Genomic DNA, 111,695 nt, shown 5'->3' on the forward strand with positions numbered 1-111,695 from the left:
GATGGACGATGGCGCTCACCTGCGCGTCGGTCAGCGTGCGGCCCGACGCGAGGCGCAGCATCACCGAAGCGGAGGGCCTGGCGCGTTCGCGCAGGAAGACGCTGGGCGGTTCGACGGCAAGGTGGACCTTGGCGCTCTCGACGCTGTCGATCGCCTCGATCGTGCGGGCCAGGTCCATTTCGCGGGCGGAGCGGAGCTTTTCGCCTTCCACCGCGCGGCTTGCGCCCATGGGCAGGCTGTCGATCATGCTGTTGCCGTCCGGCGCGCTCTTGGGCAGGCCCTGGGCGGCGAGCATCATCTTCGCCTTGAAATAATCGTCTTCGGCAACGGTCATCGCGCCCGAACTGTCGAAATCGTAGGTGACGCCATTCTGGTCGAGCACCTGCGCGACGGCGGACTTGTCGGCATCGGGCAGGCCGCGGAACAGGTCGCGCTGCGGCGGCTCGCGCAGGGCCAGCCAGGCTGCGCCAGCGGTGGCGACCACGCCCAGCAGGCCCAGCAGCGGCAGGCTTTTCGCCACCGCAGGCTGCTTGATGAAGCCAGTGAAGCGCGCTTTCAGCGCATCAGCGCCCTTCGCGCCGCCAAAGGCGGGCGCGCTGCTGGCGGGGAGAGCGGCCGCGCCGCCGTCGATGGTGAGTGCGTTCTCGCTCATGGATTATACCGGCATGCTCATAATGTCCTTGTAAGCGGACAGGAGTTTGTTGCGGACCTGGAGGGTCGCTTCGAAGCTGACCGACGCCTGCTGCTTGGCCAGCATGACGGCGGCGATGTCGGTCGTTTCGCCCCGTTCGAAGGCGGAAGCCGCCTCGCCTGCCTGAGCCTGAAGCCCGTTGACCTGCTGAAGGGCGGAGTTGAGCGCTTCGGTGAAGCCGCCAGGCTTTGTGCCCTCGGCCCCGCCCACGCCCGCGCTGCCAGCGGGCGCACCGGTCTGGGCGACGTCGCGCAGGGCGGCGTTCTTCTGGAGGATGGCGTTGCGGATGGCCATCACGCTGTCAGTCGGGGAAATGCCGGTCATGCCTTACCTCCCTCAAGCCGCTGCGAGTTCGCGCATCTCGGCAAGCCGGTAGCGCAATGTGCGTTCGGAAATGCCCAGCTTGGCGGCGGCGGCGGCGCGGTGGCCGTCCGTCTCGCGCAGGGCGGCGCGGATCGCATCCAGCTTCGACTGGCGGGCGACGTCACGCAGGCGGACAGGCTCCGCCGGTGCGGGCGCGGCGCCGACGACGCGTAGCTGGGGCGCGCCAGCGATGTGCAGGTCCTCGGCCTCGATCCGGTCGCCTTCGCGCAGAACGATGGCGCGCTGGAGGACGTTGCCAAGTTCGCGGGCATTGCCGGGCCAGGCATGGGCGGCCAGCTTGTCCAGAGCGGCGGCGGTCGGCCAGACGAAATCCTGATGGCGCAGCAGCATGGCCGCCGTGATCGCGGTGATGTCGCCAGCGCGCTCGCTGAGCGGGCGCAGTTCCAGCGGCATGACGTTGAGACGCCAGTAAAGGTCTTCGCGGAAGCGCCCGGCGGCGACTTCGGCGGCAAGGTCGCGGTTGCAGGCGGCGATGATGCGGACGTTGACCGGCACCGGATGGGTCGCGCCCACCGGCAGGACTTCGCCTTCCTGCAACGCGCGGAGCAGCTTCGCCTGCAACGTCAGCGGCAGTTCGGCGATTTCGTCCAGGAACAGGGTGCCGCCATCGGCCGCCAGGAACAGGCCGTCCGAAGCGGCGGCCGCGCCGGTGAAGCTGCCCTTCTTATGCCCGAACAGCATCGCTTCCATCATCGTTTCGGGAAGCGCGGCGCAGTTGACGGCGATGAAATCATGGCTGATGCGGCCCGACTGGGCATGGAGGAAGCGGGCCATGCCTTCCTTGCCCGTGCCGGTATCGCCCTGGATCAGCACGGTGGCGTCGCTGCGGGCGACCCGGCCCGCCAGCGTCATCAGGCGGGTGCTGGCGGAGTCGCCCACGGCGGGAATGCTCGCCGGGCGGGCCAGTTCAGCGATGAGGGCGAAAGCGAAGGCCATATCCTCAAGGGCGAAAGCGACGCGGGCGGGCAGGCCGTTGGCGGCCGGGACCAGCGAAGGCTTGCCCTCGATCAGGTTGATCAGGATGTCTCGATGGGTCGCATGGCCGATCTCGGTCGCCAGCAGGATGCGGCGGTCGTCGCGCTCACGCGGGCTCTGCGCATCGACGATGCGCACCATGTAGAAGGCGTTTTCCAGCCAGTGCTGCAAACCCGGAACGAGCGCGCAGACAGCTCGGCTCACGTCAAGCGATGACATGACAGTCCCCAATCATTTCGGCCGGATTGTGCCCCCGCACGTTCCAACCCCCTTCGATGGTTCTGAAAATGCCTTCGCATGGTTATCATCCGGTTAATGCGGCAATAACCTTGCCGGTGGGCGGCAATTTTCTTCCGCTTTGCCGGTGGCGTGGAAGGGCTCAATAAGACGCGCGCGCGTGAAAGCGGCTGATTTGAGCGGCTTTTGGGACTTTCCTCAAAAAAATCGCGGGCGGGGCTAAAAGCTTTTTTCGCGCCGCCGTTATCCCCTTTCGAGGCCGCAAGCAGCCTGATGGCAGCGACCTGATAGGACATAGAAAGGGAATATCATGACTGTTATCGGAACCAACTCTTCTGCTCTGCGGGCCATGAACGCTTCGGCTTCGGCCAGCAAGTCGCTGAGCACCGCGATGGAGCGCCTGTCGACCGGCAAGCGCATCAACAGCGCCAAGGACGACGCGGCGGGCCTCGCCATCAGCTCGAAGATGACGGCCCAGATCCGCGGCATGACCCAGGCGATCCGCAACGCCAATGACGGCATCTCGATGGCTCAGACGGCGGAAGGCGCGCTCGGCGAAGTCGCCAACATGATCCAGCGCATGCGTGAGCTGACGGTCCAGGCGGTGAACGGCACCAACGACACCGATGCCAAGACCAACATCAACTCGGAACTCACCGAACTGGCGAAGCAGGTGAACAACATCATGACGACCACCGAATTCAACGGTGTCGCCCTGTTCCCGACCACCGCCGCCACCGTCAACATCCAGTCCGGCGCCAACAACGGCGACACAACGACCCTGTCGCTGGGTGGCATTGCCCTGACCGGCGTCGTGACCACCGGTGGCGCCCCGGCGATCACGGCGGCCGCCGCCACCACGGCTTCGCTCGATGCTTATGACACTGCGCTGACCAACATCTCCACCGCCCGCGCTTCGCTGGGTGCTGCGCAGAGCGGTCTGGAAGCGACGATCAACAATCTGACCGCGAACGTCACCAACCTTTCCGACGCCCGCAGCCGCATCGAGGACGCCGACTTCTCGGCTGAAACGACCGCGCTCGCCAAGTCGCAGATCCTGAGCCAGGCTTCGACGGCGATGCTCGCCCAGGCGAACCAGAGCCAGCAGAACGTCCTCAAGCTGATCCAGTAATCCGGACCGGCTGACCTGAATTGACTGGCTGAGGTATTGGTCACCGCCAGCCAGCCAAGCGAACCCGGCGCATCAACAGTCCCCACCGCGCCGGGCAAGCACCTTCGATCGAACGGCCAAAAATAGAAGCCTCCGTCCCCCCGGGCGGAGGCTTCATCGCATTTCCGGGCTGCCGGACTTGCATTATGTCGTTTCGATCCCATCATGAGCGCATGACGAAGATCGACCGCCGCGCCATGATCGCCGCTTCCGGCGCGGCGCTGCTCCTCCCCCGCCCCCTCCTCGCCCAGGCGCAGGCCGAACGCTTTTCCTGGGAAGGGCTGGTGACAAGAGCCCAGCGCCTGGCGCGCGCGCCCTACCGGGAAACGCCGCATCATCCGGGCGCGAAGAAGGTCGATTATGAGGCGCTCTACCGCGCCCGCTTCCGCGAGGATCGCACCATCTGGGGCGACCTGCCGGGCGCTACGGGCGTGCAGCTTTTCCCCTTGAGCGCATCGGCGGAACAGCCGGTGGAGATCGCGCTGGTGGAGCGCGGACGCGCCACGCCATTGCGCTACGATCCCGCCATGTTCGACGCGCCTGCGGACAATGCCGTGCGCCAGCTGGGCCCGGATGCGGGCTATGCGGGGTTTCGGGTCATGAACGCCGCCCGCGACGGCGACTGGCTGTCTTTCCTGGGCGCGAGCTATTTCCGGTCGCCGGGCGCGACCAAGCAGTTCGGGCTGTCGGCACGGGCCATCGCGATCAACACCAGCATGCAGGGGAAGGAGGAATTCCCCCGCTTCACCCATTTCTGGCTGGAACGCACAGGCCCCGGCGGCCTTATCATCTACGCCCTGCTGGACGGCGCATCGATCACCGGCGCCTACCGCTTCGCCAGCGAACTGACGCCGCAGGGCGTGCGGCAGGATGTCGATGCAGCGCTTTTCCCGCGCCGGGCGATCGCCGAACTGGGGCTGATGCCGATGACCAGCATGTTCTGGTATGATCAGGCGAGCCGCGCCACCCGCACCGACTGGCGGCCCGAAATCCACGATTCCGATCTGCTGGCCTTCGCCAGCGCCGACGGGACAAGCCATGCGCGGCCCCTGATCAATCCCTCCGTCCCACGCGTGGACGCCTTTGCCGAGCGCAACCCGCGCGGCTTCGGCCTGATGCAGCGGGACCGGAATTTCGACCATTATCAGGATGACGGGGTTTTCTACGAGCGCCGCCCGTCACTATGGGCCAGCCCGCGCAAGCCTTGGGGCGCGGGGCAGGTGCGCCTGTATGAATTCCCGACAACATCCGAATATGTCGATAATGTCTGCGCTTACTGGACCCCCTCCGCCCCCGTCCGCGCGGGCGGCAGGATCGATGCCAGCTACCGGCTCGACTGGTCGCCCTCCGGCGGCCCGGCAAAAGGGCTGGCGGTGCTGGAGAATGTCTGGACAGGCAAGGCGGACGGCCCCGGCACAGACCGGCTGATCCTGGATTTTTCCGGCGTTCCGCAGGGCATGCGCCCGGAAATCTGGACGGATGTGGCCGGTGGCACGATGGTCAAGAAGGGCGGATATCCCGTGCTGCACCAGAAGGGACTGTTCCGCGTCGCGCTCGATATCCGGCGGGACAGCGGCAGGGCGACGGATATTCGCGTTCAACTTCGCGACGGCAATCGCCCGTTCAGCGAGTATGTGCATTATCCGCTCGGCGCTTGATGGGTCCGCCGCTATGGGAGCGGCGCGCGGCTTTTCACGGCAGGTTGGGAATGAGATGAAAGCAAGCGGCGGCATGCAGGCAGGCGGGAAGGCAGGCGAAACAGCGCCGGTGCGCGGGTTCGAGATGGTGCCCGCGGAAATGCCGCTTGCCATGCCGGAGCAGGATTTCAGCGCCACGCCGCGCGATTTCCCGCCCCGTCCGCTGAATATCGATCAATGGGCGCGGCGCATTCTGGTCGTGCTGCTGGCCTTGCTGCCCGCCTCCATGGCCGCGCATGAGATGCGGCGGTCGATCGGACTGGACGGCATTTCGGCGTGGGAGGGCGTCTACCTCGCCCTGTTCATCCCGCTGTTCGCCTGGATCGCCTTCGGCTTTGCGACCAGCCTGATCGGCTTCCTGATCCTGACCATGGGCAAGGGCGCGGGCGTGCGCCGCCATCGGGTGCAGTTCGCGACGCCGCTCAAGGGGCGGACGGCAGTGCTGCTGCCGGTCTGCAACGAGGATTTTCAGGAGGTTCTGGGCCGCCTGTCGGTCATGGAGCGCTCCCTGACCAGGGTCATGGGCGGCGAGCGGTTCGAATTCTTCATCCTGAGCGATTCCAACCCGGCCAATGGCGAGATCGAGCGGCAAGCCTATCTCGACATCCGCAAGAGTTTCTCCCGCCCCGTCCATTACCGCCGCCGCGCGCTGAACACCGGGCGCAAACCGGGCAACATCGCCGAATGGGTGCAGCGCTTCGGCGGCGGCTATGATTATATGATCGTGCTGGACGCGGACAGCGTGATGAGCGGGCAGACCATGGCCCGTCTGGCCGCCGACATGGAAAGGCATCCGCATGTCGGGTTGATCCAGACCGTCCCCACGGTGGTCGGCGCATCGACATTCTTCGCCCGCTGGCAGCAATTCGCCAGCCGCCTGTTCGGCCCGATTTCCGCCGCCGGCATGATCTGGTGGGCGGGTTCGGAAGGCATGTTCTGGGGCCATAATGCGATCCTGCGGACGAAGGCCTTCGCCCAGAGCTGCGGCCTGCCCGAACTGCCCGGCCGCGCGCCCTTCGGCGGGCACATCATGAGCCATGACATGATCGAGGCGGCGCTGCTGCGCCGTCGCGGATGGGACGTGCACATGGTCATGGCGGACGACAGTTTCGAGGAATTTCCCCCTTCCCTGCCCGACCTTGCCACCCGCGACCGGCGCTGGTGCCAGGGCAATATCCAGCATGTGCCGCTGATATCGCGGATCAAGGGCATGCATCCGGTCAGCCGTTTCCAGCTTCTGGTGGGCGCGTCGGCCTATTGCACGTCACCGCTCTGGCTGGCGCTGATGCTGGTGGTGCTGGGCGGCGCGCTGGCAGGCGCATGGCCGCCGAGCGCCATCCTGCCGTCAGGCGGGCTGCTGGCGCTGACGGCGGTGCTGCTGTTCGGGCCGAAGCTGCTGGCGATGCTGTGGGCGATGGCCGATCCCGCCCGCCGCATCGGCTTTGGCGGCGCGGCGCGGATGAGCCGGGGGCTGGCCGCCGACATCCTGCTGTCCATCCTGATGGCGCCGGTCAGCATGTTGACGCAGACCATCAACCTGTTCGGCATATTGATGGGCCGCAAGAGCGCGTGGAACGGGCAGACGCGCGACCGCGACGGCATGGCGATGGCGAGCGCCGTCTGGCTGTTCAAATATCATATCATGCTGGGCGGCGCGCTGACCGCCCTTGCGCTGAAGGCGGGCACGTCGATCGGGTGGATGATCCCGGTCGTGGCGGGACTGCTGCTGGCCCCCTTCCTCGCGGCGCTGACGGCGCGCAAGGATCTGGGGCAGAAAGCCGCGCAGAGCGGGCTGTTCCAGGTCGCCGAGCCATGGTGGCGCACGCAAAGCTACAGGGCGAGCCGCTATCGCCAGCTATCGCTGGACAATGCGCCGATCCGGCCTTCTTCCAATATTGCGAACGATCGATAGTTGCACGCCGGGGAAAAGCTCAATCCCATTCCCGCAGCTTTTCACGAAGCTTGTCGAGCGCAGCCTTCTTGATCTGGCACACCCGTGCCGCGCCAATATCCAGCGCCTGGCCGATTTCCTCCAGGTTCAGTTCCTCGACAAAATAGAGTTGCAGCACCAACGCCTCGCGCTGCGGCAGTTCGCCGATGCATTTGGCGAGCGCGGCCTTGAGCGATTCGCGCTCCATCACGTCGTCCGCGCGGTCTTCGACATCGGCGAACCACATGGACTGGTCGGAATAGACCTCATCCATGCTACTATGCTGGACCATTTCGCAGCCATCCGCCAATTCGCGATAGCTGGCCGCGTCCAACCCCATTTCGGCCGCCATCTCCGCTTCCAGCGGCGCGCGGCGGAGTTGCTGTTCGAGCCTGCCGCGGATCGCCGCAAGCTGCTTGCGGTTGGCCATGGCGGAGCGGGCGAGCGTCGCGCCCCGGCGCAGATGGTCAATCATCGCCCCGCGCACGCGCAACTGCGCGTAGGAGGCAAAGCCCAGGCCCCGGTCCTCAAACCCATTGGCGGCCTCGACCAGCGCCACCATGCCGATCTGTAGCAGGTCCTCGATCTCGACCGCGCTCGACACGCGGCCATGCACATGCCAGGCGATCTTGCGCACCAGCGGCATGTAGCGCCGTGCAAGCTGTTCGGGGCTGTTGTTCGACCGGCCGTAAGTGTTGGCATCGGAACCGGCGGCGACCTTTTTCATGAACATGGGTCAGTTGTCCTCAAGCGACGCGTTCGCGAGTGGGAAGCGGATCGTGGCGCGGCGCGGGCCGCTGCTCGCCGCCGACCACCGCGACGACTTCCACGCCCTTGCCATCGGGAATTTCCAGGAAGGACAGCACCGGCGTTTCGGGCAGGTGCGGCTTGAACAGGCGGGCGAGCGCGCGGCGGGCGACCGGCGACGTCACGATGGCGAAGTTGCGCGCCTGCCCCATGATCGGGCGGGCCGCCTGCACCACCGCTTCGATGATGCGGTTGGCGAGCGCCGGTTCGATCGGATGCTTGGCATCGCCAGCAACGCGCATCGCCTGAGCCAGCAGCGCTTCGAGGTCGCCGTCCAGCGTGATGACCGGCAGCGGCATCTTCACCGGGACGAGGCCCTGGATGATGAGCGCGCCGATGCGCTGGCGGACGGCTTCGACAAGCTGCTCATGGCTCATGTCGGGCCGCGCGGCATCGACCATCGCCTCGCAGATGCGGCGGAAGTCCTTGAGCGCGATGCCTTCGGCCAGCAGCGCGCGGCAGAGCGCGGAGATCTGCGTGAGGCTGAGCGTTCCGGGCGTGAGGCCATCGACCAGTTGCGGCGCGGCTTCTTTGAGATTGTCGAGCAGCTTGCGAGCCTCGTCGAGGCCGAACATCTCGCTGGCGTTCATGGCGATTAGCTGGTTGAGATGGGTGGCGACCACCGTAGGCGGATCGACCACGGTATAGCCCGCAACTACCGCTTCGCTGCGCTTGGCAGGCGAAATCCATACGGCGTCCAGGCCGAAGGTCGGGTCCTTTGCCTCACGGCCGGACACCACGCCTTCCAGCGCGCCGCTGTCGAGCGCCAGCAGATCGTCGGGGAAAATCTCATCCTCGCCGACGACCACGCCTGCGATGGTGATGCGGTACTGGTTGGGTTCCAGCGCCAGATTGTCCTTCACGCGGACCATCGGCACGACGAAGCCAAGTTCCTTGGAAAGCTGGCGGCGGATGCCGGTGATCCGCGCCATCAGCGGCGCGCCCTTGCGCTCATCCACCAGCGAAATCAGGCCATAGCCGATCTCCAGCCCCAGAATCGCGCCGTCCGACACGTCATTCCATTCGATGAGAGCGGGATTGGCGGGCTCCGGCGCCGGGGCGGGCGCGGCGGCCTTCGCCTTGGCGGTCTTGCGCAGGTGCCAGGCGATATAGCCCGCCACGCCAGCGGCGGGCAGGATGATCATGTGCGGCATGCCGGGCAGGATGCCGAGGAAGGTCAGGATGGCGGCGACCGGGGTCCATGCCTTGCCCGAACCGAACTGGCTGGTGATCTGGTTGGACAGATCGTCCTCGCTGCCGACGCGCGTCACGATGGCGGCGGCGGCGATCGACAGCAGCAGCGCGGGAACCTGCGCCACCAGCGCGTCGCCGATGGCGAGGATGATATAGGTCTGCGCGGCCTCGCCCATGGACAGGCCATGGCTGACCACGCCCAGGATGATGCCGCCGACGATGTTGATGGCGAGGATCAGGATGCCCGCGACCGCGTCACCCTTAACGAACTTGGACGCACCGTCCATCGAACCATAGAAGTCCGCCTCGGTCGCGACTTCGCGGCGGCGGATCTTGGCTTCTTCCGGCGTCAGCAGGCCAGCATTGAGGTCGGCGTCGATCGCCATCTGCTTGCCGGGCAAGGCGTCCAGGGTGAAGCGGGCGGACACTTCCGAAACGCGGCCTGCGCCCTTGGTGATCACGACCAGATTGATGATCATCAGGATCGCGAAGACGAAGATGCCGACGACATAATCGCCGCCGATCAGGAAGTGGCCAAAGGCTTCGATGACATGGCCTGCCGCGTCGGAGCCTTCGTGCCCGCTGACCAGCACGACACGGGTCGATGCGACGTTCAGCGCCAGCCGGAGCAGGGTGGCGAACAGCAGCACGGTTGGGAAGCTGGAAAAGTCGAGCGGCTTGGCGGCATTGAGCGCCACCATCAGCACCGCCAGCGAAATCATGATGTTGGTGATGAAACCAACGTCCAGCATGAACGCGGGCACCGGCACCATCATGAACAGCACGACCATCAGCGTCGCGATGGGCAGCACGGCCCCCTTGGCGGCGCTCATCCAGATCTTCGCTTTGACTTGGGCGGGAGTCATAGGTGGCCGTTACCTTCCGAGGGTGGCGAGCATGAGATAGGCGAGGCGCGCGGTCTGCGGGTCTGGCCGGACGGAGACGTCCGCCGCATTCGCGAGGCGCTGGGTTTCGATCCGCACATAGTCGGCGGGCTGCACCGTCTTCGCGCCTTCGGGCAGCGAAGCGGCGGCATATTGAATGGGGCCGGTGTCGATCGAATCGACGCCCTTTTGCAACTTGGCGGCGAAGCGGTCGCGGATTTCGGCGAAGCTGCGCGGATTGCCGGAGCGGTCGTAGAAGATGGAGCGGTTCGCCCGCGCCGCCGCCGGGAACATCGACGCGGCGGCCGCGCCCGGCGCGCGATCATGCACGGACAGGAACTTGCTCGCCCCGCCGACGCCGAGGAAATGGGCGAGGTAAAGGTCAACCGGCTCAGCCTCCCGGCCGAGGCGCTGTTCCAGATAGGCCTTGTTGTCCGCGGCATGCTGCGCGGCCATGACCGATGCGGTTTCGGGATGATTGCGCAGGTCGAGGATCTGCTGACGCATTTCGGGGTCAGCGACATAATAGCGGCCGTTCTGGCCCCGGCTGATCATGTCGGCGGCCCAGCCCAGCCCATATTCGCTGCCATGCTTGTCGATGACGGCGAGCCAGCTCTGATCCACGAATTGATAAAGGCCCCGCGCCGACGAAGTGGTCGCGCGCGCCGTGGGATTGAGGCTGCTTTCGATCTTCGCCTGGCCGAGCAGATAGGCGAAGTCCACGCCTGTCCTGCGGCTCGCCATGGCGATCGCGTTGGTGACGCGGTTGCCGGTCGATGCGCCTGTCGCCGATATGTCTGCAAAAGCCGACAATGAAAAAATCCCCGTTGGTACCGGGGAGCATTAGAGCAAGGCTTATGCCAAGATTTGGTTAACGCGCGCTCCATAAATGTTGATGGCGCGTTCAGCATGCAAAGAAAAAGGCGCCTCGCGGGCGCCCTGTTTCCCTGACAAATCTGTTGATCCGTTCGGCTTTGCTCAGGCGAAGCTGCGGCGCTTCGCTTTGCTCAGCGGAGGGCTTCGACAGGCTCAGCCTGAACGGAGGAGAGGGATTGCCGGCCGTAGACCAGCGGGGCCTGGGTCGATCCGTGCGCGGCGAGGAGCGCGAGGCGCTGTCCGGCATGGTCGGACAATATGTTGATCCGCACGCGCGCCGCTTCGATCAGGGGAAGCAGAGCCGTCACGCGCTCGCGAATCGCATCGTCGGCGCGCCAGACGCCGATAGAGCGCACGGCGGAGGCGCAGTGGCTGACCTGACTGGCGGCGGCATCGATCGTCGCGACGTCCGTGCCGTCAAGCGCGACTCGCAACTCCTCGAAGGCGGAGAAGAGGTCATCCAGCGCTGCAAGGCCGAGCGGCATGGGGAAGGGTTATCCGTTCACCGGCAGGTCGAGCGCGAGCATCTTGTCGGCGATCGCGGCCGGATCGACCGGATAGTTGCCCGACGCAATGGCGGCCTTGATGGCGGCGACGCGGTCCATATCCACCGGCGCGCCTTCCGCAGCCATGCGGGCGGCGGGGCTGGCCGACGCGGCAAATGACGACACGCCCGCCGGACCCTTGTCGGAAAAAGTCCGCGCCTTGCCGCTTTCGCGCAGACGGGAAGCCTCTATGGCGGCGCTCACATTCTGGCCGACAGATTTGATCATGGCTCGTTATCCTTCACTCGTCCCGCCTGTGTATAACGGCCGGGTTCAAAAATCATTAAATCCCGGAATGCGCACAGTGCCCATTTCTACCACCTGCGCCAGAATGGGCGCTGATTTCTTGTCCTCACGCACGCGGATGGTGTCGCCAACCGCGCCGTCTTCGTCCGCGATCATCACGCGCGAGACGCTGAAGCTCGCATTGCCAGCGATCAGTTGCACCGGGTCGCCGCGCTTCACCACCATGTCGCGCTGGGCCGGACGGACAGTCGCCGCGCCATAGCGCGCCACAGGAGCAGCCGCGCCAGCCCCGCCGCCGGTCAGCGGCACGCGGATGCGCCAGCCAAGCGCGTCGCACTTCACGATCGCCGCGCCGAACACGGGCCCCTCTACGCTGGGCGTGGACGGGCAAGCCGCCAGCCGCAGCCGCCGGTCGACAGGCGCGGCCGGACCGCCGGGCTCGCCGATATTGGCGCCCACGGTCATCGCGACCAAGCCATCGAGCCGATCCAGATTTTCGAACTTCTGCTGTGCCGTTGCAGGCTGAACACCGGCTGTTGCCAGCGCAAGAACGGCGATCAGGGGCAGCTTCTTCACAGGACGTCTCCGAATGCGGACAGATTCATGCCACGCATTAAGCGCCGAAGATGGCTAACAAGCCGTTAACGCTGCGCAGGGCCCTGCCCGATGCGGATGATCTGGCCCTTGCCCGTGCCGCCGTCCATCTGATCAAGGCCCCGGATGCGCAGCCGGCCGCCGGGCAATCCCTGCGCCTTCAACTCACGCGCGACCGCGCCCAGCCGGGCCGCCGCGAGATCCCATGGATCGAAGCGGCGCCGCGCCGGATCGGTGCCCAGGCTGCTGATGTCGATCCTGCCGGAGCCGGAGCGCAGGCCTGCCGCCGCTTGCGCGATCATTGCCCTGCCCTGATCCGACAGCAGCGCCTCGTCAGGCAGGAAAAGCTCCGTCGCGCGCAGCTCCAGTTCCTTGGCGATGGCGCGGCCGCCAAATTGCTGACGCACCTGCGCCAGCATGGCGTCGCGCTTCTGCCCGCTCGCCTGCAAGAGGATGAAAAAGCCGAGCAGCAGCAGCAGCAGGTCGGCGAAACTCACCGCCCAGCGATTGCGCCGGGCCTGCGAGGCGGCAGCGGTCATCACGCGACCTCGCGGATCGACGCGCGCCGTGCGGGCACATTTTCCCGCCGGGCGATCGCGAGCATGCGGCCTGCCGCTTCCTTCTGCCAGGCGAGTTCGCGTTCGGAAAGGTCGCCAAGGCGGCTGGCGATGGGGGCAGCAATCAGATTGGCGATCACCACGCCATAAAGGGTGGTCAGCAGCGCCAGCGCCATAGACGGGCCGAGGGCGGCGGGATCGTCCATCGCGGCGAACATGCCGATCAGGCCCAATATCGTGCCCGCCATGCCCAGCGCGGGCGCGGCGTCGGCGATCGACAGCCAGACGTTGCGCGCGCTGGCATGACGGCGCGCGCGGTCGGCGAGCGCCTGCGCCACCCAGATTTCGAACTGCTCGACCTTGTCGCTGTTGGCCAGGCGGCGGGCCGCTTCGGCAAGGAAGGGGTTGGCCGTCCTGACCCGGTCGGTGCAGGCAAGGCCGCGCAGCTGCGCGACCTGATCAATCTTGAGCAATGCCGCGCGCGCCGCCGCCTGATCCTTGTCTGGGTCGGCCCGGAACAGCGGCAGCAGCGCCGACAGCGCCCGGCCGATCGCCGGGCCGCCATTCTGGAACAGCGCGACCGCCCCCACGCCCGCGATCATGGCCGCTAGCGTCAGGGGATCAAAGAGTTGCGTCACTATCCCGATCATCAACACGTCCCCCAACTCACCCGCGGCGGCAGCGGCAAAATCCTGCCAGAGGGCGGCAAAAACTTGCCGCTCCTGCCGCGTCCTTCACCCGCACCCGCGGATTTCCGCCATTTCCATGCCCATTGATGCGTCACCCACGCAAATTGGCACGGCTCTTGCGAATACCCGTTCGGATCACCCGCGGTTCACGCCATCAGGCCTTAGAACGGCGGAGTGGCCGCAACTTTTAGTCCCCTAGGGAAGAAAAGACGGAAGAGAGACAATGTCGCTGGAAGACGGACTGTTCGGGATACATGGAAAGGCGCTGGCGCTTCGCTCGCAACGCCTGTCCCTGCTCGCGTCCAACATCGCGAACGCCTCAACCCCCGGCTACAAGGCGCGCGACATCGATTTCGAGTCAGCGCTCAAGGAAGCGACGACGCGCCAGAGGGGCAGCTCGATCGCGGACGTGTCCAAGGCCGTGGACGACAGCATGGGCTATCGCGTGCCGCTTCAACCAAGCCTTGACGGCAACACGGTCGAACTCAGCACCGAACAGACGCTGTTCGCTGAAAATGCCGTCAAATACCGCACGACCCTGTCCTTCCTGGAAGGGCGCATCAACACCATCACGCGCGCATTGAAGGGAGAATGAGCATGAGCGGCTCGAGTCCCATGAACGTCTTCGACATCGCCGGGCGCGCCATGAGCGCGCAGCTGGTGCGATTGAACGCCACCGCATCCAACATGGCCAATGCGGGCAATGTCACCGGCAGCGAAGCGGAAGCCTATCGCGCGATCAAACCCGTCTTCCAGTCGGTCACCGACAAGCCCGGCGTTTCCACGGTGAAGGTCGCCAATGTCCTCACCACCGACGCCAAGCCGACCAAGCGCCACGACCCCAACCATCCGCTGGCCGACGCCAATGGCGATGTGTGGGAGGCGGCCGTGGATAGCAGCGCGGAGCTGGTCGACATGATCGAAACCGCCCGCATGTACCAGAACAACGTGCAGGTGCTGAACACCGCCAAGTCGCTGATGCTCGAAACCATAAGGATCGGCAAATGAGCACGACCTCCACCGTCACCGACAGCGCAGGGCTTTCGGTCTATAATCCCTACAAGAATGTCGGCACCGGAAAGTCGGAAATGGGCCAGGCGGACTTCCTGCGCCTGCTCACCGCGCAGATGCAGACGCAGGACCCCTTCGAGCCGATGGACAATTCGCAGATGGTCGCCCAGATGGCGACCATCACCAACTCCAGCGGCATCGCGGAAATGAACGCCACGCTCAAGGGCATGGCGTCGCAGCTCAGCGGAACCCGCCTGGGCGATGCGGCGAGCTGGATCGGCAAGTCGATGCTGGTGCAGAGCAACATCGTCGCGCCGGACGCCTATGGCCAATATACCGGCCAGGTGACGTTCGCGGACGCGACCAGCGGGGCCACCATCGACCTGATGGACGGCAACGGCAATGTGCTGAAAACCATCGAACTGGGCGACCGGCCCGCCGGTGACGTCAATTTCTACTGGGATGGAAAGGACGAGGCAGGGAACACCGTCGCTACCGACGCCCTCAAGATCCGCGTCAACGGCGCTTCCCCCTCGCGCGTCGCCAGCTGGGCGGCGATCGCCGCCGTCCAGTCACCCGCAGACGGCAGCGCATCCAAACTCATCACGCCGCTGGGCACCTTCAGCCCTTCGGACGCCCTTTCACTCGCCTGACCACCCATTCACCAGATCCTTTTCACCCAAGGAGCAACGCCATGTCCTTCTACATCTCGCTTTCCGGTCTGAAGGCCGCCCAGACCGATCTGGCGACCATCGCCAACAATGTGTCGAACGTGAATTCCACCGCCTTCAAGAAGAGCAAGGCCGTGTTCGGCGACATCTTCGCCGCCGCGCCGATGCAAACGACCACCCAGGTGGCAGGCCAGGGCGCGCGCGTGCAGGGCATCACCCAGCAGTTCACGCAAGGGACGATCGAAGGCACCGACAAGACGCTGGACCTTGCCATTACCGGCGAAGGCTTCTTCACGGTCAAGCGCACTGGCGATAGCCAGGTCAGCTTCACGCGGAATGGCGCGCTTTCGCTGACCGAGGACCGTTTCGTCGTCGACACGACCGGCGCGCGCGTTCAGGTCATTCCCGTTGACCCCGCGACCGGCCAGCCAAGCGCCGCGATCGCTGCCGGTCTGGCCGCCGGTACACTGACCTCCGCTGACCTTACCGATCTACAGGTTCCGACCAACTGGCCTGCGGGCGGCACCGGCAATCAGCTGAACAGCGTCGGCGTCGGCAAGGACGGACAGATCACAGGCGTCTATGCGGACGGCTCGACCGTTTATCTCGGCACCACCGCCATGGCCGCCTTCAACAGCCAGGATGGCCTGCGCCAGATGGGCGACGCGCACTGGACATCAACCTCGGCGAGCGGCGAGCCGCGCTTCGGCACCGGCAACAGCGGCCTCTATGGCTCGGTGCGCTCCGGCGCGCTGGAACGTGCGAATGTCGACATCACCGAGGAACTGGTCGCACTGATCTCGGCCCAGCGCAACTTCCAGGCGAACTCGAAGGCTATCGAAGCGGCCAACACGCTGTCGACCACCATCGTGAATATGCGGACCTGATCTTAAGACACTGATCAACACAACCGTTCGTGCTGAGTAGGGGCTGAGCGAAGTCGAAGACCCGTATCGAAGCATAAATCCTTCGATACGCCACTTCGACAAGCTCAGTGGCTACTCAGGACGAACGGAGGTTGAAACGAAGGAACAGCCATGGACCGGCTCGTCAACACGGCACTCACCGCGATGCGCGGCGCGATGGCGCGGCAGGCGGCGATTTCCAACAATCTTGCGAACGTCAACACCGTCGGCTTCCGGGCGGAGATCGCCAATGCCGAAACGCGCTGGATCAAGGGCGACGGGTTCGACACGCGGGCGCAGCAGTCCGAACAGGTGATTGCCGCCGACATGGCGCAAGGCGCGGTCGTCGAAACCGGCAATCCGCTGGACGTCGCCATGAACGGCGATGCGCTGCTCGCCGTTCAGGCCGCTGATGGCAGCGAAGCCTATACACGGCGCGGCGACCTCAAGCTGTCGGATAGCGGTCTCCTCACTACCGGCGACGGGCTTCCCGTGCTGGGCGAAGGCGGTCCCATCACCCTGCCACAGATGGACAGCGTTTCCATCTCGCAGGACGGCAGCATCTGGGGCGTGCCGCAGGGCGGCGACCCGGCGAACCCGCAGCGCATCGACGGGCTGAAACTCGTCCGCGCGGTCGGCTCCAGCATCGCCAAGGGCACGGATGGCCTGTTCCGCGAAACCAATGGCGGGGCGCTGCCGCAGGACCCGCTGGCGACCGTCACCGGCGGTTCGGTCGAAGGGTCCAACGTCAACGCGACATCCGCGCTGGTCGACATGATCGAGGCAAGCCGGGCGTGGGAGACGCAGGTGAAGCTGATCGACACGGCCAAGCAGCTGGACGATGGCGGCGCATCGCTCATGCGGCTTGATGGTTAATTTGGCACGAACCTTGCTTTTCCCAGAGCATAGCCATTGGGCAAGCCTGACGGCATCACGGAGTTAGACCATGAGCAACGCAGCCCTTCACGTCGCCCGCACCGGCCTCGACGCGCAGAACACGAAGATGCGCGTGATCGCCAACAACCTGGCGAACGTCAACACGACCGCCTTCAAGCGCGACCGCGCCGATTTCGAAACGCTCGCCTATCAGCAGATGATCGCGGCGGGCGCCAATTCGGATGCGGAAAACAAGTTCGCGACCGGCCTCAACCTGGGTTCGGGCGTGGCGATGCAGGGCACCAGCAAGATCAACACGCAGGGCACGTTGCAGCAGACCGGCAATGCGCTCGACATGGCGATCGAGGGATCGGGCTTTTTCCAGGTGCAGCGGACGGACGGCACCATCGCCTATACCCGCGCGGGCAATTTCAGCACCACGGCCGAAGGCGTGATCGTGACCAGCGACGGGCTGCCGCTGATCCCCCAGATCACCGTCCCCGAAGGCGCGACGGGCGTCACCATCGGCAATGACGGCACGGTGACCGCGACCTTGCAGGGGCAGAGCGAACCCACACAGCTGGGCCAGGTCGAACTGGCAAGCTTCATGAACCCGGCCGGGCTCCAGCCGATCGGCGGCAACCTGCTCGTCGAAAGCGCCGCCAGCGGCACGCCGCAGGTGGGCGTCGCCGGGCTGGACGGGCGCGGCGTGATCCGATCGGGCAATCTCGAAACCTCCAACGTCAATGTCGTCGAGGAACTGGTCGACATGATCGAAACGCAGCGCGCCTATGAGGTGAACAGCAAGATGATCAAGGCGACGGACGAAATGCTCCAGTACGTCAACCAGCAGCTGTGAGCGGATTGATGGGACACTCCACGAAACCGTTCACGCTGAGCTTGTCGAAGCGCCCGGCAGAGCGGAGCGAAGCGGCTTCGCTGCCGCTCAGCTATGTCCTTCGACTTCGCTCAGGGCGAAGGGTGGTCCTTGGCCTGGCGATGGCAGCCCTCGCCGCCACACCGGCAATGGCCGGCAAGAAGCGCGATGCCGAGCGGCAATTTTTTGCCCCCACCGTCGTTGCCGCTCCTGCCGTGCCGGTGGCGAACGGATCGATCTTTCAGGCGTCGATGGGCTACACTCCGCTCACCAGCGGCGCGCGGGCGCAGAGCGTCGGAGACATCATCACCATCGTGCTGGTCGAACGCACCCAGGCGACCAAGAGCAACAGCGCCGATACCAGCCGCAGCGGCAGCATCGGCCTGACGCCGCCCAGCACCGGCCCGCTGTCCAAGCTGTTCTCCGCCAGCGATATCGGCGCGAGCGGCGATCAGGGCTTCACCGGCAAGGGCAATGCGACCCAGTCGAACGCGCTGAATGGCGAGATCACGGTGACCGTCGCGGCGGTCTACCCCAACGGCACGATGCTGGTGAAGGGCGAGAAAGCGCTGACGCTCAACCGGGGTGACGAGTTCATCCAGATCAGCGGCCTCGTCCGCCAGGCCGACATCAGCCCGGACAACCGCATCGCCTCCACCCGGGTGGCCGACGCCAAGATCATCTACACCGGCAAGGGCGAAATCGCCCGCGCGAGCCGCCAGGGCTGGTTGCAGCGCTTCTTCTCGATGATCAGCCCCTTCTGATGGAACGGACCCAGCACATGGCCGCCTTCATTCGCTTCCTTTCATCCGTCGTCCTCGCGAAAGCGGGGAGCCATCTCGCCGCAACGCGCTCCGTTGAAAGAGGCGCGATGGACTTCCGCCTTCGCGGGAATGACGAAGGTGGTTTGGACAAGCGCCGCTTCCATCACGCGATCCTCGCCCTGGCCGCGATCCTTTCCTTCGCCGCTCCCGCGCATGCCGAACGGATCAAGGACCTGGGAACGTTCCAGGGCGTGCGCCCCAACCAGCTGACCGGCTACGGCATCGTCGTCGGCCTCGCTGGCACTGGCGACGACAGCCTCGATTATGCGACGCAGGGCGTCAAAGGCATGGTTTCGCGCTTTGGCCTTACGCTGCCGCAGGGCATCAATCCCTCGCTCAAGAACGCAGCGGCGGTGCTGGTCACCGCCGACCTGCCCGCTTTCTCCAAGCCCGGCCAGCGGCTAGACGTCACCGTCTCCGCGCTGGGCAAGGCGAAGTCGCTGCGCGGCGGCACGCTGATCATGACGCCCCTGCGCGGCGCGGATAACGAGATTTACGCCATGGCGCAGGGCAACCTTGCTGTCGGCGGCCTGGGCGTATCCGGCGCGGACGGCAGCCAGGTTTCGGTCAACATCCCCTCGGCAGGCCGCATTCCCGGGGGCGCGACGGTCGAGCGCGCGGTCGCGACCGGCTTCGACACGGCGCCCACCCTCACCTTCAACCTTGCCGAAGCTGACCTGACCACCGCGCTGCGCGTGGCGGACGGCATCAATCGTACGTTCGGCGACAATCGCGCGCGCGCGACGGACGCCGTATCGGTGAACATCACCGCAGCGCCCGGCGCTGAAAGCCGCATCATGATGATGGGCATGATCGAGAATATAGAGATCAAGCCGGCCGACGCGCCCGCCAAGGTGATCGTCAACGCCCGCACCGGCACCGTCGTCATCAACGGCGCGGTGAAGATCCATCCGGCGGCCGTGGCCCATGGCAAGCTGACCGTCAGCGTCAACGAAAGCCCCCGCATCGTCCAGCCCGCCCCCTTCTCCCAAGGGCGCACCGCCATGGAGCCTTCCAGTTCGATTTCGATCGATCAGGAAAAGAAACCAATGGTTAATTTTAAAGGTGGAGCATCGCTGGCCGATATAGTGAAGGCGGTGAATGCCATCGGGGCATCCCCCGCCGACATGGTCGCGATCCTGGAAGCGTTGAAGCAGGCAGGCGCGATGAAGGCTGAACTGGTGGTGTTGTGATGCAGATTTCAGGGGTTACAGCAGGGTCGCAGCCCGCCGGAGCGGCGCAGAAGGCGCAGCTTGAAAAGGCCGCGAAGCAGTTCGAGGCGATTTTCCTGCGCCAGATGATCGGCACCATGCGCCAGTCGGGCATGGGCGAAGGCCTGCTGGATTCGAGCGCCAGCGACCAGTTCCGCGACATGGCCGATGCGCGCACCGCCGACAACATGGCGGAAAAAGGCACGTTGGGCATCGCGGAAATGCTGCTGCGCCAATATGAAAGCCGCGTTCCGGCTGCTTCGGCCACGCCCGCGCAGGACAAGAGCGCGTGAGCGACCTTTTCATCATCGGCGCTTCGGGAACCCGCGCCTACCGGCAGGCGATGGCGGCGATTTCGGAGAATATCGCCAACGCCAGCACCGAAGGCTATTCGCGCCGATCGCTGACGACGATCGAGTCGGGCTCCTCCACCGCGACGATGTCCACTTACATCCCGCGCGCCAATTTCGGCGGGACCGAGGTGAAGGGCGTCAATCGCGCCGCCGACCCCTATCTGGACGCGGCGGTGCGCTACACCGGCACGGCGCTCAGCAATTCGACCGCACGGCTGCGGTGGATGACCGACCTGGAAGGCGCGCTCAACGATACCGACACTGGCGTCGGCAAGCTGATGACGGCGATGTTCCAGAATTTCGAGAAGCTGGCCGCCAGCCCCAGCGACACGTCGCTGCGCGTGACGGCGCTGGACAGCGTCAGCCGCGTCGCCGAAGCGTTTCAGCGCACGTCCGCCGACCTCGCGCAGGTATCGAGCGGCATCGCCACCGAAGCGTCGGCGTCGGTCGAAACCATCAACCGTTCGCTGTCCCAGCTTGCGGACATCAACAACAGCCTGCTGCGGGCGCAGCCGGGAACATCGGCCTATGCGCAACTGCTGGACAGCCGCGACGCGGCGCTGAACACCCTGTCGGCCAATCTGAACGTCGATATCAGCTTCGGCGCGCATGACGTGGCGACGATCAGCTATAACGGCACCACCATCGTGCAGGGCCAAAATGTGACATCGCTGGCGCTGACCGTCAATGACAACGGAACGATGGCGCTGGCCACCAGCGGCGGGGCGGCGCTTGCGGCCCCCTCCAACGGCACGCTGGGCGGCCTCTTCTCCGCCGCCAACACGACCGCGCAGCGCCGCACCAGCCTGGACACGCTGGCCCAGCAATTCGTGGCGAACATGAACGCCTGGCATGCGCAGGGCCTGACGAACGCCAATGCGGCGGGCGCGCCCCTGCTGTCCTATGGCGGAGGCGCGGCAAGCGTGACCGCGCTCATCACCGATCCCGCCGCTCTGGCCGCCAAGTCGGCCGACGGCACGCTGAACGGCAATCTGCTGACCGTTTCCACGGTGCTGCGGGGCAATGGCAGCGCCGAACAGGGCTGGACATCGATCATCGCGACGCAGGCCAATCTGCTTGCCTCCATCAAGGCGGAATATACGACCGCCCAGGGCCGCAGCGACCAGGCGATCGCCGCCCGCGAGGCGGTGAGCGGCGTCGACCTCGACATGGAGGCGGCGGAACTGCTGCGGCTGCAACAGGCCTATTCGGGTTCCGCGAAAATCCTTCAGGTGGCGAAGGAGACCGTCGACGCCATCCTGCAAATCATCTGAAAGGGCTGACCCATGGTAGGCATCACCAACAAGACGCTGATCGCCGAAATCCGCCGGCAGCAGCAACTTTCCCAGGCCATTGTCGAAGGGCAGACCGCTATTTCGACCGGCGTCACCCTGACGAAACCATCGGACAATGCGCTCGCCTGGGTGCAGGTGTCGGAAATCGGCAAGGCGCAGGCGCAGCAGTCCGCCTGGCAGGCCAATGTCAGCTATGGCACGAGCCGCGCCGCCAATGCGGAAGCCAATCTGGAAGAGATCAACAATCTGCTCGTCAGGGCGCAGGAACTGGTGACAAAGGCCCGCAACGGATCGCTCAACGATACGAACCGCGCCGCGATCGTCGAGGAAATAAAGACGATCCGCACGAGCGTCGCTTCCATGCTGAACCAGACGGACTATCAGGGCGTGCCCATATTCGACGATACGCAGAGCGTGCTCGTCCCCGTCAGCCGTGGCCTCAACCTTGCCGTGACCGGCACCCGGCAGGAAGTGTCCGAGGGGATCGATGTCGGCGGGACACCGATGTCGCTGGACGATATTCTGGGCCAGAGCGTGGCCGCGCTGCAAAGCGGGACCGATGCGGACCTTGCATCCGCGCTCGAAAGCATCAAGGCGGGGCAGGGCCACATCACCATCGAGCAGGCCAAGCAGGGCGTGCGGGGCGACCGGCTTGACGTGGTGGGCGAGCGCCTGACCAGCGTCGACCTGGACCTGACGGAACGGCGGCAGGGTCTGGAATCAACGGACCTCGCCGAAGTCATCTCTTCGGTGAAAAGCAAGCTGCTCCAGCTCGAAGCCGCGCAGTCGGCCTTCGCCCGCATCAACCAGCAGACGCTGTTCGACCTGATCCGCTAAACTTCGTAAAGCATGAACCGGGCCGCGCTCCTGCGAAGGCAGGAGCCTGGCCCGATACGGAGAACTGGGCTGCGCGCGTCATCCTTACAGCGCAAGCGGACCGGAACAAAATTCCGCCGTCCTAAACCTCCCGATAACCAATCCGTATTAACCATCTGACGAAAGCGCTGCGGCGCTGCCGGATGCAAGCCCACGGGCGAAATTTTTTCAGGGGTACTCATGTTCGCAATCATCGGCCTGGTCGTGCTGCTCGCCATGGTGTTCGGCGGCTTCATCTTCACCGGCGGCGACATCGGCCCTGTCCTTCACGCCCTGCCGCACGAAATGATCATCATCGGCGGCGCGGCCGTCGGCGCGCTCATCATCGGCAATTCGGGCGCGGACCTGAAGGCGCTGGGTGGCGGGCTGGCCAAGGTGTTCAAGGGGCCGAAATACAAGAAGCAGGATTTTCTCGACTGCATCTTCCTCGTCTCGCGCCTGATGAAGACGCTGCGGGTGGAAGGTCCGGTGGCGCTGGAACCGCATATCGAGGACCCCGCCAGTTCCACCATCTTTTCCGAATATCCGCGCCTGATGGCTGACAAGACGCTGATCCACCTGATCAGCGATACGCTGCGTCTGGTGGTCGTCTCCTCCGGCACGCTCGATCCCCATGCGGTTGAGGAAGTCATGGATAATGCGCTCAAGACGCACCATCATGAAGCGCTGAAGCCCGCCGACAATCTGCAAGGGCTGGCGGATGCGCTTCCCGCGCTCGGCATCGTCGCGGCGGTTCTGGGCGTGGTGAAGACCATGGGCTCGATCGACCAGCCGCCCGCGGTGCTGGGCGGCATGATCGGTTCGGCGCTGGTCGGCACCTTCCTGGGCGTGCTGCTCGCCTATGGCATGGTCAATCCCTTCGCCAACCGCTGCCGCGCGGTGATCGAGGCGGACGGGTCCATGTATCATGTCGTGAAGCAGATCATCATCGCCTCGCTGCACGGCCATCCGCAGCCGCTGGTGATCGAAGCGGCGCGCTCCAGCCTCACCCACGCGAATCAGCCGGCCTTTGCCGAAGTGTTCGACGGCATGCGGGGCAAATAAGCCATGGCGGAAAAGAAACGCGGCGGGAACGAGCCTGAACCACGGCCTATCATCGTCAAGAAGATCATCGTCGATGGCCATGGCGGCCATCATGGCGGCGCGTGGAAGGTCGCCTATGCCGACTTCGTGACGGCGATGATGGCCTTCTTCCTGCTGATGTGGCTGCTGGGCGCGACCACGGAAAAGCAGCGAAAGGGCCTGGCCGACTATTTCACGCCGACGCTGGTGGAATTGAAGATGGCTTCGGCCGGTTCAAGCGGCCTGTTCGGCGGCGACTCCATGGTCAGCAAGGAAAATTATCCGACCACCGGCGGCCAGGGCAATCTCGCCATCACCATCCCGCGTGACGCGACCGGGACCAAGGATCAGGGCGGCAAGGCCACGCGCGCCGCAGACCGCGCCAAGTTCGAAGCGGTGAAGAAGGAACTGGAGGCGCGCATGGCCCGCAAGAAGGGCCTCGACAAGCTGCGCCGCAACGTCCGCTTCACCGAAACGCGCGAGGGGCTGCGCATCGACCTGATCGACGAAGCCAATTTCGCCATGTTCGCCATGGGGACCGATCGCCTGCTGCCCCAAGCCCGCGACCTCGTGAGCGAAGTGGCCGGTGTCGTGCGCGGCATGCCCAATCCGCTGATCGTGCGCGGCCATACCGATGGCCTGCCCTATAGCGCGGGTCAGAGCATGAACAACTGGATGCTTTCCTCCGCCCGCGCCGAGGCCACGCGCAAGACGCTGGCGGCGAGCGGCATCGGCAACGACCGCTTCGCCCGCATAGAAGGCGTCGCCGACCGCGAACCCTTCGCCAAGGGCAATGTCTACGATCCGCGCAACCGGCGCATGTCGATCATCCTGGGCTGGACCCATGGCGGCGGTTCCGGCGCGGACGATGAGGCGCTGGACGAGGAGACCAAGGCGGCGATCCGCGAACGCGACGATCCGAAGACGGTGGCGCGGACCGAAGCCACCAAGATCGACATGGGCGGCACGGGCCTTCCCTCCGGCGTGGAACTGATCAACCCGGCAGCGGCGGGAACGTCGAGCAAGCCGGGCAAGCATTGATGATTTTTCGGAGGTCGCAGGGCAAGCGCTGACGGGAGGGGGAGAGGCAGAGGCTTCGCCCTTTTCCCCTCCGCCAGCCTGCGGCTGGTCCCCCTCCCCATCGTTGATGGGGAGGATTTTTTATGATGCGGGCAGCACCAGGCTTGCTTCCAGTCCGCCGCCGGGCCGGTTCGCGAGTTTCAGCGCGCCGCCATGCTCCGCCATGATCGCGCGCACCAGCGCGAGGCCAAGGCCCGCGCCGCCGGTCTCACGGTTGCGCGAGCCTTCCATGCGGGTGAAGGGCTCCATCATCTCCTCCATCCGGTCTTCCGCGATCCCCGGCCCATCGTCGGCAACGGCCAGCCGGATCGCGCCATCTTCCCGCACCACCGACACATGCGCGCGGTCGCCATAGACGATCGCATTTTCGATGAGGTTGCGCAGCGCCCGGCGAATCTGCTGGGGTCGCACCGACGCCACGGCGCGATCGCTGTCGGCCATGGTGGCGGGCGATCCAAGTTCGACAAAATCCTCAACCACCGCATCGGCCAGCGCGGCAAGATCGACCTTCTGCGCCGCCTCGGTGCTCCGCCCGGCGCGCGCCAGCGAGAGGATATCCTCCAGCATCCGGTTCATCTCGTCGATGGTTTGCGACATGCGGGCCCGTTCGCCTTCATCCTCCACCGATTCGGCGCGCACCCGCAGCGACGCGAGCGGCGTGCGCAGGTCATGGCCGATCGCGCCGAGCATCCGGTCCTTCTCGTCCAGCATGGCGAAGATGCGGCTGCGCATCGCGTTGAAAGCGGTGGTCAGTTGCCGCACGTCGCCGGGCCCGCGCTCCTCCACCGGGTCAGCCGATCCGGTACGCGCGAACTGTTGCGCCGACCGCGTCAACTGGCCCAGCGGTCTCGCGAGCCGCCGCCCGACCCACAACAGCGGCAGCAACACGATGGCATAGAGGATCAGCGTCTGCCATATCAGCCATCCGCCAAAGCGCGGCGGCCGGTCGCCCATGCGCGACTGAGTGACCACCCATTTGCCGGGCGCATATTCCGCCGCCATGGTCAGCCGCGCGACTCGCGGGCCGTCACGCAGATCGCCCATCGCGCGCATCCGCACCCGTTCCCAGCGGCGCAGCGGCATCGCGTGGTCCTGCTCGACCACCTGTACCGATCGCACAGGCAACCCGACATCGGCAAACATCACCATGGCGCGCCTCTCCACATCCGGCCGATGCTCGCCCGTCAGGACCGGCGCCCTGTCAAGGAAGCGCGCCCGCGGCGGGCGGTCGCGCTCAGGCGGCTCGCCCCGGCTGTCCAGCGCATCGACGATGCGATAGACGCCCGGCGCGGTCTGCGCCGTCAGCGTCAACCGGTTACGCTCCCGCAGCAGCAGGCCGAAGTTGATCGCCTGCGCCACGAACAGCGCGATCGCGACCAGAATGATGATCTGGCCGACAAGGCTTTGCGGCCAGAGGCGGAGGCGCTTCACAGCTTCCTCACGTCAGCGGACAGCGTATAGCCCCCGCCCCATACGGTCTTGATCAGCGTCGGATTCTTGGGATCGGGCTCGATCTTCTTGCGCAGGCGGCTGATCTGATTGTCGATCGCCCGGTCGAAGGCATTGGCCTCACGCCCCTGGGTGATGTCGAGCAACTGGTCCCGGCTCAGCACCTGATTGGGCCGCGTGGCAAAGGCGAGCATGAGATTATATTCCGCCGTGGACAGCGGCAGCGCCACGCCTTCCTGATCCACCAGCACCCGCTCCTGCGTCTTCAAAAGCCAGCCCGCAAAGGCGTAGGTCGATCCGTCCGGGGCCGTCACCCGCTGGCCGCCGGTCGCCACGCGGCGGAAGATGACCTTTATGCGCGCCACCAGTTCGCGCGGCGAAAAGGGTTTCAGCACATAATCGTCCGCCCCCATCTCCAGCCCGACGATGCGGTCGGTCTCCTCCGACTTGGCGGTCAGCAGGATGACGGGAATCTCGCTCGTCTCACGGATATGGCGGCAGAGCGACAGCCCGTCCTCCCCTGGCATCATGATGTCGAGGATCACGAGGTCGATCGCATTGGCGTTGAGCCGCACCCGCGCCTCCGCGGCGCTTTCGACGGCGGTCACGCGAAAGCCGTTGCGCGAGAGATATTGCGCCAGCGGTTCGCGGATCGAGCGCTCATCATCGACGAGCAGCAGGTGGGGTTTTTCACTCATGGGGGATATCTGTCACGACTATCTGCGGGTTGGAAGGGTGAAGGACGCCGCCTCCACCCTTCCCCGGCCGTCAGTTCTTCGGCGCGGCGTCCGCACCGCGGCGGGCCTGCCATTCACTGCGCATCGCGGCGCGGGCGGCCTTCATCTCGTCAGCGGCGACGAAGCCGTCCTTGTTGCTGTCGGCCTTGTCGAACATGGCGAGCGGCCCGGCCAGGAATTCAGCCCGCGTCAGCGCGCTGTCCTTCATCGCCTCGCCGCGGCCGGGGCCGCCGAACATCATGCCGCCGCCACGGCCATGATGGCCGCCGCGCCCGAAGCGCTTGCCCTCGCCGTTCCGGCTATCACCATCGCGCCGGTCGAACCGCGCCTGATGCCCGGCGGTGAACTCGGCCTTGCTGATCTGGCCATTGCGGTCGGTGTCCAGCGCCGCAAAGCGCTGGTCAAGCCGCGCCTGACGGCCGATTTCCCGGTCTTCCTTCGTCAGCTTGCCGTCGCGATTGGCGTCCATCTTCACGAAGCGCGCGTCGAGAGCGGCGGTCAGTTCAGCCTTGCTGATCTTGCCGTCCTTGTTCGTGTCGGCCATTGCCATCATGCCGCCATGGCGGCCCGCAGAGCCACCGGGGTCCGGCTGCGCCAGGGCCATGTGCGAAGCCGCAAGACCGCCGACGAACAGCGATCCAACCGCGACCGTGCCAAGAAATTTGCGGATCATTTTCTTCTCTTCCTCATAAAGGGTGTGACGAACGGCCATCGCCGTTGCTGAAACCCCTTATGAGCAAGACTTGTCCCGCAAACTTGTCATGTCACGGCGGAAATTGTCGTAATTTGTAACGCGCATGATGATGGAATGAAGGGGGGCGCGCATCACCCCTCCCCTGCCATTCTCCCGTCAGCCGTCCCGCCGTCCCAGCAGCCGCAGGCGCAGCGCGTTGAGCTTGATGAAGCCTGCCGCGTCGCGCTGATCATAGGCGCCCGCGTCATCCTCGAACGTCACCACCTTTTCGCTGTAGAGCGAATAAGGCGATTTGCGCCCGACGACCTGCACGCCGCCCTTGTAGAGTTTCAGCCGGACGGTGCCGGTCACTTTTTCCTGGCTGTGGTCGATCGCCGCCTGGAGCATCTCGCGTTCGGGCGAGAACCAGAAGCCGTTATAGATGAGTTCGGCGTAGCGGGGCGCGAGTTCGTCCTTCAGATGCGCCGCGCCACGGTCCAGCGTCAACTGCTCGATGCCACGGTGGGCCAGATGATAGATGGTGCCGCCCGGCGTTTCATACATGCCGCGCGACTTCATGCCGACGAAGCGGTTCTCGACCAGATCGAGACGGCCGATGCCATGCTTGCGGCCATATTCGTTCAGCGTTTCGAGCAGCGTCGCCGGGCTCATGCCCTCGCCATTGATCGCCACGCCGTCGCCGCGCTCGAAATCGATGGTGATATATTCCGGCGCATCGGGCGCATCCTCCGGGTTGACGGTGCGCGAATAGACATAGTCGGGCACTTCTTCCCACGGATCTTCCAGCACCTTGCCCTCGGACGAGGTGTGCAGCATGTTCGCGTCGGTCGAAAACGGGCTTTCGCCGCGCTTGTCCCGCGGGATCGGGATCTGGTGCTGCTCGGCGAATTCGATCAGCCTGGTGCGGCTGGTAAGGTCCCATTCCCGCCACGGCGCGATCACCTTGATATCGGGCTGGAGCGCGTAATAGCCCAGTTCAAAGCGGACCTGGTCATTGCCCTTGCCCGTCGCGCCATGGCTGACGGCGTCAGCGCCGACCTGCCGCGCAATCTCGATCTGCCGCTTGGCGATCAGCGGGCGCGCGATCGAGGTGCCCAGCAGATACAGACCCTCATAAAGGGCATTGCCGCGCATCATCGGGAAAACATAGTCCCTGACGAACTCTTCGCGCAGATCGTCGATGAAGATATGTTCGTCGCGCACGCCCATCAGCTTGGCCTTTTGCCGCGCGGGCTCCAGTTCCTCGCCCTGTCCCAGGTCGGCGGTGAAGGTCACCACTTCGCAACCATAGGTCTGCTGCAACCATTTCAGGATCACGCTGGTGTCGAGCCCTCCCGAGAAGGCCAGGACAATGCGGTTGATCTTATCGGACATGGTGGAGCGGCCTTCCTTCAAACTGGCGCGAAATTACCGGCGCGCCGGTATCAGGGGTCGGCCCTGAGTGCAACCGAATCGAAGGCGAATGCGCATGCGGAGGGGCGACGGCAATCGCCATCGCCCCTTTCCTGGGTGATCGAACAGCTTAGCGCGTCTGCGGCCTGAAGCTCATCCGGCGGCTGCGATCGCCACCCATGCGATAGACGGTCTGCATCTGCGGTTCGGTATGGATGGTCTGCGGCGGGACCGGAGCGATTTGCGCTGGCCTGTGCATATTTGCCCTGTTTTCCTGCTGGGCAAGAAGGAACCGCGCCCGGCGCATGCGATTGTGACGGGTGCGGAAGGGATTTTCCGCGCTTGGCGGAGCGGCCACCATGGCGGCGAGATCGCCATGAGCGGTGGCCGATGGCATCGGCTGGGCGAGCGGAGACCGGACGGCGGGTGCCGCGGGTGCCACGACAGGCTCCGGCGCATGGAGCGGCAGGTCCGCTTCGGGCTCGCTCACTGCTGCACGGCGGCGGCGCATGAAGGCGGCCGCGCCCAAACCCAGCAACAAGAGCGCGCCCGCGCCAAGCGCGGCGGGAAGCGTCCAATCGGTCGTGACGGCGCTTTCTTCCGCCACGCGATCGGTGGCAGCGGGGGGCACTACAGCAGGAGCCGGTTCGGCTGCGCTTACGCTGCGGACAGGTACAGTGGTGGCGGGCGCAGGCGCAGGCGGTGTCGCGCGCTGCTCGGCCACGGGAGCAGCGGCGGGCGTTTGAACCGGCGTGGCGCGGCTGACCCGGCTTTCACGCGTAGCGGCTGGGGCTGGAGCGCTCTCGGCCGCTTCCTGTTCGGCAGCGGCGCGGGCCGCGGCGATTCGCTCCTCGACCGGAGCGGTCGGCTGCACCATCGGCTGGGCCTCCGCCGGGGCGGGCACGGGCGCGACCGGGGGCGGCACGATCACCGCCGCTGGCGGAGGCGCAACTGGAGCAGGCGCTTCCTGCGCAAAGGCATAAGTGGAACCAAGGGCCAGAACAGCGGCAATCGCGGAGCCAGCGGGGCGAATTTTCTGAATATATCCTCTCATAGTGCAAGAAGAACTCTCATCCCGATCAATTTAGCACATGAGAACCTTCAGATTTTGGACCAGATGATCCTTTAGGCCGGTGAACCGTTCTTCATTAAGTCGATGTGAACAGATATTCATCGTGAACCCATAGAAAAGGCGCGATCTATTCCTTGCCATCATCGCCAGAGTCCTGGGGATCACGCTTGCTCTGTTCAAGCTGATTGGATTGGCGCTTTGCCTCGCGCTGCTCAAGCTCGCGCTCGCTTTTGGTGCGGCCGAACTTGGCGCGGTTCGCCTGCGCCGTGCGTTCCTTTTCGGCGCGGGCTTTTGCCTTGCGAGCCTGCCGCAGATTGATGACCTCGCCCATCCTGCCTCCTTAAAGCCGATGCGCCGCCTTCCATGGAAACAAGCGAATCAGATAATTGGACCGAGGTAACCGGAGCCTGACCCTTCCGCCAGATGGTGATCCGCAAGCGCCTCGCCGCTATCGCTGGCCGCGCGGCACAAAGCGGTCTAAGAGCGCCCTCGCCCATGTCCTCGCCCCCATCCCGTTCTGCGCCCTCCTCCGAACCGATGGCGCTTTATGTGCATTGGCCATTTTGCGTTTCGAAATGTCCCTATTGCGACTTTAACAGCCATGTCCGGGCGGAGATCGATAACGCTGCCTGGCGCGATGCGCTGCTGGGCGACCTCGCCCATGAGGCAGCGCTGAACGAAGGGCGGGCTCTGGGGTCCATCTTCTTTGGCGGAGGGACGCCTTCGCTAATGCCGCCCGCGATCGTGAGCGCGCTGATCGATGCGGCGGCGCGCCGCTGGACGCTGGCGCCCGGAATAGAGATCACGCTGGAGGCGAACCCCAGTTCGGTGGAGGCGGCGCGTTTCGCAGACCTTGCCGCCGCAGGCGTGAACCGCGTGTCGCTGGGGCTGCAATCGCTGGAGGACGAGGCGCTGCATTTCCTGGGCCGCGCGCATGACGTGAGGGAGGGGTTGGCGGCGCTGGACGTAGCGCAATCCGTGTTCGATCGCGTCAATTTCGACCTCATCTATGCGCGGCCGGGACAGAGCGAGACGGATTGGGAAGCGGAACTGGCGCGCGGCCTGTCTCTGGGCACCGGGCACCTGTCGCTCTACCAGCTCACGATTGAGCCGGGGACGCGATTTGCAACGCTGGCGGCGCAGGGCAAGCTGACGCCCGCCGATCCCGACCATGGTGCGACGCTCTATGAGATGACGCAGGCGATGACGCAGGCTGCGGGCCTTCCCGCCTATGAGATCAGCAATCATGCGCGGCCGGGCGAGGAGAGCCGCCATAACCTCACTTATTGGCGCTATGGCGATTATGCGGGCATCGGCCCCGGTGCGCATGGCAGGCGGGCGGGCATGGCGACGCTGCGGCACAGGAAACCGGAAAACTGGATCAGCGCGGTGAGCCGCAACGGCCATGGGTTGCAGAGCGAAGAGGTGCTGGACGCCACCAGCAAGGGGCGCGAGGCGCTGCTGATGGGCCTGCGCCTCGCCGAAGGGGTCGATCTCGACCGGATCGCGCGGCTGGCGGAACGGCAGGTCGAACAGTTGGTGGATGAAGGCGCGATCGCCCGGCTGGCGGCGCTGGGCCTGCTCCGCCGGGAAGGCCCCCGGCTGCGCGTGACGCCTGCCGGGATGCTGTTGCTGGATGCGATCCTGCCCGAAATCGTCACAGTCTGACGATCGCGGGCGAGAGAATCAGTTGGCGGAGGCGACGCCGCCTTCGGACAGAAGCTGCTGAAGCTCGCCAGCCTCATACATTTCCATCATGATGTCGCTGCCGCCGACAAATTCACCCTTCACATAAAGCTGGGGGATGGTCGGCCAGTCGGAAAAGCTCTTGATCCCCTGACGGATCAGTTGGTCCTGGAGAACGTCGACGGTTTCATAGGCGACGCCCAGATGATCGAGGATGGCGATGGCGCGGCTGGAAAAGCCGCATTGCGGGAACAGGGGCGTTCCCTTCATGAACAGCACCACATCATTGCTGTTCACGATGTCGGCGATCCGCTGGTGGACGGCGTCGGTCATGGGTCGATCCATTCTTGTCACGCGCCGGTCCAGCCGGACGCTCATGAAAATATAGGGCGTTAGTTGGGAACGGCCGTAGTCAGTTGCAAGGCGTGGAGCACGCCCCCCATCCGCCCGCCCAGCGCCGCATAGACGGCGCGCTGCTGGGCAACGCGGCTCATGCCCCGGAAGCTTTCCGCCACGACGCGCGCCGCATAATGATCGCCGTCACCGGCAAGGTCGGTGATTTCGACCTCCGCATCCGGGATGGCGGCCCGGATCATGTCGGCGATTTCGTCAGCGGCCATCGGCATGGCGGAAGGCTCCTGCTGCTTTACTGCGCTTCGATGAACTGGCGGCGGGCGGCGACCTGCTTTTCCTCAAGCGCGGCGCGCACGTCCGCTTCGACGATGTCGAGCCCGGCCTGGGTCATGTCGCCCAGCAGCTTGCGGATCACGTCCTCGTCGCCCGCTTCCTCGAAATCGGCCTGCACCACCGCCTTGGCATAGGCGTCGGTTTCTTCCGGCGTCAGCCCCATTTTGGCGGCGGCCCATTCGCCCAGCAGCCGGTTGCGCCGCGCCTGGATGCGGAACTGCATCTCCTGATCATGGGCGAACATGTTTTCAAAGGCTTTTTCACGGTCATCGAAAGTCGTCATGCTGTGCCCTGCAAGAATGAGGATAAACTAAAGAGCGAAATAGGAAGCTCGCGACGCTTAGGCAACGGCGGGAACGAGCCAGGGCCGTTCCCCGGCCGCCCTGGCTTCATAGGCGCCGATCGTGTCCGCCTGACCCAAGGTGAGGCCGATTTCGTCCAGCCCGCCCAGCAGGCAATGCTTGCGGAAGGGATCGATTTCGAACTGAAAACGATCCTGAAACTGCGTCGTCACCGTCTGCTGCTCCAGATCGACATGGATGGGGTCGGTCTGCGCCACCTCCATCAGCCGGTCGATCGCTTCCTGCGGCAGGACCACGGTCAGGATGCCGTTCTTGAAGGCGTTGCCGGAGAAAATGTCCGAAAAGCTGGGCGCGATCACGACCTTGATGCCCATGTCAGCCAGCGCCCAGGCGGCATGTTCGCGGCTGGACCCGCAACCGAAATTATCGCCCGCGATCAGGATCGGGCTGCCTGCATATTCCGGGTCGTCGAACACATTGCCCGGTTCCTTGCGCAGCACCTCGAACGCGCCCTTGCCAAGGCCGGAGCGCGAGATGGTCTTGAGCCAATGCGCGGGGATGACGATGTCGGTGTCGACATTCTTCATCCCGAACGGATAGGCGCGGCCTTCAACGACAGTCAGCTTGTCCATCAGTGCGCCTGCCCCGCCTGCTGGTCCGCCCGGTCTTCCGCCCGTCCCAGGCTTGCGGCCATGGCGGCGCTGGCCAGCGCGCCCAGCGCCAGCAGCCAGAATACCTTCTTCATGCGACCACCTCTCCCCTCTTTTCTTCCAGCAGTTCCCGCACGTCGGTCAGATGGCCGGTGATGGCGGCGGCGGCGGCCATCGCGGGCGAGACGAGATGCGTCCGCGATCCGGGCCCCTGCCGCCCCATGAAGTTGCGATTGCTGGTCGAGGCGCAGCGTTCGCCCGCGGGCACCTTGTCCGGGTTCATGCCAAGGCATGCGGAGCAGCCCGGCTCGCGCCATTCGAACCCGGCCTCGGTAAAGACGCGGTCCAGCCCTTCGGCCTCCGCCTGCTGCTTGACCAGTCCCGATCCGGGAACGACCAGCGCCTGCTTGATGCCGCTGGCGATATGCTTGCCCTTGAGCAGGGCGGCGGCGGCGCGCAGATCCTCGATCCGGCTGTTGGTGCAACTGCCGATGAAGATATGCTCGACCGTCACATCCTCCATCCGCTGCCCGGCGGTGAGGCCCATATAGTCGAGCGACTTCTGCGCGGCGGCCCGCTTGGACGCGTCGGCGAAGCTTTCCGGGTCAGGCACGACGCCGGTGACCGGCACCACATCTTCGGGGCTGGTGCCCCAGGTGACGTTGGGCACGATATCGGCCGCGTCGATGACGATGCTCTTGTCGAAGACGGCGCCCTCATCGGTGTGCAGCGTCTTCCAATAGGCGACGGCAGCATCCCATGCAGCGCCCTTGGGAGCGAGCGGACGGCCCTTGAGATAGGAGAAGGTCTTTTCATCCGGCGCGAACAGGCCAGAGCGCGCGCCCGCCTCGATCGACATATTCGCGACGGTCAGCCGCCCCTCGATCGACATATCGCGGAAAACGGAGCCGCGATATTCCATGACATAGCCGGTGCCCCCCGCCGTGCCGATGCGGCCGCAGATGGCGAGCGCCACATCCTTGGGCGTGACGCCGAAGCCCAGTTCGCCTTCGACCACGACTTCCATCGTCTTCGACTGTTTCAGCAGCAGCGTCTGGGTGGCGAGCACATGCTCCACCTCCGACGTGCCGATGCCGAAGGCCAGCGCGCCCAGCGCGCCATGCGAACTGGTGTGGCTGTCGCCGCAGACCAGCGTGGTGCCGGGCAGGGTAAAGCCCTGTTCGGGACCGACGACATGGACGATGCCCTGTTCCAGGTCCGCGTCGCCGATGAGGCGCACGCCGAATTCAGGCGCGTTCCTTTCCAGCGCCGCAAGCTGCTGCGCGCTTTCGGGATCGGCGATCGGGATACGATTGCCCTGCGCATCGCGGCGCGGCGTCGTGGGCAAATTATGATCCGGCACCGCCAGCGTCAGGTCGGGGCGGCGCACCTTGCGCCCGGCAAGGCGAAGGCCTTCGAACGCCTGGGGACTCGTCACCTCGTGAACGAGGTGGCGATCGATATAGATGAGGCAGGTTCCATCCGGGCGGCGTTCAACGACATGCGCGTCCCAGATCTTTTCATACAGCGTGCGGGGCTTGACCATAACAACATCCCCCTAGACCCAGAGCGGGCCGGGCGGAAGAGGCAATATTGCTGTGACGGCTGCCCCTGCGCGTCATAGCAGCCAGAAGCCCGCCGCCCCGAATAGCGGCAGCGGGCTTCTGTCACCGGCAAGGGGGCAATCAGCGCAGGCGGCCGAGCCGATGATAGAGATTGGCGAACTTCACCGATTCCGGCGTATCCTTCACCTTCTGCATATAATCGGCCACCGCCGCCTTGAGCAGCGAGAAATCCTCGGTCGAGAAGACCGCGCGCGTCCGTGCAGGTTCAGTCATTTCGTCCTCCTTCTTTCGTGCTTCATGCCGCGAACTGGTTCATGGTGTTGTGCGCGCCGCCGGCCTTGAGCGCCGCTTCGCCAGCGAAATATTCCTTATGGTCATCGCCAAGGTCGCTGCCCGCCATATTCTGATGCTTCACGCAGGCGACGCCCTGGCGGATTTCCTTGCGCTGGACGCCTTCGACATAGCCCAGCATCCCCGCCTCGCCGAAATATTCGCGGGCGAGATTGTCCGTGCTGAGCGCCGCCGTGTGGTAGGTCGGCAGGGTGATGAGGTGATGGAAGATGCCAGCGCGCGCTGACGCGTCCCGTTGGAAGGTACGGATCTTCTCATCGGCTTCCCGCCCCAGGTCGGTCGCGTCATAATCCGCGCTCATCAGCTTCGCGCGATCATAGGCGCTGACGTCCCGGCCCTCCGCCTGCCAGCGGTCGAAAACCTGCTGACGGAAATTCAGCGTCCAGTTGAAGCTGGGCGAATTATTATAGACCAGCTTGGCGTCGGGGATGACCGCGCGGATGCGGTCCACCATGCCGGCGATCTGGTCGATATGCGGTTTTTCCGTTTCGATCCACAGCAGGTCGGCCCCATTTTGCAGCGAGGCGATGCAGTCCAGGACAACCCGGTCCTCGCCAGTGCCGCTGCGGAACTGGTAGAGGTTGGACGGCAGGCGTTTGGGGCGGAACAGCTTGCCGCCGCGCGCCAGCACGACATCGCCGCGCAGGCTGGAAAGGTCGGTCACCTCCTCGACATCGAGGAAGCTGTTATACTGGTCGCCCAGATCACCTTCCTCGCGGCTGTAGGCGATCTGCTTGGTGAGCCCAGCGCCCAGCGAATCGGTGCGCGCGACGATGATGCCGTCATCGACCCCAAGCTCAAGGAAGGCGTAGCGGACCGCGCGGATCTTCGCCAGGAAATCCTCGTGCGGGACGGTGACCTTGCCGTCCTGATGGCCGCACTGCTTTTCGTCCGAGACCTGATTTTCGATCTGGATGCAGCAGGCGCCCGCCTCGATGAACTTCTTCGCGAGCAGATAGGTCGCCTCCGCATTGCCGAAGCCTGCGTCTATGTCAGCGATGATGGGCACGATGTGCGTTTCATACTGGTCGATCGCATTGGCAAGGCGCTGGACCTCGACGTCGTTGCCGTCCTCCCGCGCCTTGTCGAGATCGCGGAACATCATGCCCAGTTCGCGGGCGTCGGCCTGACGCAGGAAGGTGTAAAGCTCCTCGATCAGCGCGGGCACGCTGGTCTTTTCATGCATCGACTGGTCGGGCAGCGGCCCAAATTCGCTGCGCAGCGCCGCGACCATCCAGCCCGACAAATAGAGATATCTGCCCTTCGTCGTGCCGAAATGCTTCTTGATGCTGATCATCTTCTGCTGGCCGATGAAGCCGTGCCAGCAGCCCAGCGACTGGGTGTAGTTGGCGGGATCGGCATCATAGGCCGCCATGTCGCGGCGCATGATAGCGGCGGTATAGCGCGCGATGTCGAGCCCGGTGCGGAAGCGGTTTTGCAGGCGCATGCGCGCGACCGGCTCGGCGGCGACGCCCTGCCAATGCGCCTGTCCGCCGATGATGCCGTCCGCCTTCGCGATTTCCTGTATGTAGGTCATGGTCCCTCATTCCCTGATTGGATGGAATGGGCGTAACGCCTCCTTTCCCGCGCCGTCAGGGTGCGCGAGGTTCAGTTGTGGAACTTTACAAACATCTTGTGTAAAGTTGTACAGCTTTGCACAGGAACGGTGGGACATGGCCAAGGACAGACCCGTTTACATGGGACCGCGCCTGCGGAGGCTGCGGCGCGAACTGGGGCTGACCCAGGCGGACATGGCGGCCGACCTGGAAATATCCGCTTCCTATGTCGCGTTGCTGGAGCGAAACCAGCGGCCTCTGACCGCCGACATGCTGCTGCGGCTGGCGCGCACCTATCGCATGGACATGAGCGAACTGGCAGGGGATGGTGGTGCCGAGCAGACGGCGCGGCTGCAAGCGGCGCTGAAGGAGCCGATGTTCGCCGATATCGACCTGCCCGCGCTGGCGATGCAGGATGTAGCGGTCAACTATCCCGGCTTTGCCGAAGCGCTGCTGCGGCTGCACACCGCCTATCGCGAGGAGCAGCTGACGCTGGCGGATCGCGGCGGCGTGGCGAGCGGCGATGCGGCCGCGCCCGATCCGGTGGCCGAAGCGCGGCGCTTCATCGCGGCGCGGCGAAACAGCTTCCCGCTGCTGGACGATGCGGGCGAGAGGCTGGCGGCGGAGATCGCCCAGGCCGGGGGCACGGCCCAATGGCTCAAGACAAGGCATGGGCTGCGGGTCAGGCGGCTGCCTTCGGACGTGATGGCGGGATCGATGCGCCGCCTGGACCGGCATCGCGACGCGGTGCTGATCGACGACACGCTGGACGAGGCAAGCAGCAACTTTCAACTGGCGCAGCAGGTCGCCTATCTGGAGATGCGGGGCGAGATCGATGCACTGTTGAAAGAGGGGCAGTTCGTCAGCGATGGCGGGCGGCGGCTCACGCGGCGCGCGCTGGCGAGCTATGGCGCGGCGGCCATCCTTATGCCCTATGCCGCCTTCGCCAAGGCGGTGGAGGCGCGGCGCTATGATGTGGAAGCGCTGGCGCGGCAGTTCGGCGCGAGTTTCGAGCAGGTGGCGCACCGCCTGACCAGCCTGCAAAAACCGGGGCAGGAGCGCGTGCCCTTCTTCTTCCTGAGGGTCGATCCGGCGGGCAATATCAGCAAGCTGCTGGACGGCGCGGGTTTTCCCTTCGCGCGGCATGGCGGTTCATGCCCCCTCTGGTCGGTGCACCAACTGTTCGGCCGCCCGCGCGAGGTGGTGACGCAATGGCTGGAACTGCCCGACGGCCAGCGCTTCTTTTCGATCGCGCGCACGGTGAGCGCAGGCGGCGGCGGATGGGGCATGCCGCGCGTCGAACGGGCGGTGGCGCTGCTGTGCGCTGCCGAACATGCGCACCGCCTGATCTATGCGCAGGGCCTGCCGCCGTCCGAGCCCACGCCGGTGGGCGTGACATGCCGCCTGTGCCACCGCAGCCGGTGCCTTGCCCGATCCGCGCCGCCCATCGGGCGCGACCTGCTGCCGGAAGATTTCCGCCGCGGCCATGCGCCCTTCGGTTTTTCGGACGGATAAGATCGATGCATTTTTTGCGCCGTGAGCCCCTTCCAAAGGCAGGGGAACATCGCTGATTCCGGCGGGAAAAGGGTAGCCTTGGAACGTGACACCCACATTTCAAGACTGGTGCAAGATTATCACAGCCTTTTGTGCAAATGCGGCAAGACATTGTTTCTTCGTCTTTACTGGATGCGGGGAACGTCTCTAAACCGCGCCCGTTCGTGGGAAAACGAACTCAGGAGGAGAACCCACCATGAAAAAGCTCATCGCTTCCGCGCTGCTGCTCGCCAGCGTCACCGCCCCTGCCATGGCGCAGGACGCCGTCCCCTTTTCGGGCCCCTATATCGGTGGCGTCGTTGGTCTCGACCATTTCGACTTCAACGCCGACAACCATGACAGCGGCCTGCTCTATGGCGGCGTGATCGGTTATGACATCAACGTCAACGGCGCCGTGTTCGGCCTCGAAGGCGAATATTCCGACTCCGACGTGAAGGAAGGCCTCGCCCGCACGGACCGCGACCTGTACGCAGGCGTGCGCGTCGGCGGCGAAGTCGTCCCCAACGTGCTGCTGTACGCCAAGGGCGGCTACACCAACGCGCGTCTGGAAAGCCGCGTGGATGACGACAGCGTCAAGCTGGACGGCTACCGTCTGGGCGCAGGCGTGGAAACCACCATCCAGGGCTTCATCGCCCGCGCCGAATATCGCTATTCGAGCTATGAGCGCGTGGCCGGCACCAAGCCGGAGCGCCACCAGGCTGCCCTGATCCTGGGCTACCGCTTCTGATCGGAAGCCTGGCGCTTTGAAAAAGGAAGGGGCGTCCTCACCGGCGCCCCTTTTTTTTGTGCGTGGATCAGTCGCCGATCAGGTCGAGATAGGCGATCACGTCATTGTCGGTGGCGAGGAACAGGCCGTCCTGCACATCCTCCGGCTGTTGAGCGGCGATGCGCATCGCCTCGTCGAGAGAGCCGTAGAATAATGTGGTGGCAGCGCCGCCTTCCTGAGCGTCGCTGAGATGATAGAGGCGGACGGTCGCTGATCCGTAAGTGGTGCGCATAAGCAGGGTTATAGCATGGCGCTTTGCATTGGCACTGCCTTGGATTGCCCAGATTGTACATTCACAGCCAGGCATTGCGCCGGATGCTCTATTTCAGAGGGGGGCCTTCGACTGCCTGCTTTCAGCAGGCGCTGAGGGCGGGCTTCAGCAGGCTCAGCCCGAACGGGGAGATGCGGCGCCGGTTTACGGCGTGATCTGAAAAAGACGGATCAACATTTAAGCAGGGCAGGTAATCCGTCCGAACAGGCCGGTCCGGCTGGGCGGCCGGACGTCCTTTTAGCGCCGATCCGAAACCTTGATGCCGCTGGCCAGCTTATTGGGGCCGATCCGCACCGCATCATCGGTGAAGTTCGCGACGAAGCTGCTGTTGCGTTCCAGCCCCGGCACGAAGGAGGCGCTGTTGTTCAGGATCGACAGGCCTGTGCTGTCATTCTCCCGCCCTTCCGGCGCGACGGTGATGAAGGCGCTGTGATTATCCTTGTCCTTACCCTGCACCATTTCATTGCGGCTGATCTCTCCGCTCGCGCCGTTGGACAGGTCGATCATATAGTTGGTGAGGTGGCCGCCGCTGTCGTCGAAGCTGTTGTCGGTGATGGTGACGCGGGGCGTGCGGGTTTTCAGATAATGGCCGCCATCGCCCTGGTCGAAGCGCGATCGCGTCACCTTCAGGCTGCCATAGCGGCCGATATAGACGCCGTGGGCGCAGTCCAGGTCGCGGTCGCACCGGCCAAGATGGCGGAAGGTCGAACGGTCGATGGTGACGCTGGCCTGCGGGCCGTCGCCGCTCAATATGCCTTGCTCACTGTTGCGGAACAGGCTGTTGGTGACGGTGAGATTGCCGTTTTCCAGCCGGATGCCAGCGCCATTGCCATCGGGCACGCGCAGATTCTGGAAGACGATGCCGTCGACGACGCTGGCCCGGCCGCGCAGGACGAGCGCCGCCTTGCCCTCGCATGGTACGCCGTCGAGGATCACGGTCCCGGGCGTCCGCGCGCGGAAGGTGACTTCGCCCGCTTCCTGCACGGCGCACTGGGCGTAGGTGCCGGGCGCGATCAGCACGGTTCCCCTGCCCCCGCCGATCGCCGCGACCGCTTCCCCAAGCGAGGCATAGCCCCTGCCGCTTTCCTCGATAGTGAAGGGCGTAGGCCTGCCTTGCGCAAGAGCGGTGGCGCCAGCGGCGGCGAAGACGAGCAGGGTCGTGGAGAGGATACGCATGAGGGACGGCATAGGCCCCTGAACTGGCCTGGCCAATGCAGACTTATGGTTAACAAAATCCTGTTCCGCGATGGGACAGCTTTGGGCGTGATGATGAAAATGGCGGCGGGCGGCTTTACCGCGCCGCACCGGGTTGGCGGCGGCGCGCGGGCGGGTTACTCCTACGGCGCGTCATGACCCTGCCTGCATCCCTGCCCCGTCCGATCCTGACCTGCCTGGCCGCTGGCGCCGCGGCGGCCGGAGCGGCGATGCTGGGTTCCTGTTCGGAAAAGGCGAGCGGGCCGGTGGCCGTCAGCGTAATCGGCACGCCAGCGGAACTGGCCAAGCCGCTGAACCATTTGCCCGCGCCCGCGGCGAAGCTGATGCTGGAGGCCACGGCGCAAGGACTGGTGGCGTTCGACGCCAGCGGTGACATCTTGCCCGCGCTGGCGCAGCGCTGGATCGTGGAGGATGACGGCCGCAGCTACATCTTCCGCCTGCGCCGCGCGCTATGGGCCAATGGCGACAAGGTGACCGCCAGCGACGTCGCACGGCTGTTGACGGCGCGGATCGATGCGCTGCGGCGGCTGGACCCCGAAGGGCCGCTGGACGTGGTGGAAGCGGTAGTGCCGATGACCGGCGAGGTGATCGAGATCAGGCTGGGAGCACCCCGCCCCTTCCTGCTGCAAATGCTGGCGCAGCCGCAAATGGCGATACTGTCGCGCGACGGGGGCACCGGCCCCTATCGTTCAAAACGCTGGGGCAAGGCGCTGCTGCTGACCCCGATCGAGCCCGAATCCGGCGACGAGGATGAAGAAGGCGCGCCTGCGCCGTGGCGCACGCGCATCCTGCGGGCGGAGCGGGCGGCGATGGCCGTCATCCGCTTTCGCCAGGGCGCGGCGGACATGGTGCTGGGCGGCCGCTTCACCGACCTGCCGCTGCTGGTGCCAGCGGGCATCGACCGCGACGCCGTGCGGGTAGATCCGGTGCAGGGGCTGATGGGGCTGGCCGTGACGGGCAAGGGCAAGCTGTTGGACGATGACGATGTGCGGCTGGCGATCAACATGGCGATCGACCGCAGCCAGTTGCCCAAGCTGTTCCCGCTGGGCGGATGGGCGGTGACGGAGCAGATCGTGCCAGCCCAGATCGACCTGCCCGCTCCACCTGCGCGGCCTGCCTGGGCGGGGCTGCCGCTGGAGGAGCGGCGGGCACGGGCGGGGGCTGCCGTCGCCCGCTGGCGCGGCGAAAATGGCGATCCGCCCGTGCTGAAAATAGCCCTGCCCAAGGGACCGGGCGCGACCACCCTGTTCGCGCTGCTGCGCCATGATCTGGGGCTGATCGGGCTGGCGGCGGAGCGGGTGGAGTTGAAGGACGAGGCCGACCTGCGGCTGGTGGACGAAGTCGCCGCTTATGACAGCGCGCTCTGGTATCTTGGCCGCATTGGCTGCGCGCGCAAGGTGCATTGCTCCGCGCAGGCCGACGCGCAGTTGCAAGCGGCCAGCCTGGCGACGAGCGCGGCGGAGCGGATGGCGCGGGTGGCGCAGGCCGAAGCGCTGATGCAGGCGCATAACGGCTATATCGCGCTCGGCGCGCCAGTACGCTGGTCGCTGGTGGCGCGCCGCCTGACGGGCTTCACCCCTTCCCCCCGCGCGCGGCACCCATTGAACCACCTGTTCCCCAGCCCCAATTAGGGTTCAGGAGGAACGGGCATGGCTTTGTCGCAAGATCAGTTCGACCGGATGGTGCGCGACCTTCCCGGCTTTGGCCGCGACGCCGCATCCGTGCGGCGGCGGATCGAGGCTATGGAAGCGATGCTGGAGGGCCTGTTCGTCATCCCCGGCACCAACCGGCGCGTGGGGCTGGACAGTCTGGTGGGCCTGATCCCCGTTGTGGGCGATGTGGCGACCGCCGCGATGGGCGCATGGATCGTGTGGGAAGCGCGCAATCTGGGCATGCCCAAATGGCAATTGGCGCGCATGGCGGCTAATGTCGGCTTCGACACTGTGGTGGGCGCCATTCCCTTCGCTGGCGATGTGTTCGACTTTCTGTTCAAGTCCAACACGAAGAATTTGCGGATCATCCGCAGGCATCTGGACAAGCATCATCCCTCCACCGTGACGATCGAGGGTTGAGGTCCGTTGTCAGTCCGCCGGAACCCTGGCGTTCGGATCAAGGTCCAGCTTCAGGGACGGGCGCGGCGCGGGCGCGGCGCGGCTTCTGACTGGCAGGATGTTGGGGCCGGGCTGAATGCGCAGCCTTGCGCCTGCGGGCGCGCCGCGCTGATGGACGGGGCAGCGGGCATATTCCATCGCCCGGTCCATGCAGAGCCACACTTCGCTGAGCCAATCGCCGCGCGTGGTCCTGACGCGGATCATGTCAGCTTTCAACCCCTTGTTCGCGCGGGCGAATTCAGCGGCGAACTGGCCCACGGTCAAACTCTTGCGCCGGGCGAGCAGCGTCATGTTCGGATAGCGTATCGCGTCGTGGAAGGCGCGGGCGAGGTTGAAATATAGTTCTGGCCGCGTCGTCATGCAGGTGCCGTGCTTGGCCCATTCATGCTGGAGCAGCTGGGCGGAAGGCGTGGTGCACAGATTCTGGCGGATGATCTGGCGGGGCAGGAGATCGGCAGGTCGGCAATATTGCGGCCACTCCCTCCCCTTACCCTCCGGCCAGAGACCATGCAGGACGAAGCCGAACCTGCCGTTACGGCCGCTGCATTGGAAGGCGCTGTCAGCCCCGCGCGCCGTGGCGCAATATTGCGGCGACCAGCTGAGCGCGAGGGTATAGCCCGCGGCCGGGATCAGGCGGCGCGGCTCGCCCGCTGGCGGTGGTTCGGGCCGGGGGCGCGGCACCTGCTGCGGGATGGAGCAATAGGCCGCCTGCGCCAGCGCGGGGACCGGCATTGCGAGCAGCAGCAGGGCCAGCAGGCTCTTAGGCAAAGTCCAGGCCGATGTCGGCGGCAGGGGCCGACTGGGTGAGGCGGCCGACGCTGATATAGGTGACGCCGGTTTCCGCCTTGGCACGGATGGTCTGGAGCGTGACGCCGCCTGACGCTTCGGTCGGCACGCGTCCGCCGACCAGCGTGACCGCGCCGCGCAGGGTGGGCGCGTCCATATTGTCGAGCAGCAGGTGCGTGGCCCCGGCCGCCAGCGCCGGTTCGATCTGGTCGACCCGATCGACCTCCACGATGATGCGTTCGATCCCGGCGGCGGCGGCGCGGCGAACGGCTTCCCCGACGGAGCCCGCGACCGCGACATGATTGTCCTTGATCATCGCCGCATCCCACAAGCCCATGCGGTGATTGGTCGCGCCGCCCTGACGCGTGGCATATTTTTCCAGCACGCGAAGGCCGGGGATCGTCTTGCGCGTGTCGAGCAAGGTCGCGCCCGTGCCCAGGATTGCGTCGGCATAGGCGCGGGTCATGGTGGCGATGCCGGTCAGGTGCTGGACGGTGTTGAGGGCCGAACGCTCCGCAGTCAGCATGGCGCGGGCCTTGCCACGGATGCGCATGATGTCGGTGCCAGCGGGCACGCGGTCGCCATCCTGACGCAGCAGCTCGATCTCCACCTGCGGGTCGAGCGCGCGGAAGAAGGCGGCGGCAATCGGCAGGCCCGCCAGAGTCACCGCGTCGCGGCTGTCCATCACGCCGTCGAAGACCGCGTCGGCGGGGATCACCGCCTCGCTGGTGACGTCGCGGCCATCAGGCCCCAGATCCTCGGCAAGGGTAGAGGCGACGAAGGCGTCGAGGTCGAAGCCGGGGAGGGAGAAGGTCATGGCGCTTCCTGAAACTTGCCGTTCCCGCAAGGCGGGAGCCCGGCTGGAATGGCTGAACTGGGCTCCTGCCTTCGCAGGAGCATGCGGCTCAACGGTTGCCCACGTCGCCCTTGCCGACGGTGCCGCTGGCGAGTTCCAGCATGCGGTCGAGGCTTTTCCTGGCGGCGAGGCGCAGATCCTCGTCCATCTCGATCCGGGGCTGGAGGTCGCGGAGCGCCAGATAGAGCTTCTCCATCGTGTTGAGCGCCATATAGGGGCAGACATTGCAGTTGCAGTTGCCATCCGCGCCCGGCGCGCCGATGAAATTCTTTTCCGGCACCGCCTTGCGCATCTGGTGGATGATGTGCGGTTCGGTCGCGACGATCAGCGTGTCGCCGGGCATCGTCTTGGCATATTGCAGGATGCCGCTGGTCGATCCCACATAGTCCGCATGGTCGACGATATAGGGCGGGCATTCGGGATGCGCGGCGATCGGCGCATCGGGATGCTGCGCCTTGAGCTTGAGCAATTCGGTCTCGCTGAACGCTTCATGCACGATGCAGACGCCCGGCCACAGCAGCATGTCGCGGTTGAACTTGCGCTTGAGATAGCCGCCCAGATGCTTGTCGGGGCCGAAGATGATCTTCTGTTCGCGCGGGATCTGGCTCAGAATCGTTTCGGCGGACGAGCTGGTGACGATGATGTCGCTGAGCGCCTTCACCTCGGCCGAACAGTTGATGTAGCTGAGCGCGATATGGTCGGGATGGGCTTCGCGGAACGCCTTGAACTGGGCGGGCGGGCAACTGTCCTCCAGGCTGCATCCGGCGTCCATGTCAGGCAGCACCACGATCTTTTCGGGGCTGAGGATTTTCGCCGTTTCCGCCATGAAGCGGACGCCGCAGAAGGCGATGACATCCGCATCCGTTTCCGCCGCCTTGCGCGAGAGTTCCAGGCTGTCGCCCACGAAATCGGACAGGTCCTGGATTTCGGGCTTCTGATAATAATGGCCAAGAATGACGGCGTTGCGTTCCTTGCGCAGCCGGTCGATCTCTGCGCGCAGATCAGTCCCCTGCGGGATTCCGGTGATGGCGTTCATGTCCCTAACTCCTCGGTCCCATTCAGGGCTTGCGGCGCGCCCTAACGCTCCTGCCGCTTATTGGCCAGTACCTCGTTGATCGGCGTGGTGACGTCCCACTGCTCGCGATTGCCGTTCTTGCGTTCGGGCGGGAAGGTGACGAGCACGCGCGCCCCATCATAACCCATGGCGCTAAGCGGCGCATCCATCAGCCTGGCTATCGCCGCGCGGCCATATTCGCGCGCTTGCGCCATGCGCTCAGGCGACCGCGCCGAAGCCTGGGCGCGCACCTCTGCATGAGCCGACGCCTGACGGCTCAGCGCCTCGCCCGCCTCCCGCGTCACAAACAGGCCGCTGGTGCGCACCAGCGTGCGGCGCGCTTCATCCAGATTGGGTTTGCCCGGCTTCACATCAGGCGCGTTGACGATCAGCGTGCGGTTGCCTTCGTCCCATTCCAGATCGCTTGCGGACAGCCCCGACAGGTCGACAAAATAATCGACCGAATAGGGCATCTTCACCACCTGGTCGGATTTCAGCCAGCCAAAACCGCGCACGTCGCGCGCTGTGCTCTGGATCGTGCCGTTCAGTTGCGACACGCGCAGGCTCGCTGCGCCGGAAATCTTTTCCGCAATGATCCTTGTCACCGCTGATCCATCATCCTCGACGCTGACCACATAGTCGCGATTATAACGCTGCCACCCCACCAGCATCGCCCCGCCCAGCAGCAGGATCAGCAGCGCGGCAGCGGCCGGACCGGCATAGCGTTTCAGGCTGTCCGCCACAGCCCATCCCCAGCGGACGCGGCAAGCCCGCGCCCGTCCAGATCGATCAAATGCGCCAGCACGGATCGCCCGGCGGCGGAATGAAGCCGCGGGTCGATGCCCTTGTACATCTCCGCCACCATGTCCGGGATCGTGCTGGCCCCGTTGCGCTCCAGAAAGCGCATTATCTGCCCTTCGCGCTGCTTGCGATGGCCCATCATGCCGCGCACCAGACGGCGCGGATTTTCGACCGGATCGCCATGGGCGGGATAGTAGATCGCGTCGTCGCGGTCGAGCAGGCGCTGCATCGAGCGCATATAGTCAGCCATGTCACCATCGGGCGGCGAGATGACGCTGGTGGACCAGCCCATCACATGGTCGCCGGTGAACAGGGCATTCTCCTCCGCCAGAGCGAAACAGAGATGATTGGACGTATGGCCGGGCGTCGCCAGCGCTTCCAGCGTCCAGCCTTCGCCCCTCACCTGCTCGCCATCGGCGAGGACACGGTCGGGACGGTAGGTAGGGTCGAAGGCGGCGTCGGCGCGCGGGCCGTCATCGTCCAGAACCAGGGGCGCGCAGCCAGTGACACGCGCGCCGGTCTGCGCCGAAAGCGGCCGGGCCGCCGGGCTGTGATCACGATGGGTATGGGTGCACAGGATCGCGCGGACAGGGCGGCCCCCGATTGCGGCGAGCAGCGCGTCGAGATGGTCCGCATCGTCCGGGCCGGGATCGATGACGGCGAGATCGCTGGTGCCCACCAGATAGGTCTGCGTTCCCGTATAGGTGAAGGGCGACGGATTGGGCGCGAGGACGCGGCCGATGCGCGGAGACATCTGGAGTAGCGTGCCGGTGGGCATTCCGGCAGGATCGGGAGCAGTTGCCATGCGCTCCATGTGCCCATCTGACCGGGATTTTCAAGGCCCGGAAGCATCGGGGATTCCGTTTGGGGCGGCGCTGGCTTACTGTCTTTGCCTCCGCTCGACACGAACGGACGTGGAGAATGGACGTTGCGCAATCTTGTGGAAGCATGGCGAAGTCATCTGGCGCTGGACCGGCGGCGGTCCACGCACACGGTGCGCGCCTATGTGGCGACGGCGGAGCGGCTGATCGCTTTCCTGGAGGAACATCGCGGGGAAACGGTAACGGCGGCGAGCATCGCGGGCATCGGTCAGGCGGACCTGCGCGCCTTCCTGGCGGCGCGGCGCATGGACGGGATCGGCAATGTGTCGGCGGCGCGGGAATTGTCGGCGGTGCGCGGTTTCCTGAAGTTCATCGGCGGCGCGGATGCGCAGGTGCCGCTGCTGAAGGGGCCGAAGGTCAAGCGCGGGCTGCCCCGGCCGGTGTCGCCCGAGGAAGCGGTGGCGCTGGCGAGCGATATCGCCGAAACGGCGCGGGAGGGATGGATCGGCGCGCGCGATTGGGCGGTGCTGCTGCTGCTCTACGGCGCGGGGCTGCGGATCGGCGAGGCGATGGGGCTGATGGGCGATGTCCTGCCCCTGGCCGACACGCTGCGGGTGACGGGCAAGCGCGGCAAGACGCGGATGGTGCCGCTGCTGCCGCAGGTGCGCGCGGCGATCGAGGCCTATGTCGCGGCCTGCCCCTATCCGGTGGCGCGGCAGGAGCCGCTGTTCCGGGGCGCGCGGGGCGGCCCGCTATCGGCTGCGATCATCCGGCGGGCGGTGCAGGGCGCGCGGGGACGGCTGGGGCTGGCCGACCGCACGACGCCGCATGCGCTGCGCCACAGCTTCGCGACGCACCTGCTGGGGCGCGGAGCGGACCTGCGATCGTTGCAGGAACTGTTGGGGCATGCCAGCCTGTCGTCGACGCAAATCTATACGCAGGTGGATGCGGCGCATCTGCTGGATGTGTACCGGCATGCGCATCCCCGGGCGTGATCGGATGATGCCATAGATAACAAAGGCGGGAGAGCGTTTGGCTCACCCCCTCGGTTTCCATGTCGCAAGGCGCCACAGATATAGCGCGATAGCCCCCACCACGCAGGCGGTGGCGACGGGACCGACATATTTGTCGATATCGCGGAAATTCTGGCCCAGCACATAGCCCGCATAGGCAAGGATGATGTTCCAGATCAGCGCGCCGCCCGCCGTCCAGGCGAGGAAGCGAGTGTGGCCCATGCGGAACAGCCCGGCCGGGAGCGAGATCATGGTGCGGAAGGCGGGCAGGAAGCGGAAGACGAAGACGACGATCTGGCCATATTTGCCGAAAATATGGTCCAGCCGTTCGACGTCCCTCCATTCCAGCGTGGCCCAGCGGCCATAGCGGTCTACCAGGGGCTTGAGCCGGTGAAAGCCCAATATGTGGCCGACCAGATACCAGAAATAATTGCCCACGGTGGTTCCGGCGGTCCCGGCGACCAGCAGCCATTCCATCGCCATGCGGCCCTGGCCAACCCGGATGCCGCCTATCCCCATGATCAGTTCGGACGGGATCGGAGGAAAGACATTTTCCAGGATCATCAGGACGAAGATGCCCCAATAACCACCCGCGTCGATGAGGTGCAGGACCCATTGGGTCATCCTTCACGCCGCCCGGCGCTGCCCTGCGCTCCTGCCTTCGCCGGAGCATGCTGCGCCGTTCCAGTCAGGCGGCCACCCGTGCGGCCAGGCGGGCGTCTATGGCGTCCCAGATCATGCCGCCGGTATCGGTGCCGTTGAACGCGTCGATCGATACGATGCCAGTGGGCGAGGTCACGTTGATTTCGGTCAGCCATTCGCCGCCGATCACGTCGATGCCGACGAACAGCAGGCCGCGCCGCTTGAGTTCCGGGCCCATGGCGGCACAGATTTCCAGTTCGCGGTCGGTGAGTTCCGTCCGCGCGGCCGATCCGCCGACTGCGAGGTTGGAGCGGATTTCGCCAGCGCCGGGAATGCGGTTGATCGCGCCCGCAACCTCCCCATCCACCAGCACGATGCGCTTGTCGCCCTGCGCGACACCGGGGATGAAGGCCTGAACCATGAAGGGTTCGACCCATGAGGCGTTGAACAGTTCCACCAGCGCCGACAGGTTCGCGCCGGATTGCCCGACATGAAAGACGGCGTTGCCCGCATTGCCGTAGAGCGGCTTGACGACGATCTCGCCATGTTCGGCAAGGAAGCTCCTGACCTCCGCCAGATCGCGGGTGATCATGGTCGGCGGCATGAAACGGGCATAGTCGAGCACGAACAGCTTTTCGGGCGCGTTGCGGACGGAGGCGGGGTCGTTCACCACCAGCGTTTCGGGCTGCACCCGCTCCAGCAGATGGGTGGCGGTGATGTAGCTGAGGTCAAAGGGCGGGTCCTGCCGCATGAGGACCACGTCCACATCGCGGCCAAGGTCGAGCAGTTCCGGCTCCCCGAAGGCATAATGGTCGCCCTCCACCTTCTGCACCTTCACCGGATGCGCCTTCGCCAGCACGCGGCCGTCGCGATAGGTGAGGTCCGGCGCGAGATAATGGTAGAGGCGATGCCCCCTCGCCCGCGCCGCCAGCATGATGTGGAAGGTGGAATCGCCCTTGATGTTGATCCCTTCCATCGGGTCCATCTGCACGGCGACGGTGAGAGGGTTGAGTTGGGTCATCCAAAAAGCCTTCTTACAAGCTCCGTTCGTTTCGAGCGCAGTCGAGAAACGCGTGTTGCGCTATCTGCTTCTCGACTTCGCTCGAAGCGAACGGGAGGTGGAGCCTTGGGCAGAGGTCAGCCCCCATGCCAGACATTCGCCAGATGGCGCGGCGGGCGGCCCGGCGCAAGGAGGATCACGTCGATCCGCATGTCATCGCCCGGTTCGGCAAGCTGATGGAAGAGGATTTCCGCCGCCGAAGCGACGCGGGAGAGGCGGCGCTCGTCGATGGCGAGGTCAAGATCGGCGGCGGTGGCGCGGGCCTTTACCTCTACAAAGGCGAGTATCGCGCCGCGCCGTGCGACAAGGTCCACCTCCCCCGCTGGCGTGCGCAGGCGGCGGCCGACTATGCGCCAGCCCTTGAGGCGCAGCCACCATCCGGCAATGCGCTCCGCCTGACGGCCGCGCTTTTCGGCCTGCTGACGCTTCACCCTTTCAATTCCATGGCGCGGGCATAGAGGGCGCGGCGGTCGAGGCCGAGCTTTTTGGCGACCTCACCGGCGGCCTTGGACACGGGCAGGCGCGCCATCGCTTCGAGCAAGGCAGCATCCGCATCTTCGGCGCTTGGCGGCGGCGCGTCGCCGGGCGGACCGGCGATGACGACGATTTCGCCCCTGGGCGGGGCGTCGGCGTAAAGCGCGGAAAGTTCGGTGAGTGTGCCGGTGCGGGTCTCCTCGAACGCCTTGCTGATCTCGCGGCTGACGGCGGCGTCACGGTCGCCCAGCGCTTCGGCCATGGCGGCCAGGCTTTCAGACAGGCGCGGGCCGCTTTCGTAGAAGATCAGCGTGGCGCGCAGGGCGGCGACTTCGGCAAGGGCGCCGGCGCGGGCCTTCTGCTTGGCGGGCAGGAAGCCCACGAAGAGGAAGCGGTCGGTGGGCAGGCCAGAGAGCGTCAGCGCGGCGATGGCGGCGCTGGGGCCGGGAAGCGTGGTGATGTTCCGCCCGGCCGCGCGCGCATCGCGGACAAGCTTGTAGCCAGGATCGGAAATGAGCGGCGTTCCCGCGTCGGAAAGGAGCGCGACCGATTCGCTGGCCATCCTCTCGATCAGGCGCTGCCGCACCCCTTCGGCGCTGTGATCGTGATAAGGGATCATGGGACGATCCGATCCGGCATGGCGCAGAAGCCGTGCGCTCACCCGTGTATCTTCCACGGCGATCACATCGGCGCGGCGCAGGACATCGGCCGCGCGGGGGCTAAGGTCTCCGAGGTTGCCGATCGGCCCCGCAACGATGTAAAGCCCCGGTTCCAGACCAGACGTTGTAGTTTCCATAAGGACGCCAGATGACAGAGACGGATACCCTCCGGCAAGCGGCCATGTTCGCGGCAATGAAGCGCGGTGCGCGTATTTTGTTCGCCGCCAGCGCGCTGCTGGTGGCCGCCTGTCAGTCGATCGTCCCGCGCGGGCCAGGTCCGGTGCGCCCCACCGAGCCCGTGCCCACTGCCCCGGACGTGACGCAGGGTCTGCCCACCGATACGCAGCGCCACCGCGTCGCGCTGCTGGTGCCGATGAGCGGCCCAAATGCGGGCGTGGGCCAGTCGATCGCCAATGCGACGACGCTGGCGCTGCTGGACACCAAGGCGGACAAGGTGCGCATCACCACCTATGACACCAGCATGGGCGCGGCGGCGGCGGCGAACCGGGCGCTGGCGGAAGGCAACCGGCTGATCCTGGGCCCGCTACTGGCGGAGGACGCGCGGATCGTGGGGCCGATCGCGGCCAAGGCCAATGTGCCGGTGATCAGCTTTTCCAACGATGTGAGCATCGCCGGGAACGGCGTCTACATCATGGGCTATAATCCGGGCCAGTCGATCGAGCGCGTAGTCGAGTTCGCCAGGGGCAAGGGGCTGTCGAAATTCGCGGCGCTGGTGCCCAAGGGCGTCTATGGCGAGCGGTCGGGCACGTCGCTGCTGCGCGCGGTCGAGCAGGAAGGCGGCACGGTCGTGTCGATGCAGACCTTCGACCGGTCGCCCGCTTCGATGACGGCGGCGGTCAAGAAATTGCAGGGGTCGTCCAGCTATGACGCGCTGCTGATCGCGGACAGCGGGCGAGTGGCGCTGCAACTTGCGCCCATCGTGCGGAAGAATGGCGGCGCGACGGCGCGCCTGCTGGGGACGGAATTGTGGAATACCGACCGCAGCATCGCCTCCAGCCCGGCGCTGCGCGGCGCGTGGTTCGCGAGCGTTTCGGACGGGCTCTATGGCCAGTTGGCGAGCAAATACCGCGCCCGCTATGGCAGCGCGCCCTTCCGCCTGTCGGCGCTGGGCTATGACGCCGTGCTGCTGACCGTGCGAATCGCGCGCGACTGGAAGCCGGGAACGACCTTCCCTGCTTCGCGGCTGCGCGATTCGGGGGGCTTTTCCGGGATCGACGGAGCGTTCCGCTTCGGGCGCAGCGGGGTTGCCGAACGGGCGCTGGAAGTGTCGGAGGTGGGTGCGGGCACCTATACGGTGGTGGCGGCAGCGCCGCGGGCTTTCGCGGAGTAAGGCGGCTAGACGCGCCCCAGAGGAACGATCACCGGCCAATCGCCATCCGCTTCGATACGGACGGCGATGCCATAGACCCGCGCGAGGTTCTGTTCAGTCAGGACCTGCATGGGAGGACCGTCAGCCACCAGCCTGCCGCTGTCCATCAACAGCAGGCGATCGCAATAGCGCGCGGCCATGCTGAGGTCGTGGAGGACGGTGACCACCAGCGACCCGGCGCGCGATTCGGCGCGCAGCAGGTCCATGACGTCGATCTGATGGCCGGGGTCGAGCGCCGCGAGCGGTTCGTCGGCGATCAGGGCTGGCGCGCCGACCGCCAAGGCGCGCGCCAACAGGACGCGGGCGCGTTCACCGCCTGACAATTCGGTCGCGATCCGCCCTTTCAGGTGAATAACGTCGGCGCGGGCCAGCGCTGCGTCGACCAGCGCTTCATCCTGCGGGGAGAGACGGGAGAGCGGGCCCAGATGCGGCATGCGGCCCAGCGCCACCAGCCGTTCGACCAGCAGCGGCCAATGGAGCGTCTGACCCTGAGGCAGATAGGCGGCGCGGCGCGCCACGTCCTTCCGGCTGAGGCTGGCGATGGGAATGCCGTCGATCGACACGACGCCCCTTTCGGGACGGACGAGGCCCAGCAGCGCGCGGATCAGGGTCGACTTGCCCGCGCCGTTGGGACCGATAATACCGGCAAGCTGCCCCGGTTCCAGCATCGTGGAGACGCTCGTCACGGCGGCATGACGGCCGAGGCGCACGGAAAGGTCCTGGGCACGAAGGGTCACCATAGCCGCCGCTCCCGCATCAGATGGACGAGGAAGACGGGGACGCCCAGCAAGGCGGTCAGGACTCCCAGCTTGAGTTCGCTGCTGGTCGGGATAAGGCGCACGCCGATGTCGGCAAAGGTGAGCAGCGCCGCGCCGCCCAGCAGCGATGGCAGCAGGACGGCGGAAGGAGAGCGATCCGTCAGCGGGCGGACCAGATGGGGTACGATCAGGCCGACGAAGCCGATCGCGCCCGACACCGCGACGGCGCCGCCTACGCCGATCGCGACGCCCAGCATCATGCGCAACCGCGCCTTGCCAAGGTCGACGCCCAGCGCCTGCGCGCCTTCCTCACCCAGTGTCAACGCATCAAGGCTGCGGCCGTCGGCGATCAGCAGCGCGGCGCCGATGAGAACGCAAGGGAAGGCGATCCAGACATGGGCGTAACTGCGGTTTTCAAGACTGCCCATCAGCCAGTTCATGATCTCCATCGCGGCGAAGGGATTGGGCGACAGGTTGAGCGACAGGCTGATCCCCGCGCCCGTCAGGGTCGCCACGGCAATCCCCGCCAGGATCAGCGTCAGCGGGCTTTCAGAAGGGCCAGCGAGCAGGAACAGCGCGGCGATGGCGATGAGGCTGGTGATGATGGCGAGGATGGGAAGGACGATCGGGTGAAGCTGCGCCAACCCGAAATAGAGGGCGCAGACGGCCCCCAGCGCGGCGGCGTTGGACGCGCCCAGCACTGACGGTTCGGCGAGCGGGTTGCGAAGATAGCCCTGCAACGCCGCTCCGGCGAGGCCGAGCATGCCGCCGACGATGAGGCCAAGGAGCATGCGCGGCAGGCGCAGATCAAGGAGGATGGCGCGCGCGACCTCGTCACCCCCGCCGGTGAGCACGGCGACCATGCGGGCGGGCGAGAGCGGGACCGCGCCCAGGGTGATGGAGCCCAAGGCGGCGGCGAATGTGAGCGCCATGAGGATGGGGAGCAGCAGCGGGTGGCGGCGAATGCTCATGGCTTGCTTCCCCGCTGCCTGTGAGTAGACGACATGCTGCTGCGCAGGCAGGAGTCCAGTCCCACCGCATCAAATGGGCTGCTGCGTGCGCAGGAGCACGGCGCGCTTTGAAGGCAGGCTTTATGCACAGAAGGATCATCGCGGCATTGTGTCTGCTCAGCTTGACAGCCGCTGCGCCAACGCCGCCGAAGCGAATCGTGTCGCTCAACACCTGCGCCGATCAATATGTGCTGGCGCTTGCCGATCCGGGGCAGATCGCGGCCTTGAGCCCTTATGGCCACGACCCGGAATTGTCCGCCGCCGTCGCCAAGGCGCGGCAGATCCGCGTGCTCAAGCGCCCCGCCGAGGAAGTGCTGGCGATCGGGCCGGACCTGGTGGTGGGCTTTCCTGATGGCGCGGGTGGCGTGGTGGGTGCGCCACAAGGGCGGTGGCGCAAGCTGGGGCTGGCGAGCGCGGACGGTTTCGCGGCCATCCGCGGCCAGATCCGTCAGGTGGCGGCAGCGGTCGGCCATCCGGCGCGCGGGCAGGCTCTGATCGCGCGCATGGAGCGCGACCTTGCGGCCCTGCCCCGTCCCCGGCGCGGCGGCGTGGCGGCCTATTATCAGAGGCGCGGCTATATGACGGGCACCGGCACGCTGGTGGATGATCTGATCCAGCGGGCGGGACTGACAAATCTGGCCGCGAAGCTGGGCAAGCCCGCGCTGGCGCAGGTGTCGCTGGAGGAGATGATCGCTGCCCGTCCCGACTATCTGATCGTGGAGGAAGGCAGCGAGAAGATCGTCGACCAGGGGACGGAGATGCTGCACCATCCGGTCCTGCGATCCATCCCGCGCATCCGCGTGCCGCAGGCGTGGACCGTCTGCGGCGGCCCGGCCTATGTACAGGCCGCGCGCAGCATCATTGCGCAGATCAACGCCGCGCCGGAGCGTTGAGGGGCGAGCGGTCACGCCCGCCCCCCTAGCCCTTCATCAGAAGCGGACACGCACGCCGCCATAGGCCGAGCGGCCGTAAGTGCCATAGCCATAGGCGGTCGCATATTCCTGATCGAACAGATTGTCGATGCGGCCGTAGATTTCGAGATTTTCCGTGAGGGGGAAGGAAGCGCGCAGGTCGGCGACGGCATAGCCGTCCAGCTGGACCCGATTGCGGGTGACGGGATCGAGATCGATGCTGTCGCCGACCATGGTCACGGTCGCCCCCGTGGACAGGCCGAAGGACCAGACATAGTCCACGGACGTGCTGACGGCATTGGCGGCGCGGCGCAACAGGCGCTGGCCACGGGCCGCGCTGCCGGGCGAACGGTCCCGCGCATCGACATAGCTGTAGGCGGCGGTGAAGGTCAGCGCCTCCACGGGCCGCAGCGTCAGTTCCGCTTCCACGCCCTTGGCGCGGGTGCGGTCCAGATTTTCATAAGTGGACGTCGCATTGTCGTAATTCAGCTGGTCCTGCGTGTCGCGCCAGAAGCCGGTGACGGACAGCACGGCCTTGTCGCTGCCCAGATTCTGGTCGAAGCCGATGTCATAGCTTTTGGAGCGTTCCGGCTTCAGGGCGGGATTGCCGCTGTACGTGTCGTAAAGCTGATAGAGCGAAGGCGCCTTGAACCCTTCGCCATAGCTCAGGCGGAAATTGGTGACGCCGCCATTGGGCGAATAGTTGGCGTTGGCGCCGAAGGTGGTCGCCCCGCCGAACTGGCTATGATCGTCGCGGCGCACGCCAGCAGTCACGGACAGACCAGAGAGCGGCTTCACCACGGCGAGGCCATAAACGCTGTCGATGTTCGCCCTGTGGCTTTCGCGCGATCCGAAGCCGAAAAATTCATAGTCAGGCCGCTCATGCTCATAGCCGAGCAGCAGCTTCACTTCGTCGGCGGGCTGATAGACGGCTTCATATTCGAAGCGGAGATTGTTGCCGGAATAGCCGAAATCGGGATCAGTGCCGCGCAGGAAATAATAATCGCGGTCCTGCCGATACCAGGTCACCGCCGCGCGGTTGGTCAGCGTGCCGTCGAGCAGTGCGAAGTTGAGGCCCGCATAGCCGATATACTGGTTCGACCGGGCGACGTCCGGGCTGTCGGCAGGCGCGCCGAAGAAGCTGTCATAGTCAAGATCGCCATGGATATAATAGCCGCGAAGGTCCAGGCTGACATCATCGGTGAAGGCGATCTTCAACCGGGCGTTGCCGGTGACATTTTCATAACCGTCCTTTTCCGATCCGCCGAAGCCGGGCGAGACGGCGGAAATACCGTCCGTCCTGAAATAGGCGACGCCAACGCCGCCGGAAACGATGCCGCTGGTGCCCGATACGTCCGCCTTCGCGTTCAGCGTGTCGGCATAGCCATAATCGACCGACGCCTTGCCGCCGAAGCCTTCACCCGGCACGCCGGTCATGACGTTGACAACACCGCCGATCGCCTGGCTGCCATAGGCGATGGAGTTGGAGCCGCGCAGCACCTCGATACGGCGGATATTGCCGACCAGCAGATTGCCGAAATCATATTGATCGCCGATGCCGCTGGGGTCGTTGACCTTGACCCCGTCGATCAGCACCAGCGTCTGCGTCGTTTCCGCGCCGCGCACCGACACGCTGGTGACATTGCCGAGGCTGCCCGTCCGGTTGAAGCGGATGCCCGGCGTGGTCGCCAGCAGATCGACGACGCTGACATTCTGGCGGGTCTCGATCGTCTTTTCATCAATGACGGTGACCGCTTGTCCGACCTCGTCCGTCGGCTGCTCAATGCCGAGCGCGGTGACGACGATCTCCCCCGATTCCTCCGCGACGGCAGGCGTTGCGGCGAGGAACGCGATGAGCGAAATGCTTGTCTTCAACATGATTGTCTTCCCTGAGCGCCATGCGACATGAGGGCCAGGGCTTCCGCGCGAGCGGCCGGTGCGCGAGACAAGGAGACGCCAGCCCGCCCCGCGCACCGATGCGGCCCCCGCCGCTTCGTCGCTCAGACGGAAAAACACCGTGCCTGGGCCTGTCCCTGGACCCAAGGCAAGAGCGACCATGCGCCGGCAGGTCTCCTGGCTCGCGGGTCAGGGCAGCGATGCACGGGCCTTCCCGGACTCGCGCCCAGTGGCCGGTTCCCCGCGCCCTCCCCTTTCGAAAGCGTGAGTTACCAAGTGCATCGCGCTCGCCGCTTACAGTTGCAGGGACAGCCGCGGAATTGGGCGAAGGCTCGCCCGCACCGCATTCCCTTTCCGGCGCGATCTTCTTTCATGTGAGCGGTTGCCCGCCCACGCGGCGCGCCATAGGGGAAATGACGGGTTCTGCCAAGGAGTGGACGAATGCGATTGCTGGGCGCGGTGCTGGCCGGTGGGCGTTCCAGCCGGTTCGGGAGCGACAAGGCGGCTGCGGTGCTGCCGGACGGGCGGACTCTGCTGGAGCATGCGGCGGCTGCGATCGGGGCGCATGTGGAGGTGGTGGTCGTCTGCGGCCGGACGGTCGAGGGGATGACGGGGCTGGCGGACCGGCCCGTGCCGGACATGGGGCCGCTGGGCGGGCTGAACGCGGCGCTGCATCATGCGCGGGCCGAAGGACTTGACGCGGTGCTGACGACCGGGTGCGACATGCCGGTCTATCCGGCGGCGCTGGCGGAGGCGCTGGTCGGCGAAAGCGCTGCGGTTTTGAAGGGGCAGCAACTGGCCGGGTTCTGGCCTGTTTCCCTGGCGGACGAACTGGATGCACATCTGGCGGAGAAGAATAGCCGCTCGATCTTCGGCTGGCTGGAGCGGATCGGCGCGCGGATCGTGGAGCGGGAAGATATCCTGCTGCCGAACATCAATCGGCCGGAGGATCTGGCGAAATTAGCCCTTCCCCATTCGCGCTGAGGTGAGGTTGCGGTCAAGCAGGAAGGGCAATGGTCTCCGCTATTTCGGCAGGCACGGCCGTGCCCGCAACCGCTTCGCCAATCAGAAGCAGGGTCGGGTCCTCGTCACTGATGGTCTGCACCAGGAATGCCAGCGCGGACAGCTTGCCCCGGATCAGCCGTTCATTGGGGAGCGAGACGTTGACCGCCACCATCACGGGAGTTTCGGGATCACGTCCGGCGGCGATCAGCTGGCGGCTGATCTCTCCGGCGGCGGCGCGGCCCATATAGATGCCGAGCGTGCCGCCGGGACGGGCGAGCGCTTCCCAGTCGAGCTTGAGCGGTTCGCCCGCCTTCAGATGCGCGGTGACGAGGGTCAGTCCGCGCGCCTTGCCGCGCAGGGTGAGGGAAGCGCTACCGCTCGCCGCAGCGGCGCTGGCGGTGGTGATGCCGGGGCAGATGCGGAAGCGGATGCCGTCCGCCGCCAGATGTTCCATCTCCTCCGCCGAGCGGCCGAAGATGGAGGGATCGCCGCCTTTGAGGCGGACGACGCGCTTGCCCGCCTTGGCGGCGGCGAGGAGCAGGTCGTTGATGCTCTCCTGCGCCTTGCTGTGGCGGCCGGAGCGCTTGCCGACGCTGACCCGCTCCACGCCTTGCGGGATGAGGTCGAGAACGCCGGGACCGACCAGCGCGTCGTAGAAGACAATCTCCGCCGCAGCGATCAGCTTTTCGGCCTTCCGGGTGAGCAGGTCCGGGTCGCCGGGGCCTGCGCCGACCAGCCAGACTTCACCGGGGGCGATAAGTTCATTCGGCTGCATGGAGCGTCTCCTGCGGGATTTGGGCGAGGATGTTGGCGAGCGCGGGGCGGCAGGACCCGCAATTGGTGCCAGCGCCGATCGCCTTGCCGATGGCGGGCACATCGACCAGGCTCTGTTCGCGGATGGCGGTCATGATCTGATTGAGGCCGATGTCGAAGCAGACGCAGATGGTCGGCCCCTTGTCAGGCTGGTTGCCCGGCCCACGGGCGGCGAGGACGGAGGCCCCCACCCCTTCGACGGCAAGCTGGCTGATGAGCCAATCCCGCGAGGGGAGCAGGCCGGTGCGGGTGACGAAGAGGACGGCGGCGAGCTTGCCTTCGCTGATGATCGCGATACGGCGGGTGCCGCGCGTCATGTCGATGGCTTCGACCCGGTCGCCCTTGGGCAGGCTGGCTTCGAGCCTTATGGGATCGCCATTGCCCGCGACTTCGTAGAGCGCGCCGCCGGGAACGGTCACGCGGGTCGACCAGAGGCAGGGGAGCTTCGCGGGCTGATCACCGCGCAGGATCAGGAAGCCCTTCCATTCGGTGACGACCCTCTCGATGCTGGCGGGGGTCAGTTTGAAGCCGGGCTGGCCCGAATGCGGATCGACCAGCGGACGGGGCAGCAGGCCGGTGCGGCCGCCGGTCGAGACCTGATCGGTCCAGTGGATCGGCGTGAAGATCTCGCCCCGGCGCTGACCATCGCTATGAGCAACGCGGAAGATGCTGTTGCCCTGCGCGGTCTGAACGCGGGCAAGGTCGCCATCGATAATGCCGAGGTCCTGCGCATCTTCGGGATGGATTTCGACCAGCGGCTCCTCACGGTGACGGGCGAGTTTGGGCGCGAGGCCGGTGCGCGTCATCGTGTGCCACTGGTCGCGATAACGGCCGGTGTTGAGCGTCATCGGCCACTGTTTGAGCGGCTCCTGCAACTCCATCTGCTTCGTCAGGACCAGCCGCGCCTTGCCATCCGGCGTCGAGAAATGGCCATCGGCAAACGGCTTGTCGCCACCCCAGCGGAACGGCTCCATCGCCTCATAGGCGTCATTGCCGATGGTGGCGTGGCCGCGCAGGTTGAGCACGCGCTGACCGTCATTTTGATAGGCGGTCAGGCGCGCATGTTCGCGCCAGATGTCGGCGGGCCGGTCATAGGCGAAGGCGTTGGCCCAGCCCATCCGCTTGGCCACTTCCTTGATGATCCACCAGTCGGGCTTGGCCTCGCCGGGAAGCGCCAGGAAGGGGCGCTGGCGGCTGATCGTGCGGTCCGAATTGGTGACCGTGCCGTCCTTCTCCCCCCAGCCAGCGGCGGGCAGGCGAACATCGGTATGAACGCTGCTGTCGGTGTCCGCGATGATGTCCGACACGACGAGGAAGGGAACCGCTTCCAGCGCCTCGCGCACGCGGTTGGCGTCGGGCAGCGAAACGGCGGGATTGGTCGCCATCACCCAAAGCGCCTTTATGCGGCCTTCATTGATGGCACGGAACAGATCGACGGCTTTCAGGCCCGGCTTGGCCGCCATGTTCGGCGCGGCCCAGAAGCGGCCTACCCGCTCCACATTTTCGGGCGCAAAGTCCATGTGGCTGGCAAGGGTTGATGCGAGGCCGCCCACCTCGCGGCCGCCCATGGCGTTGGGCTGGCCGGTGATCGAGAAAGGCGCCGCGCCCGGCTTGCCGATGCGGCCGGTGGCGAGGTGGACATTGATGATCGCGTTCACCTGATCGGTGCCGCGGATCGACTGGTTGATGCCCTGGCTGAACAGGGTGACGGTACGCGGCGTGGCGGCGAACAGCTTGAAGAACTGTTCCAGCAGCGCGGGCGCGATGTCGCATGTCTTGGCCGTGGTCCACAGGTCATGGCCGGTGCGGATATGCTCCCAGAAGCCTTCGGGGGCGTTGACATGATCGGCCATATAGGCGGGATCGGTGATGCCTTCCTGATCACACCAGGCGAGCAACCCATTCATCAACGCCACGTCGGTGCCGGGCTTCACCGGCAGATGCAGGTCGGCGCCTTCGCAGGTTTCGGTACGGCGCGGATCGATGACGACCAGCTTGGTGCCGCGAGCAGCACGGGCAGCTTGAATACGCTGGTAAACGATCGGGTGGCACCAGGCCGTGTTGGAGCCGACCAGCACGATCAGGTCCGCTTCCTCCAGATCGCCATAGTTCGCTGGCACCACATCCTCGCCGAACGCGCGGTTGTGACCGGCGACCGCGCTCGACATGCAGAGGCGGCTGTTGGTGTCGATGTTGGATGTGCCGATGAAGCCCTTCATCAGCTTGTTGGCGACATAATAATCTTCGGTCAGCAGCTGGCCGGACACATAAAAGGCGACGCTGTCGGGTCCGTAGCGGTCGATGGTTTCCTTGAACCGCTTGGCGACGAGGTCCAGCGATTTGTCCCAGCTGGCGCGCTTGTTGCCGATCATGGGATGCAGCAGACGCCCGGTCAGGCCTACCGTCTCACCCAGATGCGTGCCCTTGGAGCAGAGACGTCCGCCATTGGCCGGGTGCGCTTCATCGCCCTTGATCGTGACCGACCGGGGTCCGGCCGGGGTGGCCGAGATGCCGCAACCGACGCCGCAATAGGCGCAGGTGGTGCGGATGGCCTCTGTCATGCTCTTACCTCTTCTTCCCGAGGAACAAGAATTGGGTGGAGGCGCATGCCGCAAGGGATGGCCAGCAGGCCGCCCCCACCCAGATCCCCGCCGCTATGGCTGGGGACCGGAAGCTCAAGCGGCCGCCTTGAGCGCCGTGGGGCGGGCGATCAGGATGCGGCCGCCTTCCTCTTTCACGGCGATGGTCGGCGTGCAGCCTTCATCATTGCCCTGCGCCTCGCCCGTTTTCAGGGCGATGTTCCAGTTGTGCAGCGGGCAGGCGACGCTGTGGCCATGGACTATGCCCTGGCTCAGCGGCCCCTTCTTATGCGGGCATTCATTGACCAGCGCGAAAACCTTGTCGTCGCTAGTGCGGAACACGGCGATTTCCTTTTCGCCAGCAATCTGCACCGTGCGGGCGCCGCGCTGGGGAATGTCGGCCAGCGTTCCGATGTCGATCCATGTCGTCATGTCGTTCACTCCGCAGCGATGGCGATGGGTTCGAGATGCTGGTGCAGTTCGGCATGTCGGCCCGCCGCACGCTCCGCCCATGGGTCGTCTTGAGAAAAGCTTTGCGAATAGAGGAAGCGGCTGCGCAGGGCCTCACGGCCTGCTTCGTCTTCCACAATGCGCTGCTTCACATATTCGACGCCGACACGCTCGATCCACGGCGCGGTGCGCTCCAGATAGCGGGCTTCCTCGCGGTAGAGCTGAATGAAGGCGGCGCAATAATCCAGCGCCTCCTGCTCGGTCGCGACCTTGCACAGCAGGTCGGTGGCGCGGACATGGATACCGCCATTGCCGCCGACATGCAGTTCATAGCCCGAATCCACGCAGACCACGCCAAAGTCCTTGATCGTCGCCTCCGCGCAGTTGCGGGGGCAGCCGGACGCCGCGATCTTGAATTTGTGGGGCATCCAGGAACCCCAGGTCATCCGCTCGATCTTGACGCCGAGGCCGGTCGAATCCTGTGTGCCGAAGCGGCACCATTCGCTACCCACGCAGGTCTTCACCGTGCGCAGCGACTTGCCATAGGCATGGCCCGACACCATTCCGGCCGCATTCAGATCGGCCCAGACGGCGGGCAAATCTTCCTTCTTGATGCCGAAGATGTCGAGACGCTGGCCGCCGGTGACCTTCACCATCGGCGCATCATATTTCTCGACCACATCAGCGATGGCGCGCAGTTCACGCGGGTTGGTCAGGCCACCCCACATGCGCGGAACGACCGAATAGGTGCCGTCCTTCTGGATGTTGGCGTGCATGCGCTCGTTGACGAAGCGGCTCTGCTGGTCGTCCTGATATTCGCCCGGCAGCGCGCAGAGCAGATAATAGTTCAGCGCAGGGCGGCAGGAGGAACAGCCGTCGGGGGTCGACCAATGCAGCAGCTGCATCACTTCCGGGATCGAGCGCATATTCTGCGCCACGATCTCGCGGCGGACGTCATCATGGGTGAAGCTGGTGCATTTGCACATGGTCTTCGGACCCGAAGCCACATCATCGCCAAGGGTGAGCGCCAGCAGATTTTCGACCAGACCGGTGCACTGGCCGCAACTTGCCGAAGCCTTGCAAGACCCACGCACCGCATCGAGGCTGCAATTGCCCGCCGAGATGCAAGCAACAACCTGGCCCTTGCTGACGCCGTTGCAGCCGCAAATCTCGGCATCGTCCGAGAGCGCCGCAACGGCCGCCTTAGGGTCCAGCGCGCCCCCTCCAGAGGCGAAGGCCTGGCCGAAGATCAGCAGGTCGCGAATGTCGCTGACGTCCTCGCCCTTCTTCAAAAGATCGAAATACCAGCCGCCATCAGCCGTATCGCCGTAGAGCACCGCGCCGATGATCCTGTCGTCCTTGACGATGACGCGCTTGTAAACGCCGCGCGAGGCGTCGCGCAGGACAATGTCCTCGCAGCCATCCCCGCCCGAAAAGTCACCCGCTGAAAAGACATCCAGACCTGCGACCTTGAGCTTGGTCGAGGTGACCGAACCCTTGTAACCCGTGTGCTGATCGGTAAGGCCGTCGGCAAGGCTGCGGCACATATCCCACAGCGGCGCGACAAGGCCGTAGACATTCCCGTCATGCTCGACGCATTCGCCGACCGCGAGAATGTCAGGGTCGCTGGTGACCATATGGTCATCGACCTTGATGCCACGATTGACCTCCAGCCCGGCTTCACGGGCCAGCGCGGTCGAAGGGCGGATGCCCACCGCCATGACGACGAGGCTGGCCGGGATTTCGCGGCCATCCTTCAGGCGCACGCCCTCCACCTTGCCATCGCCATAAATGGCTTCGGTATTCGCGCCCGTCAGGATGGTCTGGCCCCGGCCTTCCAGCGCGGATTTCAGCAGCCAGCCCGCCGCCTCATCAAGCTGCCTTTCCATCAGCGTGTCCATCAGGTGGATGACGGTCACCTTCATGCCGCGCAGCGTGAGGCCGTGCGCTGCTTCCAGGCCCAGCAGGCCGCCGCCGATCACCACCGCATTGCCGCCCTTCCCGGCGGCTTCCAGCATTGTATCGACATCCTTCATGTCGCGGAAGCTGATGACGCCGGGCAGGTCCTTGCCGGGCACGGGAATGATGAACGGATCGGAGCCTGTCGCGATCAGCAGCTTGTCATAACCGACGGTGCGGCCCGATTCACTGGTGACGGTCTTGGCCGCGCGGTCGATCGCCGTCACCGGATCACCTGCGATCAGCTCGATATTGTTGTCGAGATACCATTCGCGATTGTTGATGACGATGTCATCGAAGCTCTTTTCACCCGCCAGAACGGGCGAGAGCATGATGCGGTTATAGTTCACATAGGGTTCTGCGCCGAAGATGGTGACGCGATAGCGCCCGGCGTCCCGCGCCAGCAGTTCCTCGACGGCGCGGCAACCAGCCATGCCGTTGCCCACAACCACCAGATGTTCGCGAACATCTTCGGAGGGCACGAAGATTTCCTCTTCATTGGCCGCTGCCGGTCCGGCGTTGTTCTGAAAATCCATCCCTTGACTCCAGAATAAAAAAAGCCGCCATCCAGACGCTCGGGCTTTGAACCCAAAGGTCTGGATGGCGGCTTTGCCATCATTCACGCGTCGCCAGTCCGTCCATGGACCAGTTCAGCTATGTGAGTGGAGGACAACCTCGTCCTTCGCAGTGCAGCATAGATGAACGGCGATCAGGGTCAAGGCGATTCGGAAGAAACTTTTTAAAGAACACCCCCGCCGTTCGGGCTGAGAGCCTGTCCTGAGCGCCTGATCGAAGGGTCCTCTCCTTTCTTGAAGAGAAGTGAAGCCCTTCGACAAGCTCAGGGCGAACGGAGGCAAGAAGTTCCCGGACACCAAAACAAGGGCGGCGGCCCCTCTTTCGAGTGCCGCCGCCTCCTCTCCGGTCAACTTGCCTCAGATGCGGGCGCCGCTGCTCCACGTCGCGCGCCAGCGGGCGCGGACCAGCGAGATGCCGAGGAAAGCCGCCACGGCCAGCCCCGCGAAGATCAGGAAGCCGGGCGCGAAGCTGCCGGTGAACTGCTTGGCAATGCCGAGCGATGAGGCGAGATAGAAGCCGCCAATGCCGCCCGCCATGCCGACGAGGCCGGTCATGACGCCGATTTCCTCCTGGAAACGTTGCGGCACCAGTTGGAACACCGATCCGTTGCCGACGCCCAGCGCCAGCATCGCCGCGACGAAGAAGCCAAGGGCAGACACCAGTGTCGGCGCATAGGAGACGCCCACCAAAGCCAGCGCGGCGGCGATATAGACCATCATCAGCGCCTTCACGCCGCCGATCCTGTCAGCCAGCGCGCCGCCCATCGGACGGACCAGCGATCCGGCGAAGACGCAGCCTGCCGTGCAGTAGCCCGCGACGATCGGCGTCAGGCCGAACTGGTCAGTGAAGTAGATCGGCAGCGATGCAGCAAGGCCGACAAAACCGCCGAAGGTCACTGAATAAAAGCCCATCAGCCACCAGGCGTCAGCGCTCTTGAGCGGGTGAAAATAGTCGACCAGCTTCTTGGGCGCGGGAGCGTTGGGAGCGTTCTTCGCCATCAGCATATAAGCGATGAAGACGATGGTAAGCGGGATGCAGGCAAGGCCCAGCACCGCGTTCCAGCCGAACAGCTTGGCCAGCACCGGGGCGAAGAGAGAGGCGAGCACCGTGCCCGAATTGCCCATTCCGGCGAGGCCCATGGCCTTGCCCTGATGCTCCGGCGGATACCAGCGGCTGGCGAGCGGCAGGGCGATCGCGAAGCTGGCCCCCGCAAAGCCCAGGATCACGCCCAGCGCCAGCGTGCCGCCGAAGCTGTTCACACCCATGAACCAGGCGGTGAAGAGGCCGGCTATGACGATCACCTGGCTGATCGCGCCTGCCTGCTTGCAGCCGATGCGGTCGACCAGCAGACCGTTTACGACGCGGAGCAGAGCGCCCGCCAGCGTCGGAACGGCGACCATCAGCCCCTTTTCAGCAGGGGTGAGGCCCAGTGTCTTGGAAATGGACGGAGCGAGCGGCCCGAGCAGCACCCAGACCATGAAGGCCAGATCGAAATAGAGGAAAGCAGCGATCAGCGTCGGCGTGTGGCCAGCCTTCCAGAAACTGGTCTGGCCGCTTTCCCCCTCACCCTTCGGGCGATCCCAATAAGCAGTTGCCATGATGACGTCCCTCGATCTTGTGAAATGGACATGAAAAAAGCCGCTCCCGGACGCCTGCTATCGACAGGGTCCGGCCAGCGGCTTTGCTGCAAATTCTGGTACTGGGAGAGCGCGGCCCCATCCTTGGGCGTGCTCGTCCATGAAACGCGCTTCGTCGCGCGATCTTTGTCTTATCTAACGATTCGGGTTATGTTGCAAGGCACAATTTTCCGCTCATTCCCGCGGCGTCATCCACAATGGATACTGAAACAAGTTCAGGATGACGATCAAAGAGATGCAGGGCCTAGAAGCTCGCGAGGAAGTCTTCGATGCGTTCGGGGTCGAATACCCGCCCGTCGAAAAAGCGATCCGGCCCCAGCGTCAGTTCACCCCGCTTCGACCCCACAGCCAGCGGCTGGGCAACGGCGCCTTCCACCTTCATGCTGGCGCCGGGGATGGGCACATTGCTTTCGGCCAGCGCCCGGCGGAAGATGTCAGGGCGAAAGACCGATCCGGCCTTCGCCGCGTTTTCGGGCGTGTGGTCGACCATTTTCCAGCGGACCAGTTGCGAATAAAGCCAGAGGGCCTGGCTGCGCCACGGGAAGGGCGTCGCTTCACGGGAAAAGAGCATGAAGTCGGGCATGTCTAGCGGCGGCATGTCCGCCCGCGCGGTGATCCGGCCCGATAGCGCGCGCAGGATGAGGTCCGCAGGCTGATCCACGAAATGCGGCTGGGACAGGAGGTGGGCCAATGCTTCATGATTGGCGGGATCGTCGCACCATGCGGCGGAGCGGACCAGCGCCCGGATCAGCGCGTCCACGGCCTGCGGATTTTCCTCAAGCCAGGGGGTGCGGAAGGCCAGCACCTTTTCAACGCCACGCCGCCAGATGCGCTCGCCGATCGCGACCGCTTCGGCAAGACCGGCGTCGACCGCCGCGCTACCCCAGGGCTCGCCAGCGATGAAGCCGTCAATCTCCCCCGCGCGCATCGCCTCCACCGTCAGCGACGGCGGCACCACGCGCAGCAGCACGTCGCGGTCGGGATCTACCCCCGCGCTCGCCAGCCAGTAACGCAGCATGACGGCATGGCTGGAAAAGCGATGGACGATGCCAATGACGGGCTTGCGCTTCCACAGGCCGATGGCGGCGGCGAAGTCATGCGCGGTGCCCAGCGGATCGTTGAGCCGCGCGGCGACGTCAGGGTCCAGCGCCTGGGCGAACTCCTTCGCCATGACCAGCATATTGCCGTTGACGTTGAGCTTGTAGGGCGCGGAAAGCGGCGCTGGCTGCTGGCTCAAGCCCAGCGTCACGGCGATGGCGAGCGGGGCCAGCATATGCGCGGCCTGCACCTGGCCGAAGATCAGCCGGTCGCGCAGCGTCGCCCAGCTGACCGTGCGGACGAGGTCGAGCGCAATGCCCTCTTCCTCGGCAAAGCCCTTTTCGCGCGCGACGGCCAGCACGGCGGAGTCGGTCAGCGGCAGATAGGCGATGCGCAGGGGCGTCGTCCCGATGATCGTCATAGCCCCCCTCCCAACAGGTCGCTGGCGGTGATCAATGCCTGGGCGACGTCCACGATCTTCTTCCCCTGGTTCATAGCGCTCGACCGCAGCAGCGCATAGGCATCGGGTTCGGACAAGCCCCGCTGGCTCATCAAGATGGATTTGGCGCGGTCGATGATCTTGCGGTCGGACAGGGCGGTGCGCGCCTCGTCCAGTTCGGTCTGGAGCCGGGCGAAGGCGTTGAAGCGGCGAACCGCCAGTTCCAGAACCGGCTTCACCCGTTCCTTGCGCAGGCCATCGACCACATAGGCGGACACGCCCGCGTCGATGGCGGCCCCGATCATCGATTCGTCCGACTGATCGACGAACATGGCGATGGGCCGGGCGAGCGCGCGGCTGACGGAGAGCATTTCCTCCAGCGTGTCGCGGCTGGGACTGCCCAGGTCCATCAGCACGACATCGGGCGCCATGCGTTCGAGCCGCGCGACGAAGCCGCCGCGCGGGGGGACGATATGGATATCGTCATAGCCTGCCTCGCGCAGTCCCTCCTCCAGAACCGTCGCGCGCAGGCCGCTGTCATCGATGATGACGATTCGCATGGCCCCAGCCCTTTTGGCCTTTCAGTGACGGCGATGCTGCGCCGCGTCAATCGGCCTGTCAAACGGCAGGACCGGTCAGTGCGCGGAAGACGTGTCCACCTTGCCAGTGGGCCGGGGGCCAAGCCAGATCAGCGCCGCTGCCGCGAAAAGGCAGAGCGAGGCCACGAAGAAGACATAGTCCATGGAGATCACAGTCGCCTGCTGGTCCACGAGGTCGGACAGCATCTGACGGCTCTGCTCAGGCGAAAAGCCGCTTCCGGTGAGGGGCGCGGCAGCATCCGGCGGCAGGGCCGAGACCATTTCGCTGCGCGAGGTGCGCTGGCCATCGCTCCAGCCCGTCAGCACCACGGACGTGGTGATGGCGACCGCGATGGTGCGCAGGAAACTCTGCATCCCGGCGGCGGAGGCCGTTTCCTCCGGCAGGACCGACCCCAGCGTCAATGTGGTGAGCGGGATCATGAAGAAGGGCATGGCGAAGCCCTGCACGATCTGCGGCATGGCCAACGTCCAGAAATCCGCCGTGCTGGTCCACCCCGCCCGCCAGAAGGTCGCCATTCCAAGCCACACGATCGCGCCCGACACCAGGATGCGCGCATCGACCTTGTTCATGACGCGGGCCGCGATGGGCGCGGTCAGTATGGCGGTGGAGGCGGTGAAGGCCGTGACGAATCCGGCCGACGTGGCGGTATAGCCCATCGACATCTGCAACCATTGCGGGATGATCACGATCCCCGCGAAATAGGCGCCAAAGCACAGCGCCAGCGACACGACGCCGGACGTGAAGCCGATATGGCGGAAGACCTTCAGGTCCACGACAGGATGTTCTTCAGTCAATTCCCAGATCAGGAAGACGCAAAAGCCGATCGCCGCCAGCACCGCCAGCGTCACGATGAGCGGATCGCCGAACCAGTCGCGATCCCGGCCAAGGTCCAGCATGACCTGGAGGCAGCCGATCCAGAAGATCAGCAGGCCAAGGCCGACATAATCGATGGGCAGCTTACGCGGTTCGTTCTCCGCCGGGCGCAGCAGGACCATAGCCGCGAATACGCACAGGGCAGCGATCGGCAGGTTGATGAAGAAGATCCAGTGCCAGCTCCAATTGTCGCTGATGTAGCCGCCGATGATCGGCCCCGCCGCCGGCCCGATCAGCGTCGTCATCGCCCAAAGGCCCATCACGCGGGCGCGCTGGTCGGGCGGGAAGATGCGGACGAGCAACGTCTGCGACATGGGCATGATGGGGCCGCCGCAAATCCCCTGCCCAATGCGGCAGGCGACGATCATGCCAAGGCTCATCGACAGGCCGCACAGCAGCGAGAAGATGCCGAAGCCCACCATGCTGAAAGTGAAGACCCTGACCGTGCCGAATCGTTGGGAAAGCCAGCCGGTCAACGGCACGCAGATCGCTTCCGCGACGGCGTAGGAGGTGATGATCCAGGTGCCCTGATCGGGCGTGATGCCCAGATTCCCCGCGATATGCGGCACCGACACGTTGGCGATGGTCAGGTCCAGCACCACCATGAAGTTGCTGAGCGCCAGCACGAGCGCCGCCAGCGTGCGCTGACGCGGGGTCAGGGACGAGATGCCGTCGGCAAGGCTGCTCACGGGCGTTTCCTTATGCGCCGGTCAGATCGATCTCGGCTTCCATCGAAAGCCCGACGCGCAAGGGGTGCGCAGCCAGTTCCTTGGGGTCGAGCGCGATGCGGACCGGCAGGCGCTGAACCACCTTGATCCAGTTGCCGGTGGCGTTTTGCGCCGGAATCAGCGCCATCGACGAGCCAGTGCCGCCGGAAAAGCCGACGACCTTGCCATGATAGACCACGTCGCCGCCATAAAGGTCGGAAATGACCTCCGCTGGCATGCCGATCCGCACGCGGCGCAGCTGCCGTTCCTTGAAATTGGCGTCGACATAGACCTGGTGGAGCGGCACGATGGTCATGATCGGCGTGCCCTGCGCGACCCGCTGGCCGACCTGGACCTGCCGCCGCGTGACCACGCCGTCGATCGGCGCGCGGATGACCGTGCGTTGAAGGTCAAGCCGGGCATTTTCCACCTTCGCCTTGGCAGCGAGCACGGCGGGATCGGTTTCCGCCGACAAGCCCCGGACCAGCGCATCGTTCGCAGCCAGCTGCCCTTGCGCCGCGCCGCGCGTGGCTTCGGCCACGGCGACGGCGGCGCGCGCCTGCTCCAGCCCCGCCTGGGCGGCGGCGAAAGCCTTTCGCGCGCTGGTGACTTCATCGCCCGACACCGCGCCTTCGGGCGCCAGAGCCTCCCGCCGGCGCAGATCGATGCGCGCCTTGTCGAAGTCCGCCTGCGCGGTCGCCAGCTGCGCCCGCGCCTGCGCGATGTCGGCGCCGCGCGCCTGTACCTGGGCGGCAAGGGAGGTGTTGGTCGCCGCCGTCTGCCGGAAACGGCGGCGCGCATCGGCCAGGTCGGCTTCCGCCTGCGCAAGGGCGATGCGGGCGTTGGTGGGATCAAGCCGGACCAATATGTCGCCGCGCTTCACCGCCTGCGTATCGGACACCAGCACCTGCGTCGCCTGGGCGGAAATGAGCGGCGTGACCTGCGCCACTTCGGCGTTCACATAGGCGTTGTCGGTGCTGACATGATTACGGCCGACCAGTTCATACCAGATAAGGTAGACAAGGCCGATCGCGACGACCGCGACCGCAAGGCGGATGAGCCATTTCTTGCGCTGCCCCATCTTCGCCGTCCGTTCGGCAACAGCGGCGTCCGAAGTGAATTCTGGCGTTGCGTCAGCCATGGGGGAGATCCTTGGACAAGGCGTCGCGGGGCGTGAAGCCGCCACCTAGCGCGCGAATGAGAGCGATGTCGAGAGTGAAGGCGCTGGCCTCCAGCTCCGCGACGGACTGGCGCGCGGCCAGCATCTGGTCTTCGACGTTCAGCACGTCGAGAAAGGTGAACAGGCCGCCGCGATAGCGCTTCTGCGCGATGCCATAGGCCTCCTCCGAAGCGGCGAGCGCGGTGCGAGCGGCGGCCAGGCGGCGTTCCAGATTGCGGCGGCCGCTGACCGCGTCGGCGACTTCCTGATAAGCGCCCAGCACGGTCTTGTCATAGACGGCCACCGCTTCGTCATAAGCGCCGCGCGCGCCGCGATAGCGCGCCCGGATCGCGCCGCCATGGAAGATCGGCAGGCTGATCGCCGGGCCAACGGTGCCGAACAGCGAATCCTTGCTGAACAGCGTGTCGGTGAAAGGGCGCGGGCCTGTCTCGGTCGGGTTGAGGAAGTTGGAATCAGTATTATAGCCCAGCGACTGGATACCGGCGAGTGCGCTCAGGCGAATGGCGGGATAGAAGTCGGCGCGCGCCACCTTGATGCGCTTGGCCGCTGCCTCCGCCCTTGCCAGCGCCGCGGCGATGTCCGGGCGGCGGGCGACCAGATTGGTGGTGACATCTGCGGGCAGTCCCGCGGCGGCCAGACTGTTCAGCCGGGGACGCTCGATCGACAGGCCGCGATCGGGGCCCGCGCCGATCAGGGCGGCGATCTGGTGCCGCCGCACGGCAATGGACTGATCGATGGCGGCGAGCGCGGCCTGCGCGGTCGCCACGGTCGCGTCAGCCTGCCGCACGCTGCCGCGCGTTTCGAGGCCATTGCGCTGCCGGTCGGATACCAGCTTCTGGCTGGAGGAGCGGATTTCCAGCGTGCGCTGCTGAATGTCGCGCTGATCGTAGAGGCGCGACAGTTCGGCATAGGCGTCGGCGAGCGTGGTGGTCAGCGCCAGCTGCGCCTGCCGCGCGTCGATGCGCGCCGCCTCCGCTTGCGAAGTGGCGGCGGCCAGCGCCGCGCGGTTCTTGCCCCACAAGTCAAGGTCGAACGCCAGATCGAGCGCGATCCGGCCCGTGCCGAGCCAGCCCTGAGGCACGAAATCCTTGGGCAGCCCCATATTATAGCTTTGCCGCGTGGCGGCCGCGCTCGCATCCAGATCGGCGGAGGGCAGCAGCGCCGCTCCGGCCTCCCGCGCAGCGGCGGCGGCCTGACGGAAACGCGCGCCAGCGGCCGCCATGTCGGGCGAGGCGCGAAGCCCCTCCTCCATCAACTGGTCAAGCTGGGGATCGCCATAGACTTTCCACCAGCCATCCGCTGGCCAAGAGGACGCGGATTCCCGGCCCAGGCTCTGGCTGGCGGCGACGCTCTGCGCCGAACGCAGTTCGGGCTTTGGTCCAAGATCGGGCGTCGCGGTGCAGGCTGACAGCAACATCGCTGGAAGCAGAAGGGACCCGGCGCGAAGAGGAAAAAGGGGACGACTCACGAACATCAACCGTACCAACCAGTATGAAAATCGCCCTTGCGCCCGATGCAGGAGCTAGTCAACCCAATTGTCATACTATATGGTACGATTTCATGACGGAGCTTGTTTCCCCCCCTGCGATCAGCCGCCGCGAGGCGCGCCGGCGTGACCGGCAGGACGCCATATTGGAAGTGGCGCAGCGCCATTTCCTGGAACATGGCTATGGCGCGACCACCATGTCGGCGATCGCCGCGACGCTCGGCGGATCGAAGGGAACGCTCTGGAACTACTTCCCGAACAAGGAAGAATTATTTTCCGCCGTCCTACGCCGCGCGACGGCCGCCTATCATGCGCGCATCGCCCGAATATTGGACGAGAGCGGCGAACTGGAGCCGACGCTGCGCTGCTTCGCGAGCAATCTGCTGCGGCAGGTGACGATGCCCGAATCGGTCGCGCTACACCGCCTGGCGCTGGTCGAGGCGGGGCGATGGCCGAAGATGGGGGAGATTTTCTTCGATCTCGCGCCACGGCATACCCGCGCCCTGCTGGGCCGTTTCCTGCTGGGGGCGATGGAGAGGGGCCAGTTGCGCCACGCCGATCCGGCGCGGGCGGCGCACACGCTGATCACGCTGACGCTGTCGGGTTGCTATCAGAAGATCATCTGGGGGCAGCTGGATAAACCAGCCAGCGAGCAGATGGACGCGGACGTGGCCTTTGCCGTCGATTGCTTCCTGCGCGCCTACGCGCCGGAGCAAGGGGTGCAGCAGACGGGTATGGCCCATTAACCATTTTTTGGCGCTGTCGCTGTATCGCCCGTAAGGGAGGATGATCGCATGCCGTTTTTCAAATCCACGGGCCAGCCGCACGATGAATTTAGCGGCGCACGGCCGCCGCGCCGCCGCAGCCTGCTGCTGATCGAGGAAGACGCGACGGCGCGCGCGGTCATCGCGCGGCGGCTGGCGCATCTGAATTATGACGTGATCCTGGCGGAGGATGGCTTTGCCGCGCTCAACCGCCTGATCGGCCGGACGGTCGACATCATCCTGATCGACATGGGGATCAGGAAGCTGCCCGCCATCGCCGCCATGAAGAAGATCCGCGCGGCTGGCCTCGCCGGAAACGCCAGCTTCGTCATGATCACCGGCACGCAGGACAGCGCGTCCATCGTGGAGGCGCTGAAGGCGGGCGCGGACGACCATATCGCCAAGCCGTTCGACTTCGACGTGCTGGACGCGCAATTGCGCCATCTGTGCGGCCGGGCCGAACAGATCGGCGCGCTGGCCCGCCACAATGCGGAGCTGGACGCGCGGATCGCGCGGCGGGCGGTGGAACTGGGCGAGACGCGCGACGCGCTGCGCGAAATGCAGGCCGATCGCGCGCGGCTGGTATCCTCCATACAGGCGCTGCACGAGGAAATCGCGCGGCTGAGCGCAGCGCGCAACTGAACGGAAACGTCAGCGCCGCAGCCAGTGCGTCGCGACGAACCAGCCGCTGATCGCCACCGCCATCAGCGCACATACGCCCACCACGCCCCAAAAGGCCCATGGCTCATGCGCATAGGGGATGCCGTCGACATTCATGCCCAGCAGGCCGGTCAGGAATGTCAGCGGCAGGAACACCAGAGCGACGATGGAGATGATCAGCGCCTGCCGGTTCATCTGTTCGGCGCGCAGGTCCGTCAGTTCTTCATGCGCCAGGGCCGAACGCTCGCGCACCGCCTCCAGCTCCTCCGCCATGCGGGCGCAGCGGTCCGCCGCTTCCTGAAGGTGCAGGCGGTCGTCAGGCTCCAGCCAGACCGTTTCCGCCAGCGATAGCCGCTCCAGCGCCTGCCGCTGCGGCGCGATGAAACGGCGGTAGCTGATCGCCGTAGCGCGAATGCCGGACACCTGACGGCGCACTTCGGCCGCCGTGCTTTCGCCCATGCCGCTTTCAATCTCGTCCAGACTGTCGCCAAGCTCGGCAACTTCGGGATCGAGCGCTTCGGTGATCTGGCGGGATAGCTCCGCGATCAGGTCGCCCGGATCGTGGATTTTCCCGGCCAGCATGCACGCGATCACCGGATCGAGCGCGGCAAGAGGGCGGTAGCTTACGGAGATGACGCGCGCATGTTCGGCCCACAAGCGGATCGACACGAGGGCATCGCCAGTGGGATCGTCCATCATGCTGAGCCCGCGCAGATTGACGAGCGCCCCTCCCCCCATGATCGTGCAGCGCGGACGGGTTTCCTGAGCGAGCAAGGCGGAAAGCGCGGCCTCCGGCATGTGGTCGCAGCGGGAGGCGACGGCGCGCGCATCCTCTTTCCACCCGTCCGCATGCACCCAGCTGAACGGCGCATCGCCGGTCTGGGCACAGAAAGCGTCCAGGGTGATTTCCCGCGCCCTGATGCCATCGCTGATGAAGACGCGGCTCATCGCGGCAGGTCCAGCCAGAGCGACAGCCCCTCGCCCGGATCGGCGGGCGGGGCGGCGGCAGGGATGCGGGCGGCGTCGGCGCGTGCGCGATCCAGTATGGCGGGCGGCACAGCGGGGTGATGATAGACGCGGTCGGCCTCCCCCAGCAGGCGGGCGGTACGCAGCGTGAGGTCATCAGGGTCGCCGGACAAGAGGCGCATGCGAACGAAGCGGGAGGCGGCGATATCGTGCTGTCGCTCCAGCCACAGCGGCAGGGCGTCCGCCGCATTATCGCTGAACGGGTCGATCATGCCGCCGGGGCTGAGGCCCGCGTCAATGGCGCGGCGGCGCGCGGCTGCATCCGGCCAGCGCGCCCTTATGGCCGATCGCATGCCGTAAAGGGCCGTGGCGAGCGCGCCCAGCCGTTGCGGCAACAACGCCTCGAACCGCTGGCGCAGCGCCTTGGCAAGGCCAGCAGACGCGCCGCCGGTGCCGATGGCGATCAGCACGGGCGCCCGGTCGACGATCGCGGGCAGGGTGAAGTCGCACAGGTCCGGCCGGTCAGTCGCATTCACCAGCACGCCGCGCGCGCGGAGCCGGGCGGCCGTCGCCTCGTCCCCGTCGGCGACGATGGCGATCGCGGCCTCATCCTCCTCCGCCACGATGCGGGCGCCCGCGCGTTCGAGCAGGCGGCGCTTGGCGTCCGCCGCCTCCCCTGCTCCGGTCAGGATGACGGGCCTGCCCTTCAACGTCAGGAAGACGGGCAGGCTGTGCATCAGTCGCGCACCCAGTCGGGGATCTTGTCCGCCTCGATCAGCGCCTCGATCGGCGGGCGGGCGCGAACGACCGCCCATTTGCCGCCCGAAACCAGCACCTCCGGCGTCAGCGGACGGCTGTTATAGGTGCCCGCCATGGTCGCGCCATAGGCGCCCGCCGTCATGAAGGCGACCAGATCGCCCGCCTGCACCACGTCCATGTCGCGGTGCATGGCGAAAGTGTCGCCGGTTTCGCAGACCGGCCCCACCACATTGGCGGTCGCGCGTTTCCCGACCGGGTTGACGGCGCGGATGTCGTGCCATGCGTCGTAAAGGCTGGGGCGCATCAGGTCGTTCATCGCCGCGTCGACGATGACGAAGGGAGCCTGCGCGCCCTGCTTCACGCGCACCACGCGGGACAGCAGCGCGCCCGCATTGCCGACGATGACTCGCCCCGGCTCGAACATCAGGCGGACATTCCAGCCGCTGGTCACGCGCGTCACCATCTCCCCATAGGCGGCGGGAAGCGGCGGAATGGGAAGCGAGGGATCATAAGGCACGCCAAGGCCGCCGCCCAGGTCGGCGGTACGGATGTCATGCCCCGCAGCGCGCAACTGACCGATGAGTGCGCCGACCTTGACGAAGGCGGCTTCCAGCGGCGCAAGGTCCGTCAACTGGCTACCGATATGGACAGCGACCCCCTGCACGTCGAGGCCCGGCAGATCGCGCGCGGCGGCATAGCTTTCCAGCGCGCGGTCATAGGGAATGCCGAACTTGTTCTCCGACTTGCCGGTCGAAATCTTGGCATGGGTGCCTGCATCGACATCCGGGTTGATGCGATAGGCGACGGGAGCTTGTCTGCCCATGGACAGCGCGACTTCGGACAGCATCTCCGCTTCCGGCTCGCTTTCCAGGTTGAACTGGTAGATGCCATGTTCCAGCGCCAGACGCATCTCCCCGGCCGTCTTGCCGACGCCGGAAAAGACGATGCGGCTGGCCGGAATGCCCGCAGCGATGGCACGCAGCAACTCGCCGCCCGACACCACGTCCGCGCCGAGTCCCAGCTTTGCCAGCGTCGCCAGCACCGCACCATTGGGATTCGCCTTGACCGCGAAAGCGATCAGCGGATCGGCAAGGCGCGACAAGGCTTCGCGGAACACGCCGACATGGCGGGTGAGCGTGGCGGTGGAATAGATATAGACGGGCGTGCCGACGGCCTCCGCAATCTCCGTCATCGGCACCTGCTCCACATGCATGGCGCCGTTCACATAATCGAAATGGTCCAAGGCTCTCTTGTCCTAGCGGGTCTGGTCAGGGCTGGCTTTCGGGCGGCAGATCGAAGGGATCATCCTCCCGGACGCGTGAATTGGTCAGCAGGTCGACGGTGCGTTCGGGCCGCGCCTGGATGGAAGGCGTCATCAGTTCCTGCGCGGTCGGCGCTGCGGCGGCGCCCACCGGCACGGCAGGCATCTTCTGCCCCTCAATAGGCTTCAGCGGCTGACGCCCGCCACATGCCGCCAAGGCGAGCGGCAGCATGGCGAAGCCTATGCCGCGAAGGAGGATGCCGGTCCTCATGCCTGCCTGTCCTTTCGAGCCTGCGCGATGCGCGCCCGCACCTGATCGGGCGCGGTGCCGCCATGGCTTTTCCGGCTGGCGACCGATGCATCGACCGTCAGCACCGCATAGATGCGCTCATCAATCCGGGCGTCAATGGCTTTCAGCGTTTCGATCGGCAGGTCGGCCAGCGGCGTGCCCGCGCTCTCCGCCGCCGCCACCGCGCGGCCGGTGATGTGATGCGCCTCGCGGAAGGGCACATTGGCTTCGCGCACCAGCCAGTCGGCGAGGTCGGTGGCGGTGGCGAAGCCGCTTTCCGCAAGGCCACGCATGCGATCGGTGCGGAACGTCACCGTCTCGATCATGCCGGTCATCGCGGCGATGCTGAGGCCCAGCAGGTCATGCGCCTCGAACACCGGCGGCTTGTCGTCCTGCATGTCCTTCGAATAAGCGAGCGGCAGGCCCTTCATCGTGACGCACAGCGCGTTCATGCAGCCCATGATGCGCCCGGCATGGCCGCGCACCAGCTCGGCGGCATCGGGATTGCGCTTCTGCGGCATGATCGAACTGCCGGTGGAATAGGCGTCAGGCAGCTTGACGAAGCCGAACGGCTGGCTCGCCCAGATGATGAACTCCTCGGCCAGGCGCGAAAGGTGCAGGCTGCACTGGGTGGCCGCCATCAGATAGTCGAGCGCGAAGTCACGGTCGGACACGCTGTCGAGGCTGTTGTCGGTCGGCTTGGCGAAACCCAGCGCCGCCGCCGTGGCGTGGCGGTCGATCGGAAAGCCGGTTCCGGCGAGCGCGGCCGCGCCCAGCGGGCATTCGTTCAGCCGCGTGCGCGCATCGGCGAAGCGGCTGCGGTCGCGGCGGACCATCTCATGATAGGCCATCAGGTGATGGCCCAGCGTCACGGGCTGCGCGGATTGAAGGTGGGTGAAGCCGGGCATGACGGCATCGGCATGCTCCTCCGCGCGCGCAAGCAGCGCCTGCTGGAGCGCATCGAGCCCCGCCTCCACCTCGTCGATCGCGTCGCGCACCCACAGGCGGAAGTCGGTCGCCACCTGGTCATTGCGCGACCGGGCGGTGTGCAGCCGTCCCGCTGCCGGGCCGATCAGCTCGGCGAGGCGCGATTCCGTGACCATGTGGATATCTTCCAGGTCCAGGTTCACGGGCACGCCATTGGCTTCATATTCGGCCGCGATCCTGTCCAGCCCGGCGGTTATCGCCTGCGCGTCCTCGCCGCTGACGATGCCCTGTTTCGCCAGCATCGCGACATGCGCCTTCGATCCGGCGATGTCCTGCTTCCACAATCGCTTGTCGAACGGGATGGAGGCATTTATCTCGCGCATGACCGAAGCCGGGCCCGCTGCGAAGCGTCCGCCCCACATGCTGTTGGAGCCTTCGTTGCGAACTTCCCCGCCCCGATCAACTTTGCCCTGCGTAATGACACTGCTCCTGCTGGCTGGCCTTGGCGCGTGCGATAGGCAATCGCCGCCTCCTGGGCAAGGTCAAGCCAATAGCAGCGCGCAAATCCCGGCGGCAAGCGGCGAGGCGACGGGCGCTTCGCAAAGCGCGAAGGGCGTGTTCAGCTATACGATCGACCGTTCGAAGGCGGGCGCCGCCGCCCCGGATTTTTCCTTCACCGGGCCGGACGGCAAGGACGCGGCGTTGCAGGATTTCGCGGGCAAGCCAGTGCTGGTGAACCTGTGGGCAACATGGTGCGCGCCTTGCGTCGCTGAAATGCCGACGCTCGACAGCCTGGCCAAGGCTTATAAGAAGGACGGCCTGGCCGTGCTGACCATATCGCAGGACAGCCAGGGCGAAAGCGTGGTCAAGCCCTTCTTCGCCAAGCATAAGCTGCCGAACCTGCAAGGCTGGACCGATCCCGAAAACCAGTTCGGCTTCCACTTCGCCACCGGCATGCTGCCGACCAGCGTGCTGTACGACCGGCAGGGCAAGGAAATGGCGCGGGTCGTCGGCGCGCTGGACTGGAACAGCAAGGAAGGCCGGGATCTGATCGCGGCGGCGCTGGAGTCCTGACGGAATCCACTCGCCCCTGCTCCGTCATGCTGAACTTGTGTTTAAACGTAAGGTATCGCCAAAACGAACAAGCGCCGGAAACCCACTATTTTCGGCGCATGCAAAGTGCGCAGGCATGTTGCGCGCTTCTCAATTGCAGAGCACATGCAAGCTATAATATCCTTGGGCGAGTTCGATAGTAATCCTGTGAAAACAACTTCATAAATCTGAAAAATTGTGCGGCGCAATAGCGGCTTTTCAGACCTTCTCCGTTTCCCCCACTGCACGATAACGCATAAGCAGGGGGCAATAGATGAAACGATTATCTGCACTTCGACTTTCTCTTGTTCTGGCTTCCTCCTGGTCCGCTTGCGCGGTTGCACAGGAGGCGGCGCAAGCACCGCAGGCCGACGAGGGATCGGCCATCATCGTCACCGGCACCCGCGCCACCGGCATGCAGGCCGCCGAAAGCGCCGCGCCGATCCAGGTGCTGAGCGAAGAGGCGATCAGCCATGTCGGCCAGCCCAACCTCAACCAGGTGCTGACGCAGCTCGTCCCCAGCTTCACCGCGCAGACGCAGGGCACCGACCTTTCCAGCTTCTCTCTTTCCGCCCGGCTGCGCGGCCTTAGCCCCAATCACACGCTGGTGCTGGTCAACGGCAAGCGCCGCCACGGCAACGGCATCCTTCAGGTGATTTCCGGCGCGTTCCAGGGCTCGGCCGCGCCCAGCATCGACCTGATCCCGCCGGACTCCGTGGCGCGCGTCGAAGTGTTTCAGGAAGGCGCGGCGGCCGTCTACGGCACCGACGCGATCGCGGGCGTCATCAACTTCATCCTCAAGGACCAGGACGAAGGCGGCACCTTCAAGATCACCGGCGGCCAGCATTATGACAGCGAGGGCGAGCTTTTCTCCGCATCCGGCAACATGGGCTTCAAGCTGGGCGAGGACGGCTTCTTCAACCTGACCCTGTTCCACAGGCGGCAGGACTATACGACCGTGGGCGAAGGCCAGGTGCAGGTGACGCAACGCGACGGATCGCTGCAACCCAACGCCCCGGCCCAATGGTCAAACCTGACCGGCGACGCCCTGTCGGGGATCAATGGCGGCCAGCCCCGCACGAAGCTGACGCTCGGCTTCTACAATATGGGCTATGATTTCGGCGGCGTCGAACTGTACAGCTTCGGCGACTATGCCCGCCGCGAAGGCTGGGCCAAGCAAGGCTACCGCCATCCCAAGCGCATCTGCTACGAAGCGGGCAATCTGGGCGGCAGCGTGACCCCGGCGCCCTACGATCCCAGCATCTGCTACAGCGACACCGGCATCTATGGCATGGTTCCGTTGCAGCATGTCGTCGAGGACGAATATAGCTTCACCGTGGGCGCCAAGGGCGAGTTTGGCGGCGGCTGGAACTATGACATCAGCGGCACCTATGGCGCGCAGAAGGACAGCATCTACACCGAACAGTCAGCGCATCGCGAATTGTGGCAGGAAAGCTTTGCCGCAGGCGGCGTCGCCCGTGCGATCACGCCCAGCAGCGCCTATGACGGCGGGTTCAAGCTGGCGCAGACGACCATTACGACCGACATCCGCAAAGAATTCGATGCCGGCATGGCTTCTCCGCTGACCTTCGCGTTCGGGGGCGAGTACCGGAAGGACGAATATGAAATCCTTCAGGGCGACGCCGTTTCGACCTACAAGACCGGCGTCCAGTCCTTCCCCGGCTACAAGGCGTCCGACGCAGGCGATTTCCAGCGCAGTTCGAAGGCGGTCTACGCCAACCTGATCGGCGAGCCGGTGGATGGCTGGAGCGTCGATCTTGCCGGACGCTATGAAGATTATACGGATTTTGGCGATACCGCGATCTGGAAGGTGACGACGCGATACGACTTCTCGCCCGCCATCGCCATCCGGGGCACGGCCAGCACCGGCTTCCGCGCTCCCACGCTCGCCGAACAGAAATATTCGACCATCAATGTCGGCCCGACCAGCGCCATCGCGCAGCTTCCCGCAGGCACCCCGGCCGCCGCACTGCTGGGCTTCGGATCGTTGAAGGCGGAAAAGTCGAAGAATTTCTCCGCCGGTATCGTGCTGCGGCCGGTGCCCAAGCTGGCGGTCACGGTTGATGGCTATCTTATCAAGATCAAGGACCGCATCACCGGGACGGCGGCGCGCAACGCCGTGCTGAACGGCGTGCCGCAGGCGGGTGGCGCGGACATTCTGAACGCCCTGAGCGCGGCTGGCATCGTGCTCGACAGCGCATTGTTCACCGACGGCACCATCGGCGTGTCCAGCTTCACCAACGGCATCGACACGCGGACCTGGGGCATCGACTTTTCCGCAAGCTATCCGGTGGCGCTGGACTTCGGGACGCTGAACCTGTCGCTGACCGCCAACTATAACAAGACGAAGATCACGGACAACAAGGTCGGCTATCCGATCTTCAACGCGGCGTCGGAAAGCAATATCGAACGGTCCAATCCGGACTATAAGGTCGTCGCCAACGCCCTGTTCAAGAGCGGCGGGTTCACGCTCAACCTGCGCGAAACCTTCTACGGCAAGACCAGCGTCCTGGTGCGGCCCGCCTTCAACGCGCGCACGATCGCTGGCGCGCTACCCGATGGCGGTTTCCTGATCGGGGACGGCGCAGGCGGTGCAAGCCAGCTCTACTTCAACGGCGTTGTGAAGGCGACGGCGATCACCGACCTGGAGGCGAGCTATGACTTCACCGATCATGTGACCTTCGCGATCGGCGCCAACAACCTGTTCGACAAGCGCCCCGAAATCCCCAAGCTGCTGGGAGACGATGTCCCTGTGGGGGCGGGCGTTTCTCCCTACATCAACGGTTCGGGCAGCTATAACAGCTACTACGGCCATGGCCCCTACGGCACGTCGGGCGGCTATTATTATGCTCGCCTGGAGTTCAAATTCTAAAAAGCCTATCGGGTCGCGGAGGAGGCCGGCTTCGGAAACGAAGCTGGCCTTTTCTACTGGTCGCCGGACTAAATCCTCTCTCTATCGGTAAGGAGGATTTTAGTCTGACAGATCCCTCGCCTCGCGCACCACCAGAACAGGAACGCCATCGCGCACGGGAAAGGCAAGACCCGCCGCGTCGGAGATGAGTTCCGACCGCTCCGGGTCCCACCGTAAGGGCGTCCGCGTGACCGGACACACCAGCTTCGCCAACAGCGCGGGATCAAGTGCCCGGCTCATTGCATCGTCGCTCCGCCATCGCGTTCGATGCGGCCGACGATCTGCATCAACTGGATGATGCGTTCCGAACGCTCGCGCAGGCTGTCCGCCTCCAGCAGCGTCTGCTTGGCCGCAGGGTCGAACGGCGCGACCTGCGCTATGCCGTTGACCAGCGACATATCGTCCAGCCGCGATACGGCGGTCCAGTCCACCACATAACCAAGCGCTTCGGCAAAGCGGCGCGATTCCTGCTCGATCGCGGCGCGCTCCACCGCCGCCAGCACCTCATCCTCCGGCGCCTGCTCCACATCCGCTTCGATCTGGCGGAAGGCGGTGGCGACATCCAGTTCGCGGATGACGCGGAACCGCGCAAGGCCCCTGAGGACGATGTTGAACCGGCCATCCTCCAGCGCCTCGATATGGCTGATGTGGCCAAGGCACCCCATGTCGAACAGTGCAGGCCTTGGCCCGTCACCGCGCGGCTGGATCATGCCGATGCGCCGGTCGCGCGCCATCGCGTCATGGATGAGCGCCCGGTAGCGCGGCTCGAAAATGTGGAGCGGCAGTTCCATGCCCGGCAGGAGCAAGGCCCCCGCCAGCGGGAATATGGAAACGCGGGCGCGGTTCACCGCCGCAGCCGTCAGGAAAAGAGGATCTGGGACAATTTCCGCCGCTGCGCCGCGACCCATGGGTCTTCCAGACCCGTCGCCTCGAACAGCTTGAGCAATTGCGCGCGCGCCGCACCGTCATTCCAGCCGCGATCGCGGCGGATCATCTCCAGATATTCCTCCGCCGCCCGGTCGCGATCGCCATTGGCCATCAACCCGCCCGCCAGTTCGAACCGCGCCTCCTGATCGTCCGGGTCAGCGGCGACGCGCGCCTCCACGCCGGTCAGGTCGGCCACGGGCTTGGCATCGCGGGCCAGGGCGATAGCGGCGCGGGCGCGATCTATCGCCTGATCCTTCGCCACATCAGCCGGGAGCGCCGCCAGAACCGCCTCGGCCTCATCCAGCCGGGCGAGCGCGACCAGCGCCCGCGCCTCGCCCGATGCAACATCGGCATTGTCCGGGACCATCTGCGCGATCTGCTGGAATACCGACAAGGCGCGCTCATGCTCGCCTCCCGCCAGAAGCCCCTCGCCCATGGCGATCAGCGGCGCGATCTCCTCAAGCTGCGCCTTTTCGTCCGAGGCGACGGGAAGCTGGGCAAGCAACTGGTCGAGATATTGCTTCAGTTGCCCTTCGGTCCGCGCCTGGCTGAGGTCGGCGACCGGCTGACCCTGAAAAACGGCGTAGACGGTCGGGATCGACTGGACGCGGAACTGGGCGGCGATGAACTTATTCTCATCGACGTTGATCTTGACCAGCTTCACGCCCTTGGACGCATAATCGGCGCAGACCTTTTCGATGACGGGCGTCAGCTGCTTGCAGGGGCCGCACCATTCCGCCCAGAAATCAACGATGACCAGGCTGGTGCGGGAAGGTTCCACAACGTCGCGGCGGAACGCCTCCACCGCTGCCTTATCGGTGTCGCTCATTCCTAAGGTCGCCACGTTTCTGTCTCCTGCCAATGCGGTTGGGTGCCGCCTCCATACATCGCAATATGTGGGGCGTCACCCTTCCGGCACAAGGGAGCGATCAGAAGGTGTAGCCGATACCGACCGCGCCCGCCCACTGGTTGCGCGAGCCTGCGATGCTGACCACCGGCGAGTCGCCATAATCGCCCAGCATGCGCGCATAGCCGCCCAGCGCGAAAAGCGCCCAGCCCTTGCGCAGATCGCCCGACAGCGACACGCCGCCCGTCAGGTTGACGCCCACCCGCTTGAACCCGGCGCTGTTGCCTGCATCGGAATAAGCGGGAAGACCCGAAGCAAGCGCATCCGCCGCGTCGATGTCGTAATAATAGCGGCCATAGCGCTTGCCGACATAGTCGGCTGACACGCCCAACCCGACGAAGCTGCGGGTCGAAAGCGGCGTGAAATATTCGATCGCCGGGGTCACGACATAGCTTTTATGCGCGCCCGCCACATCCTTCGTCACGGCGACGCGCACCGAAAGATTGTCGTAGGCGCTGGTGAAGACGCCGGTCTTGCCGATCCCCGCGAAGCCGCCCACCTCGATCGCGACGTCGCGTTTGCCAAGCGCGCGCACGGCGTCATCCTTGATATTCTTGAGGCCCGACCGGTCGAATCGGGCGGTCACCACCGGCCCAAGCTGAAAGTCGAGGCCGTTGGGGTCCGTATTCGGGATCGCATCGAAATAGAGGCCGGGGCCGCGCGTCCAGAAGGCGAAGTCGCTGACCTTGCCGCGCAACTGGGGAATCGGGATGACGCGATAATCGTCCGATCCTTCATAGCTGGGGATCACTGCCGCGCCGATGCCGACCGTAAGCGAGTTGCTGTCCTCCTGCGCGAGAGCCGGTACGGTCATGGCGGCCGCCGCCAGGCACGACGCGGCGGCAAGAAAATGACGATGGTTCATGAAGTCCCCTGTTTCCCTGATAAAAAGCTGAACGCTAAAATGTTTCGATGCCAACACAGTTCCGGTTAACATGGGTCAGAGGAAATATTTGACCTTCACCTCCTGCCGCACCGCGCTGCCGGATACCGGGAACAAGGCCGACCGGAAGCTGGGCGCGCCAAAGCGGATAGGCGGATTACGGGAAAATCCCACGCCTTCGCGCGGTATGCCCGCGAATGTGTCGAGCTTTCCATTGCCATTTTCGTCGTGAATGACCGCAAGGCCATATTCGCCCGGCGGAAGCGAGCCGAGGAAGGTCGCCTGCTCCGTCGCCGGGACCGTCATGTGCCGCCGCTCCGGATCATCGCTGCAATCGGGGAAATAGCGCGCCTGACGCGTGATGCAGACCAGGACCTGCCCCTTGGCCGAACGCAGGCCTTGCAGGCTGAGGCTGAGCGGCTGGGACTGATCCGCTGGCGCTGCGGCGGCAAGCAACAGACCCGTGACGACGGCAAGCCGAACCTTCAAACCTTCTCCCCCTTGAAGCTGCCTAGCCCTTTGTCGGTGCCGCAAAGCCGGTCCCAGACACGGAAATACAGGCCGTAATTGCATGTGTAGAGATCGTGATGGCGCTGATGATGGCTGGCGGTGATCAGCCACTTTCCCGCCCAGCCATGCACCATGAAGCGCGGAAACATCTCCCAGCCCATATGATTGGACACACCCATCACGGTCATGATCGTCAGCACCACCCCCAGCGCCGCGACATGGATGGGGATGAGGAAGACCAGCAGCGGGATGACGATCGCGCCCGTAACCGCTTCCCAGGGATGGAAGCTCATCGCCGCCCAGGCCGTGGGCGGACGGCTGGCATGGTGGACGGCGTGGGCGATACGGAACAGGCGCGGCTGGTGCATCCAGCGATGGGTCCAGTAGAACCAGCTATCGTGCGCGGCAAGATAGAGCAGCACCGAAAGCGGCAGATACCAGAGCGGGAAGGCATGGACATCGCTATAGATGCGGGTCCATCCATGCGCCTGCCAGCCCCAAGCGACCACGCCAGCGGGCACGCCGTAGATCAGCGCCGCCACCATCGACCAGCCGATTTCCCGGCCGATCTGACGCCGCAGGCCACTGTAGAGGCCCGGCTTGCGGACGCGGGTCGCCAGCGCGAAACCGCCGCTGGAAAGAAGGTAGCGAACAGCGACGATAGCGCTCATCAACAGAGCGGACGGGATCAGAGCCGCGGCCATGCCCCCCTATAGCCACGCTTTCCCGATTGCGGAAGGCGGATGCGCGCGAGCCTAGGTGCGCGGGCGCGCCTGACGGTAGCTGCCCAGGATGCGGACCCATTTGCTGTGGAATTCCAGTTCAGCGAGCGCGCGGTCGACCGCCGGGTCGCCCGGCATCCCCTCGATATCGCAGAAGAACTCGGTCGCCGCGAAGCTTGCGCCCCGCTGATAGCTTTCCAGCTTGGTCATGTTGACGCCATTGGTCGCGAAGCCGCCCATCGCCTTGTAGAGCGCGGCAGGGACGTTCTTCACCTCGAACAGGAATGTCGTCATGACCGGGCCGATGCCGGGCTGGGGCATGGCCGGTTCGCGCGCCAGCACCAGGAAGCGGGTCATATTGTCGTCGCTATCCTCGATATTCTCCGCGACGAGACGAAGGCCGTATAGTTCAGCCGCCAGATAGGGGGCGATGGCGCCCTCCCCCGGCTTGCGCGCTTCGGCCACCAGCGCGGCCGCGCCCGCCGTATCGGCATAGGCGACCGGCTGGATACCCCGTTCGCGCAGATAGTGGCGGCACTGGCCCAGCGCTTGCGGATGGCTGATCGCGCTCTTTACCGGCGTGTCGTCCACCGCCATCAGACAGTGGCGGATGCGCAGGAAATATTCGTCGATGATGTGCAATCCCGATTCGGGCAGCAGGAAATGCATGTCGGCAACGCGGCCGTGCAGGCTGTTTTCGATGGGGATAACCGCCCGGGCCGCCTGGCCGGACCGCACCGCATCGATCGCATCCTCAAACGCAAAGCAGGGCAGCGGCACGCAATCGGGCGCATAGCCCAAGGCGGCAAGATGCGAGTTCGCGCCCGGCGCGCCCTGATAGGCGACGGCACGGGCGGGATCGAGCGCGGCCTTCGCGGCCATTTCCGCGACGATGACGCGGGCGGGGGCGGGATAGTTTTCCATGGACGCGAGCGCGCTTAGGCACTCCTGCGCGCGCGCGCAAGCGTGGGAGAGGCGCTGCAAGGCCAAAAGCGGGCGTCTGCCCCTTCAACCCGGCTTGCGCGTTCGCACTTGCGCCATTATGGCAGCGCGCTAAAGGGGGCGCGGAATCCAAGCCGCCAGAACAGAAAGTCAAGGGAATCCGAGCGAATGGGCGATCGTTTCAACACCGTTGCAGGCTGGGCGTTGTTCGCGGGGATCATTGCGCTGGGCGGCGGCATCGTCAGTTCGAAATTCTATCATGCCGAACGGCCCGAAAAAATGGGCTACGCCATCGAAGGCGTGGAAGCGGAGGGTGAAGGCGGCGCTGCGGGGCCTGGCCTCAACACGCTGCTCGCCAGCGCCGATATTGCGGCGGGCGAGAAGGTTTTCGCGAAATGCGCGGCTTGCCATACGATCAATCAGGGTGGCGCGAACGGCATCGGCCCCAATCTGTACGCCACGGTCGGCGAGGAAATCGGCAAGGGCAAGGCGGGCTTCGCCTTCTCCGACGCGCTCAAGAGCAAGGGCGGCACCTGGACCTTCGAAAATCTGGACCATTGGCTGGAAAGCCCGCGTGAATTCGCGCCCGGCACCAAGATGACCTTTGCGGGCCTTGGCAGTCCGGCGGATCGCGCGAACCTGATCGCATGGATGAACACGCAGGGGTCGAACCTGCCCCTGCCCGCCGCCGACGCCGCTCCGGCCGACGCGAGCGCCACGCCGGGCGAAGCCGCCGCGAATGCCACCAATGCGGCGGCAAGCGTGGAGGGCCAGGCGCCCGCCAATGCAGCCCCTGCTGGCGGCCCGGCCGCACCGGCGACCGGAAAGTAATCGGGCGGTAGTTTTCCGGGGTTGAGTTTTGTCAGGCGCGGCACCTGTTGCCGCGCCTGATGCTTTTTGTTGATCCTTGGGGCATTTCCCTCCACCAGCCTGCGACTGGTCCCCCTCCCCATTCGATGGGGAGGATTATTCGAACGGAAAACCACCCTCGAACGCGAGGTCACCTCTGCTTCGTTTGCTCTCAATTTGTGGATCAAGGGCCCATGGAAGCTACATGCTGTTGCGGAGGCAGGAGACAGTTCCTCCGTCAGATCTGGCTATCACGACCGATTTATCATTAGCAGGGCAGGGCTAAACCTCAGTCGGCTTTTCTTTGAGCCGCAAGCCAAACCCCCGCGCCCATCAACGCTCCGCCACGAGCAGCTTGTCGATCTTGCGCCCGTCCATGTCCACAATCTCGAACCGCCAGCCCTGATCGTCCACGAAGTCGCCGACTTCGGGCAGGCGCTTGAGCAGCCAAAGCGCATGTCCCGCAACAGTGGCGTAGTCGCGGTCATCCGGCAGTTCGAGCCCGATACGCTCCGCCAGCAGGTCGACCGGCATCTGCCCCGAAACGAGCAGGCTGCCGTCCTCGCGTTCGACAACGTCCGGTTCCTCATGCAGGTCGCGGTCGGACACGAAATGACCGGCAATGGCTGAAAGCAGGTCGGCCGGGGTCGCGATCCCTTCGAAATGGCCATATTCGTCATGCACCATGACCATCGGCACATCGGCGCGGCGCAGCACTTCCAGCGCGTCCATGGCGTCGACCTGATCGGGCACCACTTCCACCCGGCGCATCAGCGCTTCCAGATTGAGCACTTCGCCCCGGAACAGCGCCGTCATGATGTCGCGCGCCTGCACGACGCCGATGATATCCTCGACCGTGCCCCGTCCTACCGGCAGCCTCGTATGCGGCGTTTGCAGCAGGCGGGCGCGGATCGTGTCCTCATCGGCCTGAACGTCGATCCAGTCCACATCCATGCGCGGCGTCATGATCTCCCGCACCGGCCGGTCAGCCAGCCGGACCACGCCGGAAATGATCGCGCGCTCGCTTTCCTCGATGACGCCAGACCGGCTGGCTTCGGCAACGATCAGGTGCAACTCCTCGGCCGTCACCTGCTGATCCGATTCGCGGTTCAGCCGCAACAGGCGGAAGATCAGCGCGCTCGATCCGTCCAGCACCCAGACAATAGGCGCGGTGATCTTCGCCAGCCACAGCATCGGCGTGGCGACGAGCACGGCGATGGACTCGGGCGCGCGCAGGGCGAACTGCTTGGGCACCAATTCGCCGATGATCAGCGACGCGTAGGTGGTGAGGCCGATCACCAGCGCGAAACCCAGATTTTCGGCCATGTTGGGGCTGAGGCCCAAGCCTTGCAGCCGTTCCCCGACAGGTCCGCCAAGACTCGCCCCGGAATAAGCGCCCGCGACGATGCCGATCAGCGTGATGCCGATCTGCACCGTGGACAGGAATTTGCCGGGATCACTGCCAAGCTCCAGAGCGGTACGCGCGCCGCGGCGACCGGCCTTCTCCATCGCCTGCAAGCGCGGCCGCCGCGCGGATACGATCGCCAGTTCGGACATGGCGAAGACGCCGTTCAACGCCACCAGCGCAAGGATGATGACAAGGTCGGCCCAGGGAAAGGGCGTGGGAGCATGTGGGGGGATCATGGCCATGGCGGTCAGCTACGCCCTATAACCCTGTTTCTTGCAGTTTCACAACCACCCCCTCATCCGCCGTTCAGTTCGGTCGTGGAACAATCAGCCTTCTGGACGATTGGGAACCCAGCCGCGTCTTTCGGCGCAAGTCTATAAGGGAATGGAAAGAATGAGGATTTCTCATCGCATCATGGGGGCAGCGGGGGTGGTGGCCATGTTGGGGACCGCTGCCTGCACCACCGACCCGAACACGGGCCAGCGCCAGATATCGAAAGCGGCGATCGGCGGCATAGGCGGCGCGCTGGGCGGATATCTGCTGGGCGACCTGGTCGGCGGGCGTCGCGACCGGACGGAAAAAATCCTGGGCGCGGGCATCGGCGCGGTCGCTGGCGCGGGCATCGGCGCTTATATGGACGCACAGGAACGCAAATTGCGCGAGGAAACGGCGGGCAGTGGCGTGGACGTGATCCGCGACGGCGACAATCTGGTCCTCCGCATGCCTTCGGGCATCACCTTCAGCTATGACAGCGCCGCCGTGCAGCCGCAGTTCCAGCCGACGCTGAACGATGTGGCGTCGGTGCTGGCGCAATATCCCAAAACCTATATCGACGTTTACGGCCACACCGACAGCGATGGCACGGACGCCTATAACCAAGCCCTTTCGGAACGGCGCGCCCAGTCTGTGGCGGATTATCTGACTACCCATGGCGTCCAGTCAGCGCGCATCGCGACGCGCGGCTTTGGCGAAACCCAGCCGATCGCGTCGAACGCCACCGAAGAGGGCAAGGCGAGCAACCGCCGCGTGGAAATCAAGATCGCGCCGGTTACGGAAAGCGACGTCAGGTCGTAAGGGATTGGCGGGACCGGGGCTCGCCGGTTCCGCCCCCTGTCCGGCTGAGCGGAGGCGAGGACACCTCACTGCGTCCGGTGGAGCCCTTCGACCTCGCTCAGGGGGAACGGAGGTTTCAGAAGCTCGCGTTCAGGCCGTCGATCACGAACTGGGCGGCAAGGGCGGCGAGCAGCACGCCTAGCAGACGGGTGATCACCGCCTCGATCTTAGTGCCCAGCAGCGCCATGAGCGGCCCGGCCGCGAGCAGCGACGCCAGCATCAGCGCCAATGTCGAAAGCACCGCGCCCATCACGATCAGCCGCTCGCCAAGCCCCTCGGCGCGGGACATGAGCAGCATCACCGTCGCGATGGAGCCGGGGCCGGCGATCATCGGCATCGCCATGGGGAAGACCGACACATCCTCCACCTCCGGCGTTTCCGCGATCTTGTGCGCCCGGTCCTCGCGCCTTTGGGTGCGCTTTTCGAACACCATGTCCATCGCAATGATGAACAGCATGATGCCGCCAGCGATGCGGAAGCTGTCCAGCGCAATGCCCAGCAGCCCCAGCAACTGCTTGCCCCACAGCGCGAAGACCAGGAGGATGGCAGTCGCAATGGCGACGGCGCGGATCGCCATGGCGCGGCGCTGCGCAGCGGACGCGCCGGTGGTCAGGCTGGCGTAGATCGGCGCACAACCGGGCGGATCGATAACCACGAACAGCGTCACAAAGGCGGAGATGAACAGCTCCGTCATTGGCCGGGTGCCGCCACGCGGTCGTCGATCACCATGTCATAGCCGCTGCCGTTCCACATGCGCACGGTGACCCGGCGGCTGCCGTCAGCAGCGGCGTCCGCACTCCAGGTCAGGCTGTCGTCGGCAGGCGGCGGTACACCCTGCGCACCTCGCTGCCGAGGCTTGCAGCTTGCCACCTTGCCCATCAGAAAATCCGATGTCATGCGCGGCGCGGCCAGCCTGTCCTCATGAGCGGCGATCCATTTCCACTGGCCCTTCTTGTCCCGCCGCCACAATGTGGTGAAATAGCCCGCTGTTCCGTCCGGCTGGGTCCAGTTGCCCGTCGAAGCGGCAAGGGTGCCATCGCAGGACACATAGATGGTGGACGGCGTCCATGCGGCGGGCCGGGGCGGATCGGCGCGGCCCTTCAACCATTGTTTGGCCAGCACGCGCTGCGGCACGAACATTATGGCGTCTTCGGCCGCGGTTTCGCGGAAGGCGGTCCACTGGCCCTTTTCGCGCGCGAGCCGGTTGAAGGCGAGTTCAGCGGCGAACACCGAACTCGGATCGGGCTGGTAGCGCATGGGCGGCCGTGCGGCGGTGAGCGAAAGTAGCCCCACCGCCAGCAGAGCGGCGCGCCCTGCCCTCACAGCTCCTCCGGCTTGGCGAGCCCGGCGCGGGCATGGGCGGCGACAAGCGTGTTGCGGAGCAGGACAGCGATGGTCATCGGCCCGACGCCGCCCGGCACCGGCGTGATCGCCCGGACATGGGCCAGCGCTTCGGCAGTGGCGACATCGCCGACGATCCGCGCCTTCCCGTCTTCGGTATCGGTTACGCGATTGATGCCGACATCGATCACGGTCGCGCACGGCTTGATCCATTCGCCCTTCACCATCTCCGCACGGCCCACGGCAGCGACCACGATATCGGCGCGGTGGACGACCGACGCCAGGTCGCGGGTGCGGCTGTGCGCGATGGTAACGGTGCAGTTTTCAGCGAGGAGCAACTGCGCCATAGGCTTGCCCACGATGTTGGACCGGCCGACGACCACCGCCTCCATGCCGGTCAGGTCGCCAAGCTCATCCTTCAGCAGCATGATGCAGCCCAGCGGCGTACAGGGCACCAGCGCCTTCTGCCCCGTCGCCAGCCGCCCGGAATTGACGACATGGAACCCGTCCACATCCTTGGCCGGATCGATCGCGGCGATCACCGACGCTTCGTCGATGTGATCGGGCAGAGGCAACTGCACCAGGATGCCGTCGACCCTTTCGTCGGCGTTCAGTTCCTCGACCAGGTCCAGCAACTCTTCCTCTCCGATGCTGGCGGGCAGCTTGAACTCCAGGCTTTCCATGCCCGCCTCGACCGTCATCTTGCCCTTGTTGCGGACATAGACGGCACTGGCCGGGTCCTCACCGACCAGCACCACGGCAAGCCCCGGCTTGCGTCCGGTCTGCTTGACGAAGCGCGCCACGCCTTCCGCGACACGGCCGCGCAGCCCTGCGGCGAAAGCTTTGCCGTCGATGATCTTGCCGATGGTCATACTGCCTCAACCCGCTCCTTGATGATGATGGAGAGCCGCGACGCCGTCATTGCCGCATTCCGCCATCCGTCAGATGATGCCATCTGACCTGGAAATGCTCTAGCGCCAACGCGTCGCCGCCACCCTTTATTCGAAGCCGCTTTAGCCGGTTGGTGTCGCCTGATTCCAGAAAAATCGCGCTGCGGGGCCAATCCAGCCGCTTTGCCAGCAGGGCGATGAGCGCGGCATTGGCCTTGCCCTTTTCCGGGACAGCGCGGACGCGGGCGGACAGCCACTCCGCCCCCTTTTCATCTGTCCACCGGCCGCCCACCTCTTCCCGCGTCGCGCCGGGCGTCAGGCGGATGGCCAGGATCAGGTCGCCCCCGTCCCTGCTCCAGACACTCACACCAGTCCGAAAAGCGGCGGCAGGACGGCCTGGCGGATGATCAGGATGGCGAGAAGCACGACCATGGGCGACAGGTCGAGCGCGCCAAGATCAGGCATGACGCGGCGTATGGGATTGTAGATGGGCGCCGTCATTCGATCGAGCGCGATGATCACGGTGCGGACGAGATCGCTGGAAGTGTTGATGACGTTGAAGGCGATCAGCCAGCTCATGATCGCCTGAATGATGATGATCCACCATAGCACATCGAGCAGGATGACGATGATCTGATAGAGCGCGTAGGCCATGCGGTCTCCGATTTGGTTGCCGGTGCTTTAGCCGAGGCAGGGACCCTGCGACAAGAAGGCAGCTTGCGCTTTTCGTTGGTTACGGAAGAGGGCGCTCAAATTGAGCAGCGCGCTCCTGTCCTTCGCCGGTTTACCGTCGCACCAGCGTGCCAGCGCCGCGCCTGGTGAAGATTTCCAGCAGCATCGCATGCGGAACCCGGCCATCGAGGATGACGGCGGCGTCCACCCCGCCCTCCACGGCCTTCACGCAGGTTTCCAGCTTCGGGATCATGCCTCCGCTGATCGTGCCGTCCTCTTGCAACAGCTTGATCGCCGCCGGGTCAAGATCGGTCAGCAACTGCCCCTGCTTGTCGAGCACGCCCGCCACATCGGTCAGCAGGAAGAAGCGCGAGGCCCGCAATTCCGCGGCGATCGCGCCCGCCATCGTATCGGCGTTGACATTATAGGTTTCGCCGTCCGCGCCGATGCCCACCGGCGCGACGACGGGAATGATGCCGCTGGCCGACAGCGTGTCGAGGATGCTGCGGTCGACCTTCACCGGATCGCCGACAAAGCCCAGGTCCACATTGCGCTCGATCCCCGAATTGGGATCGGGCGCGCGACTGCCGCCCACCTTCTCGCACAGGACCAGGCCGCCATCCTTGCCTGAAATGCCCACGGCCTTGCCGCCAGCGCCGGAAATCCAGCTCACGATTTCCTTGTTGATGGACCCGGCCAGCACCATTTCGGCGATCTGCGCGGTTTCCCGGTCGGTGACGCGCAGGCCGTTCACGAAGCGCGATTCGACGCCCAGCTTCTTGAGCATCGCGCCGATCTGCGGACCGCCGCCATGGACAACGACGACATTGATGCCGACCGCCTTCATCAGCACCACATCCTCGGCGAAGTTGCGCGCCGCTTCCGGGTCGCCCATCGCGTGGCCGCCATATTTGACGACGAAGGTCTGGCCCGCATATCGCTGCATGTAAGGCAGCGCCTCGACCAGTGTTTCGGCCTTCGCGAGGAGCGCGGGATCGGGGGCGTGCTTATCGTTCATGCGCGCGCGCATAAGCCCTTATGGGGGCAGGGGCAAGTTTTGCAGGGGCGGAGCTGGCATTCTCTATCCCCGCTGGAATTTCTTTGCGCTTCCGCGCGCGAAATCTTCACCAGGCGATGCGATATTTGACGCCCATGGCCTGCGCCAGGGTCCGCTGCCGCCGCTCGACCGCCTCGCCGAACAGGTCCGCATCAGCCCCGCGCAGCCGGAGTTCCAGCGTATCCGCAACCAGTTCCAGCCTGGAGGCAAGCAGCGGCCCTTCGGCGCCGCCCGACAGCCGCTGCCCAAGCCGGATCGCAAGGCCCCAGAGCGCGGCGCGCTTCAACGCGGCGGGGGAAGCCAGCCCCTCGATCGCCGCCGGAACCGCCGCTCCGCCGCCGAAATTGCTGTGCAGCGCCTGCGCCAGCATGGCCCGTTCCGCCGCCGTGATGCCGACCCAATTGCTATGGAGAGCGATTTCCACCCCGCGTTCGGCGCGGAAATCCGGATTGGCGCGCCAGCCCACATCGGCCAGCAGGCAGGCCGCGCGGCGGATGCGCCGCCATGCGCCGTCATCGTCCAGAAAGAGGGGCGCGATCCAGCGGTCGATCATGTCGCCATGTCCCGCGAAACGGCCCTGCGCCTCTCCTTCCGCCTCGGCAGCGACGAGCAGCGGGTCGTGGGCGCGGATGTCGGGCGGCAAATCCTCGAACAGCAGCCCCTCGCGCAGGCCGTAGGCGGACACGATCAACTCGCTCGACTTGAGCTGCCGCACGACCACCGAAAGCAAAGCGGCGGCGTCGGGCAAGGTTGGAACGCGCGATCCCGTGATGGCGGGAATGTCCTTCAACCGCGCCCGCCCGACATGGGACACGATGCGGGTCAGTTGCTCCGCCCGGCTCGCCGTCATCGCATATTGATGGACCACGGGCAGCGGGAAGTTGGTCAACTGCATGTCGAAGCGGGCAAGCGCGCGCCATGACCCGCCGACGAGGTAGAATGGCAGGCCGGTTTCGATGACCGGATCGGCCTTTGCCAGCATCTTCTTGACGCAGCGTTCCAGCGCGCCCGGCCCCTTGGCGCGGATCTGCGGCAGGCGCAGCACGCCCAGCGGCAGGGACACGGTCTCATGCACGGCCCCGTCCTTCACCCGCGCCAGCTCCAGACTGCCGCCGCCCAGGTCGCCGACGATGCCGTCCGCCGCCGGTATGCCCGACAGCACGCCATAGCCCGCGGCGATCGCCTCCTGCGCGCCCGACAGCAGTTCGACATCCAGGCCCATGGCCTTGGCGCGGCGGATGAATTCCTGCCCGTTGGCGGCATCGCGCACGGCTGCGGTGGCGACGCAGCGCACGTCGCGCACATCCATGTCGCGGCATAGATGGGCGAAGCGGCCGATGGCGCGCAGCCCCCGCTCCATAGCTTCCGGCTCGATCTGACCCGTCCGCCCAAGCGAGGCGCCAAGCCCCGCCATCACCTTTTCATTGAAGAGGATGAAGGGGATGCGGCGCGGCCCGTCATAAACGACCAGGCGGACGCTGTTCGACCCGATATCGATGATCGCCGTGCGCGCCTTGGCATGGGCGGGCGAGGTGACCATCGTGTCGGCGATCGCCCGCACATGGCTCAGCATCGAACTCATGCGTCAGGCTCGCCCGCGCAGCCTGAGCGTCGGCACGGCGCCGCTGTCCAGCGATGCGCCGCGCCCGGACAGCGAAGGGTTGGTCATGAAATAGCGGTGCAGGTTGAATGGCCGGTCGCTCGACACGACGCGCTCATAATGGCCGTCGCTATCCAGTTCCCAGCTTTGTTCCGTGTCGATCAGGTTGGCGACCATCACCTGGTCCAATATCTGATCGTGGACGGTCGGGTTTTCCACCGGCGCCAGAAATTCAACGCGGCGGTCGAAGTTGCGCGGCATCCAGTCGGCCGAACTGATGAACACCTTAGCGCCGTTGTTAGGCAACGCCTTGCCATTGCCGAAGACGGTGATGCGGCTATGTTCCAGGAAACGGCCGACCACCGATTTCACCCGGATATTTTCGGACATGCCCGGAACACCCGGCCGCAGGCAGCATATGCCGCGCACGATGAGGTCGATCTGGACCCCCGCATTGCTCGCCGCATAGAGCTTTTCGATGATCGCCGGGTCGACCAGCGAGTTCATCTTGGCCCAGATAGTGCCGGGGCGGCCCGCCCGGACATGCTCTATCTCCGCATCGATCAACTGGCACAGATGGTTGCGCAGGTCGCGCGGGCTCATCACCAGTTTCTCAAGTCTCTGGGGCTCCACATAGCCGGTGATATAGTTGAACAGCGCAGCGGCATCGCGGCCATAGGCGGGATCGGCGGTGAAGAAGCTGAGGTCGGTGTAAATCCGCGCGGTCACCGGATGATAGTTGCCGGTGCCGAAATGGCAGTAGGTGCGGAACGCCTCCGCCTCGCGCCGGACGACCATCGACACCTTGGCATGGGTCTTCCAGTCGATGAAGCCGTAGACCACCTGCACGCCCGCGCGTTCCAGCGCGTCGGCCCACATCAGATTCTGCTCCTCGTCGAACCGGGCCTTGAGTTCGACCACCGCCGTCACCGACTTTCCCGCCTCCGCCGCGTCGATAAGCGCTCGGATGATCGCCGACTGCTTGCCCGCGCGGTAGAGCGTCTGCTTGATCGCCACCACATCCGGGTCGGACGCCGCCTGTTTCAGGAAGGACACGACCACGTCGAAGGCCTCATAGGGATGGTGGACGACGATGTCCTTCGCCCGGATCGCGGCGAAGCAGTCCCCCCCATATTCGCGGATGCGTTCAGGGAAGCGCGGGGCGAAGGGTTCGAACTTCAGGTCGGGGCGATCCTCATCGACCACGCCGGACAGGTCGCCGATGCCGACGAAGCCTTCGACTTCCGCGATCATGGCTTCATGGCCCTGGAGCATGTCCTGCAACATTTCCTCGACCGGTTCGGGAATGCGCTCCTCTATCTCCATGCGGATCACGCGGCCGCGGCGGCGGCGCTTGATGGCGCTGCGAAAATAGCGGACCAGATCCTCCGCCTCTTCCTCGATCTCGATGTCGCTATCGCGGATGATGCGGAACACGCCGCTGTTGCGCACGCGGTAACCGGGAAAGAGGTCGGCGGAAAAGCGGCGGATCACCGCCTCCAGCGCTATGTAGCGCGCGTGTTCGCCGGGCATGCGGACGAAACGCGCGAGCGAGGAAGGGATCATCACCAGTTCGCGGATCGGCTGCTTGTCCGACAGCCGTTCCAGGTCGAAGACGATGGACAGGCCCTGATTGGGAATGAAGGGGAAGGGATGCGCCGGGTCCAGCGCCTGCGGCGTCAGGATGGGGAAGATCTGCGTCAGGAAATGTTCGCGCAGCCAGCTTTCACTCGCATCGTCCATTTCGCTGCCCGGACCGATCACCTCGATCCCGACCTGCGTCAGTTCGCCGTGCAGCGCCGCCCAGACCTTCTGCTGCGCGCCCATCAGGCGGATGGTTTCGTCGGCGATGGCGGCAAGCTGCTGCGCCGGGGTCAGCCCATCGGCGGAGCGCATGTCGACATCCTGCAACTGCTGCCCCTTGAGCCCGGCGACGCGGACGCTGAAAAATTCGTCCAGATTGGCGCCGGAGATGGACAGGAAGCGCAACCTTTCCAGCAACGGATGGGCGCGGTTCATCGCTTCCTCCAGCACCCGCTGGTTGAACGCAAGCCAGGACAGTTCCCGGTTGAAATAGCGGTCGCCCGGCAGGGTGATGCTGGCGGAGGGATCAGCTTCGGCCACGTTTCTCTCTGCGCTCATTGAGGGTCATCGGCGACTATAGGCAAAAAACCGGACCCTTGCAGGGCCTCTTTCGCCATAGCGACGGAAATCTTACGTCCAGATGACAGCGCGGCCTCATTAAGGATGCGCGTCACGCCCGCGATTGCGGCATAGCTGCGCTCGATCCGGCGCAGCAGCCAATCGGGCAGATCCGCCGCATAGGGCGTCCCCATCCGCACGAACGCCCGTTCGATGAGCGCGCGGGCAAGGGCCTCGTCCGGTTCGGCGATGAACACGAACGGCGCGGCGGCAAGGCGGGATCGCAGGTCCGGCAGCGCGACCTGCCATTGCGCGGGGCGATCGCGCCCGATCAGCAGCAGCGGCCGCCTGCTGGTCTGCGCATCGTTCCAGGCGTTGAACAACAGGCGTTCGTCCTGCCCCTGCGCATCGTCAATCACCGTTCCGCCGCTCAACCCGGCGAAACGGCGGCCGAGCAGCGACCGGCCGGAACGCGGCGGCCCGCCCAGCACGCTGACCGCAAGCGGCCAGTCGCGCCATCCTTCCAGATGACGGACGGCGATACGATTGGCTTCACTCACCAGATAATCATCGTCCGTCCCCTGCCCTGGCCAGTCGAACGGCAGGCTGATCTGCGTCATTGCGGGGCCGGTGCTCCGCCCGCAGGAGCCGCCGCCTGCCGCCGGATACGCAGTGTGGAGCCGGAGACGGTCACGCCATAGCCGCGCGCTTGCAGCGCCGCGCGCAAGGCATCGGCCGATCCTTCGAAGCTGACCTGCATGACCGATGTGCCACCCAGCGCCAGGCTGCTGGTACGGGCCGAACGAACGCCCGCAATGCCGCGCAACGCCGCCTCGCCCTGTGCCACGGATGCGACATCAGGCGTGTCGAACTGGATCGAGAAGCTGCCAATGCCCGGCACCTGCGCGCTTGGCAGGTCGAAGCCGTTCAGCGGCAGGTCGGCGGCATTTTCGATGTCGAGCGCATCGGGGTCCACCGGCTCCTCGATGATGAGCGAGGGGTCGGGCCGCAACCGGCCGTCGTTGAGCGCGCCTGTATAAAGCTGGTCGATCCGGCGCGCCGCTTCGTCCAGCATCTGCGGGATGGCGCTTTCGGCCGATGCCCGCAGGGAGAAGCTGCCGATCAGCCGGTCGTCGGGACCGTAGCGGGCGGTGAAGGTGCCGGTGACCGGGCCGCCGGGCCATTGCCGCTCGATCCGCGCGATCGGCACCACGACATCGGCCGCACCATATTGGTCGAGCAGCACGCGCCACCACAGCCGCCCGCGCCGCCCCACCTGGCCGGCGTTCAGCAGGACCGGATCGGCGATCGATCCGCTGACGCGCACATAGTCGATCGCGCTGTCGCCCGTGCGGAAGCGCGCCCAGGCCTTCTGCCATTCATTGGTCCGCTCATAGGATACGGCCGATCCGCCGTCCCACATGACAGGGATGACCAGCAGCGGCGGCGATCTCACCACCTGCCCGGAAACGCCCAGCAACTGGCCGGTGCGCGCGCGGTCGAACAGCATGCCGAGCGTCGCGATATAGCGGTTCGGCCCGATCTGCTCATATTCGATCTCGATGCCCGAAATCATCGATTCAAGCTGCGAATCGGACAGGTTGGGCACGCCCGCCGCGCCATGAGTGCGCGTCCAGAGCATCCGCCAGCCCTGCCGCTGCGCCAGCCGCCAGCCCGCCTGCCGGGCGCTGTTGGCGTCCTTGCCCACGACGTCGACCTTGATGCCGCTTACCTGATAGTCGCCGCCGCTGGCGATCGGCGGCACGCCGCGCTCCCCCTCCATCTGCGCGAACAGCGCCGCGGCGGCGAGACCGAGCGCGATCGCGGCCAGTATTTGCAAGGGGCGCGACAGCATGCGGAGCAGCTGCGAGGGCCGGAATATCGGGCGACGGGAGGCGGTGGACAGGCTCACGCGCGCCCTTTTGGCGGGATTTCCCCCGTCTGCCAAGCGCCAACCCATTGCCTTTCCCTTTTCCGCGTCATGGTGTGCTTTCTGGCATGCCGCATTTTCCATTCTGCCAGATGTTTCCATCCGGCTCGAAAATGCTCTAGGGCGCGGGCATGAGCGACACCGAATCCTACAGCTACGCCAAGGCTGGCGTGGACATCGCCGCGGGCAATGCGCTGGTCCGCGCCATCGCCCCGCTGGCCAAGGCGACCCGCCGTCCGGGAGCCGACGCCGAATTGGGCGGCTTTGGCGGTTTCTTCGACTTGAAGGCCGCCGGCTATGACGACCCGCTGCTGGTCGCGGCCAATGACGGCGTGGGCACGAAGCTGAAGCTGGCGATCGATCATGACCGGCACGATGGCGTCGGCATCGACCTGGTGGCGATGTGCGCTAACGACCTGATCGTGCAGGGTGCGGAGCCGCTTTTCTTCCTCGACTATTACGCCACCGGCAAGCTGGAGAGCGGCGTCGCCGAGCGCGTCATCGCGGGCATTGCCGAAGGATGCCGCCAGGCCGGATGCGCGCTGATCGGCGGCGAAACGGCGGAAATGCCGGGCATGTATGCCGCCGGGGACTATGACCTCGCCGGTTTCTGCGTCGGCGCGGTGGAACGCAGCAAGGCGCTGACGGGCAACAGGGTGAAGGCGGGCGACGTGCTGCTGGGCCTTGCCTCGTCGGGCGTGCATTCGAACGGCTTTTCGCTGGTGCGCCGCCTTGCCGCGGACAAGGGCTGGAAGCTCGACCGCCCTGCCCTGTTCGACAATGAAGTGCTGCTGATTGACGCTCTGATGGCGCCGACGCGGATCTATGTGAAGGCGCTGCTGCCGCTGGTGCGCGGCGGCAGGATCAACGCGCTTGCCCACATTACGGGCGGCGGCCTGCTCGAAAACATCCCGCGCGTGCTGCCGGATGGCTGCCATGCCGTAGTGGACGCCGATGGCTGGGAACAGCCTCGGCTGATGGCGTTCCTGCAAGCACAGGGCAATATCGAGCCGGAGGAGATGGCGCGGACCTTCAATTGCGGGGTCGGCATGGTGCTGGCGGTCGATGCTGACGTGGCGGATGCGGTTGCGGCCGAACTGGAAGCGGCGGGAGAGACCGTGCTGCGCGTGGGCGTGGTGGAAAGCGGCGAGAAGGGCTGCACCGTCAAGGGATCGCAGGAGACCTGGAGCGCGAAGGCCGATTGGTCCGCGACGCATCTGGGGTAACACAATTCTCGCAACCGTTCGTGCGGAGTAGGGACTGAGCTTGTCGATGACCCGTATCGAAGCAGGGCTGGGCGCAACATCCTTCGATACGCCGCTTCGACTTCGCTCAGCGGCTACGCAGGACGAACGGAGGTCGTTCGGATATGGCAAAGGCTAAAGTCGGCGTTCTGATTTCCGGGCGCGGGTCCAACATGGCGGCGTTGCTCTATGCCGCCAAGCATCCATCCTGCCCCTATGAGATCGTGCTGGTTGCCGCCAATGATCCGCAGGCCGCTGGCCTGACGCTGGCGGCGGCGGAAGGCGTGCCCACCTTTGCGCACAGCCACAGGGGCATGAAACGGGCCGAGTTCGACCGGATCATCGACGCGCAACTGCGCGCGGCAGGCGCTGAATATGTGGCACTGGCCGGTTACATGCGGCTGCTCTCGCCCGAGTTCGTCGCGGGATGGGAAAACCGGATGCTCAACATCCATCCCAGCCTGCTACCCAAATATAAGGGGCTGGACACGCATCAAAAGGCGCTGGATGCAGGCGACAGCCATGCGGGCTGTTCCGTGCATGTCGTCACCAGCGAACTGGACGACGGCCCGGTGCTGGCGCAAACGGAAGTCGCAATCCTGCCAGGCGATACCGCCGACAGTCTGGCCGCCCGCATCCTGATCGCGGAACATCAGCTTTATTCCCGCACCCTCGCCGATTTCGTGACTCGCGAGCGGCAACCCGAATGGCTGCTGGCACGGGTGCGCGATCGCGCTCTCGCCCTGCCGCAGGCGGACGAGGTGACGTCCCACGGCATGCCCTGCTTCGGCATCGAAAAGGGCAAGAAATTCGCATATTTCAGTCAGGATCATCATGGCGACGGCATCGTCTCCGTCCTGGTAAAGACGACCGCGCCCGAAGAACAGGCGATGCTGATCGACAGCGACCCGGACCGCTATTACCGTCCCGCTTATTTCGGCGACGGCTGGGTCGGCATCCGCCTCGATCTTGGGGATACCGACTGGGACCAGATCGAGGACCGGCTGCGCAAAAGCTGGCGGGAGGTCGCGCCGCGCAAGCTGCTGGGTCTGATGGATGTGGCGGACGAGTTTTGATCCTCCTTCCGTGATATGGGAATGCCCCTTCCCGAACGCTCGCGCGATCCCCATAGAGATCAGCCATGACCGACATACCCGCCCCCGCCATCGAGATCACCAACCTCACCAAAGTCTATAAAGGCGGCAAGCGCGCGCTCGACAATATCAGCCTGACGATCCCGCGGGGGCAGATTTACGGCCTGCTTGGCCCCAATGGCGCGGGCAAGTCGACCACGATCAACATCCTCGCCGGGCTGGTCAACAAGACCAGCGGCAACGCGAGGATCTGGGGGTTCGACATCGACCAGAATCCCCGCAACGCCAAGAATTCCATCGGCATCGTGCCGCAGGAGATCGTGTTCGATCCCTTCTTCACGCCTTACGAAACGCTGGAGAATCAGGCGGGCTATTATGGTGTGCCGAAGGACCGGCGGCGATCGATGGAATTGCTGCGCGCGGTCCATCTGGAGGACAAGGCGGACGCCTATGCCCGCACCCTTTCGGGGGGCATGAAGCGGCGGCTTCTGGTCGCCAAGGCGATGGTGCATTCGCCGCCGATCCTGGTGCTGGACGAGCCGACCGCGGGCGTCGACGTTCAGCTTCGCCAGCAGCTTTGGGCCTATGTGCGCGAACTCAACGCGCAGGGCGTGACCATCGTCCTCACCACCCATTATCTGGAAGAGGCCGAGGAGCTTTGCGACCGGATCGGCATCATCAACCATGGCCGGGTGATCACCGACAAGCCGACGCGCGAACTGATCGCCATGGCCCAGGAAAAGGTGGTGCAGGTGACGGTCGACCGCGACATCGCCGCCGCGCCGGACGCGCCCTGTTTCGAGAAGGTGGAACTGTCCGATCCCCGGACGCTGACCATCACCTATATGAAGGACCGCGCCAATGCGGGCCAGGTGCTGAGCGCGGTGCAGGCGAACGGGCTGTCTATCGTGGATGTGGTGACGCGCGACCCGGATCTGGAGGATGTGTTCCTTCACCTTACGGCTGCTGCGTGACTCCCCCGAACAGAAATACGGCTCGCGCAAAGTCCCTTCGCAACGTAGCTTCGCCTCCCGAACGTCTCCTCTGGCAGAACCTGCGCAATCGCCAGCTTGGCGGCCACAAGTTCAACCGCCAGATGCCGGTAGGTCCGTATTTTGCCGACTTTCTCTGCCGCGAATTCCGGCTCATTGTCGAACTGGACGGTATCAGCCACGACACAGCGCTGACGATGACGCGCGGCGTGACGCCTATTGCCGTGACCAAGGCTATTCCATTTTGCGCTTCACCAATGCAGATGTGCTGACGAACATCGAAGGCATGCTGTCGCACATAACGGCGACGCTTGCGCTATTGCCCACCCCCGGCCCCTCCCGCTAGCGGGAGGGGAGAGTATCGAATATGCCCACCACCACGCATGACGTCGTCATCATCGGTTCCGGCGCCGCCGGTCTCACCGCCGCGATCAACCTCGCCCAGGATCGCAAGGTCGTGGTGCTGGCCAAGGCTGCGCTCGACAGCGGATCGACCAACTGGGCGCAGGGCGGCATCGCGGCCGTGCTCGACGCTGGCGACAGTTTCGAAGCGCATGTGCATGACACGATGGTGGCGGGCGCGGGCCTCAACAACCGGGAGACGGTGGAGTTCGTCGTGTCCGAAGCCCCGGCCGCGATCGAGCGGCTGGCGCAGCTTGGCGTCCCCTTCAACGGCGGGGAGGAGTTTGGCGAACGCTGGCACCTGACGCGTGAGGGCGGGCACAGCCACCGGCGCATCGTCCATGTCGATGATGCGACCGGCCATGCCGTGCAGGTCGCGCTGCTCAAGGCCGCGCGCGCCAATCCCAACATCACGCTGCTTGAGGATATGGTCGCCATCGACCTTATCACCAGCCGCCATGGCGAGCGCTATTCGGGCGATGGCCATGTCTGGGGCGTCTACGCCTTCAACAAGAAGACCAAGCATGTCGACGCGCTGCTGGGCAAGGCGACGATCCTGTGCACCGGGGGCGCGGGGCGCACCTATCTCTTCTCCACCGCGCCGCGCGGGGCGACCGGCGACGGCATCGCCATGGCATGGCGCGCGGGCTGCCGCGTCTCCAACATGGAGATGAACCAGTTCCACCCCACGTGCCTCTATAATCTGGAGGTCAAGAATTTCCTGATCACCGAAGCCGTGCGCGGCGAAGGCGGGCATTTGAAGCTCCCCCCCGGCGTGCCCGGCGGCGGCGAGCGGTTCATGCCCCGCTTCGACCCGCGCGGCGAGCTTGCCCCGCGCGATATCGTGGCGCGGGCCATTGACCATGAGATCAAGCGCCTTGGCCTTGACTATGTCCATCTGGACATCAGCCACAAGGACCCCGAATTCGTAAAGCATCATTTCCCGACCATCTATGCGCGGCTGCTGGACCTGGACATCGACATCACCAAGGAGCCAATCCCGGTCGTCCCGGCGCAGCATTATACCTGTGGCGGGGTGATCATCGATCTGGATGGCCGCACCGACCTGCCGGGCCTCTATGCCGCTGGAGAAGTGACGGAAAGCGGACTTCACGGGGCCAATCGCCTGGCGTCCAACTCATTGCTGGAATGCTTCGTCTTCGGCGAAGCGGCGGCGCGTCACATTCGCGCGCATTGGAATGAACTGCCCCCGCCCCCGTCCATCCGGCCATGGGACGAAAGCCGCGTCACCAACAGCGACGAAGAGGTCATCGTCCAGCATAACTGGAAGGAAATCCGCCGGTTCATGTGGGACTATGTGGGCATCGTGCGCACCACCAAGCGGCTGGAGCGCGCGCAGCACCGCATCGACCTGCTCGCCAAGGAAGTGGACGAATATTACGGCCATTTCCGCGTTACGCCGGACCTGATCGAGCTGCGCAACCTGCTGGAGGTCGCGCGGCTCGTCGTGCGTTCAGCGTTGCGCCGCAAGGAAAGCCGGGGGCTGCATTATACGCTTGATTATCCCGGCATGCTGCCCGCGGCGGTCGATACGGTGCTGGCTCCCTGATCTGATCAGGATATCTACGTCAGGAAATCCTTGAGCATCGCTGCGAAGCGGGCGGGCTGGTCCGCCATGACGACATGGCCACTGGGACCGATCGGCAGCAGCCGCGCGTTCTTCTTGGCGGCGTAGGCGGCGCGGAAATTGCGGCTGATCTGCGCCGCCTGCGCCGCATCGGAGCCGGTGGCGTAGACCACGTCCATGGGAACGGTGATGCGGCCGAGCTGCGGCCCCAGATCGATATTGGCAAGGTCGCGCAGGGCATTGGCGATCACGTCCGGGTCGCTGCCGCGCGCACCGGGCGCATCCGCGACGATCTGCGCCAGATAGGCGCGGCCTGCTTTCGTGCCGGTGAAATATTGGCTGAGCTGATCGGCGAGGAATCCCATGCCGCGCGCCGTGCCGCCGACCATCGCCGCGCCCGCCGGAAGCATGTCGACGACCATGATCCGTCCCGCCACGCCCTTGAGGCCCAGCATCATCGCCAGCGTGCCGCCCATGGAATGGCCGACCACGGCCGGGCGGACGAGTCCTGCGGCCTTGATGTAGCGAGTGATCTCATCGGCTAGTGGTTGCACCAGCGGTCCGGTGGCGTTCGCGTCCGGGGCGAGGCCGGCAAAGCCGCGAACATGGATCAAGTGCCAGCGAAAGCCCGGCACCTTGTCCATGATGCCGTTCCAGAGCGCCGGTCCGCTGGCGAGTCCCGCGATCAGCAGCACGTCGCGCCCCGTTCCGCGCGTGGTCACGGCGATCCTGCGCGAGGCGAAGGGGGCAGCCTGCGCGCCCTGGTGCCGCATCATCAGCAGCCCGGCACAGGCGCCCGCGCCCGTCCGCAGCAATGTCCGCCGGTCGATCAACGATGCCATCATGCGATGCTCCCTTGCCCATCACGGCTTAACGGCAGGTGAGCGCATATTGGCCATGCCGTTCAGACTCCTTACATCGCAAATGTGGAATCATTCGTCGCATCTCCCTTGTCAGCCAAAGGGGGTGACGGGCCTAAATCGAAGGAGAGTTCGGGGACGTTCATGCACAATCGAAATCAGGGGCGCGGCAGGCGCCCGGAAGGCGGATCGGTCCGCCTCATCCTGTTGGTCGCGGCGCTTTCCGCCTGCGTCAGCGCTCCCATGGAGCCGCAGGCCAGCGCGACCCAGCGCCCGCAGCCGACGACCGCGACCTACCCCATCAAGCGCGTCGCCAATCCGCCCAAGACCTTCGATCAGTTGAACGTCGACCAGCGGGAAACGCCGCCCCCGGCGCTGGTCAGCGTGATTCGCAACCTGGGCCAGAGCTTCAACGGCAAGGTCGGCATCGCGGTGCGCCGGATCGGCGCCGACTGGACCGTCGCGTGGAACGGCAATGCGCTGTTCCCGCAGCAGAGCGTGTCGAAGCTGTGGGTGTCGATGACGTTCCTGGACGCGGTCGACCGGGGCAAGATCCGCCTGACCGACACGACCACCATCACGCGCAAGGACCTGACGCTGTTCCACCAGCCGACCGCCGCGCTCGTGGGATCGAGCGGCTGGACGACCAGCTATTCCGACCTGATGCGCCGCGCGATGACACAGAGCGACAATACGGCGAATGATACGCTGCTGCGCGCCGTTGGCGGACCCGAAGCAGTGCGCGGCTTCCTGGCGCGGCGGACGATCAAGGATATCCGCTTCGGCCCCGGCGAACGGCTGCTGCAATCGGCGACGGCTGGCCTCGACTGGCGGCAGGATTATTCGATCGGCCGCAACTTCTATGCGGCCCGTTCGCGGCTGCCCATGCCGGTGCGGGTGAAGGCGCTCGACAATTATCTCGCCAATCCGCCGGACGGCGCCGCGCCGTCATCGATCGTGAAGGCGCTGGCGAAGCTGAAGGAAGGCGAGATGCTGTCGCCCGCGTCGAGCCAGCTGCTGATGTCGATCATGAGCCAGGCGAAGACCGGGCCGCAGCGGATCAAGGGCGGCGTTCCGGCCGGATGGAAATATCTGCACAAGACCGGGACCGGGCAGGAACTGGCCCCCCGCTCGACCGGATATAACGACATCGGCATCATGACCGCGCCCGATGGCACCAGCTATGCCGTGGCGGTGATGATCGGCAGCACGACCGAACCCATCCCCGTGCGCTGGCAACTGATGCAGGCCGTGGCGAAGGCCGTGGCTGCCAATCATGAGAAGCGGTGACGGCCGATACTCAACAGCCGCTCGTGTCGAGCGAAGTCGAGATATGGGAAACGCCGCGTCAGCGTTTCTCGACTTCGCTCGAAACGAACGGACCTTCCTGCCTAGACCTTAATCCAGATTAGGCCGCAGCCAGCGCTCCGCCGTTTCGACGTCGATCCCGCGCCGCCGCGCATAATCTTCCAGCTGGTCGCGTCCGACCCGCGCCACGCCGAAATATTCGGCCTGCGCATGGCCGAAATAAAAGCCGCTGACCGCCGCCGTCGGCAGCATGGCGAAACTTTCCGTGAGCGTGATGCCGGTTGCGTGATGGGCGTCCAGCATGTCGAACAGCAATGGTTTCAGGCTATGTTCCGGGCAGGCGGGATAGCCGGGCGCTGGGCGGATGCCGCGATATTGTTCCTTGATCAGCGCTTCGTTGGTCAACTGCTCGCCTTCCGCATAGCCCCATAGCGCAGTGCGGACATAATGGTGCAGCCGCTCGGCAAAGGCTTCGGCCAGACGGTCGGCCAGCGCCTTCAGAAGAATGTCCGAATAGTCATCGATCGCCGCCTTGAAGCGCGCCAGATGCGGTTCGATGCCGTGGATCGACACGGCAAAGCCGCCTATCCAGTCGCCATCATGGCTGATGAAGTCGGCAAGGCACATATTGGCCCGGCCTTCGCGCTTGGCGATCTGCTGGCGCAGCATGGGCAGGCGGACATGCTTTTCATCCTCGACATGGACGATGATGTCGTCGCCCTCGCGGCGGCAAGGCCATAGCCCCGCCACGCCGCGCGCCGTCAGCCATTTTTCGCTGACGATGCGGTCCAGCATCTTCTGCGCGTCGTTGAACAGGCTGGTGGCGCTTTCGCCGACCACCTCATCCTCCAATATGGCGGGGTAATTGCCCGCCAGTTCCCAGGCGCGGAAGAAGGGCGTCCAGTCGATATAGTTGATCAGGTCCTTGAGGTCCCAATCGGGGAAGGCGTGAATGCCCGGCAGGCGCGGGCGCGGGGCCTTCAACGCCTCGTCCATTTCAAAGGCGTTCGCACGCGCATCCTCGATCGAGAGAAGCTGGCTCTGCCCCTTGCCCTCGCGCGTCTTGCGGACATGCTCATAATCGTCCTTCGTCTTCTGTACAAAGTCCGCCTTCTGGGTCTCCGACACCAGCGCCGTCGCCACGCCGACCGCGCGGCTGGCATCCAGCACATGGACGACTGGGCCGGTGAAGGCCGGATCGATGCGCAGCGCCGTATGCACCCTGGACGTGGTCGCGCCGCCGATCAGCAGCGGCACGGTCATGTTGGCGCGCTGCATTTCCGCCGCCACCGTCACCATCTCGTCCAATGACGGGGTGATGAGGCCGGACAGGCCGATCATGTCGACGTCATTCTCGTTCGCGGCCTTGATGATGTCCTGCCAGGGCACCATGACGCCCAGGTCGATCACCTCGAAACCGTTGCACTGGAGCACGACTCCGACGATATTCTTGCCGATGTCATGGACGTCGCCCTTGACGGTGGCCATGACGACCTTCCCCTTGCCCTTGGCGCCGGGCTCCTTCGCCGCTTCGATGAAGGGCAGCAGGTGAGCCACCGCCTTCTTCATGACGCGGGCGGACTTCACCACCTGCGGCAGGAACATCTTGCCCGCGCCGAACAGGTCGCCCACCACATTCATGCCGTCCATCAGCGGACCTTCGATCACCTCGATCGGCTTGGCGGCGCTGAGGCGGGCTTCTTCCGTATCCTCGACCACATACATATCGATGCCCTTGACCAGGGCATGTTCCAGCCGCTTGGCGACCGGCCAGCCGCGCCATTCCTCCGCCGCCTTTTCCGCCGCCGCATCCTTGCCCTTGTAGCTTTCGGCCAGTTCGACCAGCCGCTCGCCCGCTTCGGGGTCGCTGTTCAGCAGCACATCCTCGCACGCCTTGCGCAGCGCGGGGTCGATCGCGTCATAGACGTCGAGCTGCCCCGCATTGACGATCGCCATGTCGAGGCCAGCGGGGATGGCGTGGTAGAGGAAGACGCTGTGCATCGCCCGCCGCACCGGCTCATTGCCGCGGAAGGAGAAGGAGAAGTTGGACAGGCCGCCCGAAATATGGACATGCGGGCAGCGCGCCTTGATCTCGCGGCATGCCTCGATGAAGTCGACGCCGTAATTATTATGCTCCTCGATCCCCGTCGCGACGGCGAAGATATTGGGATCGAAGATGATATCCTCCGGTGGAAAGCCGATGGACATCAGCAGCTTGTAGGCGCGCTCGCAAATCTCGACCTTGCGTTCCTTCGTGTCGGCCTGCCCCGTCTCGTCGAACGCCATGACCACGACCGCAGCGCCATAGGCCATGCATTTGCGGGCATGGTCCAGAAAGGCTTCCTCGCCCTCCTTCATGCTGATCGAGTTGACGATCGGCTTGCCGCTGACGCATTTCAGCCCCGCCTCGATCACTTCCCATTTGGAACTGTCGATCATCACCGGCACGCGGGCGATGTCCGGTTCGGAGGTCATGAGCTTGAGGAAGGTCGTCATCGCCTCGACAGCGTCGAGCAGGCCTTCGTCCATGTTCACGTCGACGATCTGAGCGCCATTCTCGACCTGATCGCGCGCGATGTCGATGGCCGCGGCATAGTCGCCCGCCATGATCAGCTTCTTGAACTTGGCCGATCCGGTGACATTGGTGCGTTCACCGATATTGACGAAAGTGGCGGTTGAACTTTGGGTCATATCCCGATCTCTAAATCCGTTCGGGCTGAGCGAAGTCGAAGCCCTTGTCTGAGCGGAGGCGAAGATACCTCACTATGTTCGGTTTTGCCCTTCGACTTCGCTTGGGGCGAACGGAGGAGAGCTATTTCCTCCGGTAATTCAAGCCGCAATATGCATGGGCTCCAGCCCTGCGAGCCGCGTCACCACCGGCAGTTCCGGCACCTGACGCGGCTTATGCCCGGCCAGCGCCCTCGCCACCGCGCCGATATGGGCGGGCGTGGTGCCGCAGCAGCCGCCGACCATATTGACCAGCCCCTCATCGACCCACTGGCGGATGAGCGAGGCGGTGGTTTCGGGCAGTTCATCATATTGCCCAAGCTCATTGGGCAAGCCCGCATTGGGATAGGCCAGGATCAGCGTGTCGGCATTCTTCGCCAGTTCGGAAAGATAAGGCCGCAGCAGATCTGCCCCGAAGGCGCAGTTCACCCCGATGGTCAGCGGCTTCAAATGGCGCAGCGAATACCAGAAGGCGTTGATCGTATGGCCGGACAGGTTGCGCCCGGACATATCGGTGATGGTGAAGCTCAGCATCAGCGGCACGGGCCGCCCCGCCGCCGCTTCCGCCTCGCGCGCCGCCATGCCCGCCGCCTTGGCGTTCAGCGTGTCGAAGCAGGTTTCGACCAGCAGGAAATCCACCCCGCCCTCGATCAGCGCGTCGCACTGCTCGCGATAGTCGGCCTTGAGCGTGTCATAATCCACCTCGCGAAAGGCGGGATCGTTAACGTCCGGCGAGATAGACAGCGTCTTGTTCGTCGGCCCGATCGATCCGGCGACGAAGCGGGGGCGGCCATCCTTTGCCGTCGCTGCCTCGCAGGCGCGCCGGGCGATCCGGGCGGCGGCGATGTTGATGTCCCGCACCAGATGTTCGCAGCCATAATCGGCCATGGCGATCCTGGTCGAACTGAACGTGTTCGTTTCGATCATGTCCGCGCCAGCGTCGAGATAGGCGGTGTGAATGCCCTCCACGATATCAGGCCGGGTCAGGCACAGAAGGTCGTTATTGCCCTTCTGATCCTTCGCCAGATCGAGCGACCCGCGATAATCCGCCTCGGTCAGCCCATGCTTCTGGATCGACGTGCCGTAGCCGCCGTCGAAGATCATGATCTTTTCCGCCGCAATGGCGCGGAAGCGTTGTTCAGCAGTCATGTTCATTCCCGTTCGGGCTGAGCGAAGTCGAAGACACCTCGCTGCGTTCGGTGGCACCCTTCGACAGGCTCAGGGTGAACGGAAGAAAGGGACTCATGCCGCCCTCACCCCCAGCAGATGGCAGATCGCATAGCTCAACTCCGCCCGGTTGAGCGTATAGAAATGAAAGTCGCGCACGCCGCCCGCATAGAGTTTGCGGCACAGTTCCGCCGCCAGCGTGGCGGAAACCAGCTGCCGCGCGGCGGGCAGGTCGTCCAGCCCTTCGAACAGCTTGCCCATCCATTCCGGCACGGCGGTATTGCACATGGCGGACATGCGCTGGACCGCCGCGAAATTGCTGACCGGCATGATGCCCGGGATGATCTCCGCATCGATCCCCGCCGCCGCCACCGTGTCGCGGAAACGGAAGAAGGTTTCGGGTTCGAAGAAAAATTGCGTGATCGCCCGTGTCGCGCCCGCGTCCAGCTTGCGCTTGAGATTGTCGATATCGCTCTGCGCGCTCGATGCGTCGGGATGGGTTTCGGGATAGGCGGCGACGGAAATCTCGAACGGGTGGCGCTTGACCAGCCCTTCGACCAGTTCGGCCGCGCCCTTATAGCCTTGCGGGTGCGGTTCGAACTTGCACCCGGCCTGCGGCGGATCGCCGCGCAAAGCGACGATATGACGCACCCCCGCTTCCCAATAGGCGTCGGCGACCTCGCCGATCTCCGCCTTGCTCGCCGCGACGCAGGTCAGATGC

112 protein-coding genes, 1 pseudogene and 1 riboswitch (2 of these 114 cut by a window edge) are annotated in these 111,695 nt (G+C 65.3%); of the genes and pseudogenes, 38 read left to right on the forward strand and 75 right to left on the reverse strand.

The features are described from left to right. The 3 genes in view from fliF to ET21_RS0113190 are tightly spaced (at most 12 nt apart) and all read right to left on the reverse strand, a layout consistent with a single transcriptional unit that may run on beyond the window. Positions 1–652 carry the 5' end (the start) of a flagellar basal-body MS-ring/collar protein FliF gene (gene fliF / locus ET21_RS0113180; RefSeq protein WP_030540076.1) on the reverse strand. It extends 1,067 nt beyond the left edge of the window, so the window shows 652 of its 1,719 coding nt (coding positions 1–652); its start codon is at positions 650–652; its stop codon lies beyond the left edge, outside the window. 3 nt (positions 653–655) lie between these two features. Beyond that, positions 656–1,015: a flagellar hook-basal body complex protein FliE gene (fliE, locus tag ET21_RS0113185; RefSeq protein WP_030540077.1), complete on the reverse strand. Its 360-nt coding sequence runs from the start codon at positions 1,013–1,015 to the stop codon at positions 656–658. Positions 1,016–1,027: 12 nt separating this feature from the next. After that, positions 1,028–2,269: a sigma-54-dependent Fis family transcriptional regulator gene (locus tag ET21_RS0113190; protein ID WP_030540078.1), complete on the reverse strand. Its 1,242-nt coding sequence runs from the start codon at positions 2,267–2,269 to the stop codon at positions 1,028–1,030. Between the two features lie 328 nt (positions 2,270–2,597). Here ET21_RS0113190 and ET21_RS0113195 point away from each other — a divergent pair, with 328 nt between their 5' ends. The 3 genes from ET21_RS0113195 to mdoH all read left to right on the forward strand — a co-directional run bounded on the left by ET21_RS0113195 (position 2,598) and on the right by mdoH (position 7,067). Beyond that, positions 2,598–3,419, forward strand: coding sequence for a flagellin (locus tag ET21_RS0113195; protein ID WP_030540079.1), 822 nt, complete (start codon positions 2,598–2,600; stop codon positions 3,417–3,419). 212 nt (positions 3,420–3,631) lie between these two features. Then, positions 3,632–5,116 carry a glucan biosynthesis protein gene (locus tag ET21_RS0113200; protein ID WP_030540080.1) on the forward strand — a complete coding sequence of 495 codons (1,485 nt, stop codon included), beginning with the start codon at positions 3,632–3,634 and terminating at the stop codon, positions 5,114–5,116. 55 nt (positions 5,117–5,171) lie between these two features. Next, the gene (gene mdoH / locus ET21_RS0113205; protein ID WP_030540081.1) at positions 5,172–7,067 is read left to right on the forward strand and encodes a glucans biosynthesis glucosyltransferase MdoH; all 1,896 of its coding nucleotides are present in this window, start codon (positions 5,172–5,174) and stop codon (positions 7,065–7,067) included. Positions 7,068–7,086: 19 nt separating this feature from the next. Here the strand turns inward: mdoH and ET21_RS0113210 are convergent, their stop codons facing one another. From ET21_RS0113210 to ET21_RS0113245, 8 genes are all read right to left on the reverse strand, one after another. After that, positions 7,087–7,818, reverse strand: a complete 732-nt coding sequence (locus ET21_RS0113210) for a sigma-70 family RNA polymerase sigma factor (protein WP_021237315.1) — start codon at positions 7,816–7,818, stop codon at positions 7,087–7,089. Positions 7,819–7,831: 13 nt separating this feature from the next. Then, the gene (gene flhA / locus ET21_RS0113215) at positions 7,832–9,952 is read right to left on the reverse strand and encodes a flagellar biosynthesis protein FlhA (RefSeq protein ID WP_021237316.1); all 2,121 of its coding nucleotides are present in this window, start codon (positions 9,950–9,952) and stop codon (positions 7,832–7,834) included. A 9-nt stretch (positions 9,953–9,961) separates the two neighbouring features. Beyond that, a complete protein-coding gene (locus ET21_RS0113220; RefSeq protein ID WP_021237317.1) occupies positions 9,962–10,783 on the reverse strand; it encodes a hypothetical protein in 822 nt (273 codons plus the stop codon). Between the two features lie 194 nt (positions 10,784–10,977). Continuing rightward, complete coding sequence (locus tag ET21_RS0113225; protein ID WP_051768177.1) at positions 10,978–11,331, reverse strand: hypothetical protein; 354 nt, start codon at positions 11,329–11,331, stop codon at positions 10,978–10,980. A 9-nt stretch (positions 11,332–11,340) separates the two neighbouring features. Beyond that, positions 11,341–11,619 (reverse strand): flagellar biosynthesis anti-sigma factor FlgM, encoded by a 279-nt coding sequence (flgM, locus tag ET21_RS0113230; protein ID WP_021237319.1) that lies wholly within the window; start codon positions 11,617–11,619, stop codon positions 11,341–11,343. A 45-nt stretch (positions 11,620–11,664) separates the two neighbouring features. Further along, a complete protein-coding gene (locus ET21_RS0113235) occupies positions 11,665–12,213 on the reverse strand; it encodes a flagella basal body P-ring formation protein FlgA (protein ID WP_030540083.1) in 549 nt (182 codons plus the stop codon). Positions 12,214–12,278: 65 nt separating this feature from the next. Further along, positions 12,279–12,770, reverse strand: coding sequence for a flagellar motor protein MotB (locus ET21_RS0113240; protein WP_030540084.1), 492 nt, complete (start codon positions 12,768–12,770; stop codon positions 12,279–12,281). After that, positions 12,770–13,438, reverse strand: coding sequence for a MotA/TolQ/ExbB proton channel family protein (locus ET21_RS0113245; protein ID WP_030540085.1), 669 nt, complete (start codon positions 13,436–13,438; stop codon positions 12,770–12,772). The genes ET21_RS0113240 and ET21_RS0113245 overlap by 1 nt, the downstream gene beginning before the upstream one ends. Before the next feature lie 262 nt (positions 13,439–13,700). On the opposite strand from ET21_RS0113245, the gene flgB reads away from it, so the two are divergent. The 13 genes from flgB (at position 13,701) to ET21_RS0113310 (ending at position 24,479) form a co-directional block, all read left to right on the forward strand. After that, on the forward strand, positions 13,701–14,072 hold the full coding sequence (gene flgB, locus ET21_RS0113250; protein ID WP_030540086.1) for a flagellar basal body rod protein FlgB: 372 nt from the start codon (positions 13,701–13,703) through the stop codon (positions 14,070–14,072). Positions 14,073–14,074: 2 nt separating this feature from the next. Continuing rightward, positions 14,075–14,485 (forward strand): flagellar basal body rod protein FlgC, encoded by a 411-nt coding sequence (gene flgC, locus ET21_RS0113255; RefSeq protein WP_030540087.1) that lies wholly within the window; start codon positions 14,075–14,077, stop codon positions 14,483–14,485. Further along, positions 14,482–15,141 carry a flagellar hook assembly protein FlgD gene (locus ET21_RS0113260; RefSeq protein ID WP_021237325.1) on the forward strand — a complete coding sequence of 220 codons (660 nt, stop codon included), beginning with the start codon at positions 14,482–14,484 and terminating at the stop codon, positions 15,139–15,141. Before flgC ends, ET21_RS0113260 begins: the two co-directional genes overlap by 4 nt. A gap of 41 nt (positions 15,142–15,182) precedes the next feature. Continuing rightward, positions 15,183–16,046 carry a flagellar hook-basal body complex protein gene (locus ET21_RS0113265; protein ID WP_021237326.1) on the forward strand — a complete coding sequence of 288 codons (864 nt, stop codon included), beginning with the start codon at positions 15,183–15,185 and terminating at the stop codon, positions 16,044–16,046. Positions 16,047–16,196: 150 nt separating this feature from the next. Beyond that, complete coding sequence (locus ET21_RS0113270; protein ID WP_021237327.1) at positions 16,197–16,940, forward strand: flagellar basal body rod protein FlgF; 744 nt, start codon at positions 16,197–16,199, stop codon at positions 16,938–16,940. A 70-nt stretch (positions 16,941–17,010) separates the two neighbouring features. Then, positions 17,011–17,799: a flagellar basal-body rod protein FlgG gene (gene flgG, locus ET21_RS0113275; RefSeq protein WP_021237328.1), complete on the forward strand. Its 789-nt coding sequence runs from the start codon at positions 17,011–17,013 to the stop codon at positions 17,797–17,799. Between the two features lie 140 nt (positions 17,800–17,939). Next, on the forward strand, positions 17,940–18,581 hold the full coding sequence (locus tag ET21_RS0113280) for a flagellar basal body L-ring protein FlgH (RefSeq protein ID WP_193378975.1): 642 nt from the start codon (positions 17,940–17,942) through the stop codon (positions 18,579–18,581). After that, the gene (locus tag ET21_RS0113285; protein WP_237751563.1) at positions 18,581–19,834 is read left to right on the forward strand and encodes a flagellar basal body P-ring protein FlgI; all 1,254 of its coding nucleotides are present in this window, start codon (positions 18,581–18,583) and stop codon (positions 19,832–19,834) included. The genes ET21_RS0113280 and ET21_RS0113285 overlap by 1 nt, the downstream gene beginning before the upstream one ends. After that, entirely contained in the window at positions 19,834–20,145 is a 312-nt protein-coding gene (locus ET21_RS0113290; protein WP_030540090.1) for a rod-binding protein, read from the forward strand. The genes ET21_RS0113285 and ET21_RS0113290 overlap by 1 nt, the downstream gene beginning before the upstream one ends. Then, the gene (gene flgK / locus ET21_RS0113295; RefSeq protein WP_030540091.1) at positions 20,142–21,479 is read left to right on the forward strand and encodes a flagellar hook-associated protein FlgK; all 1,338 of its coding nucleotides are present in this window, start codon (positions 20,142–20,144) and stop codon (positions 21,477–21,479) included. Before ET21_RS0113290 ends, flgK begins: the two co-directional genes overlap by 4 nt. A 12-nt stretch (positions 21,480–21,491) precedes the next feature. Further along, the gene (locus tag ET21_RS0113300) at positions 21,492–22,337 is read left to right on the forward strand and encodes a flagellin (RefSeq protein WP_030540092.1); all 846 of its coding nucleotides are present in this window, start codon (positions 21,492–21,494) and stop codon (positions 22,335–22,337) included. Positions 22,338–22,556: 219 nt separating this feature from the next. Then, positions 22,557–23,420, forward strand: a complete 864-nt coding sequence (motA, locus tag ET21_RS0113305) for a flagellar motor stator protein MotA (RefSeq protein WP_021237334.1) — start codon at positions 22,557–22,559, stop codon at positions 23,418–23,420. Between the two features lie 3 nt (positions 23,421–23,423). Further along, entirely contained in the window at positions 23,424–24,479 is a 1,056-nt protein-coding gene (locus ET21_RS0113310) for a flagellar motor protein MotB (RefSeq protein WP_030540093.1), read from the forward strand. 120 nt (positions 24,480–24,599) lie between these two features. On the opposite strand, the gene ET21_RS0113315 is transcribed toward ET21_RS0113310, so the two are convergent. The 6 genes from ET21_RS0113315 to ET21_RS0113340 all read right to left on the reverse strand — a co-directional run bounded on the left by ET21_RS0113315 (position 24,600) and on the right by ET21_RS0113340 (position 30,193). Beyond that, the gene (locus ET21_RS0113315; RefSeq protein ID WP_021237336.1) at positions 24,600–25,949 is read right to left on the reverse strand and encodes an ATP-binding protein; all 1,350 of its coding nucleotides are present in this window, start codon (positions 25,947–25,949) and stop codon (positions 24,600–24,602) included. Beyond that, positions 25,946–26,665, reverse strand: a complete 720-nt coding sequence (locus ET21_RS0113320; protein WP_030540094.1) for a response regulator — start codon at positions 26,663–26,665, stop codon at positions 25,946–25,948. Before ET21_RS0113320 ends, ET21_RS0113315 begins: the two co-directional genes overlap by 4 nt. Before the next feature lie 70 nt (positions 26,666–26,735). Then, positions 26,736–27,377, reverse strand: coding sequence for an EF-hand domain-containing protein (locus tag ET21_RS0113325; protein ID WP_030540095.1), 642 nt, complete (start codon positions 27,375–27,377; stop codon positions 26,736–26,738). 177 nt (positions 27,378–27,554) lie between these two features. Next, positions 27,555–28,772 (reverse strand): argininosuccinate synthase, encoded by a 1,218-nt coding sequence (locus tag ET21_RS0113330; RefSeq protein ID WP_021237339.1) that lies wholly within the window; start codon positions 28,770–28,772, stop codon positions 27,555–27,557. A 148-nt stretch (positions 28,773–28,920) separates the two neighbouring features. Beyond that, positions 28,921–29,844 carry a hypothetical protein gene (locus tag ET21_RS0113335; RefSeq protein WP_152522045.1) on the reverse strand — a complete coding sequence of 308 codons (924 nt, stop codon included), beginning with the start codon at positions 29,842–29,844 and terminating at the stop codon, positions 28,921–28,923. Between the two features lie 145 nt (positions 29,845–29,989). Beyond that, complete coding sequence (locus tag ET21_RS0113340; RefSeq protein WP_021237341.1) at positions 29,990–30,193, reverse strand: DUF4169 family protein; 204 nt, start codon at positions 30,191–30,193, stop codon at positions 29,990–29,992. Positions 30,194–30,357: 164 nt separating this feature from the next. Between ET21_RS0113340 and hemW the strand changes: the two genes are divergently transcribed. Further along, positions 30,358–31,530, forward strand: a complete 1,173-nt coding sequence (gene hemW, locus ET21_RS0113345) for a radical SAM family heme chaperone HemW (RefSeq protein ID WP_030540097.1) — start codon at positions 30,358–30,360, stop codon at positions 31,528–31,530. Positions 31,531–31,548: 18 nt separating this feature from the next. On the opposite strand, the gene grxD is transcribed toward hemW, so the two are convergent. From grxD to ET21_RS0113385, 7 genes are all read right to left on the reverse strand, one after another. Next, positions 31,549–31,881 (reverse strand): Grx4 family monothiol glutaredoxin, encoded by a 333-nt coding sequence (gene grxD, locus ET21_RS0113350; protein WP_021237343.1) that lies wholly within the window; start codon positions 31,879–31,881, stop codon positions 31,549–31,551. A 59-nt stretch (positions 31,882–31,940) separates the two neighbouring features. Next, a complete protein-coding gene (locus ET21_RS0113355; RefSeq protein WP_021237344.1) occupies positions 31,941–32,174 on the reverse strand; it encodes a BolA/IbaG family iron-sulfur metabolism protein in 234 nt (77 codons plus the stop codon). Between the two features lie 20 nt (positions 32,175–32,194). Beyond that, positions 32,195–32,518, reverse strand: a complete 324-nt coding sequence (locus tag ET21_RS0113360) for an ATPase inhibitor subunit zeta (RefSeq protein WP_021237345.1) — start codon at positions 32,516–32,518, stop codon at positions 32,195–32,197. Between the two features lie 57 nt (positions 32,519–32,575). After that, a complete protein-coding gene (gene leuD / locus ET21_RS0113365; protein WP_030540098.1) occupies positions 32,576–33,169 on the reverse strand; it encodes a 3-isopropylmalate dehydratase small subunit in 594 nt (197 codons plus the stop codon). Between the two features lie 109 nt (positions 33,170–33,278). Next, entirely contained in the window at positions 33,279–34,733 is a 1,455-nt protein-coding gene (gene leuC / locus ET21_RS0113375) for a 3-isopropylmalate dehydratase large subunit (RefSeq protein WP_021237348.1), read from the reverse strand. 139 nt (positions 34,734–34,872) lie between these two features. Then, positions 34,873–35,025 carry a hypothetical protein gene (locus tag ET21_RS28185; RefSeq protein WP_021237349.1) on the reverse strand — a complete coding sequence of 51 codons (153 nt, stop codon included), beginning with the start codon at positions 35,023–35,025 and terminating at the stop codon, positions 34,873–34,875. A 22-nt stretch (positions 35,026–35,047) separates the two neighbouring features. Continuing rightward, complete coding sequence (locus ET21_RS0113385) at positions 35,048–36,640, reverse strand: isocitrate lyase (RefSeq protein WP_030540099.1); 1,593 nt, start codon at positions 36,638–36,640, stop codon at positions 35,048–35,050. A 136-nt stretch (positions 36,641–36,776) separates the two neighbouring features. On the opposite strand from ET21_RS0113385, the gene ET21_RS0113390 reads away from it, so the two are divergent. Then, the gene (locus tag ET21_RS0113390) at positions 36,777–38,174 is read left to right on the forward strand and encodes a short-chain fatty acyl-CoA regulator family protein (protein WP_030540100.1); all 1,398 of its coding nucleotides are present in this window, start codon (positions 36,777–36,779) and stop codon (positions 38,172–38,174) included. 235 nt (positions 38,175–38,409) lie between these two features. Continuing rightward, on the forward strand, positions 38,410–38,940 hold the full coding sequence (locus ET21_RS0113395; RefSeq protein ID WP_030540101.1) for a porin family protein: 531 nt from the start codon (positions 38,410–38,412) through the stop codon (positions 38,938–38,940). A 67-nt stretch (positions 38,941–39,007) separates the two neighbouring features. Here ET21_RS0113395 and ET21_RS0113400 read toward each other — a convergent pair whose 3' ends face one another. Together ET21_RS0113400 and ET21_RS0113410 are read right to left on the reverse strand one after the other, a co-directional pair. Then, positions 39,008–39,211: a hypothetical protein gene (locus ET21_RS0113400; RefSeq protein ID WP_030540102.1), complete on the reverse strand. Its 204-nt coding sequence runs from the start codon at positions 39,209–39,211 to the stop codon at positions 39,008–39,010. A gap of 276 nt (positions 39,212–39,487) precedes the next feature. Then, positions 39,488–40,426: a right-handed parallel beta-helix repeat-containing protein gene (locus tag ET21_RS0113410; protein ID WP_030540103.1), complete on the reverse strand. Its 939-nt coding sequence runs from the start codon at positions 40,424–40,426 to the stop codon at positions 39,488–39,490. 45 nt (positions 40,427–40,471) lie between these two features. On the opposite strand from ET21_RS0113410, the gene ET21_RS28775 reads away from it, so the two are divergent. From ET21_RS28775 to ET21_RS0113425, 3 genes are read left to right on the forward strand one after another with little or no spacing between them, the layout of a single operon-like run. Continuing rightward, positions 40,472–40,603 carry a hypothetical protein gene (locus ET21_RS28775; protein WP_272945215.1) on the forward strand — a complete coding sequence of 44 codons (132 nt, stop codon included), beginning with the start codon at positions 40,472–40,474 and terminating at the stop codon, positions 40,601–40,603. Further along, positions 40,600–42,096 carry an ABC transporter substrate-binding protein gene (locus tag ET21_RS0113420; protein WP_030540104.1) on the forward strand — a complete coding sequence of 499 codons (1,497 nt, stop codon included), beginning with the start codon at positions 40,600–40,602 and terminating at the stop codon, positions 42,094–42,096. The genes ET21_RS28775 and ET21_RS0113420 overlap by 4 nt, the downstream gene beginning before the upstream one ends. Positions 42,097–42,114: 18 nt before the next feature. Further along, positions 42,115–42,537, forward strand: coding sequence for a DUF4112 domain-containing protein (locus ET21_RS0113425; protein ID WP_021237356.1), 423 nt, complete (start codon positions 42,115–42,117; stop codon positions 42,535–42,537). A gap of 9 nt (positions 42,538–42,546) precedes the next feature. Here ET21_RS0113425 and ET21_RS0113430 read toward each other — a convergent pair whose 3' ends face one another. The 5 genes from ET21_RS0113430 to ET21_RS0113450 form a co-directional block, all read right to left on the reverse strand. Further along, on the reverse strand, positions 42,547–43,344 hold the full coding sequence (locus tag ET21_RS0113430; protein ID WP_030540105.1) for a ribonuclease T2: 798 nt from the start codon (positions 43,342–43,344) through the stop codon (positions 42,547–42,549). Further along, complete coding sequence (gene nadC / locus ET21_RS0113435; RefSeq protein ID WP_021237358.1) at positions 43,337–44,179, reverse strand: carboxylating nicotinate-nucleotide diphosphorylase; 843 nt, start codon at positions 44,177–44,179, stop codon at positions 43,337–43,339. Before nadC ends, ET21_RS0113430 begins: the two co-directional genes overlap by 8 nt. A gap of 88 nt (positions 44,180–44,267) precedes the next feature. After that, complete coding sequence (nadA, locus tag ET21_RS0113440) at positions 44,268–45,254, reverse strand: quinolinate synthase NadA (protein ID WP_021237359.1); 987 nt, start codon at positions 45,252–45,254, stop codon at positions 44,268–44,270. Positions 45,255–45,295: 41 nt separating this feature from the next. After that, on the reverse strand, positions 45,296–46,015 hold the full coding sequence (locus ET21_RS0113445) for a DUF4230 domain-containing protein (protein ID WP_030540106.1): 720 nt from the start codon (positions 46,013–46,015) through the stop codon (positions 45,296–45,298). After that, a complete protein-coding gene (locus tag ET21_RS0113450; RefSeq protein ID WP_030540107.1) occupies positions 46,000–46,878 on the reverse strand; it encodes an MBL fold metallo-hydrolase in 879 nt (292 codons plus the stop codon). The genes ET21_RS0113445 and ET21_RS0113450 overlap by 16 nt, the downstream gene beginning before the upstream one ends. Before the next feature lie 123 nt (positions 46,879–47,001). Here ET21_RS0113450 and ET21_RS0113455 point away from each other — a divergent pair, with 123 nt between their 5' ends. Beyond that, complete coding sequence (locus ET21_RS0113455) at positions 47,002–47,889, forward strand: tyrosine recombinase XerC (protein WP_030540108.1); 888 nt, start codon at positions 47,002–47,004, stop codon at positions 47,887–47,889. 42 nt (positions 47,890–47,931) lie between these two features. Here the strand turns inward: ET21_RS0113455 and ET21_RS0113460 are convergent, their stop codons facing one another. From ET21_RS0113460 to rsmI, 4 genes are all read right to left on the reverse strand, one after another. After that, positions 47,932–48,531, reverse strand: coding sequence for a DedA family protein (locus tag ET21_RS0113460; RefSeq protein WP_030540109.1), 600 nt, complete (start codon positions 48,529–48,531; stop codon positions 47,932–47,934). A gap of 64 nt (positions 48,532–48,595) precedes the next feature. Continuing rightward, a complete protein-coding gene (gene gshB, locus ET21_RS0113465) occupies positions 48,596–49,570 on the reverse strand; it encodes a glutathione synthase (protein ID WP_021237364.1) in 975 nt (324 codons plus the stop codon). 116 nt (positions 49,571–49,686) lie between these two features. Continuing rightward, a complete protein-coding gene (locus ET21_RS0113470; RefSeq protein WP_030540110.1) occupies positions 49,687–50,040 on the reverse strand; it encodes a YraN family protein in 354 nt (117 codons plus the stop codon). After that, positions 50,037–50,879 (reverse strand): 16S rRNA (cytidine(1402)-2'-O)-methyltransferase, encoded by an 843-nt coding sequence (gene rsmI, locus ET21_RS0113475; RefSeq protein ID WP_030540111.1) that lies wholly within the window; start codon positions 50,877–50,879, stop codon positions 50,037–50,039. The genes ET21_RS0113470 and rsmI overlap by 4 nt, the downstream gene beginning before the upstream one ends. A gap of 56 nt (positions 50,880–50,935) precedes the next feature. On the opposite strand from rsmI, the gene ET21_RS0113480 reads away from it, so the two are divergent. After that, entirely contained in the window at positions 50,936–52,093 is a 1,158-nt protein-coding gene (locus tag ET21_RS0113480; RefSeq protein ID WP_156029182.1) for a penicillin-binding protein activator, read from the forward strand. A gap of 5 nt (positions 52,094–52,098) precedes the next feature. Here the strand turns inward: ET21_RS0113480 and ET21_RS0113485 are convergent, their stop codons facing one another. Together ET21_RS0113485 and ET21_RS0113490 are read right to left on the reverse strand one after the other, a co-directional pair. After that, entirely contained in the window at positions 52,099–52,872 is a 774-nt protein-coding gene (locus ET21_RS0113485) for an ABC transporter ATP-binding protein (RefSeq protein ID WP_030540113.1), read from the reverse strand. Further along, positions 52,866–53,861, reverse strand: a complete 996-nt coding sequence (locus ET21_RS0113490; RefSeq protein ID WP_030540114.1) for an iron ABC transporter permease — start codon at positions 53,859–53,861, stop codon at positions 52,866–52,868. Before ET21_RS0113490 ends, ET21_RS0113485 begins: the two co-directional genes overlap by 7 nt. Before the next feature lie 122 nt (positions 53,862–53,983). Between ET21_RS0113490 and ET21_RS0113495 the strand changes: the two genes are divergently transcribed. After that, positions 53,984–54,793, forward strand: coding sequence for an ABC transporter substrate-binding protein (locus ET21_RS0113495; RefSeq protein WP_030540115.1), 810 nt, complete (start codon positions 53,984–53,986; stop codon positions 54,791–54,793). 36 nt (positions 54,794–54,829) lie between these two features. Here ET21_RS0113495 and ET21_RS0113500 read toward each other — a convergent pair whose 3' ends face one another. Beyond that, entirely contained in the window at positions 54,830–56,689 is a 1,860-nt protein-coding gene (locus ET21_RS0113500) for a TonB-dependent siderophore receptor (protein ID WP_030540116.1), read from the reverse strand. Positions 56,690–56,856: 167 nt separating this feature from the next. Next, positions 56,857–57,081: riboswitch (cobalamin riboswitch) on the reverse strand. Between the two features lie 67 nt (positions 57,082–57,148). Between ET21_RS0113500 and ET21_RS0113505 the strand changes: the two genes are divergently transcribed. Beyond that, on the forward strand, positions 57,149–57,691 hold the full coding sequence (locus tag ET21_RS0113505; RefSeq protein ID WP_030540117.1) for a molybdenum cofactor guanylyltransferase: 543 nt from the start codon (positions 57,149–57,151) through the stop codon (positions 57,689–57,691). Between the two features lie 13 nt (positions 57,692–57,704). Here ET21_RS0113505 and cobA read toward each other — a convergent pair whose 3' ends face one another. The 10 genes from cobA to ET21_RS0113555 all read right to left on the reverse strand — a co-directional run bounded on the left by cobA (position 57,705) and on the right by ET21_RS0113555 (position 72,037). Further along, entirely contained in the window at positions 57,705–58,487 is a 783-nt protein-coding gene (gene cobA / locus ET21_RS0113510) for a uroporphyrinogen-III C-methyltransferase (protein WP_021237373.1), read from the reverse strand. Further along, positions 58,474–61,086, reverse strand: a complete 2,613-nt coding sequence (locus ET21_RS0113515; protein ID WP_030540118.1) for a nitrate reductase — start codon at positions 61,084–61,086, stop codon at positions 58,474–58,476. Before ET21_RS0113515 ends, cobA begins: the two co-directional genes overlap by 14 nt. Before the next feature lie 114 nt (positions 61,087–61,200). Next, positions 61,201–61,536 (reverse strand): nitrite reductase small subunit NirD, encoded by a 336-nt coding sequence (gene nirD / locus ET21_RS0113520; RefSeq protein WP_030540119.1) that lies wholly within the window; start codon positions 61,534–61,536, stop codon positions 61,201–61,203. A gap of 5 nt (positions 61,537–61,541) precedes the next feature. After that, a complete protein-coding gene (nirB, locus tag ET21_RS0113525) occupies positions 61,542–64,049 on the reverse strand; it encodes a nitrite reductase large subunit NirB (protein ID WP_030540120.1) in 2,508 nt (835 codons plus the stop codon). A gap of 396 nt (positions 64,050–64,445) precedes the next feature. Next, positions 64,446–65,687, reverse strand: a complete 1,242-nt coding sequence (locus ET21_RS0113530) for a NarK/NasA family nitrate transporter (protein WP_030540121.1) — start codon at positions 65,685–65,687, stop codon at positions 64,446–64,448. A 283-nt stretch (positions 65,688–65,970) separates the two neighbouring features. Then, entirely contained in the window at positions 65,971–67,185 is a 1,215-nt protein-coding gene (locus ET21_RS0113535) for a CmpA/NrtA family ABC transporter substrate-binding protein (RefSeq protein WP_030540122.1), read from the reverse strand. Continuing rightward, complete coding sequence (locus tag ET21_RS0113540) at positions 67,182–67,763, reverse strand: ANTAR domain-containing response regulator (RefSeq protein WP_030540123.1); 582 nt, start codon at positions 67,761–67,763, stop codon at positions 67,182–67,184. The genes ET21_RS0113535 and ET21_RS0113540 overlap by 4 nt, the downstream gene beginning before the upstream one ends. Positions 67,764–67,838: 75 nt before the next feature. After that, positions 67,839–69,365 (reverse strand): DHA2 family efflux MFS transporter permease subunit, encoded by a 1,527-nt coding sequence (locus ET21_RS0113545; RefSeq protein ID WP_021237381.1) that lies wholly within the window; start codon positions 69,363–69,365, stop codon positions 67,839–67,841. Positions 69,366–69,375: 10 nt separating this feature from the next. Continuing rightward, a complete protein-coding gene (locus tag ET21_RS0113550; protein ID WP_030540124.1) occupies positions 69,376–70,524 on the reverse strand; it encodes an EmrA/EmrK family multidrug efflux transporter periplasmic adaptor subunit in 1,149 nt (382 codons plus the stop codon). Continuing rightward, complete coding sequence (locus ET21_RS0113555; RefSeq protein WP_030540125.1) at positions 70,517–72,037, reverse strand: efflux transporter outer membrane subunit; 1,521 nt, start codon at positions 72,035–72,037, stop codon at positions 70,517–70,519. The genes ET21_RS0113550 and ET21_RS0113555 overlap by 8 nt, the downstream gene beginning before the upstream one ends. Before the next feature lie 86 nt (positions 72,038–72,123). On the opposite strand from ET21_RS0113555, the gene ET21_RS0113560 reads away from it, so the two are divergent. Together ET21_RS0113560 and ET21_RS0113565 are read left to right on the forward strand one after the other, a co-directional pair. Further along, positions 72,124–72,795, forward strand: a complete 672-nt coding sequence (locus tag ET21_RS0113560) for a TetR/AcrR family transcriptional regulator (RefSeq protein ID WP_030540126.1) — start codon at positions 72,124–72,126, stop codon at positions 72,793–72,795. Between the two features lie 48 nt (positions 72,796–72,843). Beyond that, positions 72,844–73,455: a response regulator transcription factor gene (locus ET21_RS0113565; RefSeq protein WP_021238360.1), complete on the forward strand. Its 612-nt coding sequence runs from the start codon at positions 72,844–72,846 to the stop codon at positions 73,453–73,455. A gap of 9 nt (positions 73,456–73,464) precedes the next feature. Here the strand turns inward: ET21_RS0113565 and ET21_RS0113570 are convergent, their stop codons facing one another. The 5 genes from ET21_RS0113570 to argH are packed head-to-tail and all read right to left on the reverse strand — an operon-like array spanning position 73,465 to position 78,097. Further along, the gene (locus tag ET21_RS0113570) at positions 73,465–74,421 is read right to left on the reverse strand and encodes a zinc transporter ZntB (RefSeq protein ID WP_030540127.1); all 957 of its coding nucleotides are present in this window, start codon (positions 74,419–74,421) and stop codon (positions 73,465–73,467) included. Then, on the reverse strand, positions 74,418–75,176 hold the full coding sequence (locus ET21_RS0113575) for a bifunctional precorrin-2 dehydrogenase/sirohydrochlorin ferrochelatase (protein ID WP_030540128.1): 759 nt from the start codon (positions 75,174–75,176) through the stop codon (positions 74,418–74,420). Before ET21_RS0113575 ends, ET21_RS0113570 begins: the two co-directional genes overlap by 4 nt. Continuing rightward, on the reverse strand, positions 75,176–76,441 hold the full coding sequence (gene lysA / locus ET21_RS0113580; RefSeq protein ID WP_021238620.1) for a diaminopimelate decarboxylase: 1,266 nt from the start codon (positions 76,439–76,441) through the stop codon (positions 75,176–75,178). Before lysA ends, ET21_RS0113575 begins: the two co-directional genes overlap by 1 nt. Before the next feature lie 25 nt (positions 76,442–76,466). After that, complete coding sequence (locus ET21_RS0113585) at positions 76,467–76,730, reverse strand: hypothetical protein (RefSeq protein ID WP_021238621.1); 264 nt, start codon at positions 76,728–76,730, stop codon at positions 76,467–76,469. Further along, positions 76,727–78,097 carry an argininosuccinate lyase gene (gene argH, locus ET21_RS0113590; RefSeq protein WP_030540130.1) on the reverse strand — a complete coding sequence of 457 codons (1,371 nt, stop codon included), beginning with the start codon at positions 78,095–78,097 and terminating at the stop codon, positions 76,727–76,729. Before argH ends, ET21_RS0113585 begins: the two co-directional genes overlap by 4 nt. Before the next feature lie 55 nt (positions 78,098–78,152). Here argH and ET21_RS0113595 point away from each other — a divergent pair, with 55 nt between their 5' ends. Further along, the gene (locus ET21_RS0113595; protein ID WP_021238623.1) at positions 78,153–78,749 is read left to right on the forward strand and encodes a redoxin family protein; all 597 of its coding nucleotides are present in this window, start codon (positions 78,153–78,155) and stop codon (positions 78,747–78,749) included. Between the two features lie 292 nt (positions 78,750–79,041). Then, entirely contained in the window at positions 79,042–81,660 is a 2,619-nt protein-coding gene (locus ET21_RS0113600) for a TonB-dependent siderophore receptor (RefSeq protein WP_030540131.1), read from the forward strand. A gap of 99 nt (positions 81,661–81,759) precedes the next feature. Here ET21_RS0113600 and ET21_RS0113605 read toward each other — a convergent pair whose 3' ends face one another. The 7 genes from ET21_RS0113605 to ET21_RS0113635 form a co-directional block, all read right to left on the reverse strand. After that, positions 81,760–81,939, reverse strand: coding sequence for a Trm112 family protein (locus ET21_RS0113605; protein ID WP_030540132.1), 180 nt, complete (start codon positions 81,937–81,939; stop codon positions 81,760–81,762). Then, positions 81,936–82,547, reverse strand: coding sequence for an LON peptidase substrate-binding domain-containing protein (locus tag ET21_RS0113610; RefSeq protein ID WP_030540133.1), 612 nt, complete (start codon positions 82,545–82,547; stop codon positions 81,936–81,938). The genes ET21_RS0113605 and ET21_RS0113610 overlap by 4 nt, the downstream gene beginning before the upstream one ends. A gap of 11 nt (positions 82,548–82,558) precedes the next feature. Further along, positions 82,559–83,470 (reverse strand): tetratricopeptide repeat protein, encoded by a 912-nt coding sequence (locus tag ET21_RS0113615; RefSeq protein WP_030540134.1) that lies wholly within the window; start codon positions 83,468–83,470, stop codon positions 82,559–82,561. Between the two features lie 85 nt (positions 83,471–83,555). Continuing rightward, positions 83,556–84,398, reverse strand: coding sequence for a MipA/OmpV family protein (locus tag ET21_RS0113620; RefSeq protein WP_021238628.1), 843 nt, complete (start codon positions 84,396–84,398; stop codon positions 83,556–83,558). Between the two features lie 75 nt (positions 84,399–84,473). Next, the gene (locus ET21_RS0113625; RefSeq protein WP_030540135.1) at positions 84,474–84,905 is read right to left on the reverse strand and encodes a DUF2141 domain-containing protein; all 432 of its coding nucleotides are present in this window, start codon (positions 84,903–84,905) and stop codon (positions 84,474–84,476) included. Further along, positions 84,902–85,630, reverse strand: a complete 729-nt coding sequence (locus ET21_RS0113630) for a sterol desaturase family protein (RefSeq protein ID WP_030540136.1) — start codon at positions 85,628–85,630, stop codon at positions 84,902–84,904. The genes ET21_RS0113625 and ET21_RS0113630 overlap by 4 nt, the downstream gene beginning before the upstream one ends. 51 nt (positions 85,631–85,681) lie before the next feature. Then, the gene (locus tag ET21_RS0113635; protein WP_021238631.1) at positions 85,682–86,572 is read right to left on the reverse strand and encodes a prephenate dehydratase; all 891 of its coding nucleotides are present in this window, start codon (positions 86,570–86,572) and stop codon (positions 85,682–85,684) included. 186 nt (positions 86,573–86,758) lie between these two features. Here ET21_RS0113635 and ET21_RS0113640 point away from each other — a divergent pair, with 186 nt between their 5' ends. Beyond that, positions 86,759–87,421, forward strand: coding sequence for a cytochrome c family protein (locus ET21_RS0113640; protein WP_030540137.1), 663 nt, complete (start codon positions 86,759–86,761; stop codon positions 87,419–87,421). Positions 87,422–87,772: 351 nt separating this feature from the next. Here the strand turns inward: ET21_RS0113640 and ET21_RS0113645 are convergent, their stop codons facing one another. Next, positions 87,773–89,089 (reverse strand): hemolysin family protein, encoded by a 1,317-nt coding sequence (locus ET21_RS0113645; protein WP_021238633.1) that lies wholly within the window; start codon positions 89,087–89,089, stop codon positions 87,773–87,775. A gap of 151 nt (positions 89,090–89,240) precedes the next feature. Between ET21_RS0113645 and ET21_RS0113650 the strand changes: the two genes are divergently transcribed. Then, positions 89,241–89,921, forward strand: coding sequence for an OmpA family protein (locus tag ET21_RS0113650; protein ID WP_030540138.1), 681 nt, complete (start codon positions 89,241–89,243; stop codon positions 89,919–89,921). A 115-nt stretch (positions 89,922–90,036) separates the two neighbouring features. On the opposite strand, the gene ET21_RS0113655 is transcribed toward ET21_RS0113650, so the two are convergent. From ET21_RS0113655 to ET21_RS0113700, 10 genes are all read right to left on the reverse strand, one after another. Next, positions 90,037–90,654: a MarC family protein gene (locus tag ET21_RS0113655; RefSeq protein WP_021238635.1), complete on the reverse strand. Its 618-nt coding sequence runs from the start codon at positions 90,652–90,654 to the stop codon at positions 90,037–90,039. Continuing rightward, complete coding sequence (locus ET21_RS0113660) at positions 90,651–91,283, reverse strand: hypothetical protein (RefSeq protein ID WP_030540139.1); 633 nt, start codon at positions 91,281–91,283, stop codon at positions 90,651–90,653. The genes ET21_RS0113655 and ET21_RS0113660 overlap by 4 nt, the downstream gene beginning before the upstream one ends. Next, a complete protein-coding gene (folD, locus tag ET21_RS0113665) occupies positions 91,280–92,173 on the reverse strand; it encodes a bifunctional methylenetetrahydrofolate dehydrogenase/methenyltetrahydrofolate cyclohydrolase FolD (RefSeq protein WP_030540140.1) in 894 nt (297 codons plus the stop codon). The genes ET21_RS0113660 and folD overlap by 4 nt, the downstream gene beginning before the upstream one ends. 46 nt (positions 92,174–92,219) lie before the next feature. Beyond that, on the reverse strand, positions 92,220–92,558 hold the full coding sequence (locus ET21_RS0113670) for a DUF167 family protein (RefSeq protein WP_021238638.1): 339 nt from the start codon (positions 92,556–92,558) through the stop codon (positions 92,220–92,222). Continuing rightward, a complete protein-coding gene (locus tag ET21_RS0113675) occupies positions 92,555–92,845 on the reverse strand; it encodes a YggT family protein (protein ID WP_021238639.1) in 291 nt (96 codons plus the stop codon). The genes ET21_RS0113670 and ET21_RS0113675 overlap by 4 nt, the downstream gene beginning before the upstream one ends. Before the next feature lie 130 nt (positions 92,846–92,975). Beyond that, positions 92,976–93,893, reverse strand: a complete 918-nt coding sequence (argB, locus tag ET21_RS0113680; protein ID WP_021238640.1) for an acetylglutamate kinase — start codon at positions 93,891–93,893, stop codon at positions 92,976–92,978. Between the two features lie 94 nt (positions 93,894–93,987). After that, entirely contained in the window at positions 93,988–95,502 is a 1,515-nt protein-coding gene (locus ET21_RS0113685) for a Ppx/GppA family phosphatase (protein ID WP_030540142.1), read from the reverse strand. Positions 95,503–95,505: 3 nt separating this feature from the next. Beyond that, positions 95,506–97,644, reverse strand: a complete 2,139-nt coding sequence (locus ET21_RS0113690; RefSeq protein ID WP_021238642.1) for an RNA degradosome polyphosphate kinase — start codon at positions 97,642–97,644, stop codon at positions 95,506–95,508. Positions 97,645–97,658: 14 nt separating this feature from the next. Continuing rightward, complete coding sequence (locus ET21_RS0113695) at positions 97,659–98,282, reverse strand: chromosomal replication initiator protein DnaA (protein ID WP_030540143.1); 624 nt, start codon at positions 98,280–98,282, stop codon at positions 97,659–97,661. Then, a complete protein-coding gene (locus ET21_RS0113700; protein ID WP_156029185.1) occupies positions 98,279–99,517 on the reverse strand; it encodes a heavy-metal-associated domain-containing protein in 1,239 nt (412 codons plus the stop codon). The genes ET21_RS0113695 and ET21_RS0113700 overlap by 4 nt, the downstream gene beginning before the upstream one ends. 206 nt (positions 99,518–99,723) lie before the next feature. On the opposite strand from ET21_RS0113700, the gene purM reads away from it, so the two are divergent. From purM to nadB, 5 genes and pseudogenes are all read left to right on the forward strand, one after another. Further along, on the forward strand, positions 99,724–100,818 hold the full coding sequence (gene purM, locus ET21_RS0113705; RefSeq protein WP_021238645.1) for a phosphoribosylformylglycinamidine cyclo-ligase: 1,095 nt from the start codon (positions 99,724–99,726) through the stop codon (positions 100,816–100,818). Between the two features lie 143 nt (positions 100,819–100,961). Beyond that, positions 100,962–101,912 carry a phosphoribosylglycinamide formyltransferase gene (purN, locus tag ET21_RS0113710; protein WP_030540145.1) on the forward strand — a complete coding sequence of 317 codons (951 nt, stop codon included), beginning with the start codon at positions 100,962–100,964 and terminating at the stop codon, positions 101,910–101,912. A gap of 65 nt (positions 101,913–101,977) precedes the next feature. Then, positions 101,978–102,904, forward strand: coding sequence for an ABC transporter ATP-binding protein (locus tag ET21_RS0113715; protein ID WP_021238647.1), 927 nt, complete (start codon positions 101,978–101,980; stop codon positions 102,902–102,904). Then, positions 102,901–103,268, forward strand: a pseudogene (locus ET21_RS27105) (endonuclease domain-containing protein). The gene ET21_RS0113715 and the pseudogene ET21_RS27105 overlap by 4 nt, the downstream one beginning before the upstream one ends. A 21-nt stretch (positions 103,269–103,289) precedes the next feature. Beyond that, positions 103,290–104,894: an L-aspartate oxidase gene (nadB, locus tag ET21_RS0113725; RefSeq protein ID WP_030540146.1), complete on the forward strand. Its 1,605-nt coding sequence runs from the start codon at positions 103,290–103,292 to the stop codon at positions 104,892–104,894. Between the two features lie 14 nt (positions 104,895–104,908). Here the strand turns inward: nadB and ET21_RS0113730 are convergent, their stop codons facing one another. Then, complete coding sequence (locus ET21_RS0113730; RefSeq protein WP_030540147.1) at positions 104,909–105,757, reverse strand: alpha/beta fold hydrolase; 849 nt, start codon at positions 105,755–105,757, stop codon at positions 104,909–104,911. Between the two features lie 159 nt (positions 105,758–105,916). On the opposite strand from ET21_RS0113730, the gene ET21_RS0113735 reads away from it, so the two are divergent. Further along, positions 105,917–107,062: a serine hydrolase gene (locus ET21_RS0113735; protein ID WP_030540148.1), complete on the forward strand. Its 1,146-nt coding sequence runs from the start codon at positions 105,917–105,919 to the stop codon at positions 107,060–107,062. Positions 107,063–107,170: 108 nt separating this feature from the next. Here the strand turns inward: ET21_RS0113735 and metH are convergent, their stop codons facing one another. The 3 genes from metH to metF all read right to left on the reverse strand — a co-directional run. Further along, complete coding sequence (gene metH, locus ET21_RS0113740) at positions 107,171–109,771, reverse strand: methionine synthase (RefSeq protein WP_021238652.1); 2,601 nt, start codon at positions 109,769–109,771, stop codon at positions 107,171–107,173. A 138-nt stretch (positions 109,772–109,909) separates the two neighbouring features. After that, positions 109,910–110,956 (reverse strand): homocysteine S-methyltransferase family protein, encoded by a 1,047-nt coding sequence (locus tag ET21_RS0113745; RefSeq protein ID WP_030540149.1) that lies wholly within the window; start codon positions 110,954–110,956, stop codon positions 109,910–109,912. 93 nt (positions 110,957–111,049) lie between these two features. Further along, on the reverse strand, positions 111,050–111,695 hold the 3' portion of the coding sequence (gene metF / locus ET21_RS0113750; protein WP_021238654.1) for a methylenetetrahydrofolate reductase. It continues 272 nt past the right edge of the window; 646 of the gene's 918 nt are visible here — the last part of the coding sequence; its start codon lies beyond the right edge, outside the window; it ends in the stop codon at positions 111,050–111,052.

Source organism: Sphingobium sp. DC-2, from assembly GCF_000722555.1.
In the GTDB taxonomy this organism is placed as follows: Bacteria; Pseudomonadota; Alphaproteobacteria; order Sphingomonadales; family Sphingomonadaceae; genus Sphingobium; species Sphingobium quisquiliarum.

Excerpts from the sequence above, each read along its gene's own strand:
- fliE (WP_030540077.1), bottom strand. The coding sequence starts at position 1,015 with ATGACCGGCATTTCCCCGACTGACAGCGTGATGGCCATCCGCAACGCC.
- ET21_RS0113190 (WP_030540078.1), bottom strand. The coding sequence starts at position 2,269 with ATGTCATCGCTTGACGTGAGCCGAGCTGTCTGCGCGCTCGTTCCGGGT.
- ET21_RS0113195 (WP_030540079.1), top strand. The coding sequence starts at position 2,598 with ATGACTGTTATCGGAACCAACTCTTCTGCTCTGCGGGCCATGAACGCT.
- ET21_RS0113200 (WP_030540080.1), top strand. The coding sequence starts at position 3,632 with ATGACGAAGATCGACCGCCGCGCCATGATCGCCGCTTCCGGCGCGGCG.
- mdoH (WP_030540081.1), top strand. The coding sequence starts at position 5,172 with ATGAAAGCAAGCGGCGGCATGCAGGCAGGCGGGAAGGCAGGCGAAACA.
- ET21_RS0113210 (WP_021237315.1), bottom strand. The coding sequence starts at position 7,818 with ATGTTCATGAAAAAGGTCGCCGCCGGTTCCGATGCCAACACTTACGGC.
- flhA (WP_021237316.1), bottom strand. The coding sequence starts at position 9,952 with ATGACTCCCGCCCAAGTCAAAGCGAAGATCTGGATGAGCGCCGCCAAG.
- ET21_RS0113225 (WP_051768177.1), bottom strand. The coding sequence starts at position 11,331 with ATGCCGCTCGGCCTTGCAGCGCTGGATGACCTCTTCTCCGCCTTCGAG.
- flgM (WP_021237319.1), bottom strand. The coding sequence starts at position 11,619 with ATGATCAAATCTGTCGGCCAGAATGTGAGCGCCGCCATAGAGGCTTCC.
- ET21_RS0113240 (WP_030540084.1), bottom strand. The coding sequence starts at position 12,770 with ATGACCGCTGCCGCCTCGCAGGCCCGGCGCAATCGCTGGGCGGTGAGT.
- ET21_RS0113245 (WP_030540085.1), bottom strand. The coding sequence starts at position 13,438 with ATGATCGGGATAGTGACGCAACTCTTTGATCCCCTGACGCTAGCGGCC.
- flgB (WP_030540086.1), top strand. The coding sequence starts at position 13,701 with ATGTCGCTGGAAGACGGACTGTTCGGGATACATGGAAAGGCGCTGGCG.
- flgC (WP_030540087.1), top strand. The coding sequence starts at position 14,075 with ATGAGCGGCTCGAGTCCCATGAACGTCTTCGACATCGCCGGGCGCGCC.
- ET21_RS0113260 (WP_021237325.1), top strand. The coding sequence starts at position 14,482 with ATGAGCACGACCTCCACCGTCACCGACAGCGCAGGGCTTTCGGTCTAT.
- ET21_RS0113265 (WP_021237326.1), top strand. The coding sequence starts at position 15,183 with ATGTCCTTCTACATCTCGCTTTCCGGTCTGAAGGCCGCCCAGACCGAT.
- ET21_RS0113270 (WP_021237327.1), top strand. The coding sequence starts at position 16,197 with ATGGACCGGCTCGTCAACACGGCACTCACCGCGATGCGCGGCGCGATG.
- flgG (WP_021237328.1), top strand. The coding sequence starts at position 17,011 with ATGAGCAACGCAGCCCTTCACGTCGCCCGCACCGGCCTCGACGCGCAG.
- ET21_RS0113280 (WP_193378975.1), top strand. The coding sequence starts at position 17,940 with ATGGCAGCCCTCGCCGCCACACCGGCAATGGCCGGCAAGAAGCGCGAT.
- ET21_RS0113285 (WP_237751563.1), top strand. The coding sequence starts at position 18,581 with ATGGAACGGACCCAGCACATGGCCGCCTTCATTCGCTTCCTTTCATCC.
- ET21_RS0113290 (WP_030540090.1), top strand. The coding sequence starts at position 19,834 with ATGCAGATTTCAGGGGTTACAGCAGGGTCGCAGCCCGCCGGAGCGGCG.
- ET21_RS0113300 (WP_030540092.1), top strand. The coding sequence starts at position 21,492 with ATGGTAGGCATCACCAACAAGACGCTGATCGCCGAAATCCGCCGGCAG.
- motA (WP_021237334.1), top strand. The coding sequence starts at position 22,557 with ATGTTCGCAATCATCGGCCTGGTCGTGCTGCTCGCCATGGTGTTCGGC.
- ET21_RS0113310 (WP_030540093.1), top strand. The coding sequence starts at position 23,424 with ATGGCGGAAAAGAAACGCGGCGGGAACGAGCCTGAACCACGGCCTATC.
- ET21_RS0113320 (WP_030540094.1), bottom strand. The coding sequence starts at position 26,665 with ATGAGTGAAAAACCCCACCTGCTGCTCGTCGATGATGAGCGCTCGATC.
- ET21_RS0113325 (WP_030540095.1), bottom strand. The coding sequence starts at position 27,377 with ATGATCCGCAAATTTCTTGGCACGGTCGCGGTTGGATCGCTGTTCGTC.
- ET21_RS0113330 (WP_021237339.1), bottom strand. The coding sequence starts at position 28,772 with ATGTCCGATAAGATCAACCGCATTGTCCTGGCCTTCTCGGGAGGGCTC.
- ET21_RS0113335 (WP_152522045.1), bottom strand. The coding sequence starts at position 29,844 with ATGAGAGGATATATTCAGAAAATTCGCCCCGCTGGCTCCGCGATTGCC.
- ET21_RS0113340 (WP_021237341.1), bottom strand. The coding sequence starts at position 30,193 with ATGGGCGAGGTCATCAATCTGCGGCAGGCTCGCAAGGCAAAAGCCCGC.
- hemW (WP_030540097.1), top strand. The coding sequence starts at position 30,358 with ATGTCCTCGCCCCCATCCCGTTCTGCGCCCTCCTCCGAACCGATGGCG.
- grxD (WP_021237343.1), bottom strand. The coding sequence starts at position 31,881 with ATGACCGACGCCGTCCACCAGCGGATCGCCGACATCGTGAACAGCAAT.
- ET21_RS0113355 (WP_021237344.1), bottom strand. The coding sequence starts at position 32,174 with ATGCCGATGGCCGCTGACGAAATCGCCGACATGATCCGGGCCGCCATC.
- ET21_RS0113360 (WP_021237345.1), bottom strand. The coding sequence starts at position 32,518 with ATGACGACTTTCGATGACCGTGAAAAAGCCTTTGAAAACATGTTCGCC.
- leuD (WP_030540098.1), bottom strand. The coding sequence starts at position 33,169 with ATGGACAAGCTGACTGTCGTTGAAGGCCGCGCCTATCCGTTCGGGATG.
- leuC (WP_021237348.1), bottom strand. The coding sequence starts at position 34,733 with ATGGTCAAGCCCCGCACGCTGTATGAAAAGATCTGGGACGCGCATGTC.
- ET21_RS28185 (WP_021237349.1), bottom strand. The coding sequence starts at position 35,025 with ATGACTGAACCTGCACGGACGCGCGCGGTCTTCTCGACCGAGGATTTC.
- ET21_RS0113385 (WP_030540099.1), bottom strand. The coding sequence starts at position 36,640 with ATGACCTACATACAGGAAATCGCGAAGGCGGACGGCATCATCGGCGGA.
- ET21_RS0113390 (WP_030540100.1), top strand. The coding sequence starts at position 36,777 with ATGGCCAAGGACAGACCCGTTTACATGGGACCGCGCCTGCGGAGGCTG.
- ET21_RS0113395 (WP_030540101.1), top strand. The coding sequence starts at position 38,410 with ATGAAAAAGCTCATCGCTTCCGCGCTGCTGCTCGCCAGCGTCACCGCC.
- ET21_RS0113400 (WP_030540102.1), bottom strand. The coding sequence starts at position 39,211 with ATGCGCACCACTTACGGATCAGCGACCGTCCGCCTCTATCATCTCAGC.
- ET21_RS0113410 (WP_030540103.1), bottom strand. The coding sequence starts at position 40,426 with ATGCGTATCCTCTCCACGACCCTGCTCGTCTTCGCCGCCGCTGGCGCC.
- ET21_RS28775 (WP_272945215.1), top strand. The coding sequence starts at position 40,472 with ATGGTTAACAAAATCCTGTTCCGCGATGGGACAGCTTTGGGCGTGATG.
- ET21_RS0113420 (WP_030540104.1), top strand. The coding sequence starts at position 40,600 with ATGACCCTGCCTGCATCCCTGCCCCGTCCGATCCTGACCTGCCTGGCC.
- ET21_RS0113425 (WP_021237356.1), top strand. The coding sequence starts at position 42,115 with ATGGCTTTGTCGCAAGATCAGTTCGACCGGATGGTGCGCGACCTTCCC.
- nadC (WP_021237358.1), bottom strand. The coding sequence starts at position 44,179 with ATGACCTTCTCCCTCCCCGGCTTCGACCTCGACGCCTTCGTCGCCTCT.
- nadA (WP_021237359.1), bottom strand. The coding sequence starts at position 45,254 with ATGAACGCCATCACCGGAATCCCGCAGGGGACTGATCTGCGCGCAGAG.
- ET21_RS0113450 (WP_030540107.1), bottom strand. The coding sequence starts at position 46,878 with ATGGCAACTGCTCCCGATCCTGCCGGAATGCCCACCGGCACGCTACTC.
- ET21_RS0113460 (WP_030540109.1), bottom strand. The coding sequence starts at position 48,531 with ATGACCCAATGGGTCCTGCACCTCATCGACGCGGGTGGTTATTGGGGC.
- gshB (WP_021237364.1), bottom strand. The coding sequence starts at position 49,570 with ATGACCCAACTCAACCCTCTCACCGTCGCCGTGCAGATGGACCCGATG.
- rsmI (WP_030540111.1), bottom strand. The coding sequence starts at position 50,879 with ATGGAAACTACAACGTCTGGTCTGGAACCGGGGCTTTACATCGTTGCG.
- ET21_RS0113480 (WP_156029182.1), top strand. The coding sequence starts at position 50,936 with ATGAAGCGCGGTGCGCGTATTTTGTTCGCCGCCAGCGCGCTGCTGGTG.
- ET21_RS0113485 (WP_030540113.1), bottom strand. The coding sequence starts at position 52,872 with ATGGTGACCCTTCGTGCCCAGGACCTTTCCGTGCGCCTCGGCCGTCAT.
- ET21_RS0113490 (WP_030540114.1), bottom strand. The coding sequence starts at position 53,861 with ATGAGCATTCGCCGCCACCCGCTGCTGCTCCCCATCCTCATGGCGCTC.
- ET21_RS0113495 (WP_030540115.1), top strand. The coding sequence starts at position 53,984 with ATGCACAGAAGGATCATCGCGGCATTGTGTCTGCTCAGCTTGACAGCC.
- ET21_RS0113500 (WP_030540116.1), bottom strand. The coding sequence starts at position 56,689 with ATGTTGAAGACAAGCATTTCGCTCATCGCGTTCCTCGCCGCAACGCCT.
- ET21_RS0113505 (WP_030540117.1), top strand. The coding sequence starts at position 57,149 with ATGCGATTGCTGGGCGCGGTGCTGGCCGGTGGGCGTTCCAGCCGGTTC.
- cobA (WP_021237373.1), bottom strand. The coding sequence starts at position 58,487 with ATGCAGCCGAATGAACTTATCGCCCCCGGTGAAGTCTGGCTGGTCGGC.
- ET21_RS0113515 (WP_030540118.1), bottom strand. The coding sequence starts at position 61,086 with ATGACAGAGGCCATCCGCACCACCTGCGCCTATTGCGGCGTCGGTTGC.
- nirD (WP_030540119.1), bottom strand. The coding sequence starts at position 61,536 with ATGACGACATGGATCGACATCGGAACGCTGGCCGACATTCCCCAGCGC.
- nirB (WP_030540120.1), bottom strand. The coding sequence starts at position 64,049 with ATGGATTTTCAGAACAACGCCGGACCGGCAGCGGCCAATGAAGAGGAA.
- ET21_RS0113530 (WP_030540121.1), bottom strand. The coding sequence starts at position 65,687 with ATGGCAACTGCTTATTGGGATCGCCCGAAGGGTGAGGGGGAAAGCGGC.
- ET21_RS0113535 (WP_030540122.1), bottom strand. The coding sequence starts at position 67,185 with ATGACGATCATCGGGACGACGCCCCTGCGCATCGCCTATCTGCCGCTG.
- ET21_RS0113540 (WP_030540123.1), bottom strand. The coding sequence starts at position 67,763 with ATGCGAATCGTCATCATCGATGACAGCGGCCTGCGCGCGACGGTTCTG.
- ET21_RS0113550 (WP_030540124.1), bottom strand. The coding sequence starts at position 70,524 with ATGGCTGACGCAACGCCAGAATTCACTTCGGACGCCGCTGTTGCCGAA.
- ET21_RS0113555 (WP_030540125.1), bottom strand. The coding sequence starts at position 72,037 with ATGTTCGTGAGTCGTCCCCTTTTTCCTCTTCGCGCCGGGTCCCTTCTG.
- ET21_RS0113560 (WP_030540126.1), top strand. The coding sequence starts at position 72,124 with ATGACGGAGCTTGTTTCCCCCCCTGCGATCAGCCGCCGCGAGGCGCGC.
- ET21_RS0113565 (WP_021238360.1), top strand. The coding sequence starts at position 72,844 with ATGCCGTTTTTCAAATCCACGGGCCAGCCGCACGATGAATTTAGCGGC.
- ET21_RS0113570 (WP_030540127.1), bottom strand. The coding sequence starts at position 74,421 with ATGAGCCGCGTCTTCATCAGCGATGGCATCAGGGCGCGGGAAATCACC.
- ET21_RS0113575 (WP_030540128.1), bottom strand. The coding sequence starts at position 75,176 with ATGCACAGCCTGCCCGTCTTCCTGACGTTGAAGGGCAGGCCCGTCATC.
- ET21_RS0113585 (WP_021238621.1), bottom strand. The coding sequence starts at position 76,730 with ATGAGGACCGGCATCCTCCTTCGCGGCATAGGCTTCGCCATGCTGCCG.
- argH (WP_030540130.1), bottom strand. The coding sequence starts at position 78,097 with ATGTGGGGCGGACGCTTCGCAGCGGGCCCGGCTTCGGTCATGCGCGAG.
- ET21_RS0113595 (WP_021238623.1), top strand. The coding sequence starts at position 78,153 with ATGACACTGCTCCTGCTGGCTGGCCTTGGCGCGTGCGATAGGCAATCG.
- ET21_RS0113600 (WP_030540131.1), top strand. The coding sequence starts at position 79,042 with ATGAAACGATTATCTGCACTTCGACTTTCTCTTGTTCTGGCTTCCTCC.
- ET21_RS0113605 (WP_030540132.1), bottom strand. The coding sequence starts at position 81,939 with ATGAGCCGGGCACTTGATCCCGCGCTGTTGGCGAAGCTGGTGTGTCCG.
- ET21_RS0113620 (WP_021238628.1), bottom strand. The coding sequence starts at position 84,398 with ATGAACCATCGTCATTTTCTTGCCGCCGCGTCGTGCCTGGCGGCGGCC.
- ET21_RS0113630 (WP_030540136.1), bottom strand. The coding sequence starts at position 85,630 with ATGGCCGCGGCTCTGATCCCGTCCGCTCTGTTGATGAGCGCTATCGTC.
- ET21_RS0113635 (WP_021238631.1), bottom strand. The coding sequence starts at position 86,572 with ATGGAAAACTATCCCGCCCCCGCCCGCGTCATCGTCGCGGAAATGGCC.
- ET21_RS0113640 (WP_030540137.1), top strand. The coding sequence starts at position 86,759 with ATGGGCGATCGTTTCAACACCGTTGCAGGCTGGGCGTTGTTCGCGGGG.
- ET21_RS0113645 (WP_021238633.1), bottom strand. The coding sequence starts at position 89,089 with ATGGCCATGATCCCCCCACATGCTCCCACGCCCTTTCCCTGGGCCGAC.
- ET21_RS0113650 (WP_030540138.1), top strand. The coding sequence starts at position 89,241 with ATGAGGATTTCTCATCGCATCATGGGGGCAGCGGGGGTGGTGGCCATG.
- ET21_RS0113655 (WP_021238635.1), bottom strand. The coding sequence starts at position 90,654 with ATGACGGAGCTGTTCATCTCCGCCTTTGTGACGCTGTTCGTGGTTATC.
- folD (WP_030540140.1), bottom strand. The coding sequence starts at position 92,173 with ATGACCATCGGCAAGATCATCGACGGCAAAGCTTTCGCCGCAGGGCTG.
- ET21_RS0113675 (WP_021238639.1), bottom strand. The coding sequence starts at position 92,845 with ATGGCCTACGCGCTCTATCAGATCATCGTCATCCTGCTCGATGTGCTA.
- argB (WP_021238640.1), bottom strand. The coding sequence starts at position 93,893 with ATGCGCGCGCGCATGAACGATAAGCACGCCCCCGATCCCGCGCTCCTC.
- ET21_RS0113685 (WP_030540142.1), bottom strand. The coding sequence starts at position 95,502 with ATGAGTTCGATGCTGAGCCATGTGCGGGCGATCGCCGACACGATGGTC.
- ET21_RS0113695 (WP_030540143.1), bottom strand. The coding sequence starts at position 98,282 with ATGACGCAGATCAGCCTGCCGTTCGACTGGCCAGGGCAGGGGACGGAC.
- ET21_RS0113700 (WP_156029185.1), bottom strand. The coding sequence starts at position 99,517 with ATGCTGTCGCGCCCCTTGCAAATACTGGCCGCGATCGCGCTCGGTCTC.
- purM (WP_021238645.1), top strand. The coding sequence starts at position 99,724 with ATGAGCGACACCGAATCCTACAGCTACGCCAAGGCTGGCGTGGACATC.
- purN (WP_030540145.1), top strand. The coding sequence starts at position 100,962 with ATGGCAAAGGCTAAAGTCGGCGTTCTGATTTCCGGGCGCGGGTCCAAC.
- ET21_RS0113715 (WP_021238647.1), top strand. The coding sequence starts at position 101,978 with ATGACCGACATACCCGCCCCCGCCATCGAGATCACCAACCTCACCAAA.
- nadB (WP_030540146.1), top strand. The coding sequence starts at position 103,290 with ATGCCCACCACCACGCATGACGTCGTCATCATCGGTTCCGGCGCCGCC.
- ET21_RS0113730 (WP_030540147.1), bottom strand. The coding sequence starts at position 105,757 with ATGATGGCATCGTTGATCGACCGGCGGACATTGCTGCGGACGGGCGCG.
- ET21_RS0113735 (WP_030540148.1), top strand. The coding sequence starts at position 105,917 with ATGCACAATCGAAATCAGGGGCGCGGCAGGCGCCCGGAAGGCGGATCG.
- metH (WP_021238652.1), bottom strand. The coding sequence starts at position 109,771 with ATGACCCAAAGTTCAACCGCCACTTTCGTCAATATCGGTGAACGCACC.
- ET21_RS0113745 (WP_030540149.1), bottom strand. The coding sequence starts at position 110,956 with ATGACTGCTGAACAACGCTTCCGCGCCATTGCGGCGGAAAAGATCATG.